Origin of the sequence: Priestia sp. FSL P4-0332 (genome assembly GCF_038005845.1) — a bacterium.
Lineage (GTDB): Bacteria > Bacillota > Bacilli > Bacillales > Bacillaceae_H > Priestia.
The window spans coordinates 1,402,402-1,517,744 of sequence record NZ_JBBOUA010000001.1; the positions used below are offsets into that span (position 1 = coordinate 1,402,402).

The following is a 115,343-nucleotide window of genomic DNA, read 5'->3' on the forward strand; positions in this document are numbered from 1 at the left end:
TTTCATCAGAGGAGAGACTGCTGTTTAGAATTCTTTTTATGCCAAGATGATATTTTACATGCGGTGTTTGCCGGACGCGTGGATGAGTCATTTCATCCTTTAAATCTTTCATAATGGCTTCGTGAAGCTGATCTTCACTTGTCATGGCTTGTTTAGAAGCGAACGAACGGTTCAACCATAGGGTTTGATAAGCTGCTAGTAAATGTTCAGAAGTCATTGTGCAAAGTGCTCCTTTAGATTAGTTTCTTCATTATAATAATCTATAGTTTACCATAAGTATTAATACGTGTACGTAACTTTTACAGAAGCAGATACAGTCAAGGACTGAGCTTGAATAGGGGGAGAGGCCGCTAATAACTTAGGCGAGGAGCCAGATGACTGATAGACGGATCCTTCTTCGATTAAAATAGGGATTTGGTTAATAGGAAGCTGCAGCGTGTTGGCAATGGTAAAGGCCTTTTCCTTAGCGTTAAGCAAAGCTTTACTTATCGCTTCTTGTTCATATTTATCATCATTTGTAACGCGGAATTGAAGGTCTTGCGCTACGTTGGCTCCGCTCGAAAACGTAGCATTATAGACGTCGCCCGCTTGTTTTACATCTTGTACTCTTACTCTAAATAAGTGCTGTACTTCGTATCCTGTAAGAGTCGATTTTCCATCGCTATAATCATATTTAGGATTTATGGTGAATGAAGCCGTTTCAATTTGCTGGTCATTAATTCCAAGGTTTTTTATCTCTTGCAGCAGAGTATTTGAAACAGCTGAATTTTCTTTTAAGGCTTCTTGAACGTCTCGGTTTTCCGTGCGCGTTCCAATCGTCATGGAAATTTCATTTGGAACTGCTGAAACACTTCCTTCACCAATTACTTTAATTTCTCTATTTTGTGTATCTACGCGCAGTTGCTGTGTAGGTTCATACGGGAAATAAGAATGTTGCATACCAAAAACCTCCTTTATTGATCTTTAGTATATATATGATAAGAAAAGGAGATTAAAAACAAAAAGAGATTGAGACATAACTAAATCAACCGCTAGAAGCACCTACATACATGAAACCTACATTCACCATACCAATAAAAAAATCCGAACGAATTTGATTCTTCATCAAGAATCTAGATTCATCGTTCGGATCTTCCTTCAACTAACATACTTTTCTTCAGCTTCTTTTTGTTTATTTCGATTCTTTTATTAAGATTTCTTTCATTTCAATGAATTGATTTTGAACATCGTTTGACGGTTTCTTTGTTAGTAAACTTACAATAATAACAGCTAATAAGCTTAAAAAGAACCCAGGAATCATTTCGTAAAGGGCATCCTTCAATGGAGTATTTACCCAAATTAATACTGTAGCAGCACCTACAATCATCCCTGCAAGTGCTCCCCATCGAGTCATACGCTTCCAGTAAAGACTTAGTAAAATAGCAGGACCAAAAGCTGAACCAAATCCAGCCCAAGCATATCCAACCAGCCCTAAAATCGTATCACTAGGTTTTAAAGAAAGCAAAATGCCAATAATTGCAACACCTAAAACCGCAGCTCTTCCAACCGTCACAAGCTCTTTGTCAGAGGCCTTGCGTCGGAAAAATGTTTTATAAAAGTCTTCTGTAACAGAGCTTGCCGTTACAAGCAGCTGAGAAGAAATGGTACTCATAATTGCCGCTAGTAAAGCTGCATATAAAAATCCAGTAATTAACGGATTGAAGAGTATATCCGCAAATTTAATAAAAATAGTTTCAGGATCTGCTAGTTTCATACCCGTTTTTTCTACATATGCAATTCCAACAAGCCCTGTCAGCATAGCACCAATAATAGAAATAATCATCCAGCTCATTCCAATACGACGTGCGGGTTTTAACTCCTTAACAGAAGAGATAGCCATAAAGCGCACGATAATATGTGGCTGTCCGAAATAGCCAAGTCCCCAGGCTAAGAAAGATATAATACCTAAAACGGTCGTACCTTTAAAAATGTCAAGGTATGCTGGATTAATGTCCTGTACAATATCCATTGTTGTGTTAACGCCTCCAACATTGGTGAAAGCTACAATGGGTACTAAAACTAAGGCAAGAAACATAATAACACCTTGAACAAAATCTGTTAAACTAACGGCTAAAAATCCGCCGAAAAGAGTGTAGGCAATAACAACAGATGCTGTTACGAACAAGCCAATTTGATAATTTAAACTAAATGCCGATTCAAATAATCGTCCACCTGATACCATACCAGCTGAAGTGTAAAGAGTGAAGAAGATAAAGATAACGATTGCTGATACTGTTCGAAGAACCTTGGCATGGTCGCCAAAGCGATTTTCAAAAAAGTCTGGAATTGTAATGGAGTCGTTCGCTACTTCCGTATAAGTGCGAAGGCGCGGAGCAAGGATTAAATAGTTTAAATAAGCACCTATAGACAATCCTACTGCTAGCCATACGCTAGAAAGGCCCGTTACATACATGGAGCCAGGAAGACCCATTAACATCCACCCACTCATATCCGAAGCGCCAGCTGAAAGGGCGGTAACGGCTGGACCTAGCCCGCGTCCTCCTAACATATAGCCAGCTACATCTTCAGTGGTTTTTGTATAGGCATACCATCCTATTCCGAGCATTCCTACAAAATAAATGCCGAGTGAAATATAAACCCCAATATCCACAAAATCTCCCCTTTATGCATTTTTTATGCATGGGATAAGCAACACATCCCATGAAAACGTCTTATGGTTTTTAAAACTAACAAACTTTTCCTATACTATCAACCCGTGAAATCGTAAATTTTCTAAGTCTAAAATCCCCCAAACCTTTATACAAAAGAAATGAAATCGTTTTCAAAATAAAGTAAAATAAAAATATTCAGAAATTTATCAGCGTATTTTTTATGCAATATTTTATGCAATAGGTAAAATAAAAAGAGCATTTTATAAAATGCTCTTTTGACATTCATGTATATTAGCGTGAATTCGGGAATACGCGTCGAACAACTTCGGAAAACTCGTTAAACAGTCCAGAAACTGGTTTGCCCGTTTGAAGCTTGTCTACATATCCGTTCATACGGTTTACAAAATCAGGGTTTGTTGATACAAACACTCGATGAACACTGCCGTCGGCTTTTCTCACTTCATGTGCAATCTTATGCTCCATATCTTTTGTGAGATTACCTTCTTTGTTATCGTCTAATACAGCTGCTACATAAGCTGTATGATCGGTTACGATTACATTAGCATCTTTTACATTTTTTAACGCTACGATACGATCAGCCGCCACATCGGCTACTCTCATTCCGCCGGACTGATTATACTGTTCTTTTTCGTTACGCTGTACGTCTTGCGTATCGTTTACGTCATTCATTTTCGTTTTATTGTTCCCATTTTCATATGTGACGTTGCGGACTGTGTCATCATCAATGACGCCATCTTTACCTTGATCTGCTGTGCTGCAGCCGAATAAAGAAAGGGTCGTCATGCAGCCTACAACAAACAAAAACGATTTCTTCATGATAGTATCACTCCTTATAAGTTTTAACCTTTCTTATAATTTGTTAAAAACGTGTGAAGCATACATGAAAAATATAAAAAAGCCTATACTATCGAAAAAGGAGGAATATGTATGAGTGGAATCCAACAAAGCATATTTGTGCTTCATACAAAAGAAGAAAACCATGAAGAAACAACAACGTTTGCACTAACTTCAGAAGAAGCTAAGCTATTATTTGAGACCCTGCAAAATAAACGAAAAGAAATTATCGACGCCCATATTGATAACATGCTGACGTAAGGAAGATAAATATTTTGCAAAACGGATGAGCCATATGTTAAGAATGGCCCAATATTTGCATTCTACATATAGGTATAGTATAATGTAAACGCAACCAAATTTAATAAATGTAATGAATACTACGTTTGACCATATACTCGAATTAGATTTAGTGAAAATTCACTTGTTATAAAGGAGATCTACTTCGCGTAGGTCTCTTTTATAATATGTGAATTTTTTATTTACGGTATAAATGTAAATATAGAGTAACATATTAAAATTTTTACATTTTTTGGAGGTTTTTTTACATGGCTACTACAGGTACAGTAAAATGGTTTAACAGTGAAAAGGGCTTCGGTTTTATCGAAGTACCAGGCGAAAATGACGTATTCGTTCATTTTTCAGCTATCCAATCTGAAGGCTTCAAAACATTAGAAGAAGGCCAAAAAGTTGAATTTGAAATCGTTGAAGGTCAACGTGGACCTCAAGCGGAGAATGTTGTAAAATTATAATTCAACGCTACATATGAAAGCTGCCGATAGGCAGCTTTTTTTTATACAAATTTGTTTTATTTGTATGATTAAGAAAATAGATTAAAGTAGGGGAGAAGGGAAGGCATGAGTTCATTTCATTGCTGTGCCACATGTCAACATTTTCAAAGCATTAAATTGGATAAAGGAATGAAGTATCTCTGCAAAAGACTAGGCTATGAGACCCGACCTTCTTATCAGTTTACATGCTGGGAGCCAAAAGAAGTAGTTAAAAAACTAATGGAAAAACGAAATCAAAAATAAGCTCTTTTTAAAGAGCTTATTTTTGATTATTCCTCGTTATTTGTACCTTCCTCTGAAGGTAAATGCTTCCCGCAAAACTCTTTTACAGCTTCTTCTTCCTCTTCTTCAAGGTCGAAGTCTAATACTTTATTTGTTGAAACTTCGTAGAAATGAGTTTGGGCAATAGAAGTGTTATCTTCGCCTTTAATATATACTAAGCGTAGTGCTAGGTCGTTGCCCGTATATAATTCATCATCTTCTTCTACCTCAATGTATAAATGAAATTCATAGCGTTCACCTAGAAGGAGACCAAATGGATCCTGCAATTGTTCAGCTGTATATTCTTTAATTGTAAACATATGTACGTCCTTTCCATATATCAGTAAAATACTTGCATCATCTATTATAGTTTTTCTTTGCAAAGAAAGAAAGTGCATGCGTAATTCATGCACGGATTTATTCCTTGATCATTCTATTTAGCGAATCGATGGCGCAAGGACTTCGATGATTTACTTAAAGGCGGAAGAAACGCGCGTATGTTTTTGCTTATACATGGCAGCATCTGCTTTTTGAATTAATGTATCTAGGTTGGTGTCGTCTGAAGGCGCACATATAATAAATCCGTAACTCGCAGACAGTGCATATGGCTTATTAAATTCTTTCTTTTTACCTTCTAGCTGCTCATTAATATTTTGCCACAGCTCTTGTACGTATTCTTCCGTTTGTTCAGGAGCAATTAATAAAAACTCATCGCCTCCGTAGCGAAAGAGCGTATCATCTTTGCTAATATAACCACTAATTGATTCTGCTATTGTTTTAATAAGCCAGTCGCCTTCTCTATGACCGTATTGATCATTTACTAGTTTTAAAGAATTAATATCGATAAAACATAATAGAAAAGGTGTATCATTGGTTTTTGCTCTCAGCAGCTCCAGCTGCAGTTTTTCCATTCCACTTCTTCGATTTAAAATTCCGGTTAGCATATCAGTTGAAGCATGCAAGCTCAATTCATGCTCAACCGCTTTTAAATCGGTTATATCGGTAATACCTGCGAGTATGCAGCTTTCGCTTTGATACTCTAGTAATTCATAATTGATCATAACCCACTTAGAATCTCCATATTCCCGTGCTTCTAGGATGTAGTTTTTTACATATTTCTCTTGTTGAAGACGTTTTAAAATCTCCTCTCGATCTTCATCGGTGGGATAGATTATAAATCCGTCTATTTGATCAAGATCTTGAGAAGCAAGATTGTAAAAATGAATAGCTTTATTGTTAATGAGCAGCACTTTGTGGTCGGATAATCTTGTTAATAGTAAAGGGTAGGGATTAATTTTGAACAGCGTAAAAAAATTACGTTCGCTTTTTTTTAGCTGTAAATGACTCATATATTCTTTGTGACGGTATGTATAAAGAATGTATGAAATAAGTAAAGCGATAGCAACTGCTGCAGTTGTATTGATCTGCTTTGAAATAAGAGAAAAAGAATCCGGTACATATCGTGATAAGCCGTATAGTAAAAAAAGATGGTTAGGAATAAAAATGATGCACAGCTGTTTTAATTTCATAGGACACAAAACAGCTGTGGAAATCAACAGCATCATATATACGTCTACGCGATCTGTGAAAAGCTGACTGTTAATAGTAGAAAGTGCTGCAGCAAATACGTAATAAAATATATAGCCATATACAATGGTGCTTAAGCAGTTAGCAAACCGCTCTTTTCTCTTACTAACATAATAGAAAAATAAATAAAGAGAGGAGAGAGCAAAACTAGTGAAATGAATACCAATTAGTGTATGTCTAAACTGAGATGTTCCCGCATGTTGAAGTAAAGAAAAACCTATATAAATATAAATAGGATAGGAAACTACAAGAGCAAGTGAAACTAGCTTGACTCTTTGTTGAAGCATTTTTACATTCGTTTTATCGAACATTTTATCTTCATTAACTTCTCTTCCAGAAGGAAAACGAAATTTCTTCAAAAAGGAGAAAGGTAAAAGAGAAAGAAGGAATGACATGACCATCATCTCCATATCTTTTTTAGGTATTTTAGCATGTTTGTATAAGAAAAGACATGAATTTTTTAGATGAAAATGTCTGCTTTTTGATTAAGAAAAAGCATAAAGATTTATATGATTAAAGGTGAGGACAAAGAGCCTCACCTTTTTTATTGAAGTTTATTCGATTCAGCATGCCGTACAAACATGGTCTCATCTTCTACTAAGCCGCAAGCTCCGCACTGAATGCGTTTTTGCGGTCCGTTATAAGCAGCATGAAAGGCATCGAGTGTATCGTTTGTGTATTCTTCTACGACGTCTCCGCTTCTTGGATCCATTTTTACAGGTTTTGCATTTTGTTCAATGATATTAAAGCGCGTTCGATTTGTTTTGCAGCTAGGGCAAAGATAAGGGCTTCCCATTTTTAACATCTCCTTGAAAAATTTACTGTATTAATACCATGTCCGAATCCACCAAAAACATACAAAAACTTATGGTTTTCTATCGAACGTTCATTCGTTAAAATAGAAGCAGGTGATGAAAATGAGAATACGAAAAAACTTACAAGAAGTAATGGATATCTTGCAAACGAATCCGTCATATCAGCAAAATATCGTTCATTGGCATACAATCGAAGAGAAAGAAGCTAAAACTGCGCCATTTCCAGCTTCTTTGCATACGAAACTGCGGCAAGCACTTGAGAATCGAGGAATTGGTTCGCTTTATACGCATCAAAAAACAGCGTTTGATTTGGCGACAGCTAAGAAGAATGTTGTGGCTGTGACGCCGACAGCATCAGGGAAAACATTGTGCTACAACTTGCCGGTACTCCAGAGTATTATGGAGAATGATCAGGCTAGAGCTCTTTATTTGTTTCCAACAAAAGCGCTTGCCCAAGATCAAAAAAGTGAGTTAAATGAAATCATTGAAGAAATGGAAGTGCCAATCAATAGCTACACGTATGATGGAGATACTCCGGCAAACATCCGTCAAAAGGTGAGAAAAGCAGGTCATATTGTTATTACGAATCCAGATATGCTTCATTCAGCTATTTTACCTCATCATACTAAATGGGTATCACTGTTTGAAAACTTGAAGTACATTGTGATTGATGAACTTCATACGTACCGCGGTGTTTTTGGAAGCCATGTAGCCAACGTTATACGCCGGTTAAAGCGAATTTGCCGCTACTATGGAAGCAATCCTATCTTTATTTGTACATCAGCGACCATCGCTAACCCAAAAGAACTCGCTGAACATTTAACGGGAGCTCATGTTATGTTAGTAGATAACAACGGAGCGCCTAGCGGCCGCAAGCATTTTATTTTTTATAACCCTCCTATTGTTAATAAACCGTTAAACATTAGAAGAAGTGCTACGCTTGAAGTGCGAAATATTGCAGGAGAGTTTTTGAAAAATAAAATTCAAACGATTGTATTTGCACGAAGCCGAGTACGAGTGGAAATTATTTTAACGTATCTGCAGGAGCTCGTAAAAAACCAGCTTCAAAATAAGTCTATTCAAGGGTACCGCGGAGGATATTTGCCGAAGCAGCGACGCGAAATAGAAAGAGGACTTCGAGAGGGAAGTATTTACGGGGTAGTCAGTACGAATGCTTTAGAGCTAGGAGTGGATATCGGGCAGCTGCAGGTGTGTGTGATGACAGGTTATCCAGGCACGGTTGCAAGCGCTTGGCAGCAAGCAGGACGAGCAGGGAGACGTCACGGAGAAGCCGTCATTGTGATGATCGCAAGTTCAAGTCCGCTTGATCAGTATATGATTCAGCATCCGGACTACTTTTTTAGCAGAAATCCAGAAACAGCTCGAATTAATCCTGATAATCTTGTTATTTTAGTCGATCATTTAAAATGTGCGTCCTATGAGCTGCCGTTTAAGCAGGGAGAAACATTTGATGGGGTAGAAATTGAAGACGTCCTGGAGTTTTTGCAAGAAGAGCGAGTGATTCATTTTAGCGGAGACAAATGGTACTGGATGAATGATTCGTTCCCAGCTCATAATATCAGTCTGCGCTCTGCATCCCAAGAAAATGTTGTCATCATTGATCAATCGGACGTTGCAAATGTGAAAGTAATTGGAGAAATGGATCGCTTTAGTGCCATGACGCTTCTTCATGATGAGGCGATTTACTTGCATCAAGGCATTCAGTATCAAGTAGAATACTTGGACTGGGATGAGAAAAAAGCGTATGTTCGTGAAGTGGATGTAGACTATTTCACCGATGCAAACTTAGCGGTTAACTTAAAGGTTCTAGAAGCTGATAAAGAACGGATGGAGAGAACATATTCAATCGGTTATGGCGATGTAATGGTCAGCGCTATGGCTACGATATTTAAAAAAATAAAGTTTGAGACGCATGAAAACATAGGGTCAGGTCCCATTTCACTTCCGGAAGAAGAGCTTCATACAAATGCCGTGTGGCTAAGCTTTGAAAAAGAACAGTTTAACGAATCTGAAGAACGATTGGAACAAGCGCTCATTTCCGTGGCAAATGCCCTTCAGTCAATTGCACCGCTTATGGTGATGTGCGATCCGTCTGATTTACATGTAGTGCCTCAGATAAAAGCGGTGCACAACGAACAGCCGACTATCTTCTTATATGATCGATACCCGGGAGGCATTGGGCTAAGTGACAAAGTATACGAACAAATGAATGATGTGCTAAATCAAACCAATCAATTAATTGTAAATTGTTCTTGCGAAAGCGGCTGTCCGTCTTGTATCGGTATGGAAGCACAGGGAGAATACGCAAAAAGCGATGCGCTCGTGCTGCTACAACAACTGCAAAGTAGGTGAACTCGTGTCTTTTAAAAATAAATTAAACCGTATGAAAAAGCATCTTCATGTTACAGAAGCAAAGCCGCCGGTTGAAAGTAACCCGCAGCGACCTAAAAGCGCGTCTATTCCCTATGAGCAGGAATGGAAGGGAAATTATGCTGTTCCTTACTTTGCCGAAGACAGCTACTGTATGATCAGAGAAGTGGTTTACCCGCTCGACTACAAGCATGGACATTATGAATTTAATGAGCTGAAAAAAGTAGTGGAAGTATGGAATCGGTCTACAGTTGCTCATCCGCTTTCATCAAAAGGCCGCACATATTCAGATTTATTTTTCTTTGATACGGAAACGACGGGGCTTAGTACAGGTACGGGAACGACTATCTTTTTGCTAGGATATGCAAGGGTGCTAAAAGATTCCGTCGTTTTTCGTCAGCATATATTAACAGAGCCAAGTGGAGAAGTAGCATTTTACGAAAGTTTCTTAAAAGAAGTAGACTATACGACGCTTGTGACTTATAATGGAAAATCTTTCGATTGGCCTCATGTGAAGACTCGTCATACGCTATTGAGAGATCATTTGCCCAAGCTGCCTAAGTTCGGTCACTTTGATTTACTGCATGCATCAAGAAGGCTGTGGAAACATAAAATGAATTCGGTTAAGCTTGCGAATGTCGAAAATGAAATACTTGGAATTGAACGAGTGGATGATATTCCAGGTTTCTTAGCTCCCATGATTTATTTTGATTTTATTGAAACGAAAAATCCAAGAGGCTTATTCGACATTATGAAACATAATGAACATGATATTTTATCACTTATCACCTTATACATTCATTTATCAAAACATCTCCTTACTAGTGAGGAGTTTACAGAAAAAGAAACATATGAAGTAGCAAGGTGGTATGAGCAGTTAGGGGAGAATAAGCACGCTTTCTCTCTTTATCAGGGCGTAGCGGAAAAAGAAAAAGAGGAGCATGAAAAAGCTCAGCTAGCGATGGCTTATCATTATAAAAAAGAGAAGAGTTGGAAAGAGGCAGTGGACATGTTTGAACCCTTGGTTCAAACATGTGAAGGTGACGTCGCTATAGAAGCATTGGTTGAGCTAGCTAAAATTTATGAGCATCGTCTCAAAGATGTTCATCAAGCACTTCTATATACTGAGCTGGCCTTGGAAAAGTGGAATCAATTCAGAGAAATGACTAAAAAAACGTCGAAGGAAGCGCTTGAAAAAAGACTTGTTAGACTAAAAAACAAATCAGCTAAAGCATAGACTTCAGCTGATTTGTTTTGAAATATTCAGAAATATTATTCTTTTGTTTTTGTGGATGTTTTATATTGTTCTATTTTTCAGTCATTGATAAAATTAGTCAATGTAAGACTTATTCTTACAGCTTAAAAACAGAACTTTGGTGAGATGGAGAGAGGCCTCATGAAAAATGTGATTTTAGTATCATTTTTCGCATTAATTTGTTTAACAGTAATTGTCTTAAGCAGTTTGAAAAATTCGTATAACTCCTTTATGTAGGCCAAAAATAGGTGTTTGTCTTAGTACATGTACACTGCCCTTCACATATTGTAATAGTGTAATAACTAAACAGTGAAAGGGGAAAAAGGATATGTATCCAAGACCAACAAAATGTATGCCACCAATTGTGCATCCAACAAAATGCTGCACGCAGTTTACTTCTCAGGAGGTAGTTGTACCTCACATTCATCCAAGTCATAATACATTGGTGAATCATACAAATGTGAAGCACGTGCATTACTTCCCGCAAACGCAATCTGTTGTAAATGAAACTTCAAATCAACAGTTTTTTGGCGGTGCGCAGCAATATCCAACTCAAGTAGGGGGAGCAGGCTATCCAGGTCAAATGGGAGGCTACCCAGGTCAAGTAGCAGGTGCTGGTTATCCAGGTCAAGGAGGCTACCCAGGTCAAGTAGCAGGTGCTGGTTATCCAGGTCAAGGAGGCTACCCAGGTCAAGTAGCAGGTGCTAGTTATCCGGGACACAAAGGTTGCGGCCAAGGAAGCTGTCATACAAAAGGCGCGCATCAAGGACCTAATTCAGGGTATTTTAGATAATGTACTGTACGTTAATAGGAGCTGATTACATCAGTTCCTATTCTATTTTGTTACAAAGGAGTTATATAATGAAGGTGCTAACGGTTACTGGTTATAAGCCATTCGAACTTGGGATTTTTAATGAAAAACATCAAGGCATTACATACATAAAAAAAGCGCTCTATAAAAAATTACAGGAATTAGTAGAAGATGGATTAGAATGGGTATTGATTAGTGGCCAGCTAGGAGTAGAGATTTGGGCAGCAGAAGTGGTATTTGATCTCCAGCTCGATTATCCCGAGCTTCAGTTAGCTGTTTTAACACCGTTTTTGGAGCAAGAAGAAAAATGGAATGAAGTCAATAAAGAATTGTATGAATTCGTCTTAAGTCAAGCAGATTATGTAGATAGCATTACAAAAAAGAAATATGAAAGTCCAGCACAGTTTCGGTTAAAAAATCAATTTTTAGTAGAAAAAAGTGAAGGTATTTGTTTAGTTTACGACGAAGAGCACGAAGGAAGTCCTAAATATATGTTAGAAACGGCTAAAAAACGTGCTGAACGAGAAGAATACCCTATTATAATGGTGACGTCTCACGACTTACAGGATATCGTGGATGAAGAAAAATTTTCATCTTTTTAACGCCACTTGGCGAAACATTTTAAAAGATAAATTGACATTTGAAGCTATTTTTGAAAAAATGAATTATAATAAAGATAAGGTTTATCGTATTCGAGGTGATAGAGATGTTAGCTGATAAAATCCGTTTAACGGCCAAAGAAATTTTAGAAAAAGAATTTAAAACAGGCATGAGAGGCTATAATCAAGAAGAAGTAGATAAGTATCTAGATTCTGTTATTAAAGATTATGAAGCATTTCATGAAGAAATTGAAGCATTACAAACTGAAAATTTACGCTTAAAAAAGCAAGTAGAAGAATTATCTAAAAAGCCGCAACAACCTTCGTTTACCCCGCCGCCGGCTCAACAGCAGCAGCAAGCGGGTACGACAAACTTTGATATTTTAAAACGTTTGTCTAACTTAGAAAAACATGTGTTTGGAAGTAAATTATACGAATAACCTAAAAATAGGAGTTGCATTCAACTCCTATTTTTATTATACTAAGGAAAGTCGTTATCAATAACGTTCGGGTAATTGCTGCATCACATATGAGGATGTAGAGGAAAGTCCATGCTCGCACAGACTGCGATGTCTGTAGTGTTCGTGCCTAGCGAAGTCATAAGCTAGGGTAGCTGTTAAAAGCTAACGGCGGGGAAAAAGCCTAAGTCTTTTTAAGATATGGCTTGACTACTCTGAAAGTGCCACAGTGACGAAGTCTTATCAGAAATGGTAAGAGTGGAACGAGGTAAACCCCTCGAGCGAGAAACCCAAATAATGGTAGGGGAACTTTCTGGAAGGAACTGAACGGAAGGAAGGACAAAATGGTTACATTTTGTAGATAGATAATTGCCACCGGAGTACGAGGTAGCTAGCCGCTTGCAGTACAATGGTACAAAACATGGCTTACAGAACGTTATTGAAAAGCAATCGACACTTGTTGTTATACACTATATTTTAATCCAACCCAGCTCTTCGTATAACGGAAGAGCTTTTTTTATGTCAAAATGACAGCTTATCATAAGCTGTCATTTTTTTGTACAATCAGACTGAGCTTGTTGTCAGCCTCAGGTCTTAGGAGAAAATAAAGCTCTAGCTCGTTTTGAAAAAACGTCATAATCCTTAAACTAAGTATATAGATAAGCGAAAGGAGGAGACAAAATGAAAAAAGTTGGTTTGTTTTTGATTGGAGCGGTAGCTGCTATCGTTCTTCTTGCAAATGCTGGTCCGATGGTAGGACTTGCACTTGGCTTGGTTATTTTGTACGTAGCATTTAAAGGGTTTGTTAAAGCAGAGGCCCCCTTTAAAAAATGGCTCTGGGGGTTTATTGGTGTTGTTGTACTCTTAACAACTGTTTCAAACCTCCCGGCCCTTGCTGGTATCATCGCAGCAGTAGTACTTTACATTGTATATAAAAAGTGGAACAGCAGCAGCCCTATAAAAACGGAAAAAGAAGATCCGTTTAAGCATTTTGAACGTCAGTGGGCTGACTTAAATCAAAAATAATAAAAGTTTACTTTATTATCTAAGGAGATGAACAAAATGAGAAACTTATTTACTCGAATGAAAGAAACGATTTCTGCAGACCTTCATCAATTGCTTGATCACAAAGAACAAAAAAATCCAATTGCTGCACTAAACCACTATTTGCGTCAATGCGAGCAGGAGACCGAAAAGGTAAGGCAGCTTGTTGAGCGACAGCACACGTTAAAAGAACAGTTTAATCGCGAATACCATCTGGCCCTTGACATGATGAAAAAACGTCATGAGCAAGCACAAGTAGCACAAGCAGCTGAAGAAGCGGAATTACATGAATTTATTTTAAAAGAACATGCTCACTACGAAGAGAGAGCAAAGCGTGTAAAAGAATCTTATGAAGATGCATCCAAGCAGTTAGAAGAGCTTGAACAAAAGTATGAAGAAATGAAGCATAAGGTAAAAGATATGCATATTCGCCGTATGGAACTAATGGGGCGCGAAAATATTGCTCGTGCGCATCATCGTATGAATTCAGTAATGAAAACAGAAGCATCTTATACGTCCTACAGCCAGTTTGACGAAATGGAAACCTATATTGACCAGCTTGAAAATCAAATTAATACAAATTACTATAGACAAACGGTAGACAGCAAGATTGCTGAATTAGAAAAAAGAGTAAAATCATCGTAAAAAAACAGTGTTTCTGCATAAAACATGGTATTCTAAAAAAGGCGTAGGTTTCTGCGTCTTTTTAAGGTGAGAGAATAGATACCTGCAGCATCCAAAGAACGCTATGTCATCTACGAGGAGAAAGGAGAGAGAGCTGTGCAAAGCGTAAACAAAACAGAATCTCTTATGTTCATTTTTATTTGCAGTTTATTTGTCCTGTTTATTGAAATTATGTTTTTTCACAGCGGCTTGATCTTTTCTGTATTAATTGCCGGTGCGTTCATGTATATTGGGCGAAAAAAAATGAGAAGAAAACTAGGGCGCATTTTATTTTGGATTGGCGTTATTGGGCTTGTGTTGAATATATTTAATACGGTTGCCTTTAAGTTTTTAGTTATTGCTCTTTTTCTGTATTTTTTACTTAGATTTATTCAATCAAGAAAGCATCCCGTTGAATTCAGACCGACTGACGAATTTACCCAGCAGCCAAACCAAAGTTTGGTGCAGGTCCGGCCGGTTTTGACGAATAAACTTCTTGGTAGTCAAAGAACCGAAGACTCTGTATACGAATGGGATGATATTAATATTCAAAGCGTATGGGGAGACATTGTGGTTGATTTAAGCAATACCGTTCTGCCAAAAGGCGATGCGGTTATTTTTATTCGTCAAGCGTTTGGAAATATTAAAGTGCTCATTCCTTACGAAACGGAAGTATCTGTGAATCATTCTAAACTAGCAGGAAACGTAACGGTTTTTGGACATCAGCGCGGCTTTTCGTTCAATGAAAATTTGTCTATCAAAACAGAGGAATTTGATCAATCTGCTCATAGGGTGAAGATTGTTACAACTGTTGTGATTGGAGATTTAGAGGTGCAAAGGATATGAGTATTCTTCAACGGCAGTTATTATGGGGGATTTTCTTAAGTTTTTTTGTATTTGTATCCGTGCTCCTTACCGTGTTTTTTGCATATCCTGTTTTTCAACTTAGCGACTTATGGAAAACAAGCGTATTTGGCATGCCTTTTGTGCTGTTTTCCTTCAGTTTAAGCCTTACGATTGGAAGCGTGATTGGAGGAATCATGGGGTTTATGTGGAGACAGCAGTGGACATATGTTGAAAACCGATTATATGAAATAGAAAATGGCCACCGGCATATGTCGGCAAATGAACCGCTTATTCAAGAAACGTCTCGAATTATAAGCCGTTTAAATAAAGTAGATCATAAAATGATTCTTCAAGCACAGCAATCTCAAAAGATGGCAACGGAAAAAGTGGAAAATCAGCAAAAGCAAGTGCAAGAAATTGTTTCTCAGGAACGAAATCGGCTTGCTAGAGAACTGCATGACTCCGTTAGTCAGCAGCTATTTGCCGCTTCGATGCTTATGTCTGCTATTACGGAATCCAATCTTACGCTACAAGACTCTGAAGCTAAGCAATTAAAGATGGTTGAAAAAATGATTAATCAATCACAGCTTGAAATGAGGGCTTTGCTTCTTCATCTTCGTCCTGCAGCATTAAAAGGAAAATCGCTACAGGCTGGAATGAAAGAACTGATGAATGAGCTTGCTCAAAAAGTACCGCTTGAATTAAATTGGAAAATAGAAGGATTTGAACTCGATAAAGGCATTGAAGACCACTTGTTTAGAATTTTGCAAGAATCCGTATCAAATACGCTGCGTCATGCCAATGCAACAGCTTTAGATGTGCTGCTGATTAAACGTGATTTTTCCATTATTTTACGTATTGTTGATAACGGAGTTGGTTTTGATGTAGAAAAGGAAAAAGTCGGATCGTACGGCCTGCAAAATATGTACGAACGCGCAGTTGAAATTGGAGGCCTATTAAAAATTATTAGCTTGCCCGACAAAGGAACAAAGCTAGAAGTGAAAGTACCGTTAGTAGAAAGAGAGGAGAAGCAAAATGATTAATGTACTGTTAGTAGATGATCATGAAATGGTTCGTATTGGCGTAGGAGCGTATTTGTCGGCTCAAGCAGACATTCATGTGATAGCTGAAGCAGCAAATGGCCAACAGGCCGTTGAATTAGGGCTTCAGCTGCGCCCGGATATTATTTTAATGGATTTAGTCATGGAAGAAATGGACGGGATTGAAGCAACGAAACAACTGATTAAGCAGTGGCCAGAAGCGAAAGTGATCATTGTCACTAGCTTTCTAGATGATGAAAAAGTATATCCCGCTCTAGAGGCAGGGGCAACAAGCTATTTATTAAAAACGTCTAAAGCAGGAGAAATTGCAGCTGCTATTCGCCGTACATATGAGGGGCAATCTGTATTAGAGCCCGAAGTAACCGGTAAAATGATGTCTAAAATGAGAAAACCGTCTTTACCTCATGAAGAACTGACAGCTCGTGAAATGGAAATTTTATTGCTAATGACGCAAGGCAAAACAAATCAAGAGATTGCAGACGAATTATTTATTGCGCTAAAGACGGTAAAAACACATGTGAGCAATTTATTAAGTAAGCTGGATGTACAGGACCGGACTCAAGCAGTCATCTATGCCTTTAAACACAAATTAGTGCAGTGAGAATCGTTATTCAAAAGAGAATAACGATTTTTTTTGTGAAAAACCTATTTTTTTGCATGTATTCATTATAAAATAGCGATATGCGTAAAGGCGAACGCTTACGTAAAAGCACTATTTTGAGGGGTTGAGCACATGGAAAAGAAATGGTGGAAAGAAGCTGTTGCGTATCAAATCTACCCGCGAAGCTTTATGGATTCAAACGGCGACGGAATTGGTGACATTCAAGGGGTTATTTCAAAATTAGACTATTTATCTGATCTTGGAATTGATGTCATTTGGATTTGCCCGATTTATCAGTCTCCTAACGACGATAATGGCTACGATATCAGTGATTATAAAGATATTATGAAAGATTTCGGAACAATGGAAGACTTTGATGAGCTGCTAGATGAAGTTCACCATCGCGGAATGAAGCTGATTATGGATTTAGTTATTAATCATACTTCAGATGAACACCCTTGGTTTTTAGAATCCAGGTCTTCTAAAGAGAATCCATATCGTGATTATTATATTTGGCACGAAGGTAAAGATGGAAAAGAGCCAAACAATTGGGAATCTATTTTTAGCGGATCAGCTTGGGAGTTCGACGAAAAGACAAAAGAATATTACATGCACGTATTTTCTAAAAAACAGCCTGATTTAAACTGGGAAAACGAAAAAGTACGTCATGAGCTTTATGAAATGGTTAACTGGTGGTTAGATAAAGGAATTGACGGCTTTCGTGTAGATGCTATTTCGCATATTAAGAAAGTGGCCGGCTTCCCAGATCTACCGAACCCTGAAAAGCTAGATTATGTGCCATCGTTTGAAGGGCATATGAATCGACCGGGAATTCAAGAACATTTAAAAGAGCTAAAAGAAAATACGTTTGCCAAATATGATATTATGACGGTTGGAGAGGCAAATGGTGTAACATCGGACAGCGCAGATGAGTGGGTAGCTGAAGATGGCGGAAACTTCAATATGATTTTTCAGTTCGAGCATATGGGACTGTGGGATAAAGGAGAAGAAAAACCGCTTGATTTAATCGAGTTAAAAACGATTTTAACTAATTGGCAAAATGGTTTAGAAAAAATCAACGGCTGGAATGCTTTATATTTAGAAAATCATGACCAAATTCGTTCTGTAAATAAATTCGGCAGCGTAGCTTACCGAGTGGAAAGTGCAAAGTGCTTAGCTGCACTATACTTTTTAATGAAAGGAACACCGTTTATTTATCAAGGACAAGAACTTGGAATGACCAATGTTAAGTTTGATTCTATTGACGATTATGATGATGTTGGTATGATTAACTACTACCGTATTCAGCGTGAAAAAGGCGATACACATGACGAGATTATGAAAGTGATTTGGGAAACAGGCCGCGATAATTCAAGAACGCCAATGCAGTGGAATACAGAAAGAAATGCAGGATTTTCTACTGGTACCCCTTGGATGAAGGTGAATCCAAATTACGTAGATATTAACGTAGAAGAGCAGAAAAGTGATAAAAATTCGGTGCTGAATTTTTACAAACAGCTCATTAAAATTAGAAAACAGCATGATGTGCTGGTGTATGGAACTTATAAGCTATTGGCAGAAGAAGATTCCGCTATTTATGCGTATACGCGAACATTAGAAGGTAAAACCGCTGTTGTTATTTGTAATATGTCACCGAAAAATCAAACGTTCGAGTTTCCTTCAGAGAGCTCATTTGTAAACAGAGAAGTGCTGATTCATAATTATCCGTTGGATAAAAACGAAACGCTTGAAAAATGTACGCTGCACCCATATGAAACACGTGTATACTTACTTTCATAAACAAGTTGAGCAACCGATTGCGCAATTTTAAAGTGGAAAGCTTTTAAAAACACATTTATATGCGACATAGGTGAAGAAACTGCTGGCTCTATCAAGAGCGAGCAGTTTTTGCATTTTAATAAAAAGACGGAGAAAGCTTTGACTACGGCGCATGTATATGGTACTTTTACACTTAGTGTAGATAATTAGAAACAAAATGAGGTTGAAAAATGGCGAAATATAAAATTATTGCAACAGCAGCAATGGGAATTGAAGCACTGGTCGCTAAAGAAGTGCGTGCTTTAGGATATGACTGTGAAGTAGATAATGGCAAGGTTATCTTTGAAGGAGACGAGCTCGCAATTGCTCGCTGCAATTTATGGCTTCGTACAGCAGATCGAATTAAAGTGCAGGTTGGACAGTTCAAAGCTCGTACGTTTGATGAGCTTTTTGAACAAACAAAAGCATTAAATTGGGGAGATTATTTGCCCGTAGATGCACAGTTTCCTGTATCGGGAAAATCAGTTAAATCTAAATTGTTCAGCGTATCAGATTGTCAAAGCATTGTGAAAAAAGCAATTGTTGACAGCATGAAAAAACATTATAACAAAACAACAGGCTGGCTCGAAGAAACAGGGTCAACGTTTAAAATTGAAGTAGCGCTATTAAAAGATGTTGCTACATTAACAATTGACGCAAGCGGTGCAGGACTTCATAAGCGCGGTTACCGCGTTGGACAAGGAGAAGCTCCTTTAAAAGAAACGCTGGCAGCGGCTCTAATTATGCTAACGCCGTGGAATGCGAATCGTCCGTTTGTCGATGTTTTTTGCGGCTCTGGTACAATTGCTATCGAAGCAGCGCTTATCGGTCAAAATATTGCACCAGGATTTAACCGTGACTTCTTATCAGAAGAATGGCCATGGATGTCAGCAAGCATTTGGGACAAAGCGCGCGAAGAAGCAGAAGACTTAGCGAACTACGACCAAGTGCTAGATATTGCTGGTCATGATATTGATCATCGTATGGTAAAAGTAGCGGAGCAAAATGCATTTGAAGCTGGACTTGGAGATTTAATTCAATTTAAGCAAATGCAAGTGCGCGATTTTACGACGCCGAAAGAATATGGAATCATTATTGGTAACCCTCCGTACGGCGAACGTTTAAGCGATCGTCCTTCTGTTGAAAAAATGTACGCTGAAATGGGCGAAGCGTTTTCTAAACTTGATACGTGGTCGATTTATATGCTTACATCTCATGAACAATTTGAACAATACTACGGTAAAAAAGCAACGAAAAAACGCAAATTGTTTAACGGGTTTATTAAAACAGACTACTATCAATACTGGGGACCTCGTCCTCCACGCAACGATCAATAAATACAAAAGCCAAGCGGTGTAAAAACCAGCTTGGCTTTTGTACGTTATTTTTTTTTCAAACCTCGATAAGCTAGCATTCCAAACATGCCTATACCGAGCACGACAATTAATAAAATAAACCAAAATGTAGCATTAAGCAGGTATTTATATAGTCCGTCATAATAATCATGCATATACTCACCCCATTATGTTTTTTATAGTATGGGCGAGTAGCAGGGCAATATATGTATTCATTTCTTTTCAATAGCAGGCTTAAAACGAGAAATGATTAGCTTATTTCTAACATATTTACGAAAGGGAAATCTCATACTAAAACCTAAGAGGTGATAAAATGAGAAAAAACCGATCAGCACGGATTTTTGGGGGGATGATGCTTCTTTCATGGTTAACCATCCCTTTTATAGGACGACAGCATATTAAGCGCTATTTATCATCTACTATGTTTATTTCCTTTTTAATTATGGTTGAAAGCTATATTGCTGAAAAAAAGAAGTGGTGGATATTCCCTAATCCTCCTCATCCATATCTAACAGGTGAAGCTGCTTTACTTTTAGGTCCATTTTTAGCAGGTTCTTTATGGATTAAAAAGTTCACATACGGCCATTTTGGAAGGTATATGTTATTAAATGCAATCGTAGATACATTTTTTGTTTATCCTTTTCAACGAGCTATGAGCCGTGCAAAGCTTTTTAGCGTAGGCACATTTAAAGAGTACCATTTGCTAGGTATCTTTCTGTTGAAAGCTGCTTTAATGTACGTTTACCAACATCTAGTAGTAGAGAAACCGAAACCTCAGCGTGCTTTAAAAAATAATCCTATAGAATAAAGGGGCAGGCAGGGAAGCGTGATTTTCTTGCCTGCTATTTTAATGCCCCAGATGTCATTCCTGAAATGAAATGCTTTTGCAAAAACACGTACGCAATCAATAGTGGGATAGAAGAAAGAACGACTGCTGAAAACAGCATAGGGTAATTAGTCAGAAATTCCCCTTGAAAGTCCAGTAGTGCAATAGGCAGCGTTTTTACTTCTTTAGATTTTAACAATAGCAAAGGGAATAACAGATCATTCCACACAATCACAAACGAAAAAATTCCCACTGTAGCCATTGATGGTATTGAGAGTCGAAGAGCGATTTTTGAATATATTTTCCATTCTGACGCTCCGTCCATGCGAGCAGCTTCGAATAGTTCCCTTGGCAAAGTTTTCATAAACCCCGTGATAATAAACACACCGATGGGAAGCAAAAAGCTTATGGAGACGATAATGACGCCTGTTAGCGTATTGACGAGCCCAAGCTTATTCATCAGCAAAAAGACAGGAATCATATTGACTTGAGTAGGGACAATCATTCCGCAAACAAAAAAGCCGTATACAATCCATCCAAGCTTTTGAGGTAGCTGAATAATAGCATAAGCAATCATGCTTGAAAACCATAGAATAAAAAACGTGCTAAAGACGGTAACAATCACGCTGTTTTTAATATAGCCAAAGATGGGTTCATTGACGAGCAGCTGTTTATAATTTTCAATATTCCAGCCTGCTGGTAATCCGATTGGGTTGCTGTAAAGTTCAGGCGTTGTTTTAAAGGTTGTTAATAAAACCAAGCTTAAGGGCAACAGAATGATTAAACCGTATATCCCTAAAATCAGTTGTCTGAATGGGTTTTGTTTCATAAAAGAATCTCCTTTTACATTTTGGTCAAGCGAAGTACGCGAAATTGAAGAAACGTTAAAAGAGCAATCACAATCATAAATACAACTGAAATGGCAGAGGCATAGCCGAAACGAAAATTAATAAAAGCTTCGTGATAAAGAAGCGTCGAAAGAATTTCAGTTGAATTGGAGGGACCTCCATTTGTCATTGCAATGATTAAATCAAATGCTTTAAAACTTTGTATGGTCGTATAAGCTACAACCATTGTCGTAGCTGGAGCTAAAAGAGGCCACGTAATGCGCTTGAATTTTTGCCATCTTGTTGCTCCATCAATACTAGCAGCTTCATATAACTCACTGGGAATAGCTTGAATTCCAGCTACAAAAATAATAAGCATTTGACCAGTATGTGCCCAAAATTGTACAAAAGCCAAGCTGTAAATTGCGATATGCCCATTTCCAATCCAAGACTGGGTCCAATGCTCAAGGCCTATTTTACTTAAAAATAGGTTAACTCCTCCAATGTTGGGGTCATACATAAAGTTCCACGTGAAAGCAATCGACACGGACGAAATAATCGTCGGTACAAAAAAGAGTGAGCGATAAAATGTATTCCATGCAGAATTTTTATAAAGTAAGAGTGCAAAGCCTAAGCTCAATAACGTTTGAAAGATCAGCACGCCAATTGTGAACTTTAAGTTGTTTGTAAGAGACTGTGTAAAAATAGCATCGTTTGTTAAAATTTCTTTGAAGTTTTGAAACCCTACAAATGAGAACTGAGAAGATAATCCATTCCAATCAGTTGTGCTTAAAAATAAAGCAGAAAGCGTTGGCAATGCAAAGAAAACAGTATATATGACAAAACCGGGAAGTAAAAACAACCATAGATGTCTGCTTTTAGAGATACTTTTAAATGAAAAGAGAGGAAAAGAGAACGAAGGGGTTCTCTTTTCTTCTTCTTGAATAGACGTATTAGTTTTTAGCGACACGTTCTACCTCTCCTTGTGCTTTTTCAGCAGCTTTTTTCGCTGACATACCGGATAGTACGTCCTGTACAGATGTTTCAACAGCTTTTGATACGCGCTCATTTAAAATTGTGAATCGAGGTTGGAAGACCGTTTTTTTGTCTTTCCATTTTGCGCTTTCTTTGAGTTCAGGTGAATCATATTTCACGTCTTTGACCGTTAATAACTGGCCAGTAGCATTCGCATACTCAGAAGAAATCTTTGGATCTGCAAGGAAAGTTAAAAATTTCTTAGCAGCTTCTTTGTGTTTTGATTTTTCAGCAACACCTAATAAGAATGTCGTGGTATGAACACCTTCGTATTTTGCTTTATCTTGATCCACTGTAATCGGTGCAAGCAAACCTTGATCAATCTTCGGATTTTGCTGTTTGACTGTAGCCATCATATAAGAACCTTGAGCAAGCATTGCGCCTTTTTCCTGAGCAAAAAGTGCTGCAGCACTTTCTTTTTTCGTACCAAGAGCATCTTTTTGGAAGTAACCTTTGTCATTTAATTCTTTAATTTGAGATAGGGTTTTGATAAACCATTCATCAGTTAGCTTGCGCTTGCCCGTTTCTACCTCGTGAAGGGCGTTGTTTGTAGGTTCGTTATTCATAATCATTGGATTAATAAATTGAGAAGGACTTACGTCTCCTGAAAATAAAATCGGCGTGTATCCATTTTTCTTTAATGTTTCAGATGTTTTTAAAAAGCTACTCCAATCTTTAGGAATATCTAAATTTAGTTTTTCAAAAATGCCTTTGTTATAGACAGGGATGTTATAGACTAGCTGATAAGGAAGAGCATATTGCGTATTATCCGATTTACCCGCTTGGATTAGCTTTTCGTCAAATTTGCTGAGTAAGTTTTGGTCGTCCAGCTTTGCAAAACCATTTGCTTTGCGAATCGTTTCAAATTGACTTCCTGGAAAACTAGCAAATACATCGATACCTTCTCCAGATAGTAGAGATCCTTGAATTTGTGATTGATATGAATCAGAAGGAAAGACGGTCATTTCTACATGAATATTTGGATTTTTCTTTTCAAATTGCTCAATGATAGAATCAAAAGCTTTCGAATCTTCTCCTCGCCAATGCGTAAAGTTAATGGTTACTTTTTTAGAAGAGTCGCTGCTGTCACCGCTTGTTGAACTGTTTTTGCCGCAGCCCGCGATGATCACGGTGAGCATTGCTAACAGAATTAATAATTTTTTCATTTTAGTTCCCCCACTTATAGAATTCTTTTTAGATAGTTATTGGTCAATTTTGATACGGTTGGTAGATGCTTGGTCAAAGAAATGAGCATGATTCATTTGAAAATGAAATGGAAAGTACTGATGAACTTGAATATGTTCATCCCCAGGGATTTTAGCCACAAAGAGCTGGTCTCCTAAACTACTGTATAGTATGTACTCTGCTCCTAATAACTCAGACACATCTACCAGTAATGAAATATGAGGAGCATCAGAAGAGGCGCGCGTAACATGCTCAGGTCGAATTCCTACAGTAATAAACTGATTGTTGTAGCCTTTTTCATGTAACGAATGCATTTGATTTTCTGTCAGTTGAAACTCATGTTCACTGATGTGCAGTTTGCTGTTCACTACTTTTCCTGTGAAAAAGTTCATTCCCGGTGATCCTATAAAACTGGCTACAAACGTATTCTCTGGAGCATTATACACTTGCATAGGTGAACCTATTTGCTGAATTTTTCCGTCTTTCATAACTACGATTCTGCTTGCCATCGTCATCGCTTCTGTTTGATCGTGGGTTACATAAATAATGGTCGTCTGCAGCCTCTGATGAAGCTTACTGATTTCAGCACGCATTTGTACGCGAAGCTTCGCATCAAGATTAGATAAAGGCTCATCCATTAAAAAAATTTGGGCATTCCGTACAATGGCTCTTCCTAAAGCCACCCGCTGACGCTGCCCTCCTGATAACGCTTTTGGCTTGCGTTTTAAATAGGGTTCTAAGTCCAAAATACGAGCCGCTTCACGAACGCGCTCATCAATTTCTTGTTTTGGGACTTTGCGGAGCTGCAAGCCAAATGCCATGTTGTCGTAAACTGTTAAATGAGGGTAAAGCGCGTAGTTTTGAAACACCATTGCAATATCTCGGTCCTTAGAAGGCAAATCGTTTGCACGATCTCCATTAATAAGCAATTCTCCTTCTGTTATCGATTCAAGGCCGGCGATCATTCGAAGGGTAGTGGATTTGCCGCACCCTGAAGGTCCTACAAATACAATAAATTCTTTGTCTTGAATATGAAGATTGAAATTATCAACTGCAAGACTATCTTTTCCGTATTTTTTATACACATGCTGTAACTGCAGTTCTGCCATTTTTTCTCCTTTCAGCAGGCTTTTTAAAAAATAAAAGCCTCTAATTGCACAGACGGATTGTACGTGTATCTGGCAATTAGAGGCTATCGGTTGACCGGTAAGCCTGTATTATGTAGTTTTGAGTGATTGAATATGTAAGTAATTTTAAAATATATTATTCCTATACGTCAAGTGAGAATTAAAATATTTTAATAAGTTAGATTATTTTTTTAAATGAAAGAATCCATTTATTAAGCCAGAGATGCTGGTTTTGAGAATAAAATAAACAGCTGGTGTATAGAATGATAGTATTCACTTTTATAGTAAGCATTACAGAGAGAGGATGTTTATAAATGGATAGAAACACGCAGTTCACTATGATTCGTCAAGCGTTGGAAAACAGCTATCATTTAATGCAGCAGGGAATAGAAGTGAGCGGAGAGACGCTTACTCAGCTGGAACAAGCAAAAGCCGAGTATGAAGCGGCCTTTTTATTGTCTCAGTCCACGGACTCAAAATTCCGCTGTAATTAATTTTTTAATAGCACTTATTCCGTTTGCGTTCTATACACTCAGCTTTTATACAAAAAGGTTCTGTCCTTACAGGCAGAACTTTTTTATGTTCAGCTCTTTTTATTGACATTTTAGATAAAGTAGTCAATAATTAAGTTTTGCTTACATGAGAAATTTACTAGATAAAAAGAAGTGAAGCTAATTTTTATTGATAGATATTTACATAAATAAAGGAGTCAGTATCGATGATGAGAGAGCGGTTGCCTTTTACAATTGAGCGGGATGAAAACTTTTTTGACAAATTAAATGAATGGATAGGTGATGTTTTTTATGATCATCTTCCAGACGCAGGGTTAGAACTTCGGGATGAACAAATTTTTATGGCTTTTCAAATCGAACGAGCTTTTAAAGAAAAAAATGTAATATTTGCAGAAGCAGGTGTAGGAACAGGGAAAACCATTGTGTATTTGCTGTACGCTATTTGTTATGCAAGGTATATTGGCAAGCCAGCTATTATTGCCTGTGCGGATGAAACATTAATTGAACAGTTAGTAAAAGCCGAAGGAGACATTGCAAAGCTCTCTGGTATTTTAGATATTAACATGGATGTTCGCCTAGCAAAATCTCAAGATCAGTATCTGTGTTTAAAGAAATTAGATGCTGTGACAGCACGAACAGATAATGAAAACATTGAAGAAATTTACGATACGCTTCCTGATTTTGTTCATGATCATAGCGGTATGCAGTCGTTCTATCACTACGGAGACCGTAAAGAATATCCTCATTTAACGGATGAGGAATGGAATCAAATTAACTGGGATACGTTTCAAGACTGCTCTTCCTGTGAGCAGCGTCATAGATGCGGCTTAACGCTTTCACGTGAGCACTATAGAAAAGCACATGACTTAATTATTTGCTCTCACGATTTTTACATGGAGCACATTTGGACATATGAAGCCCGCAAGCGTGAAGGACAGCTTCCCCTTCTTCCTGAAAGCAGCTGTGTTGTATTTGATGAAGGTCACCTGCTGGAATTTGCTGCACAAAAGGCTTTAACATATCGCATTCAAGAAGATACGTTAGAAAACTTGTTAACGCGTCTATTAGAAAATGACGTGCGAGAAGAATTTGCTGTGAAGATCGAGCACGCTATCGATGTATATGCAATGTTCTTTGACCGTTTAAGTGAAGCAAGCACAGAAATCGTTGGTTCTAGCCGTAAAGAAGTAGCCCGCACAAACGGATTACAAAGTGTAGGAAAAGAACTTTTATCGCTGCTTGAGCATATCGGAAACGAGCTTGTGTTTGAGAGTGAGACCTATACAGTAGACGAATATACGCTGCGAATTGTAGATGAGTACCTAGATCAAATTGATTATTCGCTGCGCTTATTTATGGACAACGAAAATGCCATCTACTGGGTAGAAGAAAATAACTGGCAACTGACGTTGGTTATTATGCCGCAAGCAGTAAAAGACGTCTTAAAAGAACGAGTATTTGCGAAGAAAATACCATATATTTTCACTTCTGCGACTCTTTCAGATAACCAATCGTTCGATTATTTAGCATATAGCTTAGGAATTGCAAAGCCGCTTTCTTTTTCTGTTGAATCGCCATTTGATTATGATGAGCAAATGAAAATTGCGGTAAAAAATGTTTCGGATGATCAAGAAGAAGCGTTTGCTGAAAAATTCGCCTTTGCTGTTGCTCAGCTCGAAAAAACGAACGGACGAGCACTTTTATTGTTTAATAGCAAAGAAGAACTAGAGATGTTCAAAGAAGTTTCCAAAGAGTTAAATCAGTACACATTTTTATTTGAAGGCGATCAAGAAATCAGTAAATTAGTATCTCAGTTCCAAAGGGAAGAAGAAACGATTTTATGCGCTGTTCATTTGTGGGAAGGATTGGATATTCCTGGACCTTCGCTATCTAATGTAATTATTTGGTCTCTGCCATATCCGCCAAATGATCCGGTCTTTGAAGCAAAGCGCAACCAAGTAGTCGATCCATTTTGGGATGCAGATATGCCGTATATGCTTCTTCGCTTAAAGCAAGGAGTTGGAAGACTGATTCGCTCTCATAACGATAAGGGTCTAATCACGATCTTTATGCCAAAAAGCACAGATTCAAAAGTGCGTTCAATCATTGAACAAAATGTCCCAACAAAAATAGAAAACGTATAAAAAAGCGCGGTTGTAGCCGCGCTTTTTTATATGCATAATAGATTGAATATTCAGTTATATACACACCGTTACTATTATGATAAAATAATTTATGGTGAAATAAGGAAAGTAAGGAGGAAAAACAATGAGAGAAGACATACAGAAAATTGAGAAACAGTTTTATGAATACATGAATAAAATCAAAAGTTATCACGAGGCAATCGGAGTGATGTACTGGGATTTGAGGACGGGTGCTCCAAAAAAAGGGGCGGATCAGCGTTCTGAAGTTATTGGCATGATGTCATCAGAAGCGTTCAATCTTTCTGTTTCTGATGAAATGGCAGGTTTTATTGAGAAATTAACGACCCCTGAGTCACAGCCTTACATAAACGATATTACGAAAAAAGCAGTGGAAGAATGTAAAAAAGAATATGACTTAAATAAAAAGATTCCTCCGCATGAATATAAAGAATACGTTACATTAACTTCAAAAGCTGAGTCGGTTTGGGAAGACGCAAAAGAAAAAGCAGATTTTGCTTTATTTCAACCGTACCTCGAAAAAATTGTAGCTTTCAATCAGAAGTTTGTGGAGTATTGGGGGTATGAAGGAAACAAATATAACCGTTTATTAGACCTTTTTGAACCGGGGATGACGGTTGAAATCTTAGACGAGGTATTTGGAAAGCTACGGGAGCATATTGTGCCTCTTGTTCAGCGAATCGCCGGGTCGAATACAAAGCCAAATACGGAATTTTTATTCCGTACTTTCCCAAAAGAAGCGCAAAAGCAATTTAGCCTAGACGTGTTAAAAACGCTTGGCTACGATTTTGAAGCGGGGCGACTTGATGAAACAGTCCATCCTTTTGCTACTGGCTTAAACCCGGGAGATGTGCGCATCACGACTAAGTATGCTGAAAACGATTTCCGAACGGCTATTTTTGGAACGATTCACGAATGCGGCCATGCTTTATATGAGCAGAATATTTCAAAGGATCTTGTCGGTACGGTTCTATGTGAAGGTACTTCAATGGGAATTCATGAATCACAGTCGCTGTTTTTTGAGCAGTTTGTCGGGAAAAATAAAGCATTTTGGCAGCATCATTACGACGTACTAAAAAAGCATGCGCCGAGACAATTTGACGATGTAGATTTAGAAGATTTTTACCGAGGAGTAAATGAGGCGAAACCGTCGCTTATTCGTATTGAAGCAGATGAGTTAACGTATCCTCTTCATATTATGATTCGCTATGAGATTGAAAAAGGATTAATAAACGGAGAATATAAAGTTGCAGATTTACCGGAAATTTGGAATGAGAAATACGAAGAATATTTAGGAGTTCGTCCAAGTCACGATGGAGAAGGCGTGCTTCAGGATGTACACTGGGCCGGAGGAAGCTTTGGGTACTTCCCTTCCTACGCTCTTGGCTATATGTACGCAGCGCAGTTTAAGCATACCATGTTAAAAGACTTGCCCAATTATGATGAACTCCTCGAAAAAGGAGAAATTTCGCCGATCACAAATTGGCTAACAGAACATATTCATCAGTACGGAAAAATGAAAAAGCCTCTTGAAATTTTAAACGATGTAACGGGAGAAGGCTTAAATGTAGATTATTTAATTCAGTATCTAGAAATGAAATATGGAGAAATTTATCACGTATAAAAGGCGCTATAAACGAATATTATGTTTTGTATCACAAGTAAATGTTCGAAAATATCGTTTTTAGATATTTTCAAATAAAAGATTTGCTGATATAATACAATTAACTCAATAACGCACTCATATAATGACGAGAATAAGGCTCGTAAGTATCTACCAAACTACCGTAAATAGTTTGACTATGGGTGAGCGATGAAGTTTGTTTTTCACTTTTGTGCGTAAAAGCTCAAAGACATTGCTCTACTCATATACGAGTGCAGCTATGTTTTTGAGCTTTTTTAATACAAACGTTGGAGGAACGAACTATGAAAGCTTTGCAAAACAAAATTTTAACAGATGGTATCGTATTATCGGACACGGTTTTAAAAGTAGACACATTTTTAAACCACCAAATGGATCCTGTATTAATGAAAGAAATTGGAGAAGAATTCGCTTCGCGTTTTGAAGATGCAGGAATTACGAAGATTTTAACGATTGAATCATCAGGAATTGCTCCAGCGATTATGACCGCATTGAAGCTAAACGTTGAGATGGTGTTTGCTAGAAAAAGAAAATCTTTAACACTTCAAGACGGACTCATTACATCAAAAGTATATTCATTTACAAAAAAAGAAGAAAATGAAATTTCAGTTGCTGATAAATTTATTCAAGAAGATGACGTGATTTTAATTATTGATGACTTTTTAGCAAACGGCCAAGCTGCATTCGGCTTGATGGATATCGTGCAAAAAGCAGGTGCTAAAGTAGGCGGCATTGGTATTGTTATTGAAAAAGCGTTCCAAGATGGAGGAAAACAAATTCGTCAATCAGGCGTTAAAGTAGAATCATTAGCACGCATTCAGTCTTTATCAAATGGTAAAGTGACATTTGTTGAAGATAAACCAACAGTGGAGGTTTAATATGAATAAAGGAAAAGTCTTTTCACTTGGTTTACAGCATGTTTTAGCTATGTACGGAGGTGCGATTGTTGTTCCGCTTATTGTTGGAGGAGCCATTGGCTTGACTCAGCAGCAGCTTACGTATTTAGTGGCGATTGACTTATTTATGTGCGGTGTGGCAACGCTACTGCAAGTATGGAAAAATCGTTTTTTTGGAATTGGTCTTCCAGTTGTATTAGGGTGTACGTTTACTGCCGTAGGACCTATGATTTCAATTGGAGGTTCTTACGGCGTTTCCTCCATATATGGTTCTATTATCGTCGCTGGTTTACTCATCGTCCTTCTTTCTGCTTTTTTAGGTAAATTGGTTAAGTTTTTCCCTCCTTTAGTTACAGGTTCGGTTGTAACGATTATTGGAATTACGTTAATTCCCGTAGCGATAAAAGATTTAGCCGGAGGAGAAGGAAGTAAAGATTTTGGGAGCTTGAGCAATTTAGGTTTAGGTTTTGGCGTTTTACTATTGATTATTGTTCTGTATCGATTTACAAAAGGGTTTATGCGCTCGGTCTCTGTCTTATTAGGATTAGTTGTTGGAACAATTGCTGCGTCTTTTATGGGGAAAGTTGATTTTTCCGGCGTAAAAGAAGAAGCGTGGGTTCATATGCCACATGTGCTGTACTTTGGGATGCCAACTTTTAATATTATGGCCATTCTGACAATGTTCCTTGTTTTACTTGTTGGCATTGTCGAGTCAACAGGCGTTTATTTTGCCGTTAGTGATATTTGTAAAAAAGAAGTGGATGAAAAAGATTTATCTAAAGGCTATCGTGCAGAAGGATTGGCGATTTTATTAGGCGGATTTTTTAACGCATTTCCTTATACAGCGTATTCTCAAAATGTAGGCCTTTTACAGTTGTCAGGTGTTCGCACAAGAAATGTTGTATTTGCAGCGAGTGGAATTTTAATCATTTTGGGTTTCCTACCTAAAATCGCAGCCGTGACGACAGTTATCCCGAGCTCTGTACTTGGAGGAGCAATGGTAGCTATGTTTGGAATGGTAATCTCTTCAGGTATTAAAATCCTTAGTCAAGTTGATTTAGCAAAACAAGAAAACCTTCTTGTGATTGCATGTTCGGTTGGCATGGGTCTAGGGGTGACGGTTGTACCTGAACTCTTCAAAAACTTACCAGAGAGTCTTCAAGTTCTTACTGGAAGCGGTATTGTAATGGGGAGTTTTACAGCAATCTTTTTAAACATTGTCTTTAATATGATGAAATCACCACGTACGCAAGTTGCAGAAACAAAGTTAACAAATGAAGTAGTATCGAAATAAAAAGAGGCTAGAACAAAAGTATTTTAGTTGAAAAGATCCGAACGATTAATCGTTCGGATCTTTTCATTGTCATGGTGCAACAAGTGATCCATAGTAGATCATTCATCTAATTTGTTTGTCTTTCCTATTAAGATCGTGTTTTGAAAAACAGCGTATAAAGCATTTTTCCCACGTCAGGGTTTTTTGCCACTAATGAAATTTCTCTTTTGAATTTGAAGTCTGTGATGGGTAAAGCTTTAATGTTTGAGCTTTGTAAATGGCGCATAAAAATTTCAGGTAGAATTGAAATACCTAAATTAGCTGAAATAAATCCCATAATGCTTTGAGCAAATTCAATTTCATTGGCAATGGGAATCTTTAAGTTATGACGATTGTACGCTTTTTCTACTAGTGTCCGAACATCGCACCCTGGGGGGAGAACTACAATGGGTTCTTCTTTGAAATCTTCAAATGATACGCTTTCTTTTTCGGCTAACGGGTGCTGATCATTCACAAATAAATAAAAGTCTTCTTTGAACAATAGTTTTGACCAGTAAGTATGTTGAATCTCTCGATCATCAAATAAAGCCCCGTCAATTTTATTGCTTTCTAACTGCTCTAACAAATCATAATAGTGATGCGAGGTTTTTATATCAATATGGCGATTGTGGTCTTCAGCAGAAGCCAGTTGATAAGGTAAGTAAAAAGCAGCCATACTCTGCCACGTTCCGATAGTTAAATCACAAGCTTCTTGCGTAGCCACTAATTTTTTTTGAAGAGCATGAACGCTTGATAGTATGGATTCACCTTCCTGTAAAAGAATTTCACCTGCTGAGGTTAATTCTACTCCTGTAGCGGAGCGAATAAATAATGTTACTCCTAAATCTTCTTCTAGTTTTCTCATTTGCTTACTAAGTGCAGGCTGCGTCATATGCAGCTGTTCGCTTGCTTTGCTTAAGCTTTTTGTTTTGGCTGTTTCAATAAAAGACTTAAGCCATTCTGTTTTCATATTTATCACCTATAACCTTTTGTTATACCCATAGTATAGAAGGGAAGTTCTCATAAATCAATGAAGATGCTAGTGTATATAGTGTAGTTAACACAGCACAAAGAAATTCACACAACTAGGAGGATGAATGATGTATCCAAACAAACTATATATTAACGGTGAATGGACAACAACTGAAGAGAAAATTGATGTGATTAATCCAGCAACAAAAGAAGTTATAGGACAAATTCCAAAGGCAGGCGCAAAGGAAGCAGCACTTGCCGCTGATGCAGCGGCTGTAGCTTTTAAAACATGGTCGAAAAGAACCGCTCAAGAGCGCAGTGCTATTTTAATGAGATGGCATCAGCTAATTGAAAATCATAAAGATGGACTAGCAGAAATTATGACAACGGAACAAGGCAAACCATTTGCAGAAGCAAAAGGTGAAGTGCAGTATGGGAATGATTATATTGCTTGGTTTGCTGAAGAAGGAAAGCGTGTATACGGTGAAACGATTCCAGCTCATCATACGCATAAACGTATTACGGTTAAAAAACAGCCTGTCGGCGTTGTAGCAGCTATTACACCATGGAACTTCCCTGCAGCAATGATTACGCGTAAAGTGGCCCCAGCTCTTGCAGCAGGATGTACAATTGTTCTCAAACCATCTGAAGAAACACCATTTACAGCATTTCGTTTAGTAGAGCTCGCAGAAGAAGCGGGAGTTCCAAAAGGTGTGATCAATGTTGTTACTGGAGATGCAGCAGCTATTGGCGACACATGGCAAAAAGACGGACGCATCCGAAAATTAACATTTACTGGTTCAACAGCGGTTGGTAAACATTTAATGCGCGGTGCTGCGGATACTGTGAAAAAATTATCGCTGGAATTAGGCGGTCACGCACCGTTTATCGTAACAGAAAATGCAGATTTAGACGCTGCTGTAAACGGCGTAATTGCTTCTAAGTTTGTCAACGCAGGTCAAACGTGCATCTGCACAAACCGCGTATATGTACAAGAATCCATTGCAGATGCTTTTGTTGAAAAATTTGCAGCAAAAGCGGCGGAATTAACAGTAGGAAATGGATTAGAAGAAGGTACACAAGTCGGACCGTTAATTAACGACAAAGCGGTTGAGAAAGTAAAAGCACAAATTGCGGATGCAAAAAGTAAAGGAGCTAAAGTTGTGGTTGGCGGACAAGCTATAACAACTAAAAACGGTTTCTTTATGGAACCGACAATTATTACAAATGTAACTGATGACATGAATTGCATGTTTGAAGAAACGTTTGGACCATTGGCACCTGTAGCAACATTCAAAACAGTAGAAGAAGCCGTAGAACGAGCAAACAATAGCCCTTATGGTTTAGCCGCTTACGTATTTACAGAAAACATTAAAGAAGCAACGTTTGTATCTGAAGAGTTAGAATACGGCATTGTAGGAGTAAATGACGCCTCCCCATCTGCAGCTCAAGCTCCATTCGGCGGCTTTAAAGAAAGTGGTCTTGGACGTGAAGGAAGTCATTACGGCATTGAAGATTATTTAGAAGTGAAATATATCTCAATGGGACTTTAATAAAAAGTAGAGGCTGGGACAAAAATATTTTATTCGAAGTGAAATACGAACTAGCAACTAATAATCAAAATTATTGGTTGTTAGTTCGTATTTTTTTGTTGTTAAGATGGACGTAGCTTTCATGTGTTTCGTTGTGTCCCAGCCTTTTTTTATGAACTTTTGTAAAGAAAATTTGGAATAATAGTTCTTTAACGCAATTAATTGCATTTCTAGGATGTCTGTGCAAGAATAAATATTTCAAAAATGGTTTAGCTTTGTTTAAAGCGTGGGTAATACAACAAATGCACATGATTGCTTGTTAGATGAAATGAAAAGCGGAACTTTACCACTGATAAATTACGCAAGCTAGAACCAAAATAGTAGTACTGAATAGTGAAAAATATAGGAGTTGATATAGATGATTACAGCAGAGAAAAACATAGTGAAATTTAAAGCAAAAGACGGACGTGAAGTCACTATTCGCCCCGCACAGGCAAGTGATGCGGAGCATATTACAACAGCGGTAAGAGAAATTATTGAGGCTGGGGAATTTATTCAAAAAGATGAGCCGCGCACAGTCCAAGAAGAGCAAGATTTTATTGCATCAGTAGAAAAGAACAATCACATGTACGTTGTAGCTGAAGTCGAAGGTGAAGTGCTTGGAATTGCACGTGTTCTTAGAGGCGAAATTAAAATGAAGCGCCACACGGGGCTCTTCCGTACATGGCTTATTTCAAAAGCACAGGGAATGGGGATAGGAAAACAATTTATGAATTATACACTAAACTGGTGCAAAGAAAATAATCTTCATAAACTTTCTTTAACTGTGTTTGCTTCGAATAAAGTGGCATACGAATTGTATAAAAAGGTAGGATTTGAACAAGAAGGCGTTATGAAAGAACAAGCTTATTTCAACAATGAATATGTAGATGAAATCTATATGTCCATTTTCTTTTCATAAAAAATAAGCACTTATTTTCGTCAATCCATAAATTGTATCTGTACATTCAGATTATTTGCGCTATAATAAAAGTGCACAACAAACATACACTTCTTCAAAACGTAGACTTTCCTGAGTTACAGGAAAGTTTTTTTTGTGTTTCGCCTCCATTCCACTAAAAAAGAATTGAATAAATCCCCAGCTATTACAAATATTAAATGTAACGCAATCAAAGAGGTGAAGTGTATGCCAAAGATTATCTCAGTTGGATTTGGAGTTCCCCCTTATGAATTAACTCAGCAAGACACGCTGCTATTTGCAAAAGAACTTTTTTCCGAATCGTTTAAAGATATTAATCGTCTGCTAACCGTTTTTCAAAATGGCCAAATTGAGAAACGTAATTTTGCCAAAGACTTATCTTGGTTTCAAGAAGATCATACATTCGAAGAAAAAAATGATGCTTTTATAGAATCTGCTGTTGAATTAGGTACAAAAGCAATTGAAGACTGCTTAACAAATAAGAACTATGTAAGTACCCCTTTGCCGTGTGGAGAAATTGAGGCTATTTTTTATGTTTCAACAAGCGGCTTAGCTACGCCTAGCATTGAAGCGCGAATTATGAATAAGCTTGCGTTCTCAGACCATACAAAAAGAATTCCTATTTGGGGATTAGGGTGTGCTGGAGGAGCGTCTGGGCTTTCAAGAGCTTATGAGTATTGCAAAGCCTTTCCGCGTGCCAAAGTCCTTGTTTTATCCATTGAGCTTTGCAGTTTAACTTTTCAGCGAAATGATCGTTCAAAAAGCAACTTAATCGGTACATCTTTATTTGCTGATGGAGTAGCGGCTGCTTTAGTCGCAGGTGACGAAGCTGACACCACTTTTGCCCTTGCAAAAAGCTATCCTTACATTTTACATACACAATCGACGCTCATGCCCAATTCAGAAGATGTAATGGGGTGGGAGATTAAAAATGATGGACTATTTGTTGTCTTTTCAAAAGATATTCCCACGATTATCGATTCGTGGTTAGGCGGAGAAGTTGAGTCATTTTTACAAACACAGCATTTGACCAGTCGCGATTTGAAGCATTTTGTTGCTCATCCTGGAGGAAAAAAAGTGCTTGAAGCATATGTATCAACGCTGTCGTTAAACGAAAATATGATTGCTGATTCCCTAGATGTACTTAAAAACCATGGAAACATGTCTTCGGCAACCGTTTTGTATGTGCTAGACCGCTTTATGAAGAAAGAAATTTCGAGTAAAGAATACGGTTTATTAACAGCTCTTGGCCCTGGATTTAGTTCTGAAATGCTTCTATTAGAGTGGAGGTAAAGCGATTGTTTTTTTATAGCTTTTTTGTATTTATTATCTTACAGCGTCTATGTGAATTGGTTATTGCCAAAAGAAATGAAGCTTGGATGAAGAAGCAGGGAGCATACGAAGCTGGTCAAAGTCACTACAAATGGATGGTAAGCATGCATGCCGCTTTTTTTGCTGCTCTTTTTACGGAAGTGTATGTGTTAAACGATGGAATGTATCACTTTTCTTTTTTGTTGTTTAGCTTTTTTGTGCTTGTGCAACTTGCAAGAATATGGGCTATTTCTTCGTTAGGAAAGTATTGGAATACAAAAATTATCGTTTTGCCTAATGCGAAGGTTGTGCTAAGAGGTCCTTATCGTTTTATGAAGCACCCTAACTATGCAGTAGTAGCGGCAGAATTGGTGTTAGTTCCGCTTATGTTTCAGGCATACTGGACGTTAGCTATTTTTTCTGTTTTCAATTTGTGTATATTAGCCGTCAGAATTCCCTTAGAAGAGCAAGCGTTAACGAATGAAACAAATTACGGCGAAGTGATGCAAAACAGGGGACGTTTCTTTCCTGTAAAAAAATCTTAAAACTAATTGAAAATGATTATCTTTCATGATAAGATAAAACAAATGATAAAGATTATCAATTTCATCAAGTAGAAACGGTGGTGGACGTAATGGTTAGTCTTTTTGTGATCGGAGCACTTGCTACATATGTTGGCGTCACAACGTATGTAATGAAAAATATTGAAAAAGCCCAAAAGGCGTAACATACATGCGATGAATAAAAAGTACGATGCAAAGCTGTCAAATTATTGACAGCTTTTTTTATTGTTTTTGTAACTAAAAATTCAGTTTTTTATGGGAAAACGCATGCGAATCAAGTAAAATAGAGAAAGAATAAGCAGAAATGAAGATGGATAGAGAACATTTAAATACAGTCTTGAATGAGGCAAAAGGGGTAGAGTAATAATGGGTAAAGTGAGTGTGAAACATCAAGAAAATCTCCGATTGGAAGCATCTCTTTTTCATTTACATAAGCAATTTCAAGCAGCTGGAGATGAACAGCAGGCAGCAAAAGCAATACAGCTGTTAAAAAAGTGGGTGAACGGCGAATTTGTTGTAGCATTTTGCGGACATTTTTCGGCTGGAAAATCGAGCATGATTAACGAATTAATGGGGCAAGCAATTTTGCCTGCAAGTCCTATTCCAACAAGTGCAAACTTAGTATCAGTAAAAGCTGGGGATGAGCATGCAACCGTTTATTACCGCAAACAGCGGCCGGTGCGTTATGAAGCGCCTTATGAGTATGAGCAAATTAAGCAGTTTGCTGTGGATGGAGATGAAGTAGAGTCCATTCATTTATCGATAGATACAGATGCTATTCCTAAAAGTGTTGTGGTGATGGACACACCGGGAATTGATTCAACAGATGATGCGCATCGTGTATCGACCGAGTCAGCTCTTCACTTAGCGGACGTTATTTTCTACGTGATGGATTATAATCATGTGCAGGCAGAATTAAATCTTCAATTTGCAAAACAGCTGCAAGAAGCTAATAAAACGCTTTATTTAATTGTAAATCAAATCGATAAACACCAAGAAGATCAGCTAACATTTCAAGCATTTAAAGAATCTGTAGAAACGTCATTTTTAAAGTGGAATGTGAGACCAGAAGGAATCTTCTATACGTCGTTAAAAGAGCCAACAAACCGTCATAATGACCTTTCGTACGTAAAATCTCTATTACTTGCTATGATGACGGAAAAAGAAAACCGACATCAGCATATTCAACATGCGATGCAAATGTTAATTGACGATCACCTTGCCTTTATTGAGGACCAAGAAGAAGAAAAGTTAACGATTCATGACGAGCTGCGCCATAAGCTGACGCTTGAGAACCATGAAATGAATAAGCAGCAAAAAGAGCAGCTTCTCGAAAAAGAAGCGGAAATGAGGCGTGCTGAAAAGCAGCTAGCAGAAACGTACCAACAAGAAACAGGTAAGATACTAAGCAACGCCAATTTAACACCATATGAAATGAGAGAAAAAGCTAGGCTGTTTTTAGAAACGACAAAGCCTGATTTTAAAGTAGGTCTTTTATTTGCTAAGAAAAAGACCGAGGAAGTAAAAAAAGAGCGGCTGACGTTATTTTTTGATGATATGAAAGAACGAGCAGCTTCTCAGCTGCAGTGGCACTTGCAGCAATATGTGCAAGAGCTGGTGAAAAATCAAAATCTTACCGACCCGGATCTTATACGCCAGGTTCAGCAGTTTGAAATCCCGTTAGAGCCGCATGATTTAATTGAAACGGTAAAGGCAGGAGCTACGATTAATGGTGATTATGTTTTAACGTACGCAAAAGATGTAGCCGATCATATTAAGAAAAAAGCGACGCGATTATTATACGAGCTTTATGCGCAAATCGAACAGAGCAAAATCGAGCAAGATGAAGTAATGCGTGAAAAAATTTATCAACACTTGCAGGAATGTGAAGTATTTGAAGAAGCGTATACATCTCTTCAGGAAATGAAAGCAAAATTGGCACGTACAAAAGCTTTGCTTCAATCTTTACAGCAAACTGATGACGACCTAACGGCAGAAGATACAAACGAGTTGTCATATATGTTACAAGAAGAATATGAAACGGGCATCATGAAAGCTGAAGAAAAGCAAGAAGCTGTGAGTGAGCAGCAGTTAGTTTCACAGTCTGAGGAAGCTGTGCATAAAACAGGAACAGAAAAGGTTCTTCAAGATGTATCAGCTGTTCTCGAACAGCTTCGTTCATTTGGAAAGCTAGACCGCTTTATTAACAGGCTTCAAGAAAAGCGTAAAAAGCTATCAAATCAAACGTTTACCGTAGCTTTATTCGGAGCATTCAGTGCCGGTAAGTCATCTTTTGCTAATGCGTTGATTGGAGAAAGATTACTTCCAGTATCTCCGAATCCAACAACAGCAACCATCAATAAAATTATGCCTCCAACAGAAAAACGGCCGCATAAAACAGCTGTTGTGCAAATGAAAACAAACGAGCAGATGATCCAAGATTTAAATGGTGCACTTAAGCTGTTTCATCATGAAGTAGAATCAATTGACGAAGCGCTAACAATTATTCCAACCCTGCAGGCAACAGAAGAGCTGCAGCTGCATTTGTCGTTTTTACAGGCAGTAGAAAAAGGCTACGGCGAAGTCAAGCAGCATATCGGTTCAGAAGTAGTAGTGGATACAGAAGGATTTCATGATTATGTAGCCAAAGAAGAAAAAGCGTGTTTTGTTCAATTTATTAACCTGTATTATGACTGTGAATTTACTCGCTTAGGCATTACGCTCGTTGATACACCCGGAGCTGATTCAATCAATGCGAGACACACGGGAGTAGCGTTTGAGTATATCAAAAATGCAGATGCCATTTTATTTGTAACGTATTATAATCATGCGTTTTCAAAAGCTGACCGCGAATTTCTTATTCAGCTTGGCCGTGTAAAAGATGTATTTGCGCTTGATAAAATGTTTTTCTTAGTAAATGCAGCGGACCTAGCCAGTTCGGATACAGAGCTGCAGTTAGTTCAGACGTACGTAAAAGAGCAGCTTGAACAGTACGGTATACGCTTTCCGCGCTTATACCCGGTATCAAGCTTGCAGGCTTTGCAAAACCACGAGGATAAAATGTTTCTGCCATTCAAAAATGCGTTTTACCGCTTCATAAATTATGAATTACCAGAGCTGGCTATCCAAAGTGTTTATGCAGATTTCGAACAAATTTTAGCAGTTGCCAATGAAATGAAACAGGTGCAAACAAAATCAGAAGTGGATAAAAAGCGATACATTCAATCTCTTCACATAAAAAATGAGCAGGTAGCAGCAAAACTGCATGAAATTCATTTTGAATATGAACAACAGCAGTTTGACCGAGAATTAGAAGAGCTTTTATTTTATGTAAAAAAACGTCTGTTTGTGAGGTACGATGACTTCTTTAAAGAAGCCTTCAGTCCGGCAAACTTAAGGGATGATCGAGGTGAAAAGCAAAAGCAGCTGCGCCTGTGTTTGCAGGAGCTGTTAACGTCTATTTCCTTCGACGCAACGCAAGAAGTGCGTGCGACCACTTTGCGAATCGAAAAATACATCGTAAAATTAATCGAAGACTGGCATCGAATGATCATTACAAAGCTACAGCGCTATGAACCGACGTTTACTCCAACGTTGAACTCGTTAGAGCCTCCAAATGGCAGTGAAGTTGTGACAAGTCATCAATTTGATGAGAATGAATCGTATCAAAAAGAGCTTTCACTGTATAAAAACAATAAAAGCTTTTTTGAAAAAAATGAGAAAGTAAAGCTTCACGCTGCTTTACTAGAACGTATTAAGCCGGATGTTAATCACTACATTGCGAAAGAAGAAGCCGCTCTTCATTCACACTATACCCATTTAGTGAATCAGTACGTTTTAGCGCATAAACAGTCTGTATCTGAAGAATGGTATGATTATTACAAACAGCTGCAAGCGGCCGTGTCTGAAGAATTTCCAATTCAAGAGTTGGTAAGTACAATGACGGTGCTAGAACATGTATTGGAGGAAAGAAAGGGTCATTAATTTTTATGTCTACACACATAAATAAACGTTTACAGGAAATTGAAAAAGAATATAATGTGGAAATTTTGTTTGCATGTGAATCAGGCAGCCGTGCTTATGGACTCGACACGTCAGCGAGTGATTTTGACGTCCGCTTTATATACAAGTATAAAGCATCATGCTATCTTCATCTCAATAGACCTCAAGAGGTCATTAATGTAGCAGAAGGCAATTATGATATGCAAGGGTGGGATTTGTACAAAACCGTTTATTTGTTTACAAAATCAAACCCTTCGCTTTATGAGTGGCTATGGTCGCCTTTTGTTTATTATCAGAAGCCATCGTTTGCTGAGCCACTGCGGCAAATGATGGCTCAATCATATTCCTTAAAAGCACTGGGGTATCATTATTTTAAAATTTTAACGATAAATAGTAAAAGAAATCTGACATCTTCTGTTACAATAGAGGATATAAAAGTGATGCTTCAACTGATTCGTGCATTTTTATCACTGAAAGTAGTAGTAAAGCAGCGCAGTTTCCCTGTCATTTTATTTGCCGATTTATGTAAGCAGGCAAATCTCGACGATAGGCAGCAATCCATCATTGAGCAATTTGTACAGTGCAAGATAAGCGGGAAAGTTGCTTTTAATGAAAAGATGAAAAACTTTTTGGACAGCATTAAGAAAGAAGCTGCAGCGATAGAAAAAAGCTTAAAAGAATTACCGGAAAAGCAAATCAGTTATGAGGACATTAACTTATTTTTACTAACTCAGCATAATATAATGGAGGAACGAACATGAGTGTACATAAAGAAATTTCAGCCCATTCTAAAAAACAACACGAATTAGTACGTACTTTTGCCAGTTTAGAAGCTCGACGCGAGCAAGCTATTGAAGCAGCTGTGCTTCTTTGCAAAGAAGGGAAACCCTTTTCTGTAGACGGTATTAATGCTGTAACAGCAGAAATTAATGAGCTGTCTCAAAAATATACCATCATTCCAGGCCGTAAAGTAGTGACAGAAGAAATGGTTAAAGAGTACGTAGCAAGAATATAAACGTGCTAAGCTCTGGTGTTTTTACCTTAATTTGAACAGGATATGACGTGCCGCTTGATCCATACTAATAGTGTACCAACGAGGTACAAATAGGAGGAGATAGCGATGGGTCGTCAAAAATTAGGTAATAAAAATGCGCAAGCGAATAACAATGCAAAGCATAATTATAACCAAGAGTTCTCTTCTGAGTTTAAAGCAAATCAGGCTCAAAAAGCAAAGCGTGCAAAAAGTGCAAATGACACTTATGCTGGGGAGTTTGCTTCTGAGTTCAACGTGCAACAAAACCAAAACAATTCTGTTAACAAGAAGTTAGAAGCTAATAAAAGTGCAAATAATCAATATGGCCAAGAATTCGGCTCTTATGCTGAAGTTGAATCTGCCAAAATGAATAATGCTGCACAAAAAAAGCGTAAAAAATAACAGAACTGTTTCCAAAAGCGCCTGGATTAGTCTGCTCTGTCAGCAGATTAGCCCGGCGTTTTTTGTTGGGCAATATTTGCTTGGGTACGAGATGTCAATCCATCGCAAACTATAGATGAGGTGAAGCAATATGAATAAAGGAATTGTCATTGCTCTTTCATCAATCGGTTTAGCCCAAGCCTTAAAAATCCCAATTAAAAAGTATCAAACAGGAAAATGGGATATGCGGATGATTGCTGCGTCGGGTGGAATGCCAAGCTCTCATTCAGCCGGCGTATCTTCTTTGGCTACCTATGTAGCGTTAAAAAGAGGTGTTTCTACGATTGACTTTGCGTTAGCATCTGTTTTTGGAATTATTGTGATGTACGATGCACAAGGAATTCGAAGGCAGACTGGCGAAATTACTATTAAAGTGAATACGTTAGATGAAGAAATTGAAAAGCTTGCGGGTCTTCCAGACGGAGGCTTTCACGATTTGACGGAACAGCGCTTGAAAGAAATGCTTGGGCATCAGCCCGAAGAAGTGATTGGCGGAGCCATTTTAGGAGTAGCACTTGGAGCAATTGGCTATTTTTTAGAAGGGAAATCATAGTCAAATAGCCAAAAGTAAGCTAAGATAAAGAAGAACCTTTGCAAAAGGATGGGACGAAAAAGTGACAAAAACAGTTCAAACCGTTGAAGAGTATCTTCTTTATCTTGAAGAAAAAGGCTTTCATTTAGCAGAAGATGCACGTGGATTTATTTCATTTGGTCAGCAGTATACGCGTGCAGCTGACGAGATGGTCATATTTACAATTGAATGGACACTAAAAGTACAAAAAGAATTTGACGGCAGTTTTTTTGTATCGCTCCTCGAGAATTTGACATCAAATCGTATTAGCAATCAAAAACAAGCCATTCAATATTTAAAGTCATCAGGTATGATTTAAGCAGGATTACATTCCTGCTTCTTTTTGATTAATGGCTTGTCTGGCCAGCTGATCAGCACCTGCATTTTGAGAGCTAGGGACCCACTTTATAAAAAATAACTCAAATTGACTGGACAATTTGAGGGCTTCTTCCAGTAAAGGAGCAAACGCTTTATTTTTAACGTATTCTTGGTTCATTGCGCGGTCTACTAGCTGAGAGTCCGTTCGAAAAGATACGCTCGTATACTTTTTTTCTAAACAAATTTTTAATGCATGAAGAAGTGCATGGTACTCTGCTTCATGATTCGTCATTATCCCAAGAGCAATAGCGTAACGATGATGTTCACCATTTCCTTTAATTAAAATACCAGCTCCAGAAGGACCAGGGTTGCCAGCAGTGGCTCCGTCTATATAAACTTCAATCATCCTACAGCCTCCTTGTTAAAACAATATAAGCTTAAACCATGTTTTTTCATCAATAGTATTGTATCATAAGTACTTCAGCTATTTTATATTAGCACGTATAAACGCTAAAATCCGCTTATTAGGTAAGAAAACTGTCATGAAAAGACATAATAGAAGATAAAATACAAAAAAGCAGAAAAAGTGTTGAATTCAAAATTGCTGATGAAAGGAATGCTCGTTATGAATTTCCAAATTGAATGGCATTATAAATCCTCGAAACATAAACAGTTAATTTTCACATCCGATTTCACAGATGCGAATGAGGCGCTAATGATTGTGGGTGATTTAGAAAAAACAGGTCGAACGAAGGAAATTTTTCTACTTGATGAGCAACAGCAAAAATGGACTGTAAAAGAAGCGAAAAAGCTCTTACAGGAAGTACAGACAGAGCCTCACGATATTGTGGCATATTTTGACGGAGGCTATGAGCATGATACGCTCTTAGCGGGGCTTGGGGTTGTGATTTATTTTAAACAGAACAACAACTCTTACCGAATACGACGCAACTCAAGGTTGCAAGAGATTGAATCAAATAATGAGGCAGAGTATGCTGCTTTTTATTATTTAATACAAGTGCTTGAGGAACTTGGTGTTCATCATATACCTGTAACGTTTAGAGGTGACTCTCAGGTTGTATTAAATCAGCTGGCTGGGGAGTGGCCCTGTTTCGAAGAAGAGTTTAATCGGTACTTAGATCGAATAGAAGATAAAATGCAGGAACTTGGTATCCGACCCGTATATGAGCCTATTTCAAGGAAGGAAAATGAAGAGGCTGACCAGCTTGCTACTCAAGCTCTTCAAGGGATACCAATTGCTAGCAGGAAGCAAGTGTAACACACAGAACGAAATGGAGATGAACGAGAGTGGAACGTAAACAATTATTAGAAGAAGTAACGGAGTTATTGGATTACTACTGTAGTGATTGTTTTGTAAAAAAAACGTTTAATAAAGAAAAGGGCAAAACATACGCTCAGACGTTTTGTATTAAAGAGTGTACCGTAGGAGAAAAAATTAAGCAGTATGGAGATTTGCTGACTAAAAAGTAAGCGTGTATAATTTGCCGGCAGCAGCTTCATTCTATCCATATGGAGGTGTTCTTTCAATGGATAAGTTTTCAAATGAAGAAGTAACAACAGGATATAATGATTTAAAGCAAGTAGAAGTGTCTATTCAATCTGCTCAAAAGATGATTGGGACAGCTACGATGAGTATGAGTCCCCAGCAGCTTGAAGAGGCAACGAATGCGCTTAATGATGCAAAAGCACAGCTTCAATCTGCCAAAGCTCATGGCACAGGAGTAGACGAGCAATTTCTTCAGCAGTGCATGCAGTCTATTCAAACATGTGAACAGCAGCTTACTGAGGCCAAACGCTAGGTATAACAAAAAAGAGACTCGGAAAAGAGTCTCTTTTACTATAAAATAAAAAGATCTATTTATGATAGCTTAGTGACATTAGCGGCTTGCGGGCCTCTATTGCCTTCTACAATTTCAAAAGATACCTCTTGGCCTTCTTCCAAGGATTTATAACCTTCGCTTTGGATGGCAGAAAAATGTACAAACACGTCGCTGCCGCCTTCAACTTCAATAAAGCCATAGCCTTTTTCATTGTTGAACCATTTTACTTTACCATTTTGCATAACTTGAATCCCCCTAGTACTGTGCAGCCTCATGCTGCTGAAACTCGAATTATCATTTCCAATAGAGGTAAATGATTGTTTATATTATATAATAAGAAGAAATAAAATTTCAACATTAAAATTTAACTTTTCTGAAAATTTAATTTTTATTTAACGTGGACGTAGTACAATTATAACTAAAAAAATTTCTTATGAGATGAAAAATAACTGAAAATTTAGTTTATAATAAAAGTATAGTCAGCATAATTTTAAAGCGGTGATAAGGAGTGGGTCGTGTATGTATCGTACACAAGTAAATGGAAAAGAAATCATTTTGTTATTTTCAACGCTCGAAGCAGCAAAGAGCCGCAGCAACCTAGAGAAAGAGCAAATTTATAAGCGAGTATTGCATTTAAATGAGCAGCTGCTAATGTTTCAAAATGGAACAAGCTTCACCATTGGCGATCCGTTAGGATTAATTGTAGCTCAAGTGAAAAAAAGTGATTTGACAACCATATATATCGAACATATCATTGATAAACAGTTTATGTATGATGGAGATGGTCATCGAGGTGAAGTAGTGTAACAAGATGACACCTATATATGAAGAAGCGTACGGAGATACTCGTACGCTTCTTCATATATAGGATTAAAAATATGCGATTTTACAAGTATTAACAGGAATAAATAACAAAGTTCAATAAATTAAAGAAGAACAGTGAAACCATGAATAGCAATCACCTTTTTAGCTAAAAAATATAGATACACATCATCTTATGTAATGAGATAGTTAAGCTTTAAAATCAATGAACACGAGAGGTTTTATAAAGCTTAAATTGAAAAACGTGTGATTGTGACGTTAATTAGAAGTAAGGTTTGGAGGACGCTATGGAAAGTAGAAAAAAATTGGATTTACTTGCTCTTGCTTCTGTGCCACTTATCATGACCCTCGGAAATTCAATGTTAATTCCGGTATTGCCGGTGATTGAAAAACGTCTACAGATAAGCTCGCTGCAGGTATCCATGATTATCACGGTCTACTCAATTTTCGCTATTTTTTTAATCCCGATTGCTGGTTATTTATCAGATCGATTTGGCCGCAAGAAAATTATTATTCCCAGTTTGCTGCTTGCTGCAGCAGGAGGGGCTTTAACAGGCTGGGCTTCATGGCAAATGGCCAATCCTTTCTGGGTTATTTTAATTGGCCGCGCGATTCAAGGAATAGGTTCAGCAGGAGCTATGCCTGTTGTGATGCCTTGTGTAGGAGATATGTTCAAAGACGAGCAAGAAATTACAAAAGGACTAGGTTTAATTGAAACAGCTAATACGTTTGGGAAAGTACTAAGCCCAATACTGGGAGCTTTTTTAGCGGCTATGATTTGGTTTCTTCCTTTTTGGTTCATTCCTATTCTTTGCCTTATTTCGATTCTTTTGGTTATCTTTTTAGTAAAAGTTCCGAAAAATGATAGTTCTTCTGAATCTGAACAAAAAAAGAAAAGTATTACGCAGTTTTTGAAGGATTTGAAGAAAACGCTCAAAGAAAATATTGGATGGCTTATGGCTATTTTTATTTTAGGCGCCATTATTATGCTTGTATTATTCGGTGTTTTATTTTACCTATCGACCATACTAGAGGAGCGTTATCATATTGTGAATACGAAAAAAGGTTTAGTGATGGCTATTCCTTTGCTTGCTTTATCTATTTCTTCTTTTGTGGCGGGGAAAAAAGTTGGAAACAATAAAATCGTTATGAAGTGGTCTGCTTTTTTTGGCTTTTTATTGTTAACGTGTTCTTTCATCATTTTATTTTTTAATACGTCTCTTTTTAGTATTTTACTCACTTTAGTGCTTGGTGGAATTGGAATTGGAGCAGCTCTTCCTAGTCTTGATGCGCTTATTACAGAAGGAATTGAAAAGGAAGAGAGAGGAACCATTACGTCTCTTTACAGTTCGATGCGCTTTGTCGGAGTAGCAGCTGGCCCTCCTCTTTATACATTGCTTATGAAGTGGTCGGACATGGCTGTGTTCCAAACGTCTCTAGGGATTAGTGCAGTAGGTGCCATTTTAGTTTTAAAAGCTATCAAACCAAAACCTGAAGGCGGCGTAAAACTGAAGAAAGCTGAAGTGTGATTTTATGGAGCTGTCTTATGATAAAAGACAGCTCTTTGCTATTTAAAGACCCGTCAATATGCTTAAATTTATATTGTGTCTAGAAAAAATCCTTGAAATTTCTTATACTTCAATTTATAGACAGCAGATGCAATAGTTCTTATTTTATTGAATAAGGTGGTTTTGAATTGAGTATAAATTATCAGAAATTAAAAAGCATGGTGGATCATTATCAAATATTTGATCTTGTAGCGTATATAACAGAAGAAGTACAAAGCCTTCAATCAAAGAGCCTTGCGGGGATTGTGAAAGAATGGTTAACAAACTTACAAACGGAAGAAGAGCTGTACGAGCTTATCCGCTTTTGTGATGAAGCTTTATTAAATCGTTTAAGTCGAATGTTAACGACATATGGCTATCGTCGATTTGGCTCGATTCGAATGGTGACTCTTTATTGTGATGATCTCCTGCGAGAAGGCAAGATACTCGACGCTGATGATAGACTTTCTGTATTAATTTCTCAGCTGGATACGGAATCAGTTAAAGAGGAACAGCTTGAGAAAATCTATTTTTTAAAGGTAAGAATTCTTTTAGAAATGAAACAAGCGGATGAAGCTTCTAAGTGGATGAAACAAGTAACGTCACATAATCAAAAGGGTATGGCTGACAGATGGGGATATTTTTATTTGCAGCTCAACGACAGAATAAAAGCTGAATCCTGCTTAAAAGAAGGAACGACATATAAAGAGAATGGAGATTTTTGCTATGCAATGCTCGCAGACTTATATGCGTATGAAGGGAAGCATAAACAATCGCTTGAAACAATTAACGAGGCTATTGTCCGCTATCCACAGCTTCCGTCTTTATATATGGATAAAGTGATGCGATTAAAAGATTTAAAAGAGTATTCTCTCTTGCTTGAAACCATTGAATTTATCAACTCAAAGTTACCCTATCACGATTATCAAGATTTTTTTACGCTGCTGCGCGCCGACATTTATTTTGAGCAGCAGCAGCAATCTCAGCTTACGCATCTGCTCTCGACTAAGCGATGTTTAAAAGATTCACCCTACCAAAAATTAATCGGAAAGCATACAGACGATAGAATCAGTACAATCAAGCTTCCTATTGTACCAATTGTTCAAAAAGATAATTATTGCGTGCCAGCTAGTATGAGTATGATGTTAAGGCTTTTACATACCGAAAAAACACAGGATGAGATTGGAACGCGTATTTACGGAGGCTTAGGATCCAAACTGTCAACTGCGGTGAGCTACTTTGAATCTCTTGGCTTTGCAGCGATGTTTTTTACAGGCACAGTTGAACAGTTTAAAGAACTATTAGACAAAGGGCTGCCTATTTTGGTCAGTCTGGAATTTGAACAAGCTTCCCACGTTCAAGTTGTATTTGGCTATGATGATGAACTTGAACTTTTTCATGTACAGGATGCTAATTTTCTAAGTCCAACGTATGTAGAATATAAAAATTTTGATCAGCATTACGCTAATTCGGGGTTTTTATCAATTGTTGCTTCTAAAGCGGCAGCGGATCTCGCTTCACTTTCTAAAGAGCAAGATGTGTTTATTCGTCAGCTGTATGACTTAATCGAACTAGTTGAAGCGGATGAAGAGGCACACATTAACGATCTCGTTTCTTTATTAAAAGCAAATGAGCATGTTCCATTTGCCTCTATTTACAGTATGAAGCATTTGTACAGAAAAGAGCATGAAGCCTATATTCGTACGTGTATTAATCATGTGTTAGAGAAATATAGCAATCAAGATTATCTTAAGCTTCACGCCGCATATGCCTTTTTTAAACTTGACGACAGTAAGGCAGCATCTTCCTTGTTACACCACGTAGATAACAAAAAGCATAGCTCTTTTTATCACTATCTTAAAGGAAGAATTGCGCTGGATGAAGAGAAATATGATGAGGCTGTTGAAGCACTGCGCAGCTCGCTGCAATTAGACGTAGAGCAGCACTTGAACTGGAGCTATTTAGCACTTGCATATATGTACAAAGGAAACCTCGAAAAGGCTTTTGAATGCTCGACTATTTCCTTAAATATGTATGGCGATGAATCTTATACACAAATGAATCACGGACTTATTTTAATGGAGAAAGAAAGATACGCAGAAGCCAGAAATCTTTTCGACGCGTTATTAAAAGAAAACCCAAAAGATGCGCACAGCTGGTTTGAAAGAGCCCGTTGTGATGAACATTTAAAAAAGTTTCGTAAAGCTTACCGGGGATTTCAAGTAGCTAAACAGCTTTTGCCCACTGTCCCTTATCCATATCTTTCGATAGCTGATTTGCTACAATATCAACTAGAAAAAACAGACGAAGCTGAAAGCTATCTCAAAGAAGGCATGAAGCATCTCCCGAGCGACATGACAATTCGAGGAAGACTAGGCGATTTATACGTCGCGAATCAAAGGTACGAAGAAGCTATTGCTCTGTATAAAGAAGGCTTAAAAATAGAAGAAGATGCCCTTATGTATTTGGGCTTATCTTATGCGTATCTGGAAACAGATGAACATTTAACGGCAGTTGATACGCTCACGCTTATTGCGCAGAAGTTTTCATCGAACAGCGACGTCATGTTGGATGCAGGCAGCATGCTTTTAGATGCAGCAAAAGAGAAGAAGCTAGACAGCCAAACGATAGAGTTTGGATTTGCTCTTTATGAAGAAGGAATTCATTTTGCTCAAACAGCGCTAGATGAAGTGTTAGAAGCATATACGAGTTATTTAGAAGACACGGCTTTACTGACTCGTGGAATTAAGTTCTTAACTGGAGAACATCAAGAGCACCCTAATGAGATTTTGTACATGTGCTATTTAGGTATATTATACGAACAAGCCAAGCAGCTAACAAAAAGTGAGAAACTTTATCAGCAAGCGCTTCGTATCAAGCAAGATGCTTTGCCATATTATCGGTTAGGTGAAATATATCAATCAATGAATCGCATCACTGAAGCAAAAGAGGCCTTCCAAAAATGCTTAACTCTTGATAAAACATTTGAAGCCGCTTGTATGAAGCTTGCCGAAATGGCTTGTGAAGAACAAAATCGAACGGCTGAAAGGAATTGGCTGCTTCAATGGATACAGCTGAATCCTATGGAAGTAAACGTTGAGCACGCAGCTTCACTTTGTGAAACAGAGAAAGAGTATGAAGAGCTGTTAGAGGTATTAAAAAGCGTAGAGGAAATTGTGCTGCCCCAATGGCTCGTTGACAGCCAAGCTCATGTGTATCGCCTAAAAGGAGACATTTCACAGGCTGAAACGTATTTAGAGAAGGCGCTTGAACTAGATCCACAGAATCTTGTTATTCGCCATCATCAGGCAAAATGGCTCATCATAGAGCATAGATATGAAGAAGCTAGAACAATTCTTACAGAGCTACTAAGTGAGGATCCGGAAGATTACGCTCTATTTCAAACGTTCATGTCTAGCTTTCCAAATGGAAAAAAACTGTCCGGGCTTACGGCAAATTTAAAAAAGATAAAAATGGAAAAACGAAGCAAAAGCATGCTGTTTAAAAACGCAGCGGAGGCTTTAAATGAGTATGCCGATTCGATCGTAGAAGAGCAGCAAGGATCTATCTTCAAACGAAGCTTAGCAAAGTTCAAAGCAAAAGCAAAAACGGTTACGCTACTTGGCTTAACGATTGAACTGTATGAACTGGCTATAAAAACGGATCGGAATAATAAAGAGGCTGTGCATGCATTTGCGGCTTTTTACGAAGAGAAAGGATTGATTGAAGATAGCATCACCGTGCTGAAAAAATCGCTGCATCAAAGCTGGGATTTTGATGTTGCCTATCATTTAGCCAATATACTCGTTAATATCCATGAAAATGAACAGGCTGCACATGAAGCGCTAAACTTAGTTCAAAAACTTCTTGAACAGCAGCCATATCATATAGATTTGCAGATATACCGAGCATTTATTTTGAGTAGCCTTGAAGAGGTAGAAAAATCGGAGGCAGCTTTTCAAGAATTACTTCAGCAGGAGATTTATCAGCCTGACATATATGCAGGATTAGCAAAACTATATAATAAAACGGAACGTTATCATGAAACTGTTCAGCTTCTTCAAAAAGCGATTGAACAGCGTCAAGAGTATGAAGGGATGTATACCGATTTAGGTATCGCGTATCATTTAGAAGGTGAAACGGAAGCAGCAGCTTCGCTTATGATAACCAGAGTAGAAAGTGGAGACGAAGATCTTTTTATTCGCTATAACTTGGCATGCTATCTAGCTGTTCTTGGAAAAACTGCTTCTGCTCAGGAAGAGTTGGATTATGTTTTAGCGCACGATGAAACAGGAGAATTTTATGAAATGGCTATGGAAGACGATGAACTAAAAGGATTAACGGTAAGAAGGTAAAAAAAAGAAGCTGGGTTTCAGCTTCTTTTTTTATCCCTCTTTTGCACCTTGTCTTTTCAAAGAAATGGATTCGGAAATTTCCAGTGTAAGAATGATAATGGTGCCAAGAACTAATCCGTTGCTTAAAAACGTAGTAACTAAAGGAGGCAGTGTTGAAAAAGCTTGAGAAGGCAAAAACATAACCCCTATCCCCGACAGCAACGCAATACCGGCTTTTTTCATTGCTTTTTCGGGCTGTTTGGCATGCTTGAATTCTCCAATTCCAAGAGCCATCATACCTGTAAAAACAGGAAAGATTGCCGCGTATCCGACGGCAGGAGGAAGAGCGGACATAATGGACGTTAAAGGAGTAAAGATACTCAGAAAAAGCAAAAGACACGATGCTACAATAAAAGGAACTCGGCTATAAAGATTTGTAGCTGAAATAAACCCACCGGAACCTGAAATAGGAACGGCACCGACACCTGAAAACAATCCTCCAAGCAGCTGACTTATACCCGAAACCATCCCGGAACGCTTAATATTGTCTTTTTCAATTTTTTCTCCTTTGTGCTTATAAACAGACTCAACAACACGAATAGAAGCGAGCATGTTTGTAATTAAAATGAGCGTCACAAAAAAAGCAGTAACAACCATATTCCATTCAACGCGAGGAGCTCCAAATACGAACACTTTAGGTATGTAAAATAACTGCGCCTGAAACTCGATAGGTTTAGCTAACCCTAGTATTGCAAATACTCCCCAGCCTACACCAATACTAATAATAATGCTAAGCTTATTTAACGTCCGGTGCGATAATAAATAAAAAGTCAGCAGCAAAATCGCAGCTGAAGCCAGCGCAATTGGAAGTTTAATAGCTGAATTCATTTCTGTAATGCCAAACATTCCTTTTAAAAAGGAACCGCTTAGCTGCGTCACTAATAAAATTAAATATGTACCGGTAACTGTCGGGGTAAAGTATTTTGCTAGTTTATCAATGAGACCAAGCAGGCTCATCAAAATAGCAATTATCCCGCTTATAAGGAGGGTGAACTGCAGCACGCGGAGCGTTTCAGAGTGAGAACCAAACAGAACGGTTCCAAGGCTCGCATACAGAGAAAAGACGCCCCACCAAACGCCAGCTGGCCCTTCCATGATTGGGTATTTATGCCCTATAAATACCTGCAAGAGCCCGGATAAAGCTAAAATAAATAACGTTCGCTGTAAAAATTGAATAGAATCCGCTGCGTTTAAATGAAACTGAGAAGCAATTACAATAGGAACAATCATACTATTAGAAATCATAAATAAAAACCATTGTAGTGAAGCAATGGAAACTCGAAACATTCTTAACACCTCAATTAATGCCGACGAGCGGCTGAATGAACCAACAGGCTGCTCTATTATTTTACCATGGGATTTCCAATTTGTAAGCGATATCTTGTTAAAAGGAAGATGAATAAAGTGTCAAAAAATTCAATATATTGTTGTAAAAAGAAGAAAGATAATTTATAATTTTCTTACAATTATAAATTATAAACATAAGAATAATTTATAATGAACTGACTAACAGTCAAGGAAGGAGGAGGAATAAGACAAATGAAACTATACCTGTCGGTTGATATGGAAGGAATTACGGGACTCGTCGATCACACAAATGTTCTGCGACAGAAAGAAAATTATGAAAGAAGCCGCAAAATAATGACGGATGAAGCAAATGCAGTAATTTATGCAGGATTTAGAGAAAAGTGCTCAGAAGTTGTGGTAAATGACAGTCATTCGAGTATGAATAATCTCCTTGTTGAACGGCTTCATCCAGAAACTCAGCTTATTTCAGGGAGCGTAAAACCATATTCAATGGTACAGGGATTAGATCAGACTTTTGATGGTGCTATGTTTCTAGGGTATCATGCTAAAGCATCCATGCCTGGTGTCATGTCTCATTCAATGATATTTGGTGCTCGCAATATGTACATAGACGATACGAATATTGGAGAGTTAGGCTTCAACGCATACGTCGCAGGCTATTACGGCGTGCCAGTTTTAATGGTAGCCGGTGATGACCAAACGGCGCTGGAAGCACAGCAGCTTATTCCAAACGTGACGACCGCTATCGTCAAACAGGCCATTTCACGTTCTGCAGCCAAAACATTAACCCCTAAGAAAGCAGAACAATTACTTCAAGAAAAAACAGCCGCAGCTATTCAACACAAACACCTTGTTAAACCTTTAAATCCACCTAAACATCCAACCTTACGAATAGAATTTGCAAATTATGGTCAAGCAGAGTGGGCGCATTTAATGCCGGGAACAGAAATTGAGCCTGGAACGACGACCGTTCGGTTTCAAGCAAAAGATATTTTAGAAGCTTATCAGGCCATGCTTGTTATGACTGAATTAGCTACGCGCACAACATTCTGTTAGAAGGTGGGATAAAGGTGAAAAGTTATATTTTGAAACGATTTTTATCCATGCTTGTTACGCTGTGGGTAATTGTGACCTTAACCTTCTTTTTAATGCATTCGATTCCTGGATCTCCATTTAATGAAGAACGAGCGACAAGCGATGCAGTTCAAAAAAACCTGGAATCATTTTATCACTTAGATGAGCCGCTAGCTGTGCAATATATTCTTTATTTAAAATCCATTGTTACCTTTGACTTTGGTCCTTCCATTAAACAGCCGTCTCAAACGGTTAACGACCTTTTAGGAAGAGGGTTTCCCGTGTCATTTGAACTTGGAATGGTGACGTTAATTCTTGCGGTGATTTCCGGTATTACACTAGGCATTATCGCTGCTCTTAGAAGGAATGGAATAATTGATTACATGGCGATGAGCATAGCAGTTATCGGATTGTCGGTTCCAAATTTTGTTATGGCCACGTTGTTAATTCAACAGCTTTCTGTCAATTTAAAAATTTTACCTGCCGCTACGTGGACAAGCCCTTTACATATGATTCTTCCGACTCTAGCTCTTGCCACAGGTCCTATGGCTATTATTGCACGTTTGACTCGCTCAAGCATGATAGAAGTACTAACTCAAGATTATATTCGAACAGCGCGTGCAAAAGGGCTTTCGCCAGTGAAAATTGTATTTAAGCATGCGCTTAGAAATGCTTTAATGCCCGTTATAACAGTTCTTGGAACGATTGCAGCCAGCGTATTAACCGGCACATTTGTTATTGAACAAATCTTTGCTATTCCTGGCATGGGAAAATATTTTGTGGACAGTATTAATACGAGAGACTACCCGGTAATTATGGGCACGACGGTCTTTTACAGTTCGATTCTCATCATTATGCTTTTTTTAGTAGACATTGCTTACGGAATACTTGATCCACGAATCAAACTGTATAAGAAGGAGGGATAACGTGCTGGAAAAACAGGAGTATAAGCAAATTCCTGATGAGTGGTTTGTGCCAAAGAAAAAAAAGAAATCTGAAGCTGAAGCAGTTGTAAGGCCGAGTCTTTCTTATTGGCATGATGCTTGGCGCAGGCTTGTAAAAAACAAGTTGGCCATGCTGGGTCTCTTTTTTTTAGTCATTCTCGTTGTGATGGCTATATTCGGTCCTATGTTTTCACCCTACAGTGTAACGAAAGCTTCTTTTACAGAGCAAAACCTTCCTCCTTCAGCTAGTCATTGGTTTGGAACGGATGACTTAGGCAGAGATATGTACACTCGGACATGGTATGGAGCTAGAATCTCTTTATTTGTAGGACTGATGGCAGCGCTTATTGATTTTATCATCGGTGTCATTTACGGGGGATTCTCAGGCTACAAAGGCGGAAAAACAGATAATGTCATGATGCGCGTAATTGAAATTTTATACGGTCTTCCTTATTTATTAGTGGTGATTTTACTAATGGTAGTCATGGGCCCCGGGCTTTCTACGATTATTGTGGCACTTTCCGTTACAGGTTGGATCGGGATGGCGAGAATTGTACGGGGGCAAGTATTGCAAATAAAAAACTATGAATACGTGCTTGCATCCAAAACGTTTGGAACAAAAACTAGTCGTATCATTAAGCGAAACCTGCTTCCAAATACGATGGGGCCGATTATCGTTCAAATGACACTAACCGTACCAACTGCCATTTTTGCTGAAGCTTTTTTAAGCTTTTTAGGGCTGGGTGTACAGGCTCCTTATGCCAGCTGGGGAGTAATGGCAAACGATGGTTTATCAACGATTCTATCAGGCTATTGGTGGCGTTTGTTTTTTCCCGCTTTTTTTATTTCTCTTACCATGTTTGCTTTTAATGTCCTTGGAGACGGACTGCAAGATGCACTTGATCCGAAATTAAGGAGGTAAGCAAATGGAAAAAATGATCCAAATCAAAAACTTACACGTACAGTTTTCAACTTACGGAGGGCGAGTTCAAGCTGTAAGAGGCGTTAGTTTTGATTTACATAAAGGAGAAACACTAGCGATTGTCGGAGAGTCAGGGTGCGGAAAAAGCGTAACATCTCAAAGTATTATGAGGTTAATTCCGACACCTCCGGGCAGGATCACAAGCGGATCTATTTTATTTAAAGGCCAGGATTTAACGAAACTATCAGAAAAGAAAATGCGAGACATTCGAGGCGCTGATATTTCGATGATTTTTCAGGATCCTATGACTGCGCTTAACCCAACTCTTCGCGTAGGTGAGCAAATTGCAGAAAATATTATGCAACATGAAAACATTTCAAAAGAAAAAGCCAAAGAAAAAGCATTTGAAATGCTGGAGCTAGTCGGAATTCCAAATCCTAAAGAACGCCTAAAGCAATATCCTCATGAATTTAGCGGGGGAATGAGACAGCGTATTGTCATTGCAATGGCTCTTGTATGCAATCCCGAAGTGCTCATTGCTGATGAACCTACCACAGCTCTTGACGTCACGATACAAGCGCAGATTTTAGAATTGTTTAAGGATATTCAGCAGAAAACGGATGTCTCTATTGTTTTAATTACCCATGATTTAGGTGTAGTTGCTCAGGTAGCTGACCGTGTTGCCGTAATGTATGCAGGAAAGATTGTAGAAATTGGAACAAGAAGAGACATCTTTTATACGCCGCAGCATCCGTATACAAAAGGATTGCTGCGTTCAGTTCCTCGGTTAGATTTATACGAAAGTGAACTTGTGCCTATTGCAGGATCACCTCCCGATTTATTTGCACCTCCATCCGGATGTTCGTTCGCACCTCGCTGTCCTTACGTAATGGAAGTGTGTGACCGCATGTATCCTGCGTCGACAAAGCTGAAAGAAAGTCACCAAGTGCACTGCTGGCTTCAAGATGAGAGAGCCCAAAAATTTGTAACAACTATAAGCTAGATTTATAGATGAATAGAGAACTTATGAAAGAGGGGGAAATGATGAAAAAAATAGGGTCTTTACTAATGATGTGTGTACTTATATTTGCACTTGCTGCCTGTACGGCCACAAAAGATTCAGGCGCGGAGCCAGAAAAGAAAAGCAGTACAGCAAAAGAAGACGGTAAGGTCCTTTATATGAATAATGGCGCAGAACCTACGTCTTTTGATCCACCTATTGGATTTGATTCATATTCATGGAATATGCTTAATAACTTAATGGAAGGGCTGACTCGTTTAGGAAAAAGCGATGAGCCTGAAGGAGCAATGGCCGAGAAATGGGATATCTCTGAGGACAAAAAGGTCTATACGTTTCATTTACGAAAAGATGCTAAATGGTCAGATGGAGATGACGTGAAAGCAAGTGATTTCGTATTTGCTTGGAAGAGGCTGTTAGATCCTAAGACGGGTTCTCCAGCGGCATTTTTAGGTTATTTCATCCAAGGTGGAGAAGAATTTAATACGGGTAAAGGTAGTGCTGATCAAGTAGGGGTAAAAGCGCTAGATGACAAAACCTTTGAAGTTACGCTTAAAAGCCCTCAAGCCTATTTCTTAAGCGTAGTTTCCAATCCAGCGTTCTTCCCAATTAATGAAAAAGTAGCAACAAAAAATCCGAAATGGTTTGCAGAAGCAGATTCGTTTGTTGCTAATGGTCCCTTCAAATTAACTCAATGGAAGCATAACAGTAATCTAGTCATGGAAAGAAACGATCAGTATTGGGACGCTGAAAATGTAAAGCTCGACAAGGTAAAATGGGTAATTGTTGAAAATACAAACACAGAATATCAAATGTATCAAAATGGAGAACTAGATGTTTCTGAAATTCCATCGGATTTAAGTGAAAAGCTGCTGAAAGATGGAGATGTTCATATCGAAGACCAAGCGGGAACTTACTTCTATCGCTTTAACTTAGATAAAGAGCCCTTTCAAAACAAAAATATCCGTAAAGCATTTGCAATGGCTGTAGATCAAGATCAAATTGTTAATTTTGTTACAAAGAATAAAGAAAAACCAGCTCGTGGGTTCGTATCTTATGGATTTAAAGATGCAGATGGAAAGGATTTCCGCAAAACGGGCGGCGACTTATTAAAAACAGATGGCAAAGAAGCAAAAGCACTTCTGAAAAAAGGAATGAAAGAAGAAGGATATAAAAAGCTGCCAGCTATTACGCTAACATACAGTACAGACGATACGCATAAAAAAATAGCAGAAGCACTGCAGCAAATGTTCAAAGAAAATCTAGGCGTAGATGTGAAGCTTGCCAATATGGAATGGAATGTTTTCCAAGAAGAACAAAAAGCGTTAAAGTTTCAGCTGTCACGAAGTTCATTTTTAGCTGATTATGCAGATCCAATTAACTTTTTAGAGAGCTTCCAGACGGGTCATTCAATGAACCGTACAGCTTGGAGCAATAAAGAATATGATGAGTTAATTAAACAAGCTATGAACGAAACGGATAATAAAAAACGTTTTGAGCTTATGTATAAAGCAGAAGGTATTTTATTTGATGAGATGCCGATCATTCCTATCCATTTCTACAACTATGTGTTTTTAATCAAAGATAACGTATCTGGAATTGTTCGTCATCCTGTTGGCTATTTAGATTTGAAGTGGGCAGATAAACAGTAAAGTGGAACTTTTCGTCAGAGGGGATTTCAATTCCCTTCTGACCCAAGTTTCACTTTCTTCATTTCTTTACACAAAAGGAGTGTAACAAATGATAAAACCAAAACCATTACAAAAAGGTGATACAGTAGCTGTTATTGCACCTGCTAGTCCGCCTAATCAGCACAATCTAAAAAAAGGAATAGAATATTTAAGGGAAATAGGATTAAACGTAGTAACAGGCGCGCATTTATATAAAAAAAACGGGTACTTGGCAGGGACTGATGAACAGCGAGCAGCCGATATACATGCGATGTTTGCCAATAAGGAAGTAAAGGCAATTATCTGTGCATGCGGAGGGTACGGGACTGCTAGGCTTGCCTCGCAATTAAACTACGATTTAATTAAGCGAAACCCAAAGGTTTTTTGGGGGTATAGCGATATTACGTTTTTACATACGGCTATTCATCAGCGCACAGGTTTGGTTACCTTTCACGGGCCAATGCTTTCGTCGGATCTCGGAAAAGAAGATGTTCATATAGAGACGAAGCAAGCTTTTTATCAATTATTTTCTCACCGTTCTTTGTGCTATACGGATCAAATTAGTCCGCTCGACACTATTTGTGAAGGAGAAGCAACTGGTCAGCTGATAGGAGGAAATCTTACTTTGCTGGTAAGCACGCTTGGCACTCCATTTGAACTAGATACAAAAAATCGAATTTTATTTATTGAAGATATTGATGAAGAGCCGTATGAAATTGACCGCATGATGACACAGCTGTATATGGCCAATAAACTGCAGGATGCAGCGGGAATTATTATCGGAGATTTTCATAACTGCTATCCTAAAAAACGTAAGGAGTCGCTTTCATTAGAAGAGGCATTAACAAGTTACCTGACTTCTTTAAAAAAGCCTGTTATGAGAGGGTTTCGCATCGGGCATTGCTCTCCTCAAACAGCTGTGGCGATTGGAAGCTATGCCACGATGTCGACTTATGAACGAATGGTGGAATTTGAATCCGGTATTACATTACCAAAAGATAAAGTCGAACGCTGAAGGTTAAACCTGCGGGGAGGATAAATAAGTGATGGATAAAAAAGCGTATTACGTTTGTGTAGCTGTGGCGACTGTTTGGACTTCCTATGACTCTAGCAGAGAAATAGATGACAATGCAATAAGTTTCCCAGTAAAACTGGATAAATGGCTAGAACAATTAACGTATACACGCCGGTTGGAGCTTTGTGAGAAAAATTTAGTTCAAACGCAGCTGTTACTAGGAGAAGAAGTATATGTAACGGAAATGAAAGGTAAATGGGCAAAAATCGTTATTCCTTCTCAGTTTTCTTCTAAAGATGAAAGAGGATATCCCGGGTGGGTTCCTTTCCACCAACTGATTTCTCAAGCCGAATATTTTCCATTGAATAAACCAACGGCAGTGGTATCAGCAACGATTGCGACCCTGCACCTAGCGGAAGAAGCCTTGCAAATTAGTTATCAAACGCAGCTGCCTCTTTTAAAAGAAGATAAAGAATGGCTACAAGTTCAAACGCCGGTTGGCAGTGGGAGAATAAAACGTCAAGATGCTGTTGTAATAGAGGATAGAAACCGTAAAGTAAAAGGAACTGGGGATATGATTATTGCAGCAGGAGAACAGTTTTTGAATCTTCCATATTTATGGGGTGGCATGAGTGCCTGGGGATATGATTGTTCCGGGTTTGCCTATGCTACTCATAAAGCAAACGGATATCTTATTCCAAGAGATGCAACCGATCAAGCAAGGCAAGGAAAAGAAGTAGGGTTAGCCTCTATTCAACCTGGAGATTTGCTGTTTTTCGCTCATGAAAAAGGTGAAGGGGCTATCCACCATGTTGGTATTTATTATGGTAAAGGAAAAATGCTTCATTCACCTAAAACAGGTAAAACCGTTGAACTGATTGAATTAAAAGGAACGCTTTATGAAGAAGAGCTGTGCGCAGCCCGGCGCTATTATTAGGAGGTGGCAGTTATGACAACGAAGCATTTGTTAGAAGTAAAGCAGCTGAGCAAATATTTTCCGATTACGAATAAGCAGGTTTTGAAAGCAGTAGACGGCGTGTCTTTTCATATTTCAAAAGGAGAAACCTTTGGACTTGTTGGTGAATCCGGCTGCGGAAAATCAACTGCCGGGCGAACAATCATTGGATTGTATAACCGTACATCAGGAGAGGTGCTTTATAAAGGGAAAAACGTGCATGAGCTATCAGAGAAAGAAAAATTTGCTTTTCATCGTAATATGCAAATGATTTTTCAAGATCCATATGCTTCACTAAACCCTCGTTCTACCGTGAAGGAGATTATCTCAGAACCAATGGAGGTTCACGGACTTTATTCGAATAAAAAAGAGATGCTGAACCGCGTGTATGAGTTGCTAGAAGATGTCGGGCTAAATCGTGATCATGCCAATCGCTATCCTCATGAATTCAGCGGCGGGCAGCGCCAGCGTATAGGGATTGCAAGAGCTTTAGCACTAAATCCAGAATGCATTATTGCAGACGAACCTATTTCTGCTTTAGATGTGTCTGTACAGGCTCAAGTAGTTAATTTATTAAAAAAACTCCAAAAAGAAAAAGGATTAACTTATTTATTTATTGCACATGACTTGTCGATGGTAAAGCATATAAGCAATCGTATTGGAGTTATGTATTTAGGGCATTTAGTAGAATTAACAACAAGTTCGGAGCTGTATCAAAAACCGCTTCACCCTTACACTCAAGCTCTACTGTCAGCTATTCCTATCCCTGATCCTGACGTTGAGGATAATCGGAAGCGGATTGTTCTTAAAGGAGAATTACCGAGTCCAATTAACCCGCCCTCTGGCTGCGTGTTTAATACGCGCTGTCCTCTTGCAGTAGCAGCCTGTAAGACTCAAAAGCCAGAGTGGCAGGAAGTTGAAGACAATCACTTTGTAGCCTGTCACTTATACAATCAAAAGATAATGAGTAACAACTATATTGAAACAGCTGCGACAAAATGATGGAAAGAGCGAGAATGAAAATAGAAGATGCAGTTACTACATGGAAGCGGAGTAATAATGGACTTATACGTATTCATATTGAAGGAAAAGAATCCATACAGATTAATTCTTTTATCCAACAACGAGCAGCAAGTACAATCAAGCTGCTGCTTGCAATAGAAGCGTTTCGTCAAATTGATGAGGGCATCTTGGCTTTAACATCTGTCATTCAAAGAATGGAAAAAAACACGGTTGGTGGAGCAGGTGTACTTAGAGCTCTTCCGCGGTTAACACATATTAAAGTGGAAGAGCTGCTTACCCTTATGATAATTGTTTCTGACAACACAGCTACAAATGAGCTCATTTCTTTAGTAGGATTTGAAAAAATTAACGAATGTGCTAAAAATCTAGGATTAAAGAAAACTGTTTTAAACCGCTATATGATGGACGAAATCGCTGTTGAAAAAGGGATTGATAATTATACGTGTGCCTCTGACGTAGTAAAGTGTTTAAGGGAAATATATGAAGGAAACCTTTTGCAAAAATCTAGTCGCGAAAAAATAATGAGAATGTTAGAAATGCAGCAGTTTCAGCATAAGCTTCCAGCACGTATAGGATCAGCGTTTCAAGCTGCGAATAAGACTGGAGAACTACAGGGAGCAGAACATGATAGTGCTATTCTCATGCGAGGTAACGAAACGTATTATGCCGTTGTTTTGATAGATGGACTAAGTGACAATGAACAGGGAAGGAGATTAATTGCTGATATTGGATACCTTCTGTCATCTAACATCTAAAAATCTTTTGACCATATACTTCAATAAGCGAGATTGGTTTGCTCCCTTTTATTTAATGTCTTCTATCAAAGAAAAACTCACATTTACTAATAATAAATGCTTGTCTTCTCAGATTTTGGCGAGGCCGTTGTTTGCTGTGCTGGATTTGTGCTAGTAATAGATAAACATGTTCTTTTTCATGAAATTTTATGAAAAAATAATGATAAATCATTCATCCTATACCAACTTATTCGTATTTTTTATATAATAGAATAATAGTATATATTTTAAACGAATAGTGAATGTCTATGCAAAGCAGCAAGGAGCATGAAATTATTCGATTCATAAATGGTGGTGTATGTATGGCAAACGAACATGTAATGATAGATATTATAAAAGCATTTAAACGCAATTCAACTGAATCCATTGCCATGGATTTAATTAAGGAAGTGCGAGGGACATTTAGTCCATTACCTAAATATATAGCGGATTTAATTGATGAGCTGAGAAAATTAAATTTAAAAGACGAAGTGATCAGTGTAATCTTGTATCAATCTGTATATGTGGCAGATCATCAATTTAATATTAAAGATACCATTACCAATCGTCAGTTTGTAAAAGATACGATTGAAATGGGCAGAAGATGGGTGCATCAGTACGGCCGAATTGAAACAGTAGAAGAAGCAATTCATATTGCAGAGCAAGTGTCTACAAAAGAGGACTTGCCTCATCATTTGCAAACAGCAACAATTGACGAAAAAATTACGCTTGAGGTGCAGCTTGATCATCAAACGTATGAAATGTTAAAAAATATAGCGGTTTATTATGATCATCATTCCTATGAACAGTCAATGACTGTAGCAATTAATCGTTTATATACGCAGCTGCGCGATGCACAATCAAAGAATAGTTAAATGTCAAATCTCACATGTTCCGTGCACCATGTGAGATTTTTTAAGATGTGAAAGAGGCGCAGATGAAAATGTCTTGCTCCATCATTCACCAAAAGGAGGGAGAACATAGATGAGGGTATATTTATCTCCTCTTCAAAAAAAAGATGCTTCTAAAGTTTTTGCATATTGGTCGGATGAAGAGGTTACTAGATATATGAATATTGAGCCCTTTACGACGCTTTATCAAGCGGAAAGCATGATTGCACTTCTCCAAAGTTTGACGAAAGAAGGGAAAGCAACACGCTATGCTATTCGATTAAAGACTTCCGATGAGATCATTGGAACCTGCGGTCTAAACCGTATTGATTATGTTAAAAAGCAAGCAGAGATTGGGTATGATTTAGGCAAACCTTTTTGGAAAAAAGGCCTCATGACAGAAGCGCTCTGCCTTTTGCTAGAAAAAGCTTTTGAAGAGTTTCATATACAAGAAATTGAAGCAAAAGTTGATCCTAATAATAAAGATTCAATTACTCTTTTAAAAAAATTTTCGTTTCAACTAGAAGAGGAGTATGAGTCAGATGATTGTACTTGTTTATACACCGTCAACAAGGAAAAAGTGAGCGCGATATTGTCAGGACGTTCAAAAGGTAAGAAGTAAATCAAGCATAAGTTCTGCATAAGTTCTTTTGAAATAGTAAATATTTTTAGGCCTTAACCGATAACAAAGAAAAGAACGAATTGAAGGAAGGTCATGAATGAATCATCATACACATTTACTAGAAGGGACGTACAATGAGTTACTCGTTACACTCTCTTTCCTTATCGCTATTACTGCGGCGTACGCTTCTTTTGGGTTAGCTAATCGTGTGAAAATTTCCCGGGCAAAATTTATTCAGTTTTGGTTAATCAGCGGGGCATTTACATTGGGAATAGGCATTTGGTCAATGCATTTTATCGCCATGCTTGCTTTTCACTTGCCCGTAGATGTTTCATATAATTTATGGTTTGTTCTTCTCTCAATTTTGGGAGCGATAACGGGATGTTATATAGGCCTCTACCTCATTCACAAACAAAAGAAAAGTATAAAAGCACTTATCATTGCAGGGAGCTTTATGGGAGCTGGAATTGTTTTTATGCACTATTTGGGCATGATGGCTATGGAGCCAATTATGATTTCATATGATCCATTTATCGTTTTTCTCTCTATTCTTATTGCTGTTGTTGCTTCTAATACAGCTTTGTGGCTTGGTTTTTATTCAAAGCTAAATGAAGGGAAGCTTACCGTTTTTGCTAAGGTTATTTGTTCTACTATTATGGGCATTGCTATTGCAGGTATGCACTATACGGGCATGCAGGCAGCTTCTTTTTCAGGAATGTCAATATCTGAACACTCAAACGGCTTTGCCTTAAATCCAATATATTTATCCGTCGTTATTGTTTTTTTTATTGTCTGCCTATTTACGGCTGTGTTTTTAACCATTTTTATGGATCGACGCGTACAAAAACAAGAAGTTTTAAAATGGGCTTTTTTTGAATCCGCCCTGGATGCTATTTTGGTAATCGATGAAAAAAGACATGTTTTATCGCTCAATTATGCAGCGGAAACGCTTTTCTCTCTTAAAGCATCAGATGTAATCGGGAGTAATGTTGTTAAGCTGCTGCCCTTCTATGAATTTTCTTCTCTACAAGATGGACGAACTGAGCACTCCCTTTTGATAAGTAATAGAGAAGTTACGGTTGAGATAACGGTGATGGCGGTAGGAATTGAAGAGACGGTTGAGTATATGCTGTATATCCGCAATATGACGCAAGAGCGCGAAGCGGAAAAAACGTTGATTGAAGCAAAAAATCGCTATGAAAACTTGTTTTACTCCTCTCCATTGGCAATTATGGTCCATCGAGAAGAAGAGGTCGTGTCTGTGAATGATGCTATGATTCAGCTTTTAGGAGTAACGGAAGACCAGCTCGTTGGTAAATCGTTATATGATTTCTTTTCATCTGAACAAGTTCCTGATATTAAAAAAGGGTTGAAGGCAGTAAAGGATAGAAAAGATGAGCCAAGATCTCCATTAGCTCAGTTGAAAATGTTTAATGCGTTAGGTAAGGAACTCTTCTTAGAAGTAAAATCTACGCTCATTCAAATTAATGGAGAGACGCTTTTTCAGACAGTAACTAGAGATGTAACGGAACAGAAAAAAGCTCAAGAATCGCTTCAATACATGGCTTTTCACGATATGCTAACAGATTTACCAAATCGAAGTATGTTTTCAAGCATTGTAGAGAAATCCATTGATTCAGCAGCTACTTCAGGAAAAAAGCTTCATTTCTTATTTTTAGACCTAGATCGTTTCAAACAGGTAAATGACACGCTTGGTCATCATGCTGGAGATCAGCTTATGCTTCAGGTTGTTGATCGAATGAAGAGCTGCCTAAGAAACCAAGATGTGCTTTCGCGTTTTGGAGGAGATGAGTTTTTAGTTTTACTGCATGATAGGACTGATGAAGAAGTGAAAAAAATCTGTCAATCATTAAATGACTGCTTATCCACTCCTTTTGTAGTGCTATCGAGAGATGTTTATTTAGGGGTAAGCATCGGAGTTAGTTTATTTCCTAAAGATGGAAAGTTGCTTGAAGTGCTAGTTCGCCATGCTGATTTAGCGATGTACGAAGTCAAAAAACAAGGGCGTAATCATTATCTGTTTTATCAAAAAGAAATGCAGGTTCATACTACGCGACGAATGAGAATTGAAGATGGGTTACGCAAGGCTTTTGAGCTGGGCGAAATGGAGCTTCACTATCAGCCGAAAGTCAATATTCAAAGTGGCCATATTGTTGGAGTGGAGGCTTTAATCCGGTGGACTCATGCCGAGATGGGCGTCATTTCTCCCGCAGAATTTATTCCGATTGCTGAAGAAACAGGCGTTATTGTTACACTGACGAAATGGGTATTAAAAAAAGCGTGCCATCAAAATAAGTATTGGCAGCTTCAAGGACTTCCTCCCTTAAAAATGAGTGTGAACATATCAAGCGTTGATTTTGGTACAACTGATTTTGTTGATTATGTGTTAGGTGTCTTGCGTGAAGTAGAGTTAGAATCACGATATTTAGAACTTGAAATTACAGAAAGTGTAACGATGAAGCATGTTGAGCAAACAATCGAAAAGCTACAAATCTTAAAAGATGCAGGAGTATTTATTTCGATTGATGATTTTGGCTCAGGATACTCCTCGTTCAGCTATATTCAGAAGCTACCTATTCATACGCTGAAAATTGACCGGTCTTTTATTAAAGATTTAGATCCTAATACAACGGAAGTATCGATTGTCAGAGCCATTATTACACTAGCCAAAAGTTTGCAGCTATCCGTCGTAGCAGAAGGTGTAGAAGAAGTTGAACAAGTAGAACTTCTTCATAAAGAAAAATGTGATGAGGTGCAGGGATACTATTTCTCCAAACCGATTTCAGCGGAGGAATTTTATGAGAAATTTCATAAAATCGAAGAGAAAATGGAATTTGTTCATTAATGTAAAAAGCCGTTCTTATTTAAAAGAACGGCTTTTTACATTTAAGGTCAGAGCTAACAGTTTATACAATACATAGATTCCAAGGTATGCACCGGTTAATAAAAAAGCTGAATTTAAAAAGATTGCATGAATGCTCGTCATAAAAACAGTATGGTTTTTTAAGATACGATAGATAGAAGCAGCAGCTATATTTCCAAATACTAGCGCTGAAAGAAGGGCTAGCGTATTAAAAACTGGCTCTGCTCCTTTCCATTTGAGTGAGAAAAAGAGCATGATAATAGGAATAATAATACTTCCAGAAACTAACAGAAAAATCAATGGACCATCTCCAATACGTTATCTTATTACAGTTACATACGATAATGTTTTTGCTTATTTTTAGATAGTCTTCCCTTTTTATAGTCTGTTAAGCTTTTTTCTTCCATTTTTTACTTATATAAAAAAGTAAAATGATGGATAAAACCATTAAAAAGATTTTGCCTTGCATAGATCCTTGTGAAATATGATAAACCGAATAAACTTCAATAAAAAGCGCTGGAATTTTTCCAAGTGCGCTAGCAGAAATGAATACGGCAAAGGAGCCTTTTCCTACAGCGCTGAAGAATGTAATGAGGCCTGATGGAACAAAGGGAAGTAAACGCAAAGAAAGAATCAATATAAAACTCTCTTTCCCTTGTACGCGCAGCAGCTTTAGCGACTTGGAGTGAGAAGGTGTTTTTGTATGAACAAGTGTACGGAAACCTTTTCGATACAGCCAAAAAGAGAGAGCTGCACCTAAAACTTCTCCAATAAAAGAAAGTAAAAATCCGTTCCAAAAACCAAATAATTTTACGTTTACGAACGTAAGGGGTGCGCTTGGAAATACGCCCGTAATGCTAATAAGAATGTTCAAGAGAATGCTGATAAACTCAGCTGCTTCTAAATGTTCAAGCAGAAATGTTTGAAGATAGTCAGTCATGGTTATACTCCCATTTATGTTTTACTTGTAGGGCTATTTTAGATGATTTTCTACTATTATATAATTTTTGGCATGAAATAAGTAGGTAAGCAGTTTATAAAAAACGAAACAGGGTAAATACTTACTAATGAAAGATGATTTACTGATTTGAAGGGATGGACAACTCATGTTGAAATTTTTGCTTGTTATTGTAGTTGTATTATTAATTATTATGATTTTTAAACGCTTTATCCGAAAATAAAAATGCTAACTAAGCAGCTCGTGAGATCTTTCTCACGAGCTCTTTTGCGGAGCTATTCAGTAGCTCAACAATACACTTTTTACCTGTGATGAATATCACTGCAGCTAGAAAAATGAAGGGGTAAGATAGAAATGGGAGGGAGGTATATGGAATTATTATTCTATCTCAGCACTTATTTATCAGGGGGAGCTATTGCATTATGGTTAATTAATGCAGCATTTAATGGATTATTAAAATAACAGAGGGAGAGAAAATGAACGATTCTAAAGGTATATTTAACGATAAAGAAAGAAAGCTTGCTCGCTATTTGGAGACGTACACAACTGAGCAGATTTTAACTGAAGCAGGCATGTCTTCGTCTGCTGCGCTATATGAGTTGAAAAAAATAAGATTACCGCGGGCAGTTGCTAATACGATTGTTTATTACGTACTGGCAACAAATAATCAAAAGCTGGTTATGTACAAACTGCTCATGTTAGCTGGTGTTTGTAAAAAGCTTGGCATTCAAGATGCACAGGCAGCCCTCACTTTTATCAAAAAATATTACGTTTGTCATCAGCATTTACACTAAAAAGTACATCTGTCTGAGGGGGAAAAGAGATGAATATTGTCCCATTTAAGCAGCGTTCATCTGCAAAAAATGATCAAGGCAGAGAACAGCCGTTTCAATGTTTCATTGAGGGAGATCGATTTCAGTTAGATTTGTATATGACATATTTATTTCATCGCTGCCATTCTAGCAGGTATAGATATAACCGTGCTAACAGAAAGGGTAGGATGTAATGATAAGATACCAGTGGTAAGCGGCTTCATTTTTCCTGATGGAATAATGAAGCCGTTTGTTGTGTTAGAAAGAATGATTTACTATGATGTAGTTAATGATAAAAGAAAAAGGAAGGGAAGGAACGTAATGGATTTACATAAGTGGGAATATTGGATTTCAAAGCTCGAGCTTCAGCCTCATCCAGAAGGAGGGTTTTATAAACAAACCTATCGCTCCAATGATGAAATTTCTGATAAAGAAGTGTCATCGCAGTTTGATGATAAACGATTTCTATACACGAGTATTTACTTTTTATTAAGGTCTCAAGATGTATCGCATTTCCACCGGCTGCAATCAGATGAACTATGGTACTATCATGGGGGAAGCCCTTTAACCATTCATATTATTTACCGCGACGGAACCTATCAAGAAGTAAAACTAGGTACAAACTTAGAAAATGGAGAAGTTCCTCAATTTTTAGTTCCAAGAGATACGATTTTTGGTTCCTCTGTGGCAAATGAGAATACGTTTTCTCTCGTTGGATGCATGGTCGCACCAGGTTTTGATTTCCGTGACTTTGAATTATTCACAAAACAGCAGCTGCTTGATGAATTCCCCGAGCATGTTGTGATCATCGACAAATTAGGGTACGATAAATTGCCAAATGATTAAAAAGCATGCATCTCGGTTTGATGCATGCTTTTTTCATTTGAACCAGCCTTTTTCCTTAAAGCGAGTAATGGCTTCAATGCGGTTCTTTACTTCGAGTTTGTCCAGAATGGTAGAAATATAATTGCGCACCGTTCCAGTCTTAATAGATAGTTCGTCAGCAATTTCTTTTGTGTTTTTTCCATCAGCTACTAGAGCTAATACTTCTTTCTCTCTAGCTGTAAGAGGACTGGTAGATTCACTATATAAGTCATCCACTAATTCTGGAGCATAGAGGCGCCTGCCTGCCATCACGCTTCGAATGGAATTTGCGAGTTCTTCACTTGGACTATCTTTTAGTAAGTATCCGCTTACGCCTGCTTTCAAAGCTCTTTGAAAATAGCCGGAGCGAGCGAACGTTGTCAAAATGATGACTTTGCAGTTTAAATCTTTCAGTTCCTCTGCAGCTTCAAGTCCAGTTTTAAGAGGCATCTCGATATCCATTACGCATATATCTGGCTGGTGCTGCTTAGCAAGTGATACCGCTTGTTCCCCATTTGAAGCTTTTCCGACAACTTCCATGTCATCTTCTAAATTTAACAAAGAGCCTAAAGCCCCTAACATCATTTGCTGATCTTCGGCAATGACAATTCGAATCATAATTGTTCCTCCTTAATATGTTTAACGATGTTTGGAACTGTAATATGAATAATCGTCCCCCCTTGACTGGAGATATCAAGATGGCCGTTTACAAACTCCAGCCGTTCTTTCATTCCTAAAAGACCGTTTCCTTTCCAGCAGGTTTTCTTCGTATTAATACCAACTCCATTGTCTTCTACCGTTATGCCTACTTCTTTTGCAGACTGATGTAAAGTAATCGTGCAAACGGTGGCTTGACTATGTTTGACCACATTGGTTACAGCTTCTTTTAAGCACATGCTAAGAATATTTTCAATTAGCAACGACACATTCTCTAATGAAATGGCTTCTTCTCCTACAAACTTAATTTCGGCAGCTTCTAAAAGCTCCTGAACGCGTTTTAGTTCTTCACTAAGGCGGATTCCACGCATTTGAGAAACCATGTTTCTCACTTCATTAAGAGCCGTGCGCGCTGTTTGCTGGACATCTTTTAATTCTGATTTTGCTTTTTCAGGATCTTTTGTAATAAGTTTTCTTGCTAAATCACTTTTTAGACCGATAAGAGACAGCTTTTGTCCTAACGTATCGTGCAGATCGCGAGCTATCCGCTGGCGTTCTTCCTGTTTTACAAGCTCAGAAATACGTTTATTTGCATCTTCAAGCTGTTCTTCCAGCCGGTCTCGCTTCTTCCGATTATAAATGCTAAATGGCAGTACAATCACACTGATGGAAATTACAAAAATGAAAGGCAGCTGTTTTAAAAAGATCTCTTCTTGCATAACAACGTTAAAGTTTACCGAAATAACGGTGCTAATTAAATGAACAGCATACAAAGTAAAGAAAGCGAGCCGTTTTTGGATATTTCCAATAAAATAAGCGATAAAAAAAGCAAAGTAAAAGGCAAAGTAAATATAATTGAAAATAGTTGTCAGGGCTAAGGAAATAACGATTAACAAAGCCGTCCATACGTAAACGGACTTGTCCGTTGAAACAAATGCAAAACGATAGAAAATAAAAAATAAGATGGTGAGTAACGAACCAACAATAATGTGATTCATGGATGAAGACTGTAAGATAAAATAAAATGGTAAAATGGCAAATACCGTCCATATGTAAGGAGATAGCCCAGTGATTTTTTGGAAAAACGTATATTTTTTCATAAAGAACCTCGTTTACTTGTTAAAATACACTATTAGTTTACCACAAAGTAGAATGAAATAAGTTTAGACGGATAGATAAAACAGTCAAGCTTTTGAAAGCTTGACTGTTTTGTTTTATTAAAGTTCTGCTTTTGTTTGAGATGACATTCTGCTTGCTTTTGGTACAGCTGAGCGTGTTTTTATTTCTTTAAAGCTCACAAACATTTTGTTTTCTTCATCCCATAGACGGAATCGAAGAGAGCGAAGACTTGTTGCGAGTGTAATGGTTGGTACATTTTGAAGAGGCTGTGTGTGTTGATGAACAGCTTCAAGCTTATAGTTGGGCACTCTTGGGCTTAAATGATGTACATGGTGAAACCCAATATTGCCTGTTAGCCATTGCAATAGTTTTGGAAGCTTGTAAAATGAACTTCCTTCAACGGCTGCTTTTACATAATCCCAGTGCTCATCTTCTTCAAAATAAGAGTCTTCAAACTGGTGCTGTACATAAAACAGCCAAATTCCAATTGAACCTGAAATGAAGAAAATCGGTCCTTGAATTAATAGGAACGCCTGCCAACCTACCAACCAGCAGGTCGCTGCCGCTAATGCAACGATCAATACATTTGTAAGGTACGTATTCATTCTTTCATTTTTCTTCGCATTTTTTTGATTGAATCGGTTTGTAATCAAAAATACATATATAGGTCCCACGCCGAACATAATGAACGGGTTGCGATAGATACGGTAAGCGATTTTTTTCCAAATAGAAGCTTCTTTATATTCTGTTACGGTTAACACCCAAATGTCACCCGTACCTCTTTTATCTAAGTTGCTGCTTGTTGCATGGTGAATTGCATGGCTATGTCCCCATTGACTGTAAGGGAACATCGTTAAGACACCGGTAATTGTTCCGAGAATTTTATTGTGTTGTCTACTCTTAAAGAAAGAGTAGTGACAACAGTCATGAAAAATAATGAATATTCTTACTAAAAACCCTGCTGCGATAACAGTTAGCGGAAATGCTAAAAAATAAGAAATTGAAAGGCTCTCATAAGCGAGAAACCACAGTGTGAAAAAAGGTAAAAAAGTATTGATCAATTGTCTTATGCTGTCTTTCATTACTGCTTTTTCAAAAGGTGCAACTTGTTTTCGTAAATTCTTTTGTTTTTGTATAGTCATATGAAATTCCTTTCATCACCGTATATTACCCTCAGTATAAAGGGATTTTTCTGACTATTTAAGACATACGTGTCATATAGAAACTATGACACTTGTCATATATACGTAGGGGGAAGCTGTAAAAAATGAAAAAAAGCGGTATTTAACAGTCTTCGGTTCTGATAAAATTATACAGTGAAGGCTTATTGTTACGGAGCATTTAAGAAGAAAAAAGGAGTTTGAAATGAGTAAAAGAAATAGATGGGTATATCTGCTTCTAGCTATTGTTATCATGGGAGCAGGCCTTTTATCAAGAAAACTTACCGCGTATCTTCCTCACATCGTAAATATATATGCGGGAGATTCGTTATGGGCCTTAATGATTTTTGTCAGTGCGGGTTTTTTGTTTCCTGCATGGAAGACAAAAACGATTGGTATGTTTGCTATAGTGTTTTGTTACTTCATTGAATTTACACAGCTGTATCACGCTCCGTGGATTGATGACATAAGAAAAAATGCGCTAGGAGGGCTCATTCTGGGGTATGGCTTCTTATGGAGAGATATACTAGCCTATTCGATTGGAGTCGCGGCAGGAATGAGCTGGGAGTATTATAGATATCGATTTAAAAGATCCGCCTAGCAAATACGGTTCAACGAATCTTAGAACTCAGCTGAGGATGGAATAAGCCGTAAGGTTATGAAGCAGGATGTATATACATAAAAATAAACTTATGCATAAAAATTTTTTATTTAAAACCAATTATCTATTCGTTGAACGAGAGGAAGAGAGGGGATTATTTGAATTTAATAGCCTGGATGATTATTGCATGTGAAATCGCTTTTTGGATAGTCATCATTTTAGGATTAGCAACAAGGTATATGTTTAAAAAACAAAAGCTCAGTTTTTTTATTTTAGCTCTAACACCTGTTGTTGATTTTTTTCTTCTGATTGTGACGAGTGTAGACCTTTACCGAGGTGCTACAGCGACCTATGCTCACGCTATTGCAGCCGTGTATATTGGAATTTCGATCGCTTTTGGAAAAAGTATGATTCAATGGGCAGACGAACGCTTTCAATATTATGTGATAAAAAGCGGGGAGAAACCTCGTAGGCGCTATGGAAAAGAATATGCAAAGCATTATTTTAAGTCATGGATACAGCATCTTGTTGCTTACGCTATTGGAGCAGCTCTTTTAGCGGCGATGATGTATATAGTACCAAATGGAAAAACCAACGTGCTGCAAAATGTAGTGGAATTTTGGACAGTTATTGTAGGAATTGATTTTTTATTATCTCTTTCTAATTTCGTTTGGCCTAAAAAAGAAAAAGAGTCCGGTTATACCAACTCATAAAAAGACATCGTCATGCGTGTAAAACAAAAAACCTCCCCGTAGGGAGGTTTTTGTTTTACCATCCAGGGTATAGGTATATGAATGATGCTTGTCTGAGGTAGTTCAGTTTAGTTGCTTAAGCGGCTAAACTGCTTTTTGTGCAAATATATGTACATTTTATGTAGCATGCATGATAAGAATTCTGTGTATTCCATATACTACCTCATATGAAAGATAGACAAGTGATACAATACAGTTTGTTTTTAGGAGAGCTTTTATGAAAAAACGCCGGTTGGACTTTATTTTTTTATTTATTATTTTACTTTCCATTTATGCTTTCTTTTTTACCTCTATTGATGTTCATTGGAAGTATGCCTTAGTTGGATTATATGGTGTCATTATTTTCATTTGTATGTATTCACTTATGCTTGAAAATCGAACGCCTGAAAGTACGTTGGTTTGGATGTATGTCCTCTTTTTCTTCCCTGTTGCAGGCTTTTTCTTTTATTTGTATTCAGGACAGCTCTATTTAAAGGGGCATATGTTCAAAAAAAAGCGTATGCATAACCGAGAGATGCTTAGAAAGATGGCAGATAAAGAAACGACGCCTGATCTATCGCCGCTTCAATCTCATCAGCGTTACTTTGCTCAGTATCTTCAATGTGTATCTTTGACCAAGATGAATGTTCATACAAAAACCTACGTCCTTAAGAACGGGCAAGAAACGTTTAATGAAATCAAAAAGCATTTGCAATCAGCAAAACAGTTTATTCATATGGAATACTATATGTTTCACTCAGATTCTCTAGGAAAAGAAATCATTGATATTTTAATAAAAAAAGCAAGCGAAGGTATAGAAGTGCGCTTTACATTCGATACAATGGGAAGCTTTACACTATCGGGTTCAGATATTAAACGAATGAAAAAAGCGAATATTAAAGTGCATCCTTTCTTACCTATTAAGTATGGGTTTTTTAATCAAAAATTTAACTTTCGAAACCACCGTAAAATAGTCGTAATTGACGGGGAAGTAGGTTTTGTAGGGGGATTGAATGTTGGGGATGAGTATCTAGGAAAAAACAAAAAAATTGGTTTTTGGAGAGATACTCATCTGATGCTAAAAGGAGAATCTGTTCAAACCTTGCATTCAATCTTTATGTTCGATTGGGAATACGTTTCTGGAGAATGCTTAATTAACAATGAAGCATATACAAAGCCTCATCCCGTCGAAGGCGAAGGCTTTGTGCAAGTGGTGGCGACGGGGCCGGATACGCAGGAAAATATGAGTGATTATTACTATACTATGATTACAAGCGCGACGAAATCAATCTGGATTTCAACCCCTTATTTTGTTCCAAATGAAGCCATAAGAACCGCCCTTCGTATTGCGGCTAGAAAAGGTGTAGAGGTACGAATTATGGTACCAGAAATTAATGATGGCTTTCTGACTCAATATGGAACGAGGTCATATTTTGCTGAACTTCTTCGATGTGGAATTGAAGTATATTCGTATAGAAAAGGGTTTTTGCATCAAAAAATTGTGATTATAGATGGAGATATGGCTTCGGTCGGTACTGCAAATATGGATATGAGAAGTTTTCATCTGAACTTTGAAGTTAATGCATTTTTAATTGAGGGAGAGACGATTCAAACGCTCATCAAAAATTACGAAGAAGATATTGAAGACAGTCATTTGATCAAACCAGTAGCATTTTACAAGCGAAGCTTAGTAGAACGTTCGAAAGAGTCATTTGCACGCTTATTTTCAGGTGTTTTATAAAATAAAGTTTGTTTTCAAAAAGCAGGAGGAAACGTATGGGTGAATCTCCATTTGTTAAAAAAGATACGTTTGGTCGAAAGTTACATCGCTTAAAAGAACGTACTAAGCCATTTGTCGTGCGTTTTTCACGGTTTGGTCATGTGGCTCAAGGTGTGGTCTATTTTATCATCGGTATATTAGCGATTCAGACAGCTTTCGGATTAAAAGGCGATTTAGTTACTTCTCAAGGAGCCCTACACACAATTGCAAAGCAGCCGTTTGGATTTTTAATTTTAATTGTTTTGGCAGTAGGTTTAAGTGGATATGCGTTTTGGCAAATCATTTCTGCTATTTTTGATCCTCACCACGTTGGGCATGGGGTAAAAGGCGTTTTTACTCGTTTAGGCTATTTAGTTGTAGCCACGTTTTATATTAGTCTTTGTGTGAGTTCGGTAAAAATTTTGCTTCATGCTCACGTTCATACGTCAGGTAAGCATTATCAAACGGTATCGGCCAAGTTGTTATCTTATCCCTTTGGGCAAACCATCATTGCGCTTACAGGTATCGGCGTTATTATCTTTGGGATTGGACAAGTATATTGGGCTCTTTCAGGACGCTTCCTAAAAAAACTAAAGAAAAACGAAATGTCAAAAGAAGAGTGGCGATGGAGCGGGCATATTGGAAAAGTAGGTATTATTGCTCGAAGTATCGTCTTTGGCATTATTGGTTTCTTTCTTATTCGCACGGCTCTTCAAGCGGATCCAGACGAAACGAAAGGGTTAGATGGAGCCCTTGCTGAAGTAGCACAGCGTCCTTTTGGGTCTGTACTGCTGGCTATCGTATCAATAGGGCTTATGGCATACGGAGTATATATGTTTGCAGAATCAAGGTATAAACGAATTGATCCTTAATAAAATTAAAAAGATGAAAAAGCTACTTTTTGGCCTTCTGCTCATATCATATAGCAGATAGATAATGAACAGGAGGAGAGGCAGATGCCATCGGTAGTAGGAGCCGTAAATATCTCGAATGTATTGGTTTCATCTTCAGTGGAGTTTGGTGATTGTCTGGCTATTAAGCCAAAAAGTACAGCTTTTACAACAGTCGGTTCTGGCAGCGGGAACACAGGGAATTTTATGAATATTACAAGCAGTTCCAGTACCGCTAATACAATTGATATGGATATTAAGGATCAAAATGTAGTGGGAAATGCATAAGAAACGAAAGCTTATCGTCATCGGACGGTAAGCTTTTTTATTTGAATTTTACGTATACCCAGACGTTGCTTTACCACAATGTACCTCTAGGATTCTATCTTATAGGAGTAGTAAACTAGACAGGTGATGTCAAAAAGTGGGGAGGCGAAATTATAAAATGAAGAAAATATGTATGAGCCTGATCGTTCTCTGTCTTTTAAGTGGAGGATTGGCCCCGATGAGTAAAGGAGCCGCTGCTTCTTCAGTGGGCACTGTCAAAGGTGACAACGTAAACGTATATCGTTCTCCTTCCTTACATTCTTCTATTATGCAGACAGTGAAAAAAGGAGAAGAATTTCCTGTCATTTCATCTGAAGCTGGAGATGCAGCTCAGGTTACTACTCATACGGTAGTGCCGGGAGATACACTATGGCTACTAGCTAAGCAATACGGTGTAACAGTCAGTGATCTAATAAAACAAAATCAGCTAAAAAAGACGGAGCTGATTCCAGGACAAACGCTGAAAATACCACCAAAAGGCTTGTTACATAAAGTAGTATCAGGAGATACGCTTTGGAAAGTCTCCGTAAAGTACGGTGTAAAAGCGAATGAATTAACAAAGTTAAATCAGCTATCCTCAACAAATATTAAGCCCGGACAAATGCTTATTATTCCTGATTACTATGTACAAGTACAGCTTTTGGAAGGGAAAAAGGGCTGGATCAAAAAATCTGATTTAGCGCAAAGGAAGCATCAGCCTGTAGTTATGGGTTGGAGCTTTAATGAAAAAACAGCAGGCTATACAGAATCGATGAAGCAAAAGAATTTAGACGTTGTTTCACCTCGTTGGTTTACGCTAACGTCGAATGACAAAGTTGTTTCATCTTCTATAAATGAATCATATGTTCAAACGGCTCATAAAAACGGCAAAAAAGTCTGGCCGCTTATTGGTAACAATTTTGATGATGTACTTACACGTGATGTGCTAAGCAACAAAGCAAAGCGGAAAAAGCTTGTATCATCAGTAGAAAGTTCGCTAGTAAAAACAAACAGCGATGGGATCAATGTTGACTTTGAAAACATTAATATCGAAAACAAACAAGATTTTGTTTTATTTATTAAGGAATTAAAAGCAGCGTTAAAACCTCATGGTATGACTATTTCAGTAGACGTAACAAGAGAAAATAATGATCCTTTTTGGTCGGGAAGCTTTGATAGAAAACAGATTGGTCAAGTGGCAGACTATGTCATTATGATGGGATATGAAGAACACTGGGGAGGGAGTCAGGTTCCAGGATCTGTTGCTTCACTGCCTTGGGTGAAAGAAGGCACACAACTTCTTATGAAAGATGTACCTGCACACAAAATCCTTCTGGGAGTTCCTTTTTATACGCGAGAATGGAAAACGGACCTATCGACCAAAAAAGTTGTCACAAAAGACTTAACGATGAAAGAAGCCGAAGCTGTTATCTCTTCTAAAAAGTTAACTAAAAAATGGGATAGCCAAGCCTCACAGTACTATGTAGAATACACGGAAAATGGTACGAAGCATCAAATATGGCTCGAAGACAAAGCATCTATGCAGCGTCGGGTTAAATTAATTAATGACTATCATTTAGGTGGGGCGGCAGCTTGGTATATTGGTTCAGAAACCTCAGATATATGGGAGTTATACACCTTTTAAATAAAAAACACACCTCTTGCTTGATTTAGTGAGGTGTGTTTTTTATTTGCATCATAATGAAGCGCATACATCTATTTACAAACAAGATAAATTTTACAATATTTGTTTTTCTTGAGTTAGTTTATAACTATATTCCAAAATGAGCCTATTTAACCTTTTTTTAGTTGAAAACGCTTAATGACTTTACGATAAAGATAATTTATAGTAAATTCAGTTTCTATACAATAAATTTACTAAATGAACAATTAAGCTATTTAATTATTAACTAAGTGAAAGGAATGAATGTTATGGGAAAAGTATTAGTAATAGGCTTTCCAGGTGAAGGGCATGTGAATCCTTCTTTAGGAATTGTAAAAGAGTTGATGGCTCAAGGGGAAAAGGTCGTCTATTACGGCATTGAAGACTATGCTGAAAAAATTCGGAAATCAGGCGCGGAATTTCGTGAATACGAAGATTTTCGTCCAAGTCTTGATATGAGCAACCGGATGACAAACGAAGAGTCTTATGACCGCTATGAAATAATGAATTTGTTTTTAAATGAATCTGAAAATATTATTACTAAAATTATGAGTGAAACGAAACATGAAACATATGATTATGTACTTTATGATTATCACCTTTTAGCAGGTTCCGCTGTGGCCGACCTTCTTCAGCTTCCGAAGGTTTCTCTTTGTACAACATTTGCGTTAAATAAAGAGTTAGCAACTTGTATGATGCCAAGTGGTCAAACAGAACCTGACCAATCTTCCTTTTATCCTCAATTCGAAAAATCATTAAATAAGTTCAACAACCAATATAATACTCAGTTAAAAGATTCCATTGACATTATGTCGAATCCAGGGGATATTACGCTAGTATTTACGTCAGAATTCTTTCAGCCAAACGTATCTGAATTTACGAGTGAGTACAAGTTTATTGGTCCTTCAATTGTTAAACGATTAGACATTGAAGATCTTTCTTACTTACAAAATGAAAATGAAAAAATTATTTTTGTTTCTATGGGAACTATTTTTAATCAGCAGCTAGAAATCTATAACTTATGTGTAGAAGCATTAAAAGATTTTGAGGGTAAAGTTATTTTATCTATTGGTAAAAATACAAAACCTGAAGAATTAGCACACATTCCAGAAAACTTCGTTGTGAAACAATACGTACCGCAGCTAGAAATTTTAAAACGTGCGGATTTATTCATTACTCACGGCGGAATGAACAGCAGCAGTGAAGGTTTATACTACGATACGCCCCTTGTCGTTATTCCAATGGCAGTGGATCAATTTATGGTTGGCGATCGCGTGCAGGAGTTAGGAGCAGGTGTAAAATTAGATAAAAATAATGTATCTGCTGAGCTAATCAAAAATACAGTTAACGACGTTTTAACTACTCACACATATAAACAGCATGCACAACAAATTGGAGAATCACTTCGCTCAGCGGGAGGATACAAGCAAGGAGTGAAAGAAATTTTCAATGTGGTGCCTGTCAAAGCGTAATAGATGTAAGGCAGCTAGATAACTAACAGAGAGGAGTAAATATAATATGCAGACTATAAAAAAAGCAGTTATACCAGCAGCAGGGTTAGGTACTCGTTTTTTACCCGTTACAAAATCTATCCCAAAAGAAATGCTTCCAATTGTAAATAAGCCCGTAATTCAATTTATTGTAGAAGAAGCCTTAAAATCAGGAATCGAAGATATTTTAATTGTTACAGGAAACGGGAAACAAGCAATTGAAAATCATTTTGATCACAATATTCAACTGGAGCACTTGCTTCATCAAAAGGGAAAAACTGAACTATTAGAAGAAATGGAGCATATCTCTGAACTAGCGAATATTCATTACGTTCGTCAAAAAGAAATGAAGGGCCTTGGCCATGCAATTGGCTGTGCTCGACAGTTTATTGGAAACGAACCGTTTGCAGTTTTACTTGGAGATGACTTAACAGACCCAGACCAGCCTTGTTTAAAACAGCTGATTGACCAGTATAACCAAACGGGATCGTCGGTTATCGGCGTACAGCGCGTAGAGGAAGAATCCGTTCACCGTTACGGGATTATAGATCCAAAAGCAAATAAAAACCGGTTATACGAAGTGAATGGTTTTGTAGAAAAACCATCAGTCGAAGAAGCTCCGTCTAATTTAGGAATTATTGGACGCTATGTATTTACACCTGACATTTTTGATTATCTTGAAACGCAGGAAGCTGGAAAAGGCGGGGAAATTCAGCTAACGGATGCTATTCAGCGTATGAATATAGACCGTTCTATTTATGCTTACGAATTCGAGGGCGAACGTTATGATGCAGGAGAAAAATTAGATTTTATTTTTACGACCCTTGCTTTTGCATTAAAGGATGAAGAATTAAAAGCACCTCTTTTAACTAAATTCAAAGAGCTGATCAACAAGGAAGAACAAAAAGAAAAAATTGCTGTACCAATTGGAAAATAACCTTCATTTACACACCTTTCTTCTACTGTTTCTGGAAGAAAGGTGCATTTTTTTGCGGAAATTGAACGTTTGACAGCTGGATAGAAAGGGTTGAAATGAGTTTATGTCGAAAACAGAAAATTCGTTTGTATCAGGCATAAAGATTGTATTTACAGACCGGGATTTTCTAACGATTTTTATTTCATTATTTATTATTGGATTATCTGTTGGCGGCTTTATGCCTTATTTAACGGTTTGGGCAACAAATACATTGCATGCGACTTCTTTTCAAGCAGGATTTTTATTTGTGCCAATGAGCATTATTGGTTTAATCGTATCGTTTTATTTAGCTTCGTTATCAGACAAATGGGGGAAACGAAAGCCATTTATTATTTGGGCGTTACTGATTGGAACCATTTCAAGAGTGCCGTTAGCGTTTACGCATTCTTATACAATAGCACTCATTTTACTTGCTATAGGAGGGTTTAATGCGTTTTCTTTTTTCTTTGCCCTGCTGAATGATTTTATTGTTAAAAAGCAAGAAAGCAAATCGCAGGCAGGTACGATTACTGGTACCGTGCGAATGGCTTTTTCACAAGGCTATATTTTTGGACCTATGCTTGGCGCTTTAATTATTGACCACGGAGGGTATACTCTTTTATTTTTATTATCAGGGTTGTTATCGCTAGCAACTTTAGGGTGGGTTCTTTTTGCGCTTAAAGAAGACAGTATGCCTCAAACTTCAGCTCATGCATCTTCAAAAGCGCCAGCCGGTATACCTTCTGTATTAATAGCTGTATTCGTAGCAGCTCTTTTCATTTTTGCGGGTGATTCCGGGCGTTCTATGTATTTGCCGCTCTACATAACGAATACGTTAAAACAATCCGTTTCGATTGTAGGGATTCTCTTTACCGTTACATCTGTTTTTGAGCTAGTATTTATGCCTTTAGGGGGCTATTTTTCTGATAAGATCGGAGTTAAACGATTCTTTATCATTGGAATTGCTTGCCAAGTGCTTTATTTTATTTTAACGAGTCTTCACTTACCGCTGAGTGGGTTAATTGTGCTTCAAGTATTTTATGCTTTTATTCTGTCCGCTACAATGGGAGTGGGAATGGTGTATGCTCAGTCACTGGCTCCGCGTCAAATTGGACTAGCCACAACGGCATATATGACGGCTATACAAACTTCAGCAGTTGTCAGCAGCTTAGCTATGGGGTCGCTAGTCAGCGTGATTCCGCTGCCTTCTACTTTTTACATTTTAGCTGTTTTCGCGGTTATTTCAGGTGTGATGTTCTTGTTTATGAAGCAAAAATCAGCTGAGGAAATGAGTTGAAAAGTTAAGAAGAAGGTGAAAAAAAAGTAGTTTCATTAAATTAAAACACGAACTATCTATCAAAAATGGATAAATAGTTCGTGTTTTTTTATAATCATGATGAACGCAGGTGCTTTTAGCTGTTGGTTGAAGGGCAAGGTGAAGACTCCTGCGGAAACAGCGGAACAGATGAGACCCCGCAGGAGCGCAAGCGACGAGGAGGCTCATCGGCCGCCCGCGGAAAGCGAAGCCTTGCACGGAAAGCAACAGCGTTCGAGCAAGCAGTCCAGATCATGTATCCAGATTGTTCGTCTTTGGGTTGGATTCATTTCGGTATGTCCAGCCTCTTTTTTTATGAGGCTGTTTCTTGAATTTGTTCTCTGCGATTTTTATTTAAAATTTTGCGGTAGCGGTAATTAACAAAAGCTGCCGCTGCCATACCTACTACTGAAAGCATCGCATCAAAGATAAAGATAATTGAAATATGCCCAGTTTTAGACATGAGCCCTGTTGCTAAAGGCAATAAAATAGCAGCTAATCCAGCAGCCGTGGCTACAATTCCAGTAACCGTTCCTTTTTTGTTCCAGAAAAGCTCGGTCATAACAGTAATCGCTAATTGAAAGACCCCAGCCGTAGAAAACCCCATGAAAAAAGCAGCTACAATTGCAATAGCAGGTACTTTAACAAACAGAAGCGTAAGTACGGCTATAAGAGTAATCATCGGGTAAACGAGAATAACCGTTACAGGACGAAGCACTTTGCTTAATAATACAGCTAATACTAAAACAGAGATTAAAGCTCCGATGCTGTAGTAGCTTAAAAGGCGAACCGAGCTGCTTTCAGCCATACCTAATACTTGTTGACCATAAGTAGGGAGCCAAATTTGAGCCACTGTAAACAGCGCTGTAGAAGTAAATCCAATCACAATAAGAGCAATTCCTTCTTGTTTCATTTTAGGAGGAGAGATGAATTTATTCTCCGCTGTATTTTGTTGTTGAACTGTACTCTGTTCGCGTTTATGATTGGGAAAAGGCAGTTTGAACATGAAGATCATATTTAGTAAATAAATAAGAGCCGGAAGGAAAAAAGCATACCCATAAAACAAATCACGATCCGCAAAAAAGGCAATCATAAACGGAAGAAGTGCCGCTCCAGCTGAAATAAATGCTTTTACAAGAACACTGGCTGAACCTGAAGATTTAGGAAAAACTTCAATCAAAGCAGGGTACGTTCCAGCGTCCATAGCAGAATTTGCAATACCCGCAATAATGGCAAAGATAAAGGCTGTTGGATAATTTGGCGATAATGGAATGCCAATTAAGAAAATAGCCATCGTCAGAGACGAAACAAGAATCAAAGGCTTTCGTCCGAATTTATCAGACAAGATGCCTGATAGAGAATATGAAAGCAGCTTTCCAATTCCGATAGCAGAAATAATATAGCTGATTCCGGCGCCGTCGGTATTTAATTGTTTTGTCAAAAATGACATATTTGATGCAAGCATGATATTTACCATGCCAAGTAGAAAGTAGTTAATATACATACCTGAAGCTGACAGCATGTACTTATTTTTCATCGTTTACACATCCTTACGTAAATAAAGCTTATATGAAATGGATAAAAGTAATCACCTGTTTCTCCTTTTTTCTCCGTCATTTATAAACCTACTTCCATGATAAGTTTATGAAGACATTACCTTTACCTTTTATCATTGGATTCATTCAGTTCTTTTTAGTATGTGACTAAATGCGTGCATCTAGTGCTTTAAATCAATATGGAATCTATTCTAACATGTTTTTAGTGCTTTAAACCAAAAAAGTGATATTTTATAAAAAAAATCCTGTCTTCTTTCGCGGCTTCACTAAAGAAACCCCACAAAAAATGTTCGCTTTAAAGCCAGGCTATACAAGAAATGCCTCCTAATGGTGGTTATTAAAAAGAGGAAAAGGGTATTTATAAACTAAGGAAAAAGAAACAAAGGAAGAAAGGTGGAAACAATGAAGCACAAAGTATTTTTTGATGCGGAATGTCCTTTATGTTACAACGTAAAAAAAATAATTAAAGCGCTGGACTGGACGAACCAAATCCAGTGGATTCCAGTTCAATACATTGAACGAACAGAGTATAGTTATTTAAAAAAAGAAGGAAGGGATTTGTATGACCAAATTCATATGGTAACCAAAAAAGGTGAAGTGCTAGCAGGGTTTGAGACGGTTAGACGGCTTTTAACTGTTTTGCCTCTTACATTTCCAATCGGCGTACTTCTGCATTTACCATTGATGAAAAAAGCGTTCAGTCCGCTATACAAATGGGTCTCCACAAACCGATACGACTGGTTTGGACGCTACGATTCGCCGCGGACCACATAAACATATAAAAGGGACGAGCTTTGAAAAAGCTTGTTCCTTTTGTTTTGAAGACATTATACTTTATACATACCTTAATTTAAAAAAAACGTTAATTTAGTGTGACTTAGACGCTTAAATTCTAGAAAAACAGCTATAGCTGAAAGGGAGAACTTATATGATAACAAAATGGACAGCTGAACGAATGCGCGATGTAACGGGAAAAACAGCCCTTATAACGGGAGGAAACAGCGGTATTGGATTTGAAGCTGCAAAGGCTCTAGCTGCGCGCGGAGCAGAAATCATTCTTGCTGTACGTAATGAAGCAAAAGGGAAAGAGGCTGAAAAGAGAATTAAAGCGGCTAACGGGAATGCTAAAGTGACGATTATGTCATTAGATCTCAGTGACTTGAGCTCTATTCGACATTTCACCAATCAATTTCTTCAACAATACTCGTCTTTGAATCTTCTCATTAATAATGCAGGCGTGATGGTGCCGCCTCACAGCAAAACGAAAGATGGATTTGAACTGCAGTTTGGCTGTAATCATTTAGGGCATTTTGCATTGACGGGTTTGCTTCTTCCTTTGCTAATGGAAACTCCACATTCACGAGTCGTAACGGTAAGCAGTATAGCTGCTAATTCTGGAGAAATCTATTTTGATAATCTAGACGGGGGAAAAGGCTACAGTCCAATGAAGTTCTATAGACAAAGTAAACTCGCCAACCTGTTGTTTGCAAAAGAATTGCAAAACCGCTTAGAAGCAGCTGGATCAACGACAATTAGTGCCGCTGTGCATCCAGGCATTTCGAATACTAACCTATTATCACGCGGTTCAGGCAAAGAGCCAAACGCTTTGTTGAAATTTTTAGTCAAGCTATTTAGTCAATCTGCAGAAATGGGAGCGCTGCCTACTCTTTATGCAGCCACTGAATCAATAGAAGGAGGTACGTATATTGGGCCAGACGGAAAAGCTGCTAAAAAAGGATATCCTGTAAAAGATATGATGGGAGATGTTTTATTTAAAGCGGACGTAGCGGAAAAACTATGGAGCGCATCGGAAGAGTTAACAAAAGTGACATATATATTCAAGCAAAGGTAAAAACCAGCGGCTATTGGCCGCTTTTTATCTTTTTTTGAATTAAAACATTATAACGTTATATTTACTTATTTAATTCTTTATGTTATTCTACATTTGTAAAAGCAGAAAAATAATTAACATTAGTGTAAGCGTCATCATAAGGGGAGTGAACGAAATGGAGAATCGGTTTCTATTACGGAATGTCAAATCGGTCACTGAAAAAGAGTTTGATATTGTTATAGAAAATGGAAAAATCTCTGAGATAGCAAAAGCTGGTGAAGGAAAAGCACCGATTGTTTATGATTACTCAGGAACCTACATATCAAGCGGATGGATTGATTTACATGTTCATGCATTTCCAGATTTCGAGCCGTATGGAGATGAGATAGACGAGATAGGAGTGAAACAAGGAGTAACAACACTTGTAGATGCAGGTAGCTGCGGTGCTGATCAAATAGCAGATTTAGTTCAAAGCCAATATGCAGCAAAAACTAATTTGTTAGCGTTTTTAAATATTTCGCGTATTGGTCTAAAACGCACAGATGAGCTTTCAAATATGGAGTGGCTAAAAGCGGAAAAAATTTCGGAAGCCATGAAAGCATACAGAAGCATTATTGTAGGTTTAAAAGCCCGTATAAGTAAAAGTGTAGTAGGTAAAAGGGGTATTGAGCCTTTATATTTTGCTCGAAAAATGTCTAGTGAAATTTCACTTCCATTAATGGTTCATATCGGATCTGGCCCTCCTGCTATTGAGGAAGTTGTTTCGATTCTAGAAAAAGGAGACATTATTACTCACTATTTGAATGGAAAAGCTAATAATCTATTTGATAATGAAGGAAAGCCGCTTCCACTCCTAATGGAGGCCATCCAACGAGGTGTTCATTTGGATGTAGGGCATGGAAATGCAAGCTTTTCGTTTCAAGTAGCAGAAGCTGCCAAAAAGCATAATGTTAAATTCGATACAATCAGTACAGATATTTATCGGAAGAACCGACTAAATGGGCCTGTATATAGCTTAGCTCATGTATTATCTAAATTTCTTTATTTAGGATACAGCCTTGAAGAAGTAGTTAATGGTGTTACTGTTAATGCGGCAAAATGGCTTAACAGACCCGAGTTAGGAAGGATACAAGTTGGAGAGCGTGCCAATTTAACTCTCTTTACTATAGAAGACGAGCCTGTTCTGTTTATTGATTCCGAAGGAGAGCAGAGAGAAGGTAAGCAAATAATTAAAGCAAAAGGAGTAGTTGTAAATGGAACGTTCATTGAATGCTAAATATGGCTTGAAACGAGTAATTAATGCGAGCGGCCGAATGAGCATCTTAGGAGTATCAGCACCAACTGATACAGTAATGGATGCAATGAAGCAAGGAGGACAAAATTACGTTGAGATTGCTGATTTAGTTGATAAAGCAGGTGACCATATTGCTGACATTCTAGGATCAGAAGCAGCTGTGGTTGTTAACTCAGCTTCAAGTGGAATTGCTCTCTCTATTGCTGCTCTTGTTACACAAGGAAACCGCCGTAAAAGCGAGCGCCTTCATCAAGAAGTCATCTCAAAAAATGAAATTATTATGCTGAAAGGTCATAACGTACAGTACGGGGCCCCAGTTGAAACCATGGTTTATTTAGGTGGCGGAAAGCTTATTGAAGTTGGCTATGCTAATGAGGGTAGAGCAACTCATATTGAAGAAGCGATTTCCGAAAATACAGCTGCTATCCTTTATGTGAAGTCTCATCACACTGTTCAAAAAAATATGATTTCTGTGGAAGAAGCGTGGGAAGTTGCACAGAAGAATAATATTCCATTGATTGTGGATGCCGCGGCAGAAGAAGACCTTCAAAAGTATGTAAAATACTCAGACCTTGCGATTTATAGTGGTTCAAAGGCAATTGAAGGTCCAACGTCTGGAATTGTTGGTGGTAAACGTAACTACATTGAATGGTTGAAAGTTCAATTACATTGCATTGGAAGAAGTATGAAAGTTGGTAAGGAAACAACGTTTGGATTACTTCAAGCTCTTGATGAGTATCGCGAGAAAAAAGATAAAAGTGAACAAGAAAAAGAAAGTTTACAAGCATTGATGTCATTAAAAGATATAGAAGGCGTGAATGTGACAATTGTACAAGATGAAGCAGGTCGAGCTATATTCCGTGCACGAATTCAAATCAGTCCAGAACGGGCTAATACAACTGCGAAAGAGGTTGTAAAAGAGTTGTGTGAAGGTGAAATTGCTATTTATACACGCGATTATGGGATAAGACAAGGATATTTTGACATCGATCCCAGACCTTTAAAGGGCGACGATATACATGTAATTGAGTCTAGAATACGCGAAATTGTGGGAGGAAAGTGACATGTCAAACATTACAAAACGTTTTTATAAAGAGCGCGCAGCGTTAAACGTATTAGCAAACAGTATCGAAAATGCCAAAGAAGTATTTGAGGCTGCAGAAGGGCATGTCTTAGTAGGCGTGTTATCCAAGGATTATTCTACTGTCGAAGAAGCAGTAAAAGCAATGAAAGAATACGGAAAAGAAATTGAAGAAGCAGTATCAATCGGTTTAGGGGCTGGAGACAATCGTCAGGCACCTGTAGTAGCAGAAATTGCAAAGAACTATGCTGGCAGTCATATTAATCAAGTATTTCCCGCTGTTGGAGCAACACGTGCTAATCTAGGTGAAAAGGATAGCTGGATTAATAGTTTAGTGTCCCCAACTGGAAAAGTCGGCTACGTAAATATTTCGACTGGTCCAGTTAGTGCAGCGCATAATGAACAAGCTATTGTACCAGTAAAAACGGCTATTGCCCTAGTACGTGACATGGGAGGCAACGCGCTCAAGTATTTTCCTATGAAAGGGTTAAGCCATGAAGAAGAATTCCGAGCTGTGGCACAAGCATGCGGCGAAGAAGGATTCGCTCTAGAGCCAACTGGCGGAATTGATAAAGAAAACTTTGAAACAATTTTGCGTATTGCTTTGGAAGCGGACGTCCCAAAGATTATTCCACATGTCTACTCGTCAATTATTGACCAAAAAACAGAAAAGACAAAAGTAGATGATGTACGTGAGTTACTTGAAAAGATGAAAAAGTTAGTTGATCAGCATGGCTAAGAATTTTGCAGCATTTGGCGAGGTAATGATGCGTTTACAAGTACCAGGATATGAATTACTTTCTCAAGCTAATACATTAAGCTATTCGTTTTCTGGTACAGGGGTAAATGTAGCGGCGGGATTAGCTAACTTCGGATATACGGGATATTTGATTTCTGCTTTACCGGATAATGCTGTGGGAGATGCGGCTTTATCTTATCTTAAAAAGTTAGGTATTTCACAGTCATTTATTAAACGCAGCGGAAAACATGTCGGTATGTATTTTTTAGAAAATGGATTTGGGTCCCGGTCTAGCCGGGTTACATATACCAACCGTTTAGAAAGCAGCTTCAACAGAGCTCCTGAAGGCATATATGATTTTGAGAATATTGCAGAGAAAGTAGATGTGGTGCATTTTTGCGGAATCTCTCTGGCAATGAATGATTCCGTCCGGTCCCATATGAAATCCTTTGCCAAAGCGGTAAAAGAACGCGGTGGTACGGTCGTATTTGACTGTAACTACCGTCCGTCTCTATGGGGAGATGGAGGATATGAAAACGCAAAACCTCATTATGAAGATATGCTGTACCTTGCAGATATCGTAATGATGAATGAACAAGATGCTATGCACATTCTTAAGATGGAAACAGAAGAAGCAAGCAGAAGAGAGCAGCTGATGAAACTAATTCCAAAGGTAGCAAAGAAATACGGCCTTTCTGTCGTAGCCGGCACGCACCGATCTATTAATAAGGACAATAAGCACTCTTTATGCGGTTTTATATATAAAAATCATACATTTACATTTTCTGATACGATTACTTTTTCTGTCTATGATAGAATAGGCGCAGGAGATGCCTATACAAGCGGCATTTTATATGGCGAGTTGGAGAGCTTTTCAGCAGAAAAAACTGTTGCATTCGCTGTAACAGCGGGAGTGCTTGCTCATACAATCGTAGGCGATACTCCTATGTCATCTCAGTATGATATACAAAAAGCGATGACAGAATCAGTAGGCGATGTAGAAAGGTAGAGGATGTAATAGTGAACGTATCTCGAAAAAAAGGACCATTGTATTTGCAAATAAAAAATATCTTAAAAGATCGAATTTTGCATGGCGTGTATCCCATTCAAACAAATATTCCTTCTGAACCGCAGCTGGAAGAGGAATTTCAAGTAAGTAAAATTACGGTTCGAAATGCTATCAAAGAACTTGTGAAAGATGGATATTTAGAAACAAAAAGCGGTAAAGGAACAAAAGTTATTCGAAATACATCCATTTCAAGGCTGTCAAAAGGAAAACGCTTTACCGAAGTGTTGGTGGAAAAAGGGCATATCATTCAAAAAAGGCTGCTTGGGGCAGAGACAATTGAAAATGCACCAGAAACAACTTTATATACGCTGTTCGGTGAGCAATGCATTCGAATAGAACGTCTTTACTATTTAGATAATGAACCTTATATTCATTACACGCATTATTTAACCATGCAGCGCATGGAAGGGATAGAATTAACACACTTAAATGCACAATCGTTATACGATTTGATTGAAGAACAGGATATTTCATTGGAGAAATTTCGAGATCAGTTTGCTGTTGCAAAAGCTGATTCTTATGTAGGAGAAAGACTAAATATGCAGGCCGGAGAAGCGCTATTAAAAAGATCACGATATTCATATGATGAAGAAGGAAATATCATCGAATACAGTGAGGGCTATTATAATACAGAGATGCAGCAATACATTGTGAATTACGATATTTAAGAAGTGCGAGAAGAATACATATTCTTTTCGGCTGAAAAATGAGAGCGTTTACTAAATGGGGGAAAAGAGGAATTTAGTATGGATATGTATCTATTGCTTGTGACATGCCTAGCAATTGTTATTGTTGTATTAGGAGTCTCTTGGTGGAAGTGGCATGCTTTTATCAGCTTAACCGTTGCCAGTTTATTTCTGGCTATTATGTCAGGGCTTTCGATGGACAAAATTGTGGGAGCTTATGAAACAGGAGTGGGCAGTGTTTTAGGTCACCTTGTTGGAATCTTGGCGCTTGGAACGATTTTAGGAAAAATGATGTCAGACTCAGGTGCTGGCATGCAGGTCGCGGAGTTTTTCATTAGGTTTTTTGGAATCAAAAAGTTGCCATGGGCGATGCTCTTTGCTGGTTTTATAATAGGCATTCCGGTTTTTTTTGAAGTCGGAATTGTTATTTTACTGCCGTTAGTAATTTCTATTCATAAAACAACAAGACAAAATATTCTATTAATTGCACTACCTGTAATTGCAGGACTATCGATTGTACACGGTCTTGTTCCCCCCCACCCGGGAGCGATGACAGCCATTGGAATATATAATGCAGACTTAGGAAGAGTTTTGCTCTATTCATTGGTTATTGCTCTTCCAGCAGCAATAGTAGCAGGTCCCGTATTCGCAAAATGGGTGCATAAACGTGTGATTCCTGAAGGGGAACCTGAATTAATTCGTGTCAGCACTTCATCTAAAAAATTACCTAAAACAGGTATTTCATTTTTCATTATCTTATTACCTGTGTTATTAATGGTGTTATCTGTTATGGCTCCGTATATACCGCTTTCTAGCTTTTTAACTAAATTTTTTGTGTTTATCGGCAGTCCTGTCATCGCACTTTTAATTTCTTGCTTTGCCGCATTTTATCTTTTGGGCATGCGTCAGGGAATGAAGAAAAATGTGATTAAAAAATTAGTGGAAGAGTCTTTACTTCCGGTCGGATCTATTATTTTAATTATTGGAGCTGGAGGGGGATTTAAACAAATTTTAATTGATAGCGGTGTAGGTACATCAATTGCTCAAATGTCTGAGCAATTATCGCTTTCTCCTATTGTCTTAGCATTTATGGTAGCAGGATTAATTCGTATTGCTACAGGATCAGCAACCGTTGCATTAACAACAGCCGCCGGCATTGTTTCACCAATCATTGTGCATATGTCTGGAGTTAATCTGGAACTGCTGGTTATTGCGACAGGAGCAGGATCACTAATGTTCTCTCATGTAAATGATGCGGGTTTTTGGCTAGTAAAAGAATATCTTGGTTTAACAGTAAAAGAGACGTTTAAAACTTGGACGGTCCTAGAAACACTGCTCTCGTTTATTGCTTTTGGAGGCGTTTTATTATTTGATATTTTTATTTAAAAATTGCCTCCTTCTAATTATTTTGGAAGGAGGTTTCCTAGTTGACTTGAAATATAGTATTTGTAGAATAAGGGGGCAATGTATATGACGTGGTTAAAAGAAATACTCGGAACGGAAAAAGCTATTATTGCTATGTGTCACTTGTTACCGTTGCCGGGAGATCCATATTTTAATAATGAAAAAGGCATGGACTATGTGGTAGAAATGGCAAGAAAGGATTTGCATGCTCTTCAAGAAGGCGGAGTGGATGCCATTATGTTTTCAAATGAGTTTAGCATGCCATATTTAACGGATGTTAAAACGGAAACTGTAGCTGCGATGGCCCGAATTATAGGTGAATTGATGTCGGAAATTAAAGTGCCCTTTGGGGTAAATGTATTGTGGGATGCTAAGAAATCTTTGGATTTAGCGGCTGCTACAGGGGCTAAATTTGTTAGAGAAATTTTTACAGGCGTATATGCAAGTGATTTTGGTACTTGGAATACCAACGTTGGAGAAACAATTAGACATCAGCATCGAATTGGGGCACAAAACGTTAAATTATTATATAATGTTGTTCCTGAATCTGCTGCGTATTTGGCTGAGCGGGAAATTGAAAGTATTGCTGCATCTACGGTATTTAATAATAGACCAGATGCACTATGTGTATCTGGATTAACAGCAGGGGCCAAGACGGACGTGCAGTTATTAATGCGCGTAAAGGAGGCTGTTCCCAATACAATTCTACTTGTTAATACAGGAGTTAATTTCACTAATTTCAAAGAACAGTTATCTATTGCTGATGGGGCAGTTGTAGGTACAACATTTAAATACGACGGCAAATTTGAAAACCATGTGGATGTTGATCGTGTAAAAAAATTCATGGACAAAGTAAAAGTTTTTCGTGACAATCTTTAAACGAAAGAAGGGGTAAAGATGAATCAATTAGCTTTTATTTTTGATATGGATGGCGTAATTGTCGACAGTGAACCTGTATACCGCATCCGTAATAAAGACATCTTTAAAAAGCTGGGAATAGAAGTAGATGAGGATACACAGCTCAATTTCATTGGAGGAACAGCTAAAAGAAAATGGACAATATTAAAAGAGCAATTTTCACTGTCCCCACCCAATTTGGAGAATACAAACTCTCTGGTCAATTAACTTTTATTGTAGCAACGATTTAATAAAAAACGAGCCTTTTCATATTAATTAGAATCTTAACTATACAAATTAAACGTAAAAACAGCTCTGTAATCGGAGCTGTTTTTTGTTGCCTGAAAAGCTGTTTGTTAGAGATTTAAATAAAAAAAAAGAATGTTGGATAGCATAATGATAAGTAAATGTACAATGAGTATGCTCTCTTTTCAAAGAAGCAGACGTACTCAACAAATCTGAAGAAGCGGAGGGAAGTAACAGTGCCTGACAAACCTAGTATTACCTCAAGCGAAATTGGGACGCTGTGGATGACATATCAGCAGAAAACGTTAATTATTTGCTTGTTAGATTATATGATTGAACATGCGGATGATGAAGATGCTAAAACAATTATGACGGACTTGCGTGAGCAGCTTATTATATACATACGGAAAATAAAAACAATATTTGAAAAAGAAGGAGCGGTAGTGCCAACGGGGCTTTCATCTCAAGACGTAAATGTACAGGCTCCAAAACTATTTACTAACGGATTTGATATTATGTTTCTTCGTGTCATCAAAGAAATTAGTATGGGGATGTATACATTAAGTTTAGGCAAGGCCTACAGAGAAGATGTGGTGAAACTTTATCAAGATTTAACAAAAATTACGCAAGAGTGCTACGATTCCTGTACGCAGTACTTATTGAGAAAAGGAATTTTATCACGCCCACCCTATATTCCAATGCCAACTACCGTTGAGTTTGTTTCGGATAGAAAATATCTGAGCGGCTTAAATGTATTTGCGGACAAAAGAGTATTAAATACGATGGAGCTAGCGCAGATTTATCATGGAGTCGAAACAAACATTGTCGGGATGAAGTTAATGAAGGCTTTTTCTCAAACGGCGACAGATACCGAAGTGAAAAAGCATTTTTTGAAAGGAAAAGAGCTCAGTAAAAAAATTATTACACGACTTGAAGAAATAATTATACAAGACGATATTTCACCTTCTGTTGCCTCAACAGGAAGCATAACGACTTCTGAAACGCCTGCTTTTTCGGATCGTTTGATGCTGACATGCGATATTTTACTAAGTAACTTCAGTATCGGAAGTCAGGCGTTTGGAGCAGCATTTAGTTTTCGAAGAGATATTGTGGCTAAAATGATGCTGATAGGAGAAGATGCGTTTCAATATGCAAGCGAAGCAACAGAAATTATGATTAAAAAAGGCTGGCTTGAAGTTCCGCCAAGTATTGATTAGCTAAAAGGAAAGCCTCTTTCATGCATTGTAAATGGAAGTTTATATATTTTTACACACCTTTAACCTTTTATTCAAGTTGATTTAACAGACTGCGTGTACAGTTAAGTTATGTCAATAATAAACAGTAAAGGGTGTAAACAATGAAAAAACGTGCAATTGGAGCGGCAGTATTATCAGCGGTAACTGTAGCAGCGCTAGCATTTGGAACAAATTCACCAACAGATGCTAAAGCAGCTAAAGGCGTAAATAACCAAAAAGCTAAAAATGTTATTCTTTTTGTTGGAGACGGTATGGGTACCGATCATCGTGATGCGATCCGACTGGCCGCCGTAGGAGCAAATGGAAAGTTAGCAATGGATGATATGTCGGCAGTAGGGAGAGTCCATACATCTTCAGGAAATTCATTTGTTACGGATTCTGCTGCAGCTGCTACAGCCATGGCTTCAGGAGTTAAAAGTTATAATGGCGCTATTGGCGTAAATATGAAAGGAAAGCCTGTTCAAACAGTTTTAGAAAAAGCAAAATTAGCTGGGAAAACGACGGGGCTTGTGACAACAAGTCAAGTAACAGACGCAACTCCAGCTGCTTTTGGCGCACATGTTAAAGATCGAAGTGCTCAAAGTGACATCGCGAAGCAGTATCTTGAAAACAGTAAAGTAGATGTGATTCTAGGTGGCGGAGAAGATTATTGGTACACAAAAGGAAATGAAGGTGCACATCCAGATGCCCCGCCAGAAGATAAAACTGAAGGAAGCAAAGGAACGCAAGGAAACTTAGTAAACAAAGCACAAAAACTTGGGTATACGTACGTTAATAACGAAAATGAATTAAAATATGCTAAAGGAACAAAATTGCTTGGTCTGTTTGCTAATGAAGAAATGTTTCAACAAGCTCCTGAAGGCCAAGGTGATGTGTACAACCCTCAAGTATCTCTAAAAGACATGACAAAAAAAGCAATCAATACGCTATCACAAAATAAAAAAGGGTTCTTTCTTGTAGTAGAAGAGGAAGCCATTGATGAAATGGCTCATAATAATAATGCTGAACTCATGATTAAAGCAGGTAAGCAGCTTGATGATACGGTGAAGATGGCTAAAGCTTATGCTAAAACACACCCAGACACTCTCGTATTAGTAACAGCTGACCATGCAACCGGAGGTTTAGCACTTGAAAAAGTAGACAATAAAGATAACGGTGGAGATGAAGCATCAAAAGAAGATGGGCCATTTGCAATCGCTCATTCAAAAGAGCAGTTCGTTGCGGATTGGACAACTGAAGAGCATACGTCATCAGACGTTCCTTTAAATGCAATGGGAGCCGGCTCAGAAAGATTTACTGGAGTATACGAAAATACGTATTTACATGATGCTCTTCTAAAAGCAATGAATTTAAAATAAGTGAGCTAAAAACACGGTGTTGATTTAATACACTTAGTATGTAAATCAACACCGTGTTTTTTGCTTTGTGTGAGCAAGTTATGATGGAGTTTCTTCAAAGGTATGCTACGATAAGAATTATCTTGAATTGAAGAGGTGTCACGATGAAAATAGAAGTATGGTCAGATTTTGTCTGTCCTTTTTGTTATATTGGAAAGCGCCGATTAGAGCAAGCGCTTCAGCAATTTGCACACAAAGATGATGTGCAGGTTGAATTTAAAAGCTTCGAGCTGGATCCAAACGCCCCAGTTGATACTGGCAAAACGATTAATGAAGCTCTTGCTGCTAAATATGGAATGACGATTGAACAAGCGAAGCAAGCAAATGAAGGAATCGGACAGCAGGCAGCTAGTGTGGGCTTATCCTTTAATTTTGACGATATGAAGCCAACTAATACATTTGATGCTCACCGCTTAGCTAAATTTGCAAAAGCTCAAGGAAAAGAAGCAGCCATTACAGAAAAACTCTTATATGCATACTTTACTGAATCAAAACATCTAGGTGAAAAAGAGACGCTGGTTGCTGTTGCAGAAGATGCAGGTCTTGACCGAGAAGAAGCACGTCAAATTCTCGCGGATAAAAACGCATACGCAAATGAAGTGCGCAGTGATGAAGCAACGGCTCAGCAATATGGTATTAGCGGTGTTCCATATTTTGTTGTTAATCAAAAATATGCGATTTCAGGTGCACAGCCAATCGAAACATTTGTAGGAGCTCTCCAACAAGTATGGGAAGAAGAAAATCCGACTCCCGCTTTGAAGAGCCTTTCTCCAGAAGGCGCAGATGATGCCTTTTGTGCAGATGGTCAATGTGCCGTTCCTGATTCCTCTAAAAACCAACAATAAATAAAAAGCAGAGGCGGAAATTTCGCTTCTGCTTTTTATTTATTTGCCAAAAAATTTACAAAAATACAAACATGCGTTCTATTTTTGTGTTATAATAAGTTTAGAAGTAACAAACCTCGATGAGTAAGCTCCAAAAATAAGCGATTAAAAGTGATCCCACCATGAACCAGCTTCCATTTAATCCTGCAGGGGGAATCTGAATGAAGAGCAAAGTGCGCATTATCCCATTTCAAGTAGTTGAACAATTGAATCAATTTAATGAAGTCCCAGAAGGAGTCGCTCTAATTGGAGCAGAGCAAGTATGGAAGCAAACAAAGGGACGGGGAATAACCATAGCGGTTTTGGATACTGGCTGTGATGTTACACATCCAGATTTGCAGGAGCGAATTATTGGAGGAAAAAACTTTACACAAGATGATCAACAAAATCCAGATATTTTTCAAGATTATAATGGTCACGGCACTCACGTAGCAGGCACAATTGCAGCAGCGCATAATGGAACGGGTGTTGTAGGAGTGGCTCCTGAAGTGGGCTTACTTATCCTAAAAGTACTTGATGGAAATGGTTCAGGTCAATACGAGTGGATTATTCAAGGTATTAACTACGCCATCGAGCAAAAAGCAGATATCATTTCGATGTCGCTTGGAGGTCCGTCGGATGTGCCTGAGCTACATGAAGCGATTCAAGATGCTGTTGATCAGAATATTTTAGTTGTCTGCGCAGCGGGAAATGAAGGAGATGGAGAAGGCTCCACAGATGAGTTTGCGTACCCAGGGTCATATAATGAAGTGATTAGCGTAGGAGCTGTTGATTTAGAGAAACGATCTTCGTTGTTTTCCAACTCAAACAACGAAGTAGATGTAGTGGCTCCGGGAGAGAAGATCGTATCAACTTACTTGAATGGAAAGTATGCTGCACTGAGCGGAACCTCTATGGCAACACCTCACGTAGCAGGGGCCTTAGGATTGATAAAAGTTCTTTCAAATGAAATGTTTGGAAGAGAACTTACAGAACCAGAGCTTTATGCACAGTTAATCAGAAGAACCCTTCCATTAAATGAATCACCAAGAGAAGTAGGAAACGGATTTGTGCACTTGACCGTTGTTGAAAAGCTGTTGCGTGAAATTCAACGTCAAATGACTTCAGAGGTGATCGGATGAGAAGCAGTTTAGATATGTTAATGATGGAAAAGCAGCAGGCAAAAGCTCTTTATCACGAATACGCAAACAATCGAAGTTATTATGATGAAAAGACAGATGAAGAAAATAAAAATCTTTATTATCAAGATACGCTCTTTGAAAGAGAAGCCATGCAAACTTTGTTAAAGGAAACGCATCAGCATTTGCTAAGTTATTCGCCGCATAAATATGTATATCCATGGGTGGATCTACAGGAGAATGGGGAGCTGAAAAGTCTATACTCAGGGAAAGGGATGGATCCGTTAGAAACTATACAGCAAGATATTGATCAACTTCAGTCGCTTAGTAACTCCTCTCTTTCAAGCAATGATATACTGCTAAACTGTGAGCACGTTGTCCCGCAATCTTGGTTTGGGAAACAAGAGCCTATGAGAGGCGATTTGCATCATTTATTTGCGTGTGAACCTTCTTGTAACAGTCGAAGAGGTAATTCTTCTTATATTGACTTCCCGGATTATACGCCGGAAGTAAAGCAATCAGATGTGAAAGAAGGATGTGGCAAAGCAGAAAAAGGTAAGTTTGAACCCGAATATGGAAAAGGAATTGTGGCTCGATCAACTCTTTATTTTTTAATTCGCTATCATAATAAAATTGACTCTTCGCGAGTAGATCTTCCTCTTTTACTAAAATGGCATGAAGAATTTACTGTTTCACTTTATGAAAAACATCGCAATGCAGCAATCTTTGAGTTGCAAGGCAACCGAAATCCTTTTATCGATTTTCCTGACAAAGCAGCTGCACTAATAAATTCTGCTTTCTAAAATAACAAAGAGCTCCGTTTCTATTCGAAACGGGGCTCTTTTAGGTATCCTAATATGAAAATCCATATTTATCGCTTAAGAGGGCATCCATTTTATTTAATAAGCGAAAATATTCTTCCTGTTCTTCTACAGTTAGAGCTGACAGCATATCTTTTAAAAATCCATTTCGCTTCTCTGTAATTATTGAAACAAGTTTCTTTGATTCATCGGTCAATGAAACCCACACGACTCTCCGGTCTTTTTCGTCTCGCACGCGCTTAATGAGAGATTCTTCTTCCAATTGATTTAATAAGCTAGTTGTAGCGCCCGAGGTTAAGTGAAGTTTATTTGAAATATCTGCTACCATATACTTTGTGCCGCTGGCAATGTAGTTTAAGATATAAAATTTAGTGGGGGTTAAGTGATAAGGCTGTGTTTTTAATGTTTCTTCGACTAAATGTCGCATATATTGAAAAAAAGATGTGTTAATTTGATAAAGGTGTTCAATTTTTGACTCTAAATTGTTAGCCATGCTAGCTTCCATCTCCTTGTACACTACCGACATATATAAACTAACTCTAAAATAAAATGAAACAATTGTAAAGGATGGCAATGATTATCTTTAACCACCATTATTATTTTTAAATTAATATCTTTACGAAAAAATATCTTTATGATAAAGTTATTTAGGTGGTTAACCAAATAGATGATTATAAAGAAACATATCTCATAATAGATGGGGATAATATCTTTATGAAAAAGCTATATAAAAAAAGTAATTTTATTATTGAAGTATTAAGGAGGAGTAATGAATGTCTAGAAGTCGCTTAATGGTAACAAATTTTATTGGAATCATCGTTATTTTAGCTTTATTAATTGGAGGAGGATATTATTACGTTCAAAAATCGAACTATATTACAACGGATAACGCTAAAGTATTCGGAGATGTATACAATGTAGTTGCACCTGCAGCAGGTAAAGTAGCAAGCTGGACAGTAGAAGAAGGAAATGATGTATCAAAAGATGCTGAAATTGCTAAAATTCAAGCTGAAAAAGGGTCTGTAGCTGCTACAGTACCAGCAGATGGAAAAATTATTCAAACAAACGTAAAAGAAAATCAAATGGTTCAAGCTGGACAGCAAATTGCAACGGAAGTAGATATGAAAGACCTATTTATCGTAGCAAATATTAAAGAAGATCAGCTTAAGGATATTAAAGAAGGCGACGATGTAGATGTAACGGTAGACGGAGACAGCAGTGCAAAAATCGACGGTAAAGTCGAAGAAATTGGATATGCAACCAATTCACTTTCATCTTTAACATCCAACTCAAGCTCAGATGGAAACTACACAAAAGTGTCTCAAACGGTTCCTGTGAAAATTTCTATTTCTAATTATTCAGAGCATGTTCTGCCAGGTATGAACGCCGAAGTGAAAATTTCGAAAGACTAATTCTTACTACAACAGTTCAAGAAGGGAGGAAATATGATGACAGCCAGTATAGAAAACACAAGTGATGGATCCATCAAAAAGCATATTCCGCTATTAATTGTTTTAATGCTTGGTTTGTTTCTTGCAATATTAAACCAAACGTTACTAAACGTAGCCATCCCGCATTTGATTACTGAGTTTGGCGTAACGGCAAATACAGCTCAGTGGCTGTTAACTGGATATATGCTTGTGAACGGGGCGTTAATTCCGCTTTCAGCTTTTTTAATTGAACGATTTGGTGTACGTCGCTTGTTCTTATTTGCAATGTTTTGTTTTACAGTAGGATCATTGATTTGCGGAATTGCACCTACGTTTCCCATTATGCTTACGGGCCGTTTAATTCAAGCTATTGGCGGAGGTGTCTTATCGCCTCTTGTCATGACTATTATTGTGTTTATTTTCCCTCCTCACATGCGAGGAAAAGGGATGGGGATTTTTGGATTGGCCATGATGTTCGCACCGGCTATTGGTCCAACTTTATCTGGATGGGTTATTCAAAACTATGATTGGCACATCCTTTTTAACGGCATGGTGCCATTAGGTGCCATTGTACTGATTATTGCTTTCTTTCAATTAAAAGATATTCAGCCTCCAAAAGATGTAAAAGTACACATGCCTTCTGTTGTGACATCACTTGCAGGTATGGGGTTATTGCTTTATGGATTCAGTGAAGCTGGAAATGACGGCTGGACGGATCCAGTTGTTCTTTCTACAATCATTGGCGGGGCAGTGCTGTTAATTATATTTGTCCTTCAGCAAATTAAATCTGAAAAGCCGCTGTTGGATATGCGGGTATTTAAATATAATATCTTTTCATTATCGAATATTATTAGTATTGCAATTACAATCAGTATGTACGCAGGTATGTTCTTACTTCCAATTTACTTGCAAAACATCCGCGGCTATTCTGCTTTTGATTCAGGACTCCTGTTACTTCCTGGAGCACTTGTTATGCTGGTTATGTCGCCAATTTCAGGTACATTGTTTGATAAAGTGGGACCTCGTCCGCTAGCAATCGTTGGTATGCTCATTACATCTATTTCAACGTTTGAATTTACGAAGCTGACGATGGATACACCGTTTAATCATATTTTAGGGATTTATATTATCCGTTCGTTTGGTATGTCACTTTTAATGATGCCGATTATGACAGCCGGTTTAAATCAGCTTCCGCAGCGACTAAGCAGTCACGGAACATCAATGTCTAATACGCTTCGTCAAGTAAGTGGTTCAATTGGTATTAGTTTGATGACGACGATTTTTACGAACCGTACAACGTATCATGTAAATGAAATCAGCAGTTCCATGAATACGTCAGATCCATTCTTTATGAATAGCTTTCATTTATTCGTCCAAAAAGTGGCCGCTACTTTGCATTTATCACAAGATCAAGCTCAGCAGCAAGCGCTCACGATTTTATCTGGAAAAATGACGCAGCAAGGTACGATTCAAGGTATTAACGATGCCTTCTACTGGGCAACAGCGATTTCTGTTATCGGTTTGATTTTAAGCTTCTTCCTTCGTGACGTACGTAAAGATAAAGTAGTCGAAGAAAAGAAATCAGAAGCTCAAGAGGAAGATATTCGTATGCTTCCAGCTCCCAAAAGTATAAATTCATAAGGAGCTATAGAAATCTAACGTTCATCATAAGACATGTTAGAGAGAAAGGGGCGGTGAGGTGGATGGATCCAATGATATTTGGTGAAGAAATTCAAAAAATTTCAATATCTTTAAACAAAAAAGTAATGACAAATGTAAAAAGTCTTTTACAGCATTACGGAATTACCCCTTTTCAATATCATATTTTACTGATTGTTGAACGATCACATACAATACCTGTTACCAAAGTGGCAGACGAAATGAAGGCGAGTCCAAGCGTTATCACAGCATCGATTACACGTTTGTATGAACTGAATCTTGTGGAGCGCTACCATTCAAAAGATGATCGGCGTAAAGTTATGATTGAACTTACAAACAAGGGGAAACAAGTCATTCGAGCTGCTGAGAAAGACATGCAGCAAGAAGTTGAAAAACTGTTTGCATGCTATAAAGAAGAAGAACAGCAGCACTTTCTTACGCTCTGTCGGCAGTTAGATGAACATGTGACTTGAACTTGAATAGACAAAAGTATATTGAGTTAAGCGGAGTGAGTGTAAATGGATAAAGAGATGGTAAAAAACATTCGGAAAAACTACAATATGAATCAGCGCAGCTTTGCTCAAGCGGTGAACTGCAGTTTTTCTTTAATTGCACTGGTTGAAGTGGGTAAGCGAAGAGTAACAAAAAACTTGGAGGACAAAATTAAACAAGCATTTCAATTGAATGATCATGATTTAAAAACACTGCAGAGCTAATACAAAAAGTAGGTGTGTGAAACGAGCGCACCTACTTTTTTTCGTCTTGGTTTTTTGTAAGAGGATCTACGGTATGTTTGTAATCATAAGCTTTCGAAGTAGTAATTACGCATAGCAGTAAAATAACAAATACAATGATAATAGAGAGCGTAATAATGACAATCATCTAAAGCATCCTTTCTTTTTCTCGTTATGTATGCTTTCGGTCTTATTAGTAAAATTCCTTCTTTCCCCACATAGTGCAGAAATGACAAACGCATACTAATAACAGTCTAGAATAAAGGAGTGTTTATAATGAATGAAAAAGAGTTGAAAAAACAATTAAAAAAGGTAGCGGATTATCCTGCATCTAAAGCAGATGGAGTAGACGAAGAGTTTTCTCGTGAATTAGCAGACCAAGCCGATTTAGAAGCACAGGCTAGAGCGAACGCTGCAGATGAAAGACAAAAAAATAATAACTGAGGCTGGGATAAAAGTATTTTGGCCCAAGTGAAAAACGAACAACTAATCAAACATTTTGATTAGTTGTTCGTTTTTAGATTGGATTAATGTTGTTATCTCTCAGCCTCGTTTGTTATTTTTTCAAAAGCAAATAAACAAAATAAGGAGCACCGATTACGGCGGCGACAATTCCTGCTGGTACACCGTTAGGATCGGCAATATTATGTCCTATTGTGTCTGCAATCAGCAAAAGCCAACCGCCAAGTAAAATAGCGACGGGAATAAAAAGCTGATTTCTCGGTCCCACTAAGCCTTTAGCAATATGAGGAGCAAGAAGTCCAATAAAAGCAACGCCGCCCGTCACTGAAACTGCCGCTGCCGCTAATGCAACCGCGGCTAAAAGCAATGTTATACGTTCTTTCTCCATAGAAATGCCGACTCCAATAGCTGCAGCTTCATTTAAATTAAAAATGTTTAATGAGTTTGCTTTGTACAATATAAAAGGAATCAAGACAAGAAGCCAAGGTAGAAGAGCCCATATAAAAGGCCAGTCTGTCCCCCAGATGTTCCCTGCAATCCATTTAGCAATAAAATCAACTTTAGCGCGATCAGCTGATGACATAATCACCACCATCATTCCAGAAAGAGCCATCGAAAAACCTACGCCTGTTAAGATAAGCTTTACAGGCTGCAGTCCTTGGCTTTTACTATATGCACAAAGATAGATGAGACTAGCTGTAAACAAGGCACCGATGAACCCTACTAGCGGAAGGGCATAGACGAAAGAACCAGCTTCAATTGGGGCAAATAAAAAGAATACAGCAATTGCGACTCCTGCTCCTGAATTAATTCCTATAATCCCAGGTTCCGCTAAATCATTGCGCGTAACACCTTGTAAGATAGCTCCTGATAAAGCTAGAGCCATTCCTGCTAGAAGCGTGATGATAATGCGCGGAAGTCGAATTGAAAAAAGGACGAACTCATCTGCAAAATCACCTTTGCCAAAAAGAGTAGGAAACACTTTATTATAAGGAAGGGGTGCATCACCGAGCGCCATTCCTATCACAACCGTTCCAAGAATCAAAACAGTGAGCAGCATCATAATTATTCGTTGTTTTCTAATAAGCACTGGGTGAATCATGAGAATGCTTTTCCTCCTTTACGAACAATGACTAAAAAGAAAGGTAAACCAATCATCGATACAACTGCTGCTATCGGTGTTTCATAAGGAGCACTTACTGTTCGAGCCAATGTATCAGCAAGCAGCATAAACGCTGCGCCAGTGATAGCGGACATAGGGATGATATAACGATAGTCGGTTCCTACGATTCCTCGTACAATATGAGGAATCATCAAGCCAATAAACACCATGTTTCCGACTAGCGCAACAGAAGCGCCGGCAAGAAGAATCATGACGACAAATAAAATGATTTTGACTTTTGTTGTTTGCTGGCCTAACCCTACAGCGACTTCTTCATTTAAGCTCAAAATAGTAAGCTGCCGAGAAAGCAAAAGGGCAATGAATATACCGCCGACAATAAAAGGAACGATGATTTGAAGCTGTTCCCAAGAAGTGCCTACAATTCCGCCAGCAGTCCACATGGATACATCTTTTGAAATCTTAAAATAAATACCGAAGCCTTCTCCAATGGCATATAGAAATGCTGAAACGGCAGCCCCCGCTAGTACAATTCGAAGCGGAGAAAATCCTCCTCTTTTTATAGCAGCAATTCCAAACACCAGGATTGCGCCAACCCCGGCTCCTATAAAGCAAGCAATCGTAATACCCAAATAATTTATAGAAGGGATCAAGGCAATTGTTACAGCTAAAGCCGCATTTGCGCCAGACGTTAACCCTAAGAGTCCTGGATCTGCAAGAGGGTTTCTTGTCATACCTTGCATAATTGCTCCTGATACGGATAAAGCAGCGCCAACAAAAACAGCGGCGATTTCACGGGGTAAACGAATATCCCGGATGATCGAGATGTGTTCGTTTACAGTGCTTGATGAAAGTGCTAACCACACATCTTTTATAGATATATCAGCAGCGCCAAAAACCATTGAAGAAACAAACATTGTGATGAATACGAACAGCATACCTATTAATTTATATAAAAAGGGAATGAAACGCTGATTGTCTTTTTTCATAAAACACCCATCTTTTCATGTGAGAATAAATTTAGTAACACAAAGCAAGAGGAATCCTAAAAAGAATTCCTCTTGAATGAATTACTTACCAAGAAATTTTTGAGTAAAGAAATCTAGTTGATAATCTAGTGTGATTGGATCATTAAAATAAAATTCTTTTGCATTTGCTTCAAATACGTGATTGTTCTTTACAGCAGGAATATTTTTGTACGTATCTGTTTTCTCAAATGATGTATCTCCATCTTGGTTTTTGCTAAAGATTAAATAATCTCCGGCATATTCAGGAAGAACTTCCGGTGAAATTGCATAGTACCCATCTTTCAAAGCCATTTTTTTTACCTTCTGCGGCATTTTTAATTTCATTTCTTGATAAAGAATCTCCGTTCCGCGTCCCCAGTTATTCCCAAACACATAAAGCTGTTTGTCAAAGTTCTCAATAACTGAAACCGTGGCATCTTCGCCAATTTTAGCTTTGATGTCAGAACCAGCTTTTGCCGCACGCTTTTTAAAGTCGTCTACCCATGATTGTGCTTCTTTTTCTTTATTTAATAGCTTTCCAATTTCTACATGCTGAGTAAGGTAATCTACTTTATCGTATGTATACGTGACAGTAGGGGCAATTTTTTTCAATTTATCAATGTTTTTTGTAGTAGATAAGCCAATAATTAAGTCAGGCTTTAATTCAATGATCTTTTCTAAATTTTCCTCTGATACTTCTTCGACGCCTTTTAATTTCTTTTCAAAGCGGGGATTCATTTTAGACCATGAGTCCACTCCGACAATGTTAACACCTAAAGAAAGTACGTTACCTGCATAGGAACCTAAAACAACAACACGTTTCGGATTAGCCGGAACTTTTACAGGGCCGTCTTCAGATTGATATGTGATCGTCTTGGATTCGCTGTTTTTGCTAGAATCATTTTTACTTTCAGTTGAACCGTTGCTGCAGGCACTAATAAGTAGTACGAATATAAGCATGAATGGAAGCAGTAATTTTTTCATTTAGTTATCTCCTCTTAATAAGTTATATGTGATGCACATTGGTTTATTTGTTCTCGGATCCCGCCCAATTTCAGCGTCGATATGAAACACTTTTTTTAGAACGTCCTGCGTAATGACTTCTTCACATTTTCCGGCTTTGACAATTTCTCCATCTTTTAAAGCGATAATATAATCCGCAAAGCGAGCGGCTTGATTTAGATCATGAAGCACCATTACAACTGTACGTTCTTGCTCTTTGTTTAGTTTTTGCAGGAGTTCAAGTACTTCTAACTGATGAGCCATATCCAAGTAGGTAGTAGGCTCATCGAGGAATATAATATCGGTTTCTTGAGCTAAAGCCATCGCAATCCACACTCGCTGGCGCTGACCGCCTGAAAGAGAGTCAACGGGACGAAACTTGTAATCTTTTGTTCCGGTTACTTCAAGCGCCCAGTCAATCATTTTATAGTCTTCTTTCGATAGACGCCCAAAACCTTTTTGATAGGGAAATCGCCCATAAGATACAAGTTCTCCAACAGTTAGGCCGCTGGCACTTTCTGGTGTCTGAGGGAGAATCGCCATTTTTTTAGCGAGTGATTTTGTATGTTCCGTTGAAATGTTTTCGCCATCTAAAATGACGGAGCCAGATTGATGGGAAATAATGCGGGTGATGGCTTTTAAAAGCGTTGATTTGCCGCATCCGTTTGAACCAATAATCGTGGTAATCTTTTTGTCTGGAATGTTAACGCTTAAATTCTTAACTATTAGACGTTCACCATAACTAATATGTAATTTCTCTGTATATAGGCGAACCATATTTGCCCCTCCGTTTGCGTTTAATACAACGATACTTGATAATGATTATCAATGTCGTTTACTTTACATACTATAATTCGAACGTTTTCAGATGTCAATAGTTATTTTTATTGTCAAAACGGTGAAGAAGATGTATATTCAAATGAGAATGATAATCAATAACGATTAATTGCAAGGAGTGGATGTTTATGACAAAAAACGAACTGTTTGACGTGACAATTATAGGAGGGGGGCCGGCTGGCCTTTACTCGACTTTTTATAGTGGACTAAGAGAAATGAAAACAAAGCTAATTGAATATCAGCCAAAGCTAGGCGGAAAGCTTCACGTTTATCCTGAAAAAATGATTTGGGATGTCGGAGGCCAAACTCCTATTACTGGTGCGAAGCTTATTGAACAGCTTGTTGAACAAGGGCTGACGTTTGCTCCAACTGTTGTTTTAAATGAGAAAGTTGACTCCATTTCCCGCTTAGAAGATGGTATTTTCCAGCTGACGAGTTCTTCAGGGAAACATCATTACTCTAAAACGATTATCCTTGCTGTGGGAGGAGGTATTTTAAATCCGCAAAAGCTCAAAATCGAAGGGGCAGAACGATTTGAAGTAACAAACTTAAACTATACGGTTAAATCTCTGCAGCATTTTAAAAATAAAACGGTGATTGTTTCCGGAGGAGGTAATTCAGCCATTGATTGGGCAAATGAGCTAGAGCCCGTTGCTGAAAAGGTATATATTACGTATCGAAACAGTGAACTAACTGGTCATGAAGCACAGGTGAGACAATTAATAAACAGTTCAGCTCACTGTCTGCTTAACACATCTATTACAAAATTAGTGGCTGATGCGACGCATGAATTTATTGAAACAGTTGAGCTGACTAATCATCAAACCGGTGAGATTTCTTATTTGCCGGTTGAAGAAGTTATCATTAATCACGGTTATGAAAGAGATACAGAGCTGTTAAAAAACAGTAAACTACATATCAAAACCATTGATGACTATTACATCGCAGGTAATGCAGCAAGCGAAACGTCTGTAGAAGGCGTATATGCAGCGGGAGATATTCTCATGCACGAAGGGAAAGTCCATTTAATTACGGGTGCTTTTCAAGATGCTGCTAATGCCGTAAACAAAGCAAAACAATTCGTTCAGCCTTCTGCGGCTAAGACAGCTATGGTTTCTTCTCACAATGAAGTATTCAAAAAGCGTAATTCAACACTAATTAAACAAATGATGAAGTAAAGCGAGATGCAGGGTGCATGTCGCTTCTTTCTCTACGGTAGAATTATCTAAGTAAGGAGGAAGGGAACGAAAAAAGAAAAGAGAAATATAATAAAAGAAAACGCTTACATTTTTAAAGATGACACAGCGCTTGTTTGCATAAGGGGGAAGTCGTATGAACGAAAAAGAGAAATATCAGTTTGAAACAAAAGCCATTCACGCAGGGTATGAATCAAAACATCATTTTGATAGTTTAGCTCCGCCTATTTATCAAACGTCTACATTTACATTTTCATCTCTAGAACAAGGTGCAAACCGGTTTAGCGGAGCAGAAGATGGTTATGTATATTCCCGATTATCTAATCCAACGATCACCATTTTAGAAGAGCGTATGGCACAGCTTGAAGAAGGAGAAGCCGCTTTGGCATTTGGATCGGGAATGGCTGCAGTATCGGCTGTATTGATTGGACTTACAAAAGCAGGCGATCATATTTTGTGTTCTAAAGGAGTGTATGGATGCACGTTTGGTCTCTTAGAAATGCTTGAGGAAAAATATCAAATCCGTCATTCTTTCTCCAACTTGGAAACTGAGGAAGAAATTCTTGCTGCTATCAGAAAAGATACAGCATGTATTTATATTGAAACACCGATTAACCCGACTATGACTTTAGTAGATTTAGAGTTAGTTACTTCTATCGCCAAACAAAAAGGAATTCCTGTGGTAGTAGACAATACCTTTTCAACTCCTTATTTGCAGCAGCCGCTGAAGCTTGGATGCGACTTAGTCATTCATAGCGCAACAAAATTTATTGGTGGACACGGAGATGTTGTCGCGGGAATTGTAGTAGGGAACGAAGAGGTTATTTCCGTACTGCGCAAAACGACGCAAAAAGATATCGGAGGCATTCTTTCACCGTTTGATGCTTGGCTGTTACTCCGAGGCTTAAAAACGCTGGCCGTTCGAATGGATCGTCACTGTGAAAATGCTGAATATATCGCAAAACAATTAAGTCTCCATCCCAAGGTGAAAGCCGTTTATTATCCAGGTGATAAAAAGAGCACTGCTTATTCTCTCATGCAAAAGCAAATGAAAAAAGGAGGGGGGCTTCTCTCCTTTGAAGTGAAAGGAGGTTATGAAGAAACCGTAAAAGTGGTTAATCAGCTTAAGCTCATTTCCATTGCGGTGAGTCTTGGAGATGCTGAAACACTTATTCAGCATCCTGCCTCGATGACGCATGCAGTTGTGCCGGAAGAAGCTCGAAAAGAAATGGGAATCTCAAACGAACTCCTTCGCTTATCAGTTGGACTGGAAGCATGGGAAGATATTATGAGAGATTTACAGCAGGCATTAGATAGTATATAAAAAAACAACGCTTGAAGTATCTTAAGGATATTTCAAGCGTTGTTTTTTGAATATCAACCGTATGTCATCACTCATACATCCTTTTTTGCGAGTGGAACTTTACCTACATCTTTAGACAAATGTCCTAGACAGAAGAGATGCCTTTCAATAGACTAAAGGTTATCTGTGAAAATACAATATTTAGGTAAGGAAGGTGCTCTGCTATTATGCTTCATAATCCAACTGGGAAAAAACGTCTAGGATTGGCGTTTCTTCTCAGCACGCTTGCGATATTAGGTCCGCTTAATATCGATATGTATTTGCCAAGTTTTCCTGCTATTGCTGATCATTTAGATGCGCGAGCTTCACTTGTTCAGCTTAGTTTAACATCGTGTTTACTAGGCCTTGCCGTTGGTCAAATCGTGATTGGTCCAATCAGTGATGCGAAGGGAAGAAAAGGACCTTTACTCATTTCCATCTCTTTATTTATGCTATCGTCATTGCTCTGTGCGCTGGCTCCTACTATCACGGCTTTAGTTATCGCACGCTTTTTGCAGGGGTTTACGGCTTCGGCAGGAGTTGTTCTTTCTCGAGCCATTGTCAGAGACGTTTTTAGTGGAAGAGAGCTTACGAAGTTTTTTGCTCTGTTAATGGTTATCAATGCCTTTGCACCAATGATAGCACCAATGGCCGGAGGTGCTATTTTACTTCTTCCTTTTGCAAGTTGGCATACTATTTTCTTGTTTTTAAGTTTAATAGGTCTTTTAATTGTTTTAACAATCTCAATGCGTTTAAAAGAAACTTTGCCAATTGAAAATAGAACGCCAAGTTCAATTGGTCATTCCGTTCGCACAATGGGCAGTTTATTACAAGACCGTTCTTTTATTGGTTATGCCTTAATTGTCGGACTGGTCCACGGAGGAAGCTTTGCTTATGTATCAGGCACTCCATTTGTCTATCAAGGGATCTACCATGTTTCTCCGCAAGTTTTTAGCATTTTGTTTGGGATTAACGGCTTGGCCATTGTGACTGGAAGCTTTATTATTGGGCGCTTTAGCGGAATTCTTCATGAAAGAAGCCTGCTTCGCATTGCCGTGATTACGGCTGTAAGTGCTACTAGCGTACTTCTTATCATGACCATGCTTAAAGGGCCGCTGGCTACGATTGTTATTCCCATTTTTATTTACATGATCTCTATAGGAATGACGATCACAGGCTCGGTGACATTGGCAATGAAAAATCAAGGACATAGAGCAGGAAGTGCGAGTGCCGTGTTAGGCATGCTTCCACTAACTTTAGGATCAATTGTTTCTCCTTTAGTGGGTATTAACGAAACCACAGCGATTCCGATGGCTGCTATTTTATTTAGTACGGCGCTTTTGGGTTTTGTAGCTTTCTTTACGTTAACTAAAAACAAGAAAGAAACAGAAAAGTGCGACGTTAACGAGTTTAAAACGGAAGTTTCTCCGTAATCACTTTTTTGATTGTTTGAAAGCATCACTCCTTTGTGAAAATGAGTGATGCAAATTTATTCAAGTATTGGATAATATATGCTAACCTTAGGGCATGATCGAAAGGAGTGGATAATAATGAGTAAAGTAGTTCCTGAAATAACCCTTAATGACGGGGTAACCTTGCCTGCTATAGGCTTTGGTACATACAAACTTAACGGAAATGAAGGAGTCAACGCTATAACGAGTGCGATTGATGTAGGGTATCGTCTAATTGATACGGCTTATAATTACGAAAATGAAGGCACCGTGGGCCAAGCTCTTCGAAGAACGCCGGTTTCTAGACAAGAACTATTCGTTACGTCTAAACTCCCAGGGCGATACCATACGTATGACAAAGCAATTCCTACCATCCAAGAATCTTTATATCGCGCGAATTTAGACTATTATGATTTGTATCTTATTCATTGGCCTAATCCTAAACAAGATCATTATGTAGAAGCTTGGCAAGCATTGATTGATGCGAAGCGCTGGGGCTTGATTCGTTCAATTGGTGTTTGCAATTTTCTTCCCGAGCATGTTGAGCGCTTGGAAAAAGAGACCGGCATTTTACCAAGTATCAATCAAATAGAACTGCATCCTTTTTTTAATCAACATCAATATCGAAATTGGTATCAGGAGAAAAACATTCAAATTGAATCTTGGAGTCCACTAGGGCGAGCAAGTGCTGTTTTAGAAAATGAAGCAATTAAACAAATTGCCGACCGTCATAATAAGACAGTTTCACAAGTGATTTTGCGATGGCATTATCAGCTAGGGGCGATTTCAATTCCAAAATCGTCATCTCGCAAGCGGCAGCTTGAAAACATATCTATTTTTTCATTTTCTTTAGATGAAACTGAGATGAATATGATTTCAGAATTGAACCGCGAGGATGGAAGACTTAATAATCAAGACCCCGCTGCTTATGAAGAATTTTAACTATAAGGCCTCACTTATTTTTTAAGTGAGGCTTTTATTCTATGATTTTTCATTATTTAAGAGTGAAAATAGTCCGTTTAGTTCTAACGATTGTAGGAGAAAATGTGTTAAAATATTCCGAAAAAAGGAGTGGTGAACCATGGAAGAAGTAGTAAAAGCGATTCAAGACGAATATCCGGATGATTTTGCATGGTGTTACGGCTGCGGCCGATTAAACCAGGACGGCTATCATTTTCGCACAGGATGGCTAGGAGAAAAAACTATTACCCTTTATACACCTAAGGCTGAACATACAGCTATACCAGGATTTGTTTATGGCGGACTTCTTGCATCACTGATTGATTGCCATGGAACAGGCTCTGCATCTCTTGCTCTATACCGTAAAAATGGCTACGAAATAGGAGATTCAGCAGAGCCGCCGCGGTTTGTTACCGGTTCTCTCCACGTAGATTTTAAAAAACCAACGCCACAGGGTGAAGTACTAAAAGCGATAGGAACGGTTGAAGAAATTCACCCGAAGAAATGGAGAGTTAAAACAGAAGTATACGCGAGTGACATCATTGTTGCGACCGGAGAAGTTGTGGCAGTTGTTATGCCAAGTACGTTTAAACGCAAAGAAGACTAAAAAATGCAAAACAGTTACATAAAAAGGGAGGAAAAGGTATGGGTAAATGTAATTTAGACCACTCGGTAGAAGATGTACAGCAGAAGTTTAACTCGCAGTCACAATGGCTGCCAGAAGATATTCGCTCGTTATTTCATGAGTTTCTCGTACGAAATCCTTCGCAAACAACATTAAACGAGATGTTTCATTTGCTGAAGAAATATGATTTGGTTGATGAACAAGAAAGAAAAGAGCGAGATCGAAAAATCAAATGGCTGATATTAAATAAAGAAGAGACGAACAACTAGAAGCAACTACATACAGTAAACCTACGCTTACGACCACAATGAAAAAATCCGAACGAGTTGGATTCTCCATCAAGAATCTCGCTTCATCGTTCGGATCTTTCTTCAAATAAAATACTTTTACCCCAGCCTCTTTTTAACGAGATTAAAAGTAATCACCACCACTTAAACCCGTCGTCTTCTAACAAATGATTTGAAGCTGCTGGTCCCATCGTACCCGCAGGATAAAAATGAAGAGGAAAGCGTTCATCATTAAAAACTTCTAAAATAGGTTGCACCCATTTCCAAGATAATTCAACTTCTTCCCAATGAGCAAAAAATGTGGAGTCTCCCTGTAAAGCATCAAATAACAGCAGTTCATAAGCTTCGGGTACTTCTTTTTGATTTGTTGAGAAATTGATAAAAATCGGTTCGATTTTATTGTCATTCAAAGGGTTTTTGCTGTTTAATTGCAGTGATATACCTTCATTTGGGCTGATTTCGACAACCAAAAGGTTGGGAATAACTTCTTCGTCTGTATAAACATCCTTTAAAGGATGTTTAAATTCAATGACGATACGCGTGCATTTTTTACTCATTCTTTTTCCTGTGCGAAGATAGAAAGGAACTCCTTTCCAAAGCTCATGATCAATCCATACCCGGACTGCTATAAATGTGTCATTAACGGAAGCAGCATTGATGTCGGGCTCATCTTTATATCCTATAACGGAACGATTTTGGATTTTTCCCGCTTCGTATTGACCTCTTATGACGTTAGAATGGATAAACTCTTTTTGTAGAGGGCGAAGGCTTTTCATAATTTTTATCTTTTGTTGGCGAGTCTTTGCGATGTTAAGTGTCTTTGGCAGCTGCATGGCAGTCATCATAAGCATTTGAAGCATATGGTTTTGGAACATATCCCTAATTGCACCGGACTGATCATAGTAATGCGCTCTTTCTTCTACACCAACTGTTTCACTAGCTGTAATTTGGACATTTGCAACGTAGTGATGATTCCATAGTGCTTGTAAAATAGGGTTTGCAGATGCTAGAGCCTCCAAATTTTGAATCATTGGTTTTCCCAGATAGTGGTCGATACGATAAATCTCTTCTTCATTGAACGTTTCAGTAAGCTTTTGATTTAACACTTGAGCAGATTGTAAATCGTGTCCGAAAGGCTTTTCGATAATAAGGCGTTTCCAGCCTTTTGTAGATCCCAATCCGCCGCTATTTATATTTGAAGCAATAACGTCTACAAATTCAGGAGCCACTGATAAATAGAAAAGACGATTTTCAGGAATATTTAATTCTGCTTCGCCTTCTTGAATAGCATGCAGCAACTGGTCATATCCATCACTATTGGTAACATCCATTTTATGATAGCGAACTGTCTTAAGAAATTCTTTTATCTTGGATTCACCTTGGCTAAAGCGCCTTGAAAAAGTCTTTACTGATTCTTCTACATATATTTGAAAGGCATCATCAGACCAGTTGCTTCTACCCGTACCAACAATAGAAAAGGAAGAAGGCAGCTTTTTATCTAAAAATAAATTATATAACGCAGGAAAAATTTTTCTTTTAGCTAAATCTCCTGTTGCTCCAAATAAGATAAAGGTCATGGAATCCACTTCTAACGCTTGTGGTGAATGAGACTTGAGACAATTATCACGTGAACGAGCTACACTGCCCAATTGATCTCCTCCTTTATTTTAACGGTCTATTGCAGTGAATATAGTCTTTTACCACCTTTACAGATTACAGTATAGCAGGTACAATTTTCCTTTATAAGTAGACACTTTATTTTCATATAGTGTCTAAAACTATACTATTACGCATAAAAAGGGAGGAAAAAGGATTGAGCAGACTTTTTAGCAAAACGTTTAACTGTGAAAAGGAATTAACGTTAACGATTATTGGAGGCAAGTGGAAAATGTTGATTATGTGGCACCTAGGAAAAGAAGGGACGAAACGATTTGGGGAGTTAAAGTCCATGATGCCGGGAATTACTCAGCGAATGTTAGTAAGTCAGCTGCGAGAATTAGAAGAAGATCAAATCGTTCACCGAAAAGTCTATCCGGTTGTCCCTCCAAAAGTTGAATATTCCTTGACTGAACACGGGAGAAGCTTGATGCCCATCCTTGAGAGCATGGATGAGTGGGGAAAAAATTATATGGAAACCGTTATAGAGCCTGAAATGAATAATTCCAGCCATATGGGTTAAAATCTTTTGTTGAAAAGGATAAAATTACACTTATTATTCAGAATTTTCTAACATAAATACGAATGATACGCTGCATTGAAGCGTCCATAGTATATTTTTAGTGACTATATGTTTTAAAAGTGCCTACTTTTTTTTTGAAAGTAACGGTTTTACAATGAATTCATGCTAGACAACCCCATTTAATGAAGGAGTGAAGTAGGTATGGAACTTCAATTAGCATTGGATCTTGTAAATATTTCAGAGGCAAAAGAAGTAGTGCAGGAGGTTCAAGAGTATATCGATATTGTAGAAATTGGAACTCCAGTTGTGATTAACGAAGGGCTAAAAGCAGTCAAAGAAATCAAGGAAGCCTTTCCGTCTTTAAAGGTATTAGCTGATTTGAAAATTATGGATGCAGGTGCTTATGAAGTAATGAAAGCTTCTGAAGCGGGTGCTAGTATTATTACCATTCTTGGCGCTACTGATGATTCGACTATAAAAGGCGCTGTAGAAGAGGCCAAAAAACAAGGAACACAAATTCTTGTTGATATGATTAATGTAAAAAACCTTGAACAACGTGCAAAAGAAGTCGATGCACTCGGTGTTGACTATATTTGTGTACACACAGGGTATGATCTTCAAGCTGAAGGAGAAACCCCGTTCGAGCAGCTTCAAACGATTAAACGAGTTGTGAAAAATGCAAA

At 38.0% G+C, this 115,343-nt stretch carries 119 protein-coding genes, 1 other RNA gene and 1 riboswitch (2 of these 121 only partly in view); of the genes, 91 read left to right on the plus strand and 29 right to left on the minus strand.

All coding sequences use genetic code 11. The annotated features are described in order from the left end of the window. The 4 genes from MKY06_RS07135 to MKY06_RS07150 form a co-directional block, all read right to left on the minus strand. Positions 1 to 217, minus strand: the 5' portion of a protein-coding gene (locus tag MKY06_RS07135; protein ID WP_078081621.1) for a hypothetical protein. The gene continues 50 nt to the left of window position 1, outside the view; only the first 217 of its 267 coding nucleotides appear in the window; it begins with the start codon at positions 215 to 217; its stop codon lies off the left edge, out of view. 62 nt (positions 218 to 279) lie between these two features. Continuing rightward, the gene (locus MKY06_RS07140; protein ID WP_098278405.1) at positions 280 to 939 is read right to left on the minus strand and encodes an SIMPL domain-containing protein; all 660 of its coding nucleotides are present in this window, start codon (positions 937 to 939) and stop codon (positions 280 to 282) included. A gap of 232 nt (positions 940 to 1,171) precedes the next feature. Next, on the minus strand, positions 1,172 to 2,650 hold the full coding sequence (gene putP, locus MKY06_RS07145) for a sodium/proline symporter PutP (protein ID WP_013056127.1): 1,479 nt from the start codon (positions 2,648 to 2,650) through the stop codon (positions 1,172 to 1,174). Positions 2,651 to 2,942: 292 nt separating this feature from the next. After that, positions 2,943 to 3,488: a YhcN/YlaJ family sporulation lipoprotein gene (locus MKY06_RS07150; protein WP_013056128.1), complete on the minus strand. Its 546-nt coding sequence runs from the start codon at positions 3,486 to 3,488 to the stop codon at positions 2,943 to 2,945. A 111-nt stretch (positions 3,489 to 3,599) separates the two neighbouring features. On the opposite strand from MKY06_RS07150, the gene MKY06_RS07155 reads away from it, so the two are divergent. The 3 genes from MKY06_RS07155 to MKY06_RS07165 all read left to right on the plus strand — a co-directional run bounded on the left by MKY06_RS07155 (position 3,600) and on the right by MKY06_RS07165 (position 4,540). Next, positions 3,600 to 3,767, plus strand: a complete 168-nt coding sequence (locus MKY06_RS07155; RefSeq protein ID WP_013056129.1) for a hypothetical protein — start codon at positions 3,600 to 3,602, stop codon at positions 3,765 to 3,767. 287 nt (positions 3,768 to 4,054) lie between these two features. Beyond that, complete coding sequence (locus tag MKY06_RS07160) at positions 4,055 to 4,258, plus strand: cold-shock protein (RefSeq protein ID WP_013056130.1); 204 nt, start codon at positions 4,055 to 4,057, stop codon at positions 4,256 to 4,258. Positions 4,259 to 4,363: 105 nt separating this feature from the next. Beyond that, a complete protein-coding gene (locus MKY06_RS07165) occupies positions 4,364 to 4,540 on the plus strand; it encodes a hypothetical protein (RefSeq protein ID WP_170959566.1) in 177 nt (58 codons plus the stop codon). Positions 4,541 to 4,566: 26 nt separating this feature from the next. Here the strand turns inward: MKY06_RS07165 and MKY06_RS07170 are convergent, their stop codons facing one another. The 3 genes from MKY06_RS07170 to MKY06_RS07180 form a co-directional block, all read right to left on the minus strand. After that, positions 4,567 to 4,878, minus strand: a complete 312-nt coding sequence (locus tag MKY06_RS07170) for a DUF6509 family protein (protein WP_013056132.1) — start codon at positions 4,876 to 4,878, stop codon at positions 4,567 to 4,569. 150 nt (positions 4,879 to 5,028) lie between these two features. After that, a complete protein-coding gene (locus MKY06_RS07175; protein WP_098322017.1) occupies positions 5,029 to 6,540 on the minus strand; it encodes a sensor domain-containing diguanylate cyclase in 1,512 nt (503 codons plus the stop codon). Between the two features lie 149 nt (positions 6,541 to 6,689). Next, complete coding sequence (locus tag MKY06_RS07180) at positions 6,690 to 6,941, minus strand: hypothetical protein (RefSeq protein ID WP_013056134.1); 252 nt, start codon at positions 6,939 to 6,941, stop codon at positions 6,690 to 6,692. Positions 6,942 to 7,062: 121 nt separating this feature from the next. Here MKY06_RS07180 and MKY06_RS07185 point away from each other — a divergent pair, with 121 nt between their 5' ends. From MKY06_RS07185 to MKY06_RS07245, 13 genes are all read left to right on the plus strand, one after another. Further along, entirely contained in the window at positions 7,063 to 9,333 is a 2,271-nt protein-coding gene (locus MKY06_RS07185) for a DEAD/DEAH box helicase (RefSeq protein WP_013056135.1), read from the plus strand. A 4-nt stretch (positions 9,334 to 9,337) separates the two neighbouring features. Next, positions 9,338 to 10,588 carry a ribonuclease H-like domain-containing protein gene (locus tag MKY06_RS07190; protein WP_029325139.1) on the plus strand — a complete coding sequence of 417 codons (1,251 nt, stop codon included), beginning with the start codon at positions 9,338 to 9,340 and terminating at the stop codon, positions 10,586 to 10,588. 346 nt (positions 10,589 to 10,934) lie between these two features. Further along, positions 10,935 to 11,399, plus strand: coding sequence for a spore coat protein (locus tag MKY06_RS07195; protein ID WP_061859656.1), 465 nt, complete (start codon positions 10,935 to 10,937; stop codon positions 11,397 to 11,399). Between the two features lie 68 nt (positions 11,400 to 11,467). After that, the gene (locus tag MKY06_RS07200) at positions 11,468 to 12,019 is read left to right on the plus strand and encodes a DUF1273 domain-containing protein (RefSeq protein WP_013056138.1); all 552 of its coding nucleotides are present in this window, start codon (positions 11,468 to 11,470) and stop codon (positions 12,017 to 12,019) included. A 104-nt stretch (positions 12,020 to 12,123) separates the two neighbouring features. Further along, positions 12,124 to 12,456 carry a cell division regulator GpsB gene (gene gpsB, locus MKY06_RS07205; protein ID WP_013056140.1) on the plus strand — a complete coding sequence of 111 codons (333 nt, stop codon included), beginning with the start codon at positions 12,124 to 12,126 and terminating at the stop codon, positions 12,454 to 12,456. Positions 12,457 to 12,519: 63 nt separating this feature from the next. Further along, an RNA gene (rnpB, locus tag MKY06_RS07210) (RNase P RNA component class B) lies at positions 12,520 to 12,908 on the plus strand. A 247-nt stretch (positions 12,909 to 13,155) separates the two neighbouring features. Then, positions 13,156 to 13,500, plus strand: coding sequence for a lmo0954 family membrane protein (locus MKY06_RS07215; RefSeq protein WP_013056141.1), 345 nt, complete (start codon positions 13,156 to 13,158; stop codon positions 13,498 to 13,500). A 36-nt stretch (positions 13,501 to 13,536) separates the two neighbouring features. Further along, positions 13,537 to 14,163 (plus strand): PspA/IM30 family protein, encoded by a 627-nt coding sequence (locus MKY06_RS07220; RefSeq protein ID WP_013056142.1) that lies wholly within the window; start codon positions 13,537 to 13,539, stop codon positions 14,161 to 14,163. Positions 14,164 to 14,298: 135 nt separating this feature from the next. After that, positions 14,299 to 15,027, plus strand: coding sequence for a cell wall-active antibiotics response protein LiaF (liaF, locus tag MKY06_RS07225; RefSeq protein WP_013056143.1), 729 nt, complete (start codon positions 14,299 to 14,301; stop codon positions 15,025 to 15,027). Next, positions 15,024 to 16,070, plus strand: coding sequence for a sensor histidine kinase (locus tag MKY06_RS07230; RefSeq protein WP_013056144.1), 1,047 nt, complete (start codon positions 15,024 to 15,026; stop codon positions 16,068 to 16,070). Before liaF ends, MKY06_RS07230 begins: the two co-directional genes overlap by 4 nt. After that, positions 16,063 to 16,689: a response regulator gene (locus MKY06_RS07235; protein ID WP_029325141.1), complete on the plus strand. Its 627-nt coding sequence runs from the start codon at positions 16,063 to 16,065 to the stop codon at positions 16,687 to 16,689. The genes MKY06_RS07230 and MKY06_RS07235 overlap by 8 nt, the downstream gene beginning before the upstream one ends. Before the next feature lie 132 nt (positions 16,690 to 16,821). Next, on the plus strand, positions 16,822 to 18,489 hold the full coding sequence (locus tag MKY06_RS07240) for a glycoside hydrolase family 13 protein (RefSeq protein WP_064471483.1): 1,668 nt from the start codon (positions 16,822 to 16,824) through the stop codon (positions 18,487 to 18,489). 209 nt (positions 18,490 to 18,698) lie between these two features. Continuing rightward, positions 18,699 to 19,844 (plus strand): THUMP domain-containing class I SAM-dependent RNA methyltransferase, encoded by a 1,146-nt coding sequence (locus MKY06_RS07245; RefSeq protein ID WP_013056147.1) that lies wholly within the window; start codon positions 18,699 to 18,701, stop codon positions 19,842 to 19,844. A gap of 44 nt (positions 19,845 to 19,888) precedes the next feature. Here the strand turns inward: MKY06_RS07245 and MKY06_RS07250 are convergent, their stop codons facing one another. Beyond that, the gene (locus MKY06_RS07250; RefSeq protein ID WP_013056148.1) at positions 19,889 to 20,017 is read right to left on the minus strand and encodes a hypothetical protein; all 129 of its coding nucleotides are present in this window, start codon (positions 20,015 to 20,017) and stop codon (positions 19,889 to 19,891) included. 158 nt (positions 20,018 to 20,175) lie between these two features. On the opposite strand from MKY06_RS07250, the gene MKY06_RS07255 reads away from it, so the two are divergent. Further along, a complete protein-coding gene (locus MKY06_RS07255) occupies positions 20,176 to 20,670 on the plus strand; it encodes a hypothetical protein (protein WP_029325143.1) in 495 nt (164 codons plus the stop codon). Between the two features lie 34 nt (positions 20,671 to 20,704). On the opposite strand, the gene MKY06_RS07260 is transcribed toward MKY06_RS07255, so the two are convergent. The 4 genes from MKY06_RS07260 to MKY06_RS07275 are packed head-to-tail and all read right to left on the minus strand — an operon-like array spanning position 20,705 to position 24,844. Continuing rightward, on the minus strand, positions 20,705 to 21,517 hold the full coding sequence (locus tag MKY06_RS07260) for a carbohydrate ABC transporter permease (protein ID WP_013056150.1): 813 nt from the start codon (positions 21,515 to 21,517) through the stop codon (positions 20,705 to 20,707). A gap of 14 nt (positions 21,518 to 21,531) precedes the next feature. Beyond that, on the minus strand, positions 21,532 to 22,485 hold the full coding sequence (locus MKY06_RS07265) for a carbohydrate ABC transporter permease (protein ID WP_013056151.1): 954 nt from the start codon (positions 22,483 to 22,485) through the stop codon (positions 21,532 to 21,534). Continuing rightward, complete coding sequence (locus MKY06_RS07270) at positions 22,469 to 23,716, minus strand: ABC transporter substrate-binding protein (protein WP_013056152.1); 1,248 nt, start codon at positions 23,714 to 23,716, stop codon at positions 22,469 to 22,471. Before MKY06_RS07270 ends, MKY06_RS07265 begins: the two co-directional genes overlap by 17 nt. Positions 23,717 to 23,752: 36 nt before the next feature. Continuing rightward, positions 23,753 to 24,844, minus strand: a complete 1,092-nt coding sequence (locus MKY06_RS07275) for an ABC transporter ATP-binding protein (protein WP_013056153.1) — start codon at positions 24,842 to 24,844, stop codon at positions 23,753 to 23,755. Between the two features lie 332 nt (positions 24,845 to 25,176). Between MKY06_RS07275 and MKY06_RS07280 the strand changes: the two genes are divergently transcribed. From MKY06_RS07280 to MKY06_RS07300, 5 genes are all read left to right on the plus strand, one after another. Continuing rightward, positions 25,177 to 25,356: a hypothetical protein gene (locus MKY06_RS07280; RefSeq protein WP_013056154.1), complete on the plus strand. Its 180-nt coding sequence runs from the start codon at positions 25,177 to 25,179 to the stop codon at positions 25,354 to 25,356. Between the two features lie 224 nt (positions 25,357 to 25,580). Beyond that, complete coding sequence (locus tag MKY06_RS07285; protein ID WP_013056155.1) at positions 25,581 to 27,518, plus strand: ATP-dependent DNA helicase; 1,938 nt, start codon at positions 25,581 to 25,583, stop codon at positions 27,516 to 27,518. A 124-nt stretch (positions 27,519 to 27,642) separates the two neighbouring features. Then, on the plus strand, positions 27,643 to 29,160 hold the full coding sequence (locus MKY06_RS07290) for a carboxypeptidase M32 (protein WP_098278642.1): 1,518 nt from the start codon (positions 27,643 to 27,645) through the stop codon (positions 29,158 to 29,160). Positions 29,161 to 29,257: 97 nt separating this feature from the next. After that, positions 29,258 to 29,359, plus strand: a riboswitch (purine riboswitch). 103 nt (positions 29,360 to 29,462) lie between these two features. Beyond that, entirely contained in the window at positions 29,463 to 30,056 is a 594-nt protein-coding gene (locus tag MKY06_RS07295; RefSeq protein WP_013056157.1) for a xanthine phosphoribosyltransferase, read from the plus strand. A gap of 1 nt (position 30,057) precedes the next feature. Beyond that, the gene (locus tag MKY06_RS07300; RefSeq protein WP_013056158.1) at positions 30,058 to 31,368 is read left to right on the plus strand and encodes a nucleobase:cation symporter-2 family protein; all 1,311 of its coding nucleotides are present in this window, start codon (positions 30,058 to 30,060) and stop codon (positions 31,366 to 31,368) included. A gap of 127 nt (positions 31,369 to 31,495) precedes the next feature. Here the strand turns inward: MKY06_RS07300 and MKY06_RS07305 are convergent, their stop codons facing one another. Continuing rightward, positions 31,496 to 32,356 carry a LysR family transcriptional regulator gene (locus MKY06_RS07305; RefSeq protein WP_029324148.1) on the minus strand — a complete coding sequence of 287 codons (861 nt, stop codon included), beginning with the start codon at positions 32,354 to 32,356 and terminating at the stop codon, positions 31,496 to 31,498. A 130-nt stretch (positions 32,357 to 32,486) separates the two neighbouring features. Between MKY06_RS07305 and MKY06_RS07310 the strand changes: the two genes are divergently transcribed. The 10 genes from MKY06_RS07310 (at position 32,487) to MKY06_RS07355 (ending at position 43,109) form a co-directional block, all read left to right on the plus strand. Next, positions 32,487 to 33,911 (plus strand): NAD-dependent succinate-semialdehyde dehydrogenase, encoded by a 1,425-nt coding sequence (locus MKY06_RS07310; RefSeq protein WP_098287259.1) that lies wholly within the window; start codon positions 32,487 to 32,489, stop codon positions 33,909 to 33,911. 397 nt (positions 33,912 to 34,308) lie between these two features. Next, positions 34,309 to 34,851 (plus strand): GNAT family N-acetyltransferase, encoded by a 543-nt coding sequence (locus MKY06_RS07315; RefSeq protein WP_013056162.1) that lies wholly within the window; start codon positions 34,309 to 34,311, stop codon positions 34,849 to 34,851. Positions 34,852 to 35,076: 225 nt separating this feature from the next. Continuing rightward, positions 35,077 to 36,162, plus strand: a complete 1,086-nt coding sequence (locus MKY06_RS07320) for a type III polyketide synthase (protein ID WP_013056163.1) — start codon at positions 35,077 to 35,079, stop codon at positions 36,160 to 36,162. Positions 36,163 to 36,167: 5 nt separating this feature from the next. After that, entirely contained in the window at positions 36,168 to 36,725 is a 558-nt protein-coding gene (locus tag MKY06_RS07325; RefSeq protein WP_013056164.1) for an isoprenylcysteine carboxyl methyltransferase family protein, read from the plus strand. A 384-nt stretch (positions 36,726 to 37,109) separates the two neighbouring features. After that, positions 37,110 to 40,727: a dynamin family protein gene (locus MKY06_RS07330; protein WP_078081627.1), complete on the plus strand. Its 3,618-nt coding sequence runs from the start codon at positions 37,110 to 37,112 to the stop codon at positions 40,725 to 40,727. A 5-nt stretch (positions 40,728 to 40,732) separates the two neighbouring features. Continuing rightward, positions 40,733 to 41,506 carry a nucleotidyltransferase domain-containing protein gene (locus MKY06_RS07335; RefSeq protein WP_013056166.1) on the plus strand — a complete coding sequence of 258 codons (774 nt, stop codon included), beginning with the start codon at positions 40,733 to 40,735 and terminating at the stop codon, positions 41,504 to 41,506. Next, positions 41,503 to 41,760: a DUF2533 family protein gene (locus MKY06_RS07340; protein ID WP_013056167.1), complete on the plus strand. Its 258-nt coding sequence runs from the start codon at positions 41,503 to 41,505 to the stop codon at positions 41,758 to 41,760. The genes MKY06_RS07335 and MKY06_RS07340 overlap by 4 nt, the downstream gene beginning before the upstream one ends. A gap of 105 nt (positions 41,761 to 41,865) precedes the next feature. Further along, positions 41,866 to 42,180, plus strand: a complete 315-nt coding sequence (locus MKY06_RS07345) for a hypothetical protein (RefSeq protein WP_013056168.1) — start codon at positions 41,866 to 41,868, stop codon at positions 42,178 to 42,180. 130 nt (positions 42,181 to 42,310) lie between these two features. Beyond that, on the plus strand, positions 42,311 to 42,772 hold the full coding sequence (locus MKY06_RS07350; protein ID WP_013056169.1) for a divergent PAP2 family protein: 462 nt from the start codon (positions 42,311 to 42,313) through the stop codon (positions 42,770 to 42,772). Positions 42,773 to 42,833: 61 nt separating this feature from the next. Continuing rightward, positions 42,834 to 43,109, plus strand: coding sequence for a DUF6123 family protein (locus tag MKY06_RS07355; RefSeq protein ID WP_029324151.1), 276 nt, complete (start codon positions 42,834 to 42,836; stop codon positions 43,107 to 43,109). A gap of 6 nt (positions 43,110 to 43,115) precedes the next feature. On the opposite strand, the gene MKY06_RS07360 is transcribed toward MKY06_RS07355, so the two are convergent. Next, positions 43,116 to 43,514: a reverse transcriptase-like protein gene (locus MKY06_RS07360; protein ID WP_013056171.1), complete on the minus strand. Its 399-nt coding sequence runs from the start codon at positions 43,512 to 43,514 to the stop codon at positions 43,116 to 43,118. Positions 43,515 to 43,733: 219 nt separating this feature from the next. Here MKY06_RS07360 and MKY06_RS07365 point away from each other — a divergent pair, with 219 nt between their 5' ends. From MKY06_RS07365 to MKY06_RS07375, 3 genes are read left to right on the plus strand one after another with little or no spacing between them, the layout of a single operon-like run. Beyond that, on the plus strand, positions 43,734 to 44,387 hold the full coding sequence (locus MKY06_RS07365) for a ribonuclease H family protein (protein WP_041816515.1): 654 nt from the start codon (positions 43,734 to 43,736) through the stop codon (positions 44,385 to 44,387). Positions 44,388 to 44,416: 29 nt separating this feature from the next. Beyond that, the gene (locus MKY06_RS07370) at positions 44,417 to 44,599 is read left to right on the plus strand and encodes a zinc-finger domain-containing protein (protein WP_013056173.1); all 183 of its coding nucleotides are present in this window, start codon (positions 44,417 to 44,419) and stop codon (positions 44,597 to 44,599) included. Between the two features lie 56 nt (positions 44,600 to 44,655). Continuing rightward, a complete protein-coding gene (locus tag MKY06_RS07375; RefSeq protein ID WP_013056174.1) occupies positions 44,656 to 44,928 on the plus strand; it encodes a DUF2564 family protein in 273 nt (90 codons plus the stop codon). A 59-nt stretch (positions 44,929 to 44,987) separates the two neighbouring features. Here MKY06_RS07375 and cspD read toward each other — a convergent pair whose 3' ends face one another. Next, entirely contained in the window at positions 44,988 to 45,191 is a 204-nt protein-coding gene (gene cspD / locus MKY06_RS07380) for a cold-shock protein CspD (protein WP_013056175.1), read from the minus strand. Positions 45,192 to 45,468: 277 nt separating this feature from the next. Between cspD and MKY06_RS07385 the strand changes: the two genes are divergently transcribed. The 3 genes from MKY06_RS07385 (at position 45,469) to MKY06_RS07395 (ending at position 51,673) form a co-directional block, all read left to right on the plus strand. After that, the gene (locus MKY06_RS07385; protein ID WP_013056176.1) at positions 45,469 to 45,756 is read left to right on the plus strand and encodes a hypothetical protein; all 288 of its coding nucleotides are present in this window, start codon (positions 45,469 to 45,471) and stop codon (positions 45,754 to 45,756) included. 302 nt (positions 45,757 to 46,058) lie between these two features. Beyond that, positions 46,059 to 47,300: an MFS transporter gene (locus MKY06_RS07390; protein ID WP_013056177.1), complete on the plus strand. Its 1,242-nt coding sequence runs from the start codon at positions 46,059 to 46,061 to the stop codon at positions 47,298 to 47,300. Positions 47,301 to 47,467: 167 nt separating this feature from the next. After that, the gene (locus MKY06_RS07395) at positions 47,468 to 51,673 is read left to right on the plus strand and encodes a tetratricopeptide repeat protein (RefSeq protein ID WP_098526644.1); all 4,206 of its coding nucleotides are present in this window, start codon (positions 47,468 to 47,470) and stop codon (positions 51,671 to 51,673) included. 30 nt (positions 51,674 to 51,703) lie between these two features. Here MKY06_RS07395 and MKY06_RS07400 read toward each other — a convergent pair whose 3' ends face one another. Continuing rightward, the gene (locus MKY06_RS07400) at positions 51,704 to 52,999 is read right to left on the minus strand and encodes a purine/pyrimidine permease (protein WP_013056179.1); all 1,296 of its coding nucleotides are present in this window, start codon (positions 52,997 to 52,999) and stop codon (positions 51,704 to 51,706) included. 252 nt (positions 53,000 to 53,251) lie between these two features. On the opposite strand from MKY06_RS07400, the gene MKY06_RS07405 reads away from it, so the two are divergent. From MKY06_RS07405 to MKY06_RS07460, 12 genes are all read left to right on the plus strand, one after another. Further along, a complete protein-coding gene (locus tag MKY06_RS07405; RefSeq protein ID WP_029324155.1) occupies positions 53,252 to 54,076 on the plus strand; it encodes a M55 family metallopeptidase in 825 nt (274 codons plus the stop codon). Between the two features lie 14 nt (positions 54,077 to 54,090). Then, positions 54,091 to 55,020: an ABC transporter permease gene (locus tag MKY06_RS07410; RefSeq protein WP_013056182.1), complete on the plus strand. Its 930-nt coding sequence runs from the start codon at positions 54,091 to 54,093 to the stop codon at positions 55,018 to 55,020. Then, positions 55,004 to 55,960: an ABC transporter permease gene (locus MKY06_RS07415; protein WP_170959573.1), complete on the plus strand. Its 957-nt coding sequence runs from the start codon at positions 55,004 to 55,006 to the stop codon at positions 55,958 to 55,960. Before MKY06_RS07410 ends, MKY06_RS07415 begins: the two co-directional genes overlap by 17 nt. Positions 55,961 to 55,964: 4 nt before the next feature. Further along, positions 55,965 to 56,963 carry an ABC transporter ATP-binding protein gene (locus MKY06_RS07420; protein ID WP_029324157.1) on the plus strand — a complete coding sequence of 333 codons (999 nt, stop codon included), beginning with the start codon at positions 55,965 to 55,967 and terminating at the stop codon, positions 56,961 to 56,963. Positions 56,964 to 56,986: 23 nt separating this feature from the next. After that, the gene (locus tag MKY06_RS07425; RefSeq protein ID WP_098287256.1) at positions 56,987 to 58,630 is read left to right on the plus strand and encodes a peptide ABC transporter substrate-binding protein; all 1,644 of its coding nucleotides are present in this window, start codon (positions 56,987 to 56,989) and stop codon (positions 58,628 to 58,630) included. A gap of 88 nt (positions 58,631 to 58,718) precedes the next feature. Then, entirely contained in the window at positions 58,719 to 59,663 is a 945-nt protein-coding gene (locus tag MKY06_RS07430; RefSeq protein ID WP_013056186.1) for a S66 peptidase family protein, read from the plus strand. Between the two features lie 31 nt (positions 59,664 to 59,694). After that, positions 59,695 to 60,600: a C40 family peptidase gene (locus MKY06_RS07435; RefSeq protein ID WP_013056187.1), complete on the plus strand. Its 906-nt coding sequence runs from the start codon at positions 59,695 to 59,697 to the stop codon at positions 60,598 to 60,600. Between the two features lie 12 nt (positions 60,601 to 60,612). Next, the gene (locus MKY06_RS07440; protein WP_013056188.1) at positions 60,613 to 61,620 is read left to right on the plus strand and encodes an ABC transporter ATP-binding protein; all 1,008 of its coding nucleotides are present in this window, start codon (positions 60,613 to 60,615) and stop codon (positions 61,618 to 61,620) included. 14 nt (positions 61,621 to 61,634) lie between these two features. After that, on the plus strand, positions 61,635 to 62,396 hold the full coding sequence (locus MKY06_RS07445; RefSeq protein WP_223268926.1) for a serine hydrolase: 762 nt from the start codon (positions 61,635 to 61,637) through the stop codon (positions 62,394 to 62,396). A 341-nt stretch (positions 62,397 to 62,737) separates the two neighbouring features. Then, positions 62,738 to 63,289 carry a hypothetical protein gene (locus MKY06_RS07450; protein WP_013056190.1) on the plus strand — a complete coding sequence of 184 codons (552 nt, stop codon included), beginning with the start codon at positions 62,738 to 62,740 and terminating at the stop codon, positions 63,287 to 63,289. 109 nt (positions 63,290 to 63,398) lie between these two features. After that, on the plus strand, positions 63,399 to 63,926 hold the full coding sequence (locus MKY06_RS07455) for a GNAT family N-acetyltransferase (RefSeq protein WP_098278648.1): 528 nt from the start codon (positions 63,399 to 63,401) through the stop codon (positions 63,924 to 63,926). Between the two features lie 97 nt (positions 63,927 to 64,023). Then, positions 64,024 to 66,792, plus strand: a complete 2,769-nt coding sequence (locus MKY06_RS07460) for a bifunctional diguanylate cyclase/phosphodiesterase (RefSeq protein WP_029324162.1) — start codon at positions 64,024 to 64,026, stop codon at positions 66,790 to 66,792. A gap of 15 nt (positions 66,793 to 66,807) precedes the next feature. Here MKY06_RS07460 and MKY06_RS07465 read toward each other — a convergent pair whose 3' ends face one another. Both MKY06_RS07465 and MKY06_RS07470 read right to left on the minus strand, forming a co-directional pair. Continuing rightward, complete coding sequence (locus MKY06_RS07465; RefSeq protein ID WP_029324163.1) at positions 66,808 to 67,110, minus strand: hypothetical protein; 303 nt, start codon at positions 67,108 to 67,110, stop codon at positions 66,808 to 66,810. 88 nt (positions 67,111 to 67,198) lie between these two features. Then, entirely contained in the window at positions 67,199 to 67,750 is a 552-nt protein-coding gene (locus MKY06_RS07470; protein ID WP_098526647.1) for a TVP38/TMEM64 family protein, read from the minus strand. Between the two features lie 494 nt (positions 67,751 to 68,244). Here MKY06_RS07470 and MKY06_RS07475 point away from each other — a divergent pair, with 494 nt between their 5' ends. From MKY06_RS07475 to MKY06_RS07485, 3 genes are all read left to right on the plus strand, one after another. Then, positions 68,245 to 68,562 carry a hypothetical protein gene (locus MKY06_RS07475; RefSeq protein ID WP_013056195.1) on the plus strand — a complete coding sequence of 106 codons (318 nt, stop codon included), beginning with the start codon at positions 68,245 to 68,247 and terminating at the stop codon, positions 68,560 to 68,562. Positions 68,563 to 68,591: 29 nt separating this feature from the next. Next, a complete protein-coding gene (locus MKY06_RS07480) occupies positions 68,592 to 68,774 on the plus strand; it encodes a hypothetical protein (protein ID WP_029324165.1) in 183 nt (60 codons plus the stop codon). 127 nt (positions 68,775 to 68,901) lie between these two features. After that, on the plus strand, positions 68,902 to 69,426 hold the full coding sequence (locus tag MKY06_RS07485) for a cupin domain-containing protein (RefSeq protein ID WP_013056196.1): 525 nt from the start codon (positions 68,902 to 68,904) through the stop codon (positions 69,424 to 69,426). A 33-nt stretch (positions 69,427 to 69,459) separates the two neighbouring features. Here the strand turns inward: MKY06_RS07485 and MKY06_RS07490 are convergent, their stop codons facing one another. The 3 genes from MKY06_RS07490 to MKY06_RS07500 form a co-directional block, all read right to left on the minus strand. After that, complete coding sequence (locus MKY06_RS07490; RefSeq protein ID WP_013056197.1) at positions 69,460 to 70,062, minus strand: response regulator transcription factor; 603 nt, start codon at positions 70,060 to 70,062, stop codon at positions 69,460 to 69,462. Next, entirely contained in the window at positions 70,059 to 71,201 is a 1,143-nt protein-coding gene (locus MKY06_RS07495; protein WP_013056198.1) for a sensor histidine kinase, read from the minus strand. Before MKY06_RS07495 ends, MKY06_RS07490 begins: the two co-directional genes overlap by 4 nt. A 117-nt stretch (positions 71,202 to 71,318) precedes the next feature. After that, entirely contained in the window at positions 71,319 to 72,362 is a 1,044-nt protein-coding gene (locus MKY06_RS07500) for a fatty acid desaturase (protein WP_013056199.1), read from the minus strand. Between the two features lie 223 nt (positions 72,363 to 72,585). Between MKY06_RS07500 and MKY06_RS07505 the strand changes: the two genes are divergently transcribed. The 10 genes from MKY06_RS07505 (at position 72,586) to MKY06_RS07550 (ending at position 82,422) form a co-directional block, all read left to right on the plus strand. After that, on the plus strand, positions 72,586 to 72,981 hold the full coding sequence (locus tag MKY06_RS07505) for a ribosomal maturation YjgA family protein (protein ID WP_029324167.1): 396 nt from the start codon (positions 72,586 to 72,588) through the stop codon (positions 72,979 to 72,981). 158 nt (positions 72,982 to 73,139) lie between these two features. Continuing rightward, the gene (locus MKY06_RS07510; protein ID WP_029324168.1) at positions 73,140 to 73,694 is read left to right on the plus strand and encodes a hypothetical protein; all 555 of its coding nucleotides are present in this window, start codon (positions 73,140 to 73,142) and stop codon (positions 73,692 to 73,694) included. A gap of 256 nt (positions 73,695 to 73,950) precedes the next feature. Then, positions 73,951 to 75,453, plus strand: coding sequence for a cardiolipin synthase (gene cls / locus MKY06_RS07515; protein ID WP_013056202.1), 1,503 nt, complete (start codon positions 73,951 to 73,953; stop codon positions 75,451 to 75,453). 35 nt (positions 75,454 to 75,488) lie between these two features. Next, positions 75,489 to 76,343 (plus strand): DUF1206 domain-containing protein, encoded by an 855-nt coding sequence (locus MKY06_RS07520; protein WP_013056203.1) that lies wholly within the window; start codon positions 75,489 to 75,491, stop codon positions 76,341 to 76,343. 84 nt (positions 76,344 to 76,427) lie between these two features. Then, complete coding sequence (locus MKY06_RS07525; protein ID WP_013056204.1) at positions 76,428 to 76,649, plus strand: spore germination protein; 222 nt, start codon at positions 76,428 to 76,430, stop codon at positions 76,647 to 76,649. Positions 76,650 to 76,866: 217 nt separating this feature from the next. Continuing rightward, complete coding sequence (locus tag MKY06_RS07530) at positions 76,867 to 78,312, plus strand: glycosyl hydrolase family 18 protein (protein ID WP_340960516.1); 1,446 nt, start codon at positions 76,867 to 76,869, stop codon at positions 78,310 to 78,312. 287 nt (positions 78,313 to 78,599) lie between these two features. Continuing rightward, positions 78,600 to 79,802 carry a macrolide family glycosyltransferase gene (locus MKY06_RS07535; protein ID WP_098278653.1) on the plus strand — a complete coding sequence of 401 codons (1,203 nt, stop codon included), beginning with the start codon at positions 78,600 to 78,602 and terminating at the stop codon, positions 79,800 to 79,802. A 46-nt stretch (positions 79,803 to 79,848) separates the two neighbouring features. Further along, positions 79,849 to 80,757: a UTP--glucose-1-phosphate uridylyltransferase GalU gene (galU, locus tag MKY06_RS07540; protein WP_029324171.1), complete on the plus strand. Its 909-nt coding sequence runs from the start codon at positions 79,849 to 79,851 to the stop codon at positions 80,755 to 80,757. 103 nt (positions 80,758 to 80,860) lie between these two features. After that, positions 80,861 to 82,072, plus strand: coding sequence for an MFS transporter (locus MKY06_RS07545; protein WP_029324172.1), 1,212 nt, complete (start codon positions 80,861 to 80,863; stop codon positions 82,070 to 82,072). Between the two features lie 122 nt (positions 82,073 to 82,194). Further along, positions 82,195 to 82,422 (plus strand): hypothetical protein, encoded by a 228-nt coding sequence (locus MKY06_RS07550; protein ID WP_013056209.1) that lies wholly within the window; start codon positions 82,195 to 82,197, stop codon positions 82,420 to 82,422. Here MKY06_RS07550 and MKY06_RS07555 read toward each other — a convergent pair. Continuing rightward, positions 82,404 to 83,627, minus strand: coding sequence for an MFS transporter (locus MKY06_RS07555; RefSeq protein WP_029324173.1), 1,224 nt, complete (start codon positions 83,625 to 83,627; stop codon positions 82,404 to 82,406). The two genes, MKY06_RS07550 and MKY06_RS07555, sit on opposite strands and share 19 nt — an antisense overlap. 421 nt (positions 83,628 to 84,048) lie before the next feature. Between MKY06_RS07555 and MKY06_RS07560 the strand changes: the two genes are divergently transcribed. From MKY06_RS07560 to MKY06_RS07630, 15 genes are all read left to right on the plus strand, one after another. Next, positions 84,049 to 84,420 (plus strand): thiol-disulfide oxidoreductase DCC family protein, encoded by a 372-nt coding sequence (locus tag MKY06_RS07560; protein WP_013056211.1) that lies wholly within the window; start codon positions 84,049 to 84,051, stop codon positions 84,418 to 84,420. 154 nt (positions 84,421 to 84,574) lie between these two features. Then, positions 84,575 to 85,498, plus strand: coding sequence for an oxidoreductase (locus MKY06_RS07565; protein WP_098399748.1), 924 nt, complete (start codon positions 84,575 to 84,577; stop codon positions 85,496 to 85,498). Positions 85,499 to 85,652: 154 nt separating this feature from the next. Continuing rightward, positions 85,653 to 86,753, plus strand: a complete 1,101-nt coding sequence (locus MKY06_RS07570) for an amidohydrolase/deacetylase family metallohydrolase (RefSeq protein WP_289912691.1) — start codon at positions 85,653 to 85,655, stop codon at positions 86,751 to 86,753. Next, positions 86,731 to 87,834, plus strand: coding sequence for a DgaE family pyridoxal phosphate-dependent ammonia lyase (locus tag MKY06_RS07575; RefSeq protein WP_029324176.1), 1,104 nt, complete (start codon positions 86,731 to 86,733; stop codon positions 87,832 to 87,834). Before MKY06_RS07570 ends, MKY06_RS07575 begins: the two co-directional genes overlap by 23 nt. Before the next feature lies 1 nt (position 87,835). Then, a complete protein-coding gene (gene dagF, locus MKY06_RS07580) occupies positions 87,836 to 88,591 on the plus strand; it encodes a 2-dehydro-3-deoxy-phosphogluconate aldolase (RefSeq protein ID WP_289912696.1) in 756 nt (251 codons plus the stop codon). Beyond that, entirely contained in the window at positions 88,584 to 89,600 is a 1,017-nt protein-coding gene (locus tag MKY06_RS07585; RefSeq protein WP_029324178.1) for a sugar kinase, read from the plus strand. The genes dagF and MKY06_RS07585 overlap by 8 nt, the downstream gene beginning before the upstream one ends. 11 nt (positions 89,601 to 89,611) lie before the next feature. Continuing rightward, the gene (locus MKY06_RS07590; RefSeq protein ID WP_013056217.1) at positions 89,612 to 90,328 is read left to right on the plus strand and encodes a GntR family transcriptional regulator; all 717 of its coding nucleotides are present in this window, start codon (positions 89,612 to 89,614) and stop codon (positions 90,326 to 90,328) included. 78 nt (positions 90,329 to 90,406) lie between these two features. Then, complete coding sequence (locus MKY06_RS07595) at positions 90,407 to 91,732, plus strand: GntP family permease (RefSeq protein WP_013056218.1); 1,326 nt, start codon at positions 90,407 to 90,409, stop codon at positions 91,730 to 91,732. A gap of 84 nt (positions 91,733 to 91,816) precedes the next feature. Next, on the plus strand, positions 91,817 to 92,629 hold the full coding sequence (locus tag MKY06_RS07600; protein ID WP_013056219.1) for a BtpA/SgcQ family protein: 813 nt from the start codon (positions 91,817 to 91,819) through the stop codon (positions 92,627 to 92,629). Between the two features lie 18 nt (positions 92,630 to 92,647). Then, the gene (locus MKY06_RS07605; RefSeq protein WP_013056220.1) at positions 92,648 to 92,875 is read left to right on the plus strand and encodes an HAD family phosphatase; all 228 of its coding nucleotides are present in this window, start codon (positions 92,648 to 92,650) and stop codon (positions 92,873 to 92,875) included. A 254-nt stretch (positions 92,876 to 93,129) separates the two neighbouring features. Next, positions 93,130 to 94,110 carry a DUF3231 family protein gene (locus MKY06_RS07610; protein WP_013056221.1) on the plus strand — a complete coding sequence of 327 codons (981 nt, stop codon included), beginning with the start codon at positions 93,130 to 93,132 and terminating at the stop codon, positions 94,108 to 94,110. A 140-nt stretch (positions 94,111 to 94,250) separates the two neighbouring features. Further along, positions 94,251 to 95,507 carry an alkaline phosphatase gene (locus MKY06_RS07615; RefSeq protein WP_098526649.1) on the plus strand — a complete coding sequence of 419 codons (1,257 nt, stop codon included), beginning with the start codon at positions 94,251 to 94,253 and terminating at the stop codon, positions 95,505 to 95,507. A gap of 143 nt (positions 95,508 to 95,650) precedes the next feature. Continuing rightward, positions 95,651 to 96,391: a DsbA family oxidoreductase gene (locus tag MKY06_RS07620; protein WP_013056223.1), complete on the plus strand. Its 741-nt coding sequence runs from the start codon at positions 95,651 to 95,653 to the stop codon at positions 96,389 to 96,391. 200 nt (positions 96,392 to 96,591) lie between these two features. Continuing rightward, on the plus strand, positions 96,592 to 97,551 hold the full coding sequence (locus tag MKY06_RS07625) for a S8 family peptidase (protein ID WP_029324181.1): 960 nt from the start codon (positions 96,592 to 96,594) through the stop codon (positions 97,549 to 97,551). Then, entirely contained in the window at positions 97,548 to 98,351 is an 804-nt protein-coding gene (locus tag MKY06_RS07630; RefSeq protein WP_013056225.1) for an endonuclease I family protein, read from the plus strand. Before MKY06_RS07625 ends, MKY06_RS07630 begins: the two co-directional genes overlap by 4 nt. Before the next feature lie 49 nt (positions 98,352 to 98,400). On the opposite strand, the gene MKY06_RS07635 is transcribed toward MKY06_RS07630, so the two are convergent. Beyond that, positions 98,401 to 98,862 (minus strand): MarR family winged helix-turn-helix transcriptional regulator, encoded by a 462-nt coding sequence (locus tag MKY06_RS07635; protein ID WP_013056226.1) that lies wholly within the window; start codon positions 98,860 to 98,862, stop codon positions 98,401 to 98,403. 280 nt (positions 98,863 to 99,142) lie between these two features. Here MKY06_RS07635 and MKY06_RS07640 point away from each other — a divergent pair, with 280 nt between their 5' ends. From MKY06_RS07640 to MKY06_RS07655, 4 genes are all read left to right on the plus strand, one after another. Then, positions 99,143 to 99,781 carry an HlyD family efflux transporter periplasmic adaptor subunit gene (locus MKY06_RS07640; RefSeq protein WP_078081638.1) on the plus strand — a complete coding sequence of 213 codons (639 nt, stop codon included), beginning with the start codon at positions 99,143 to 99,145 and terminating at the stop codon, positions 99,779 to 99,781. Between the two features lie 33 nt (positions 99,782 to 99,814). After that, entirely contained in the window at positions 99,815 to 101,440 is a 1,626-nt protein-coding gene (locus tag MKY06_RS07645; RefSeq protein ID WP_013056228.1) for a DHA2 family efflux MFS transporter permease subunit, read from the plus strand. Positions 101,441 to 101,502: 62 nt separating this feature from the next. Beyond that, positions 101,503 to 101,931 carry a MarR family winged helix-turn-helix transcriptional regulator gene (locus tag MKY06_RS07650; RefSeq protein ID WP_029324183.1) on the plus strand — a complete coding sequence of 143 codons (429 nt, stop codon included), beginning with the start codon at positions 101,503 to 101,505 and terminating at the stop codon, positions 101,929 to 101,931. A gap of 45 nt (positions 101,932 to 101,976) precedes the next feature. Further along, complete coding sequence (locus tag MKY06_RS07655; RefSeq protein ID WP_013056230.1) at positions 101,977 to 102,174, plus strand: helix-turn-helix domain-containing protein; 198 nt, start codon at positions 101,977 to 101,979, stop codon at positions 102,172 to 102,174. Positions 102,175 to 102,205: 31 nt separating this feature from the next. Here MKY06_RS07655 and ytzI read toward each other — a convergent pair whose 3' ends face one another. Further along, on the minus strand, positions 102,206 to 102,340 hold the full coding sequence (gene ytzI, locus MKY06_RS07660) for a YtzI protein (protein WP_081252125.1): 135 nt from the start codon (positions 102,338 to 102,340) through the stop codon (positions 102,206 to 102,208). A 128-nt stretch (positions 102,341 to 102,468) separates the two neighbouring features. Here ytzI and MKY06_RS07665 point away from each other — a divergent pair, with 128 nt between their 5' ends. After that, positions 102,469 to 102,636, plus strand: a complete 168-nt coding sequence (locus tag MKY06_RS07665; RefSeq protein ID WP_013056232.1) for a YfhD family protein — start codon at positions 102,469 to 102,471, stop codon at positions 102,634 to 102,636. 112 nt (positions 102,637 to 102,748) lie between these two features. Here the strand turns inward: MKY06_RS07665 and MKY06_RS07670 are convergent, their stop codons facing one another. The 4 genes from MKY06_RS07670 to MKY06_RS07685 form a co-directional block, all read right to left on the minus strand. Further along, a complete protein-coding gene (locus MKY06_RS07670; protein ID WP_013056233.1) occupies positions 102,749 to 103,756 on the minus strand; it encodes a FecCD family ABC transporter permease in 1,008 nt (335 codons plus the stop codon). Continuing rightward, positions 103,753 to 104,763, minus strand: a complete 1,011-nt coding sequence (locus MKY06_RS07675) for a FecCD family ABC transporter permease (RefSeq protein WP_029324184.1) — start codon at positions 104,761 to 104,763, stop codon at positions 103,753 to 103,755. Before MKY06_RS07675 ends, MKY06_RS07670 begins: the two co-directional genes overlap by 4 nt. Positions 104,764 to 104,844: 81 nt before the next feature. Continuing rightward, positions 104,845 to 105,765 (minus strand): iron-hydroxamate ABC transporter substrate-binding protein, encoded by a 921-nt coding sequence (locus MKY06_RS07680; RefSeq protein WP_029324185.1) that lies wholly within the window; start codon positions 105,763 to 105,765, stop codon positions 104,845 to 104,847. After that, the gene (locus MKY06_RS07685) at positions 105,766 to 106,560 is read right to left on the minus strand and encodes an ABC transporter ATP-binding protein (protein ID WP_013056236.1); all 795 of its coding nucleotides are present in this window, start codon (positions 106,558 to 106,560) and stop codon (positions 105,766 to 105,768) included. 188 nt (positions 106,561 to 106,748) lie between these two features. Here MKY06_RS07685 and MKY06_RS07690 point away from each other — a divergent pair, with 188 nt between their 5' ends. From MKY06_RS07690 to MKY06_RS07715, 6 genes are all read left to right on the plus strand, one after another. Beyond that, positions 106,749 to 107,798 carry an NAD(P)/FAD-dependent oxidoreductase gene (locus tag MKY06_RS07690; RefSeq protein WP_029324186.1) on the plus strand — a complete coding sequence of 350 codons (1,050 nt, stop codon included), beginning with the start codon at positions 106,749 to 106,751 and terminating at the stop codon, positions 107,796 to 107,798. A 154-nt stretch (positions 107,799 to 107,952) separates the two neighbouring features. After that, a complete protein-coding gene (gene megL / locus MKY06_RS07695) occupies positions 107,953 to 109,140 on the plus strand; it encodes a methionine gamma-lyase (RefSeq protein WP_013056238.1) in 1,188 nt (395 codons plus the stop codon). A gap of 206 nt (positions 109,141 to 109,346) precedes the next feature. Further along, a complete protein-coding gene (locus MKY06_RS07700; protein ID WP_064471497.1) occupies positions 109,347 to 110,591 on the plus strand; it encodes a Bcr/CflA family efflux MFS transporter in 1,245 nt (414 codons plus the stop codon). A gap of 117 nt (positions 110,592 to 110,708) precedes the next feature. Continuing rightward, entirely contained in the window at positions 110,709 to 111,551 is an 843-nt protein-coding gene (locus tag MKY06_RS07705) for an aldo/keto reductase (protein ID WP_029324189.1), read from the plus strand. Positions 111,552 to 111,690: 139 nt separating this feature from the next. Continuing rightward, positions 111,691 to 112,176: a PaaI family thioesterase gene (locus MKY06_RS07710; RefSeq protein WP_013056241.1), complete on the plus strand. Its 486-nt coding sequence runs from the start codon at positions 111,691 to 111,693 to the stop codon at positions 112,174 to 112,176. A 38-nt stretch (positions 112,177 to 112,214) separates the two neighbouring features. Then, positions 112,215 to 112,463, plus strand: coding sequence for a hypothetical protein (locus MKY06_RS07715; protein ID WP_013056242.1), 249 nt, complete (start codon positions 112,215 to 112,217; stop codon positions 112,461 to 112,463). Positions 112,464 to 112,615: 152 nt separating this feature from the next. Here MKY06_RS07715 and zwf read toward each other — a convergent pair whose 3' ends face one another. Then, positions 112,616 to 114,130, minus strand: coding sequence for a glucose-6-phosphate dehydrogenase (gene zwf, locus MKY06_RS07720; protein WP_078081641.1), 1,515 nt, complete (start codon positions 114,128 to 114,130; stop codon positions 112,616 to 112,618). A gap of 164 nt (positions 114,131 to 114,294) precedes the next feature. Between zwf and MKY06_RS07725 the strand changes: the two genes are divergently transcribed. Further along, positions 114,295 to 114,660 carry a winged helix-turn-helix transcriptional regulator gene (locus MKY06_RS07725; protein WP_013056244.1) on the plus strand — a complete coding sequence of 122 codons (366 nt, stop codon included), beginning with the start codon at positions 114,295 to 114,297 and terminating at the stop codon, positions 114,658 to 114,660. Positions 114,661 to 114,861: 201 nt separating this feature from the next. Beyond that, positions 114,862 to 115,343: the 5' portion of a 3-hexulose-6-phosphate synthase gene (hxlA, locus tag MKY06_RS07730; protein ID WP_013056245.1), read on the plus strand. The gene runs 160 nt beyond the window's last position; only the first 482 of its 642 coding nucleotides appear in the window; its start codon is at positions 114,862 to 114,864; its stop codon lies off the right edge, out of view.

Excerpts from the sequence above, each read along its gene's own strand:
- MKY06_RS07630 (WP_013056225.1), top strand. The coding sequence starts at position 97,548 with ATGAGAAGCAGTTTAGATATGTTAATGATGGAAAAGCAGCAGGCAAAA.
- megL (WP_013056238.1), top strand. The coding sequence starts at position 107,953 with ATGAACGAAAAAGAGAAATATCAGTTTGAAACAAAAGCCATTCACGCA.
- MKY06_RS07555 (WP_029324173.1), bottom strand. The coding sequence starts at position 83,627 with ATGAAAAATAAGTACATGCTGTCAGCTTCAGGTATGTATATTAACTAC.
- MKY06_RS07650 (WP_029324183.1), top strand. The coding sequence starts at position 101,503 with ATGGATCCAATGATATTTGGTGAAGAAATTCAAAAAATTTCAATATCT.
- MKY06_RS07475 (WP_013056195.1), top strand. The coding sequence starts at position 68,245 with ATGAACGATTCTAAAGGTATATTTAACGATAAAGAAAGAAAGCTTGCT.
- MKY06_RS07175 (WP_098322017.1), bottom strand. The coding sequence starts at position 6,540 with ATGTCATTCCTTCTTTCTCTTTTACCTTTCTCCTTTTTGAAGAAATTT.
- MKY06_RS07445 (WP_223268926.1), top strand. The coding sequence starts at position 61,635 with ATGAAAATAGAAGATGCAGTTACTACATGGAAGCGGAGTAATAATGGA.
- MKY06_RS07455 (WP_098278648.1), top strand. The coding sequence starts at position 63,399 with ATGAGGGTATATTTATCTCCTCTTCAAAAAAAAGATGCTTCTAAAGTT.
- MKY06_RS07260 (WP_013056150.1), bottom strand. The coding sequence starts at position 21,517 with ATGAAACAAAACCCATTCAGACAACTGATTTTAGGGATATACGGTTTA.
- MKY06_RS07690 (WP_029324186.1), top strand. The coding sequence starts at position 106,749 with ATGACAAAAAACGAACTGTTTGACGTGACAATTATAGGAGGGGGGCCG.
- MKY06_RS07645 (WP_013056228.1), top strand. The coding sequence starts at position 99,815 with ATGATGACAGCCAGTATAGAAAACACAAGTGATGGATCCATCAAAAAG.
- MKY06_RS07270 (WP_013056152.1), bottom strand. The coding sequence starts at position 23,716 with ATGAAAAAATTATTAATTCTGTTAGCAATGCTCACCGTGATCATCGCG.
- MKY06_RS07460 (WP_029324162.1), top strand. The coding sequence starts at position 64,024 with ATGAATCATCATACACATTTACTAGAAGGGACGTACAATGAGTTACTC.
- MKY06_RS07195 (WP_061859656.1), top strand. The coding sequence starts at position 10,935 with ATGTATCCAAGACCAACAAAATGTATGCCACCAATTGTGCATCCAACA.
- MKY06_RS07255 (WP_029325143.1), top strand. The coding sequence starts at position 20,176 with ATGAGAAAAAACCGATCAGCACGGATTTTTGGGGGGATGATGCTTCTT.
- MKY06_RS07605 (WP_013056220.1), top strand. The coding sequence starts at position 92,648 with ATGAATCAATTAGCTTTTATTTTTGATATGGATGGCGTAATTGTCGAC.
- cspD (WP_013056175.1), bottom strand. The coding sequence starts at position 45,191 with ATGCAAAATGGTAAAGTAAAATGGTTCAACAATGAAAAAGGCTATGGC.
- MKY06_RS07635 (WP_013056226.1), bottom strand. The coding sequence starts at position 98,862 with ATGGCTAACAATTTAGAGTCAAAAATTGAACACCTTTATCAAATTAAC.
- MKY06_RS07545 (WP_029324172.1), top strand. The coding sequence starts at position 80,861 with ATGTCGAAAACAGAAAATTCGTTTGTATCAGGCATAAAGATTGTATTT.
- MKY06_RS07230 (WP_013056144.1), top strand. The coding sequence starts at position 15,024 with ATGAGTATTCTTCAACGGCAGTTATTATGGGGGATTTTCTTAAGTTTT.
- MKY06_RS07535 (WP_098278653.1), top strand. The coding sequence starts at position 78,600 with ATGGGAAAAGTATTAGTAATAGGCTTTCCAGGTGAAGGGCATGTGAAT.
- MKY06_RS07620 (WP_013056223.1), top strand. The coding sequence starts at position 95,651 with ATGAAAATAGAAGTATGGTCAGATTTTGTCTGTCCTTTTTGTTATATT.
- MKY06_RS07160 (WP_013056130.1), top strand. The coding sequence starts at position 4,055 with ATGGCTACTACAGGTACAGTAAAATGGTTTAACAGTGAAAAGGGCTTC.
- MKY06_RS07340 (WP_013056167.1), top strand. The coding sequence starts at position 41,503 with ATGAGTGTACATAAAGAAATTTCAGCCCATTCTAAAAAACAACACGAA.
- MKY06_RS07295 (WP_013056157.1), top strand. The coding sequence starts at position 29,463 with ATGAAAGCTTTGCAAAACAAAATTTTAACAGATGGTATCGTATTATCG.
- MKY06_RS07625 (WP_029324181.1), top strand. The coding sequence starts at position 96,592 with ATGAAGAGCAAAGTGCGCATTATCCCATTTCAAGTAGTTGAACAATTG.
- MKY06_RS07715 (WP_013056242.1), top strand. The coding sequence starts at position 112,215 with ATGGGTAAATGTAATTTAGACCACTCGGTAGAAGATGTACAGCAGAAG.
- MKY06_RS07435 (WP_013056187.1), top strand. The coding sequence starts at position 59,695 with ATGGATAAAAAAGCGTATTACGTTTGTGTAGCTGTGGCGACTGTTTGG.
- MKY06_RS07520 (WP_013056203.1), top strand. The coding sequence starts at position 75,489 with ATGGGTGAATCTCCATTTGTTAAAAAAGATACGTTTGGTCGAAAGTTA.
- MKY06_RS07500 (WP_013056199.1), bottom strand. The coding sequence starts at position 72,362 with ATGACTATACAAAAACAAAAGAATTTACGAAAACAAGTTGCACCTTTT.
- MKY06_RS07200 (WP_013056138.1), top strand. The coding sequence starts at position 11,468 with ATGAAGGTGCTAACGGTTACTGGTTATAAGCCATTCGAACTTGGGATT.
- MKY06_RS07530 (WP_340960516.1), top strand. The coding sequence starts at position 76,867 with ATGAGTAAAGGAGCCGCTGCTTCTTCAGTGGGCACTGTCAAAGGTGAC.
- MKY06_RS07490 (WP_013056197.1), bottom strand. The coding sequence starts at position 70,062 with ATGATTCGAATTGTCATTGCCGAAGATCAGCAAATGATGTTAGGGGCT.
- MKY06_RS07405 (WP_029324155.1), top strand. The coding sequence starts at position 53,252 with ATGAAACTATACCTGTCGGTTGATATGGAAGGAATTACGGGACTCGTC.
- MKY06_RS07700 (WP_064471497.1), top strand. The coding sequence starts at position 109,347 with ATGCTTCATAATCCAACTGGGAAAAAACGTCTAGGATTGGCGTTTCTT.
- MKY06_RS07600 (WP_013056219.1), top strand. The coding sequence starts at position 91,817 with ATGACGTGGTTAAAAGAAATACTCGGAACGGAAAAAGCTATTATTGCT.
- MKY06_RS07575 (WP_029324176.1), top strand. The coding sequence starts at position 86,731 with ATGGAACGTTCATTGAATGCTAAATATGGCTTGAAACGAGTAATTAAT.
- MKY06_RS07350 (WP_013056169.1), top strand. The coding sequence starts at position 42,311 with ATGAATAAAGGAATTGTCATTGCTCTTTCATCAATCGGTTTAGCCCAA.
- MKY06_RS07480 (WP_029324165.1), top strand. The coding sequence starts at position 68,592 with ATGAATATTGTCCCATTTAAGCAGCGTTCATCTGCAAAAAATGATCAA.
- gpsB (WP_013056140.1), top strand. The coding sequence starts at position 12,124 with ATGTTAGCTGATAAAATCCGTTTAACGGCCAAAGAAATTTTAGAAAAA.
- MKY06_RS07215 (WP_013056141.1), top strand. The coding sequence starts at position 13,156 with ATGAAAAAAGTTGGTTTGTTTTTGATTGGAGCGGTAGCTGCTATCGTT.
- MKY06_RS07585 (WP_029324178.1), top strand. The coding sequence starts at position 88,584 with ATGGCTAAGAATTTTGCAGCATTTGGCGAGGTAATGATGCGTTTACAA.
- MKY06_RS07330 (WP_078081627.1), top strand. The coding sequence starts at position 37,110 with ATGGGTAAAGTGAGTGTGAAACATCAAGAAAATCTCCGATTGGAAGCA.
- MKY06_RS07450 (WP_013056190.1), top strand. The coding sequence starts at position 62,738 with ATGGCAAACGAACATGTAATGATAGATATTATAAAAGCATTTAAACGC.
- MKY06_RS07665 (WP_013056232.1), top strand. The coding sequence starts at position 102,469 with ATGAATGAAAAAGAGTTGAAAAAACAATTAAAAAAGGTAGCGGATTAT.
- MKY06_RS07155 (WP_013056129.1), top strand. The coding sequence starts at position 3,600 with ATGAGTGGAATCCAACAAAGCATATTTGTGCTTCATACAAAAGAAGAA.
- MKY06_RS07170 (WP_013056132.1), bottom strand. The coding sequence starts at position 4,878 with ATGTTTACAATTAAAGAATATACAGCTGAACAATTGCAGGATCCATTT.
- MKY06_RS07705 (WP_029324189.1), top strand. The coding sequence starts at position 110,709 with ATGAGTAAAGTAGTTCCTGAAATAACCCTTAATGACGGGGTAACCTTG.
- cls (WP_013056202.1), top strand. The coding sequence starts at position 73,951 with ATGAAAAAACGCCGGTTGGACTTTATTTTTTTATTTATTATTTTACTT.
- MKY06_RS07315 (WP_013056162.1), top strand. The coding sequence starts at position 34,309 with ATGATTACAGCAGAGAAAAACATAGTGAAATTTAAAGCAAAAGACGGA.
- dagF (WP_289912696.1), top strand. The coding sequence starts at position 87,836 with ATGTCAAACATTACAAAACGTTTTTATAAAGAGCGCGCAGCGTTAAAC.
- MKY06_RS07680 (WP_029324185.1), bottom strand. The coding sequence starts at position 105,765 with ATGAAAAAATTACTGCTTCCATTCATGCTTATATTCGTACTACTTATT.
- MKY06_RS07275 (WP_013056153.1), bottom strand. The coding sequence starts at position 24,844 with ATGGCAGAACTGCAGTTACAGCATGTGTATAAAAAATACGGAAAAGAT.
- MKY06_RS07250 (WP_013056148.1), bottom strand. The coding sequence starts at position 20,017 with ATGCATGATTATTATGACGGACTATATAAATACCTGCTTAATGCTACA.
- MKY06_RS07365 (WP_041816515.1), top strand. The coding sequence starts at position 43,734 with ATGAATTTCCAAATTGAATGGCATTATAAATCCTCGAAACATAAACAG.
- MKY06_RS07345 (WP_013056168.1), top strand. The coding sequence starts at position 41,866 with ATGGGTCGTCAAAAATTAGGTAATAAAAATGCGCAAGCGAATAACAAT.
- MKY06_RS07430 (WP_013056186.1), top strand. The coding sequence starts at position 58,719 with ATGATAAAACCAAAACCATTACAAAAAGGTGATACAGTAGCTGTTATT.
- MKY06_RS07235 (WP_029325141.1), top strand. The coding sequence starts at position 16,063 with ATGATTAATGTACTGTTAGTAGATGATCATGAAATGGTTCGTATTGGC.
- MKY06_RS07310 (WP_098287259.1), top strand. The coding sequence starts at position 32,487 with ATGTATCCAAACAAACTATATATTAACGGTGAATGGACAACAACTGAA.
- MKY06_RS07560 (WP_013056211.1), top strand. The coding sequence starts at position 84,049 with ATGAAGCACAAAGTATTTTTTGATGCGGAATGTCCTTTATGTTACAAC.
- MKY06_RS07440 (WP_013056188.1), top strand. The coding sequence starts at position 60,613 with ATGACAACGAAGCATTTGTTAGAAGTAAAGCAGCTGAGCAAATATTTT.
- MKY06_RS07485 (WP_013056196.1), top strand. The coding sequence starts at position 68,902 with ATGGATTTACATAAGTGGGAATATTGGATTTCAAAGCTCGAGCTTCAG.
- MKY06_RS07220 (WP_013056142.1), top strand. The coding sequence starts at position 13,537 with ATGAGAAACTTATTTACTCGAATGAAAGAAACGATTTCTGCAGACCTT.
- MKY06_RS07685 (WP_013056236.1), bottom strand. The coding sequence starts at position 106,560 with ATGGTTCGCCTATATACAGAGAAATTACATATTAGTTATGGTGAACGT.
- MKY06_RS07335 (WP_013056166.1), top strand. The coding sequence starts at position 40,733 with ATGTCTACACACATAAATAAACGTTTACAGGAAATTGAAAAAGAATAT.
- MKY06_RS07180 (WP_013056134.1), bottom strand. The coding sequence starts at position 6,941 with ATGGGAAGCCCTTATCTTTGCCCTAGCTGCAAAACAAATCGAACGCGC.
- MKY06_RS07290 (WP_098278642.1), top strand. The coding sequence starts at position 27,643 with ATGAGAGAAGACATACAGAAAATTGAGAAACAGTTTTATGAATACATG.
- MKY06_RS07710 (WP_013056241.1), top strand. The coding sequence starts at position 111,691 with ATGGAAGAAGTAGTAAAAGCGATTCAAGACGAATATCCGGATGATTTT.
- MKY06_RS07525 (WP_013056204.1), top strand. The coding sequence starts at position 76,428 with ATGCCATCGGTAGTAGGAGCCGTAAATATCTCGAATGTATTGGTTTCA.
- MKY06_RS07425 (WP_098287256.1), top strand. The coding sequence starts at position 56,987 with ATGAAAGAGGGGGAAATGATGAAAAAAATAGGGTCTTTACTAATGATG.
- MKY06_RS07360 (WP_013056171.1), bottom strand. The coding sequence starts at position 43,514 with ATGATTGAAGTTTATATAGACGGAGCCACTGCTGGCAACCCTGGTCCT.
- MKY06_RS07285 (WP_013056155.1), top strand. The coding sequence starts at position 25,581 with ATGATGAGAGAGCGGTTGCCTTTTACAATTGAGCGGGATGAAAACTTT.
- MKY06_RS07140 (WP_098278405.1), bottom strand. The coding sequence starts at position 939 with ATGCAACATTCTTATTTCCCGTATGAACCTACACAGCAACTGCGCGTA.
- MKY06_RS07240 (WP_064471483.1), top strand. The coding sequence starts at position 16,822 with ATGGAAAAGAAATGGTGGAAAGAAGCTGTTGCGTATCAAATCTACCCG.
- MKY06_RS07375 (WP_013056174.1), top strand. The coding sequence starts at position 44,656 with ATGGATAAGTTTTCAAATGAAGAAGTAACAACAGGATATAATGATTTA.
- MKY06_RS07615 (WP_098526649.1), top strand. The coding sequence starts at position 94,251 with ATGAAAAAACGTGCAATTGGAGCGGCAGTATTATCAGCGGTAACTGTA.
- MKY06_RS07320 (WP_013056163.1), top strand. The coding sequence starts at position 35,077 with ATGCCAAAGATTATCTCAGTTGGATTTGGAGTTCCCCCTTATGAATTA.
- galU (WP_029324171.1), top strand. The coding sequence starts at position 79,849 with ATGCAGACTATAAAAAAAGCAGTTATACCAGCAGCAGGGTTAGGTACT.
- MKY06_RS07505 (WP_029324167.1), top strand. The coding sequence starts at position 72,586 with ATGAGTAAAAGAAATAGATGGGTATATCTGCTTCTAGCTATTGTTATC.
- MKY06_RS07595 (WP_013056218.1), top strand. The coding sequence starts at position 90,407 with ATGGATATGTATCTATTGCTTGTGACATGCCTAGCAATTGTTATTGTT.
- MKY06_RS07305 (WP_029324148.1), bottom strand. The coding sequence starts at position 32,356 with ATGAAAACAGAATGGCTTAAGTCTTTTATTGAAACAGCCAAAACAAAA.
- MKY06_RS07165 (WP_170959566.1), top strand. The coding sequence starts at position 4,364 with ATGAGTTCATTTCATTGCTGTGCCACATGTCAACATTTTCAAAGCATT.
- MKY06_RS07655 (WP_013056230.1), top strand. The coding sequence starts at position 101,977 with ATGGATAAAGAGATGGTAAAAAACATTCGGAAAAACTACAATATGAAT.
- MKY06_RS07670 (WP_013056233.1), bottom strand. The coding sequence starts at position 103,756 with ATGATTCACCCAGTGCTTATTAGAAAACAACGAATAATTATGATGCTG.
- MKY06_RS07570 (WP_289912691.1), top strand. The coding sequence starts at position 85,653 with ATGGAGAATCGGTTTCTATTACGGAATGTCAAATCGGTCACTGAAAAA.
- MKY06_RS07300 (WP_013056158.1), top strand. The coding sequence starts at position 30,058 with ATGAATAAAGGAAAAGTCTTTTCACTTGGTTTACAGCATGTTTTAGCT.
- MKY06_RS07150 (WP_013056128.1), bottom strand. The coding sequence starts at position 3,488 with ATGAAGAAATCGTTTTTGTTTGTTGTAGGCTGCATGACGACCCTTTCT.
- MKY06_RS07640 (WP_078081638.1), top strand. The coding sequence starts at position 99,143 with ATGTCTAGAAGTCGCTTAATGGTAACAAATTTTATTGGAATCATCGTT.
- MKY06_RS07675 (WP_029324184.1), bottom strand. The coding sequence starts at position 104,763 with ATGAAAAAAGACAATCAGCGTTTCATTCCCTTTTTATATAAATTAATA.
- MKY06_RS07185 (WP_013056135.1), top strand. The coding sequence starts at position 7,063 with ATGAGAATACGAAAAAACTTACAAGAAGTAATGGATATCTTGCAAACG.
- MKY06_RS07390 (WP_013056177.1), top strand. The coding sequence starts at position 46,059 with ATGGAAAGTAGAAAAAAATTGGATTTACTTGCTCTTGCTTCTGTGCCA.
- MKY06_RS07470 (WP_098526647.1), bottom strand. The coding sequence starts at position 67,750 with ATGACTGACTATCTTCAAACATTTCTGCTTGAACATTTAGAAGCAGCT.
- MKY06_RS07385 (WP_013056176.1), top strand. The coding sequence starts at position 45,469 with ATGTATCGTACACAAGTAAATGGAAAAGAAATCATTTTGTTATTTTCA.
- ytzI (WP_081252125.1), bottom strand. The coding sequence starts at position 102,340 with ATGATTGTCATTATTACGCTCTCTATTATCATTGTATTTGTTATTTTA.
- MKY06_RS07245 (WP_013056147.1), top strand. The coding sequence starts at position 18,699 with ATGGCGAAATATAAAATTATTGCAACAGCAGCAATGGGAATTGAAGCA.
- MKY06_RS07400 (WP_013056179.1), bottom strand. The coding sequence starts at position 52,999 with ATGTTTCGAGTTTCCATTGCTTCACTACAATGGTTTTTATTTATGATT.
- MKY06_RS07280 (WP_013056154.1), top strand. The coding sequence starts at position 25,177 with ATGGATAGAAACACGCAGTTCACTATGATTCGTCAAGCGTTGGAAAAC.
- MKY06_RS07495 (WP_013056198.1), bottom strand. The coding sequence starts at position 71,201 with ATGAAAAAATATACGTTTTTCCAAAAAATCACTGGGCTATCTCCTTAC.
- MKY06_RS07565 (WP_098399748.1), top strand. The coding sequence starts at position 84,575 with ATGATAACAAAATGGACAGCTGAACGAATGCGCGATGTAACGGGAAAA.
- MKY06_RS07420 (WP_029324157.1), top strand. The coding sequence starts at position 55,965 with ATGGAAAAAATGATCCAAATCAAAAACTTACACGTACAGTTTTCAACT.